A 115,343-nucleotide genomic window follows, 5' to 3' on the forward strand; every position below is an offset into this window, starting at 1 on the left:
AAGAATTCAACGAACGTGAGTCTGGTGAAAAAGTGACAGGCAAAATCAAAGACTTCTTCTCGAACATTTTCGACTAATCACACAAACAGGAGGATACGATATCATGGAATTTTCATTAGACAATAACATTAACAACGGTGCAGTCATTAAAGTTATCGGTGTAGGTGGCGGCGGCGGAAACGCTGTAAACCGTATGATCGAAGAAAACGTTAAAGGTGTGGAATTTATCACAGCCAATACAGACGTTCAAGCATTAAAACATTCAAAAGCAGAAACAGTGATTCAATTAGGCCCTAAATACACTCGTGGTTTAGGTGCTGGTTCACAACCTGAAGTTGGCCAAAAAGCTGCAGAAGAAAGTGAACAAGTGATTTCAGAATCATTACAAGGCGCGGATATGATTTTCATTACTGCTGGTATGGGTGGCGGAACTGGTACAGGTGCTGCGCCAGTAGTTGCAAAAATCGCTAAAGAATTAGGCGCTTTAACAGTTGGTGTAGTAACTCGTCCATTTAGTTTTGAAGGTCCAAAGCGTGGTCGTTTTGCCGCTGAAGGAATTGCCTTATTAAAAGAAAACGTTGATACACTATTAATTATCTCAAACAACCGCTTATTAGAAGTCGTTGACAAGAAAACGCCAATGCTTGAAGCATTTAGAGAAGCTGATAATGTATTACGTCAAGGTGTTCAAGGGATTTCAGATTTAATCACTGCACCAGGTTACGTAAACTTGGACTTTGCTGACGTGAAAACAGTGATGGAAAACCAAGGAACAGCTTTAATGGGAATTGGTGTAGCGAGCGGCGAAGAACGCGTAATTGAAGCAACGAAAAAAGCTATTTCTTCACCATTGTTAGAAACATCAATCGATGGTGCGGAACAAGTCTTATTAAACATTACTGGTGGCTTAGATATGACCTTGTTTGAAGCGCAAGATGCTTCAGATATCGTGACAAATGCTGCTTCAGGTGATGTGAACATCATCCTAGGTACATCAATCAACGAAGATTTAGGCGACGAAATTCGTGTAACAGTAATCGCTACAGGTATTGATGAATCAAAAAAGGATAGAAAACCGCACCGTCAAACAAGACAAGCGGTTCAACCAATGCAACAAACAACTCAATCTGTGGAAATGGATCAACCAAAATCACAAGAAGAAGCAAGTGCTTTTGGCGATTGGGATATTCGCAGAGAACAAAATACACGTCCAAAAGTTGATGAATCTTCATTAGAACAAGTAGACAAAAAAGAATTTGACACATTCCACCGTGAAGAACCAAATCACAATGATGACGAATTAAGTACGCCACCATTTTTCCGCAGAAAACGATAAGGAGCATCGATTAGAAATGATAGCTGAAAACTTAACAAATATTAATAATCAACTTCAGCTAGCATGCAAAAGCTCACAGCGCTCTGTTGCTGATGTGACAATGATTGGCGTCACTAAATCAGTAGGAATTGAGGAAGCAGCAGAGCTTGTTCAGCTTGGTGTCCAGAATTTAGCTGAAAACCGAGTAGATAAGTTACTAGAAAAGAAAGCTGGATTGGAAAAATTTAATGATATTCAGTGGCATTTAATTGGTAATTTACAACGTAGGAAGGTAAAATTAATTATTAATGAGATAGATTATTTTCATGCATTAGATAGTCTGAGTCTAGCCAAAGAAATTCAAAAAAGAGCAACGAAAGTTATTCGTTGTTTTGTTGAAGTGAATATAACTGGGGAAGAAAGCAAGCACGGCTTTCGTAAAGAAGACGTCTTACCTTTCATTCAAGAACTTGCTGATTTGGACAAAATTCAAATCGTCGGTCTAATGACTATGGCACCTTTTGGGGCAAGTGAAGAAGTATTACATGCAACATTCAGAGAATTAAAAGAGCTGCAAATGACCGTAAATGAGAAACATTTATCTTTTGCTCCTTGTACAGAACTTAGCATGGGAATGAGTAACGATTTCCCAATCGCAGTTGAAGAAGGTGCAACTTTTATACGAATCGGAACAGCGTTATTCAGAGATGCGTAAAGGAGAGGAATTTATGTCAATTTTTAACAAGGATGCGTTATCGAGCTTTTTTGGCTTATCTGGCGAAGAAGATGATTATTATGATAACTACGAAGAATATGAAGAGCGCAAAGCAGTTAATGAACCACCGCGTCGTGCAGCTCGGCCTAAACCACAACGCCCTGTTCAACAACAGGAAAGTTACAATCAGCCAGCTTATACACAACAAAGTGAGCCTGTAGTTGAAAAACCTTCTGCACGCTATCGTTCTGCTGAAGCGCATCAAGAAAGAGACACACAACAAGCTGCTTACACAGAGAAAAAAGTGGTTTCTATGCGTAGTTCTAATCAATCAGCGACTACGAATACAAGACGAGCACAAGAAAGCACCGCCAATGCAAAAACACATAAAATTACTATTATTGAACCACGTGTGTATTCAGAAGCAATGAGCATTGCGAAACATTTATTTGCTGAAGAAGCTGTGCTAGTTAATTTTACATTAGTAGAAGAAGACCAAGCACGACGCATCGTTGATTTCTTAACTGGTACTGTGTATGCTTTAGACGGAGATATTCAGCGCGTTGGCAATGAAATCTTCTTATGCACACCAGCGAATATGGAAATTGATAGTGCGACAGCACAATCTTTAGCCAACAAACAATTCTTTGATTTCTAAGCCTTAGGGAGGTGTTATTATCGCAACACTGATTACTCTATTATACAAAGGCGTTCAAATCTATTCAGGATTACTAGTGATTTACGCGCTACTTTCATGGTTTCCAGGAGCATATGATTCTGCTTTCGGGCGTTTGCTCTCTAGAATTTGTGAACCATACTTAAGTTTGTTTGACCGTTTGAATTTAAGGATTGGAATGGTTGGATTTAACGTAATGGTAGGGATTATTGTCCTTAACCTAGCAGCGGGTGGCTTAGCAGTCATTTTACGAGCTATTGTTTATTAATAACTTTTAGAAAGGATGATTTATCTATGAACGCAAATGTGTATCAACATTTCCGCAAAGATGAACATCCTTTTATTGACACTGTCGGGGATTGGCTAGAGCAAGTGGAGATGCAATACGCGCCTTATTTGACAGACTTTCTTGATCCTAGACAGGCGTATATTTTGGAAACGTTGATTCGACAAAACAGTGATTTATCGTTTACTTTTTATGGTGGTTATGAGCAAGCAGAACGAAAACGCTGCTTGATTTATCCAGCGTATTACATACCAGAAGAGACAGATTTTGGTGTTGTATTATTTGAAATTATTTATCCATCTAAATTTGCGACATTATCTCATGGGAAAATTTTAGGCACCTTGATGAATGTTGGGGTTCGTAGGGAAGCCTTTGGAGATATTATTTCCGATGGTGATAAGTGGCAGGTTTTTATAGCACAAGAAGTAGCTGGCTTCGTTGTTAACCAAGTCGACAAAATTGGTAAAATTACTGTTCGCTTAGAAGAACGGGATTATACACAAATTTTGATACCGAAGGATGGTTGGCAAGAAGAGCGAACGACTATGAGCTCTTTGCGGCTGGATAGTGTGATTTCCGCCGTATTTAATATTTCAAGGCAGCGATCAAAACAATTGATCGAATCTGGTAAAGTAAAAGTCAATTGGACAGAAACGACACGACCAGATTTTGCTTTAGACTTATTAGATATTGTTTCGATACGGGGATTTGGGCGCCTTCAGATTCAAGAATTAGAAGGAAAAACAAAGAAAGAAAAATTTCGTGTCCTCTTAGGGGTATTGAGAAAATAATCTCGAACTTTTGTTTAAGAAAACCATTTTGGCTGTTCATTCAGACGAAGTTGTGTATAATAAAAAAAGTAAGATATTTGCTATTTCAGGATTAGTATGAGAATGTGTTCATAAGGGGTTTTACAAAAATAATCCAAAGAGGTGAAGGAATATGGCATTAACTCCATTAGATATTCAAAACAAAGACTTCTCAACAAAAATGAGAGGCTATAACCAAGACGATGTAGATGACTTTTTAGATCAAGTCACACGTGATTATGAAGATGCATTACAAAAAAATCGTGAACTTGAGAAATCATTAAAACACGCAGAAGAAAAATTACAATACTTCAATGAATTGAAAGATGCATTGAACCAATCAATTATTGTTGCACAAGATACCGCTGATAAAGTGAAATCAAGTGCCAACAAAGAATCAGAAATGATTATCACTTCGGCAGATAACCAAGCCAAAGAAACCTTGGTAGAAGCTGAACGTAAATCAAATGCAATGATTGCAGATGCTGAAGCGAAATCAACACAAATCTTAGCAGAAGCAATTGAACGTGCTCGCCAATTAGCTGGGGAAACAGAAGACTTGAAGAAGAAAACACGTGTCTTCCATCAACGCTTAAGCTTAATGCTTGAAACTCAATTAGAGCAAGTGAAGAGTGAAGAGTGGGAAGAGATTTTAAAGCCTTTTTCTAGTTATGTCGGAGACAAACATACAGCAGTTAAGGAAATTCTTGATGAACAAGACCTTGACAACGAAAATGAAACTGTTGTAAACTCTGAAGAGAACACAGATGCTGTAGTAGAAAAAAAGCCTGTAATTGAAGTCACTGAAGAAACAATTGAAGAAGAATCAAAATAGATAGAACAGAACGTTTAATGTTTATTCTTAGCAGCGAGTCAATGATAGTGAAAGTTTGACAGACACTGGCATTAAACAGATCCTCTATCCTAGATGCAGTTCTGAACACTTGAGTAGGAACTGCCGGATAATTACCGTTATCAATTTCAGAGAAAGTAGGGGCAACTCTACTTTGAATTTGGGTGGTAACACGAGTACTTCGTCCCTTGGGATGGAGTACTCTTTTTTTATCTACTTTTATCAGCTATCGTTCATCTTTAGTATGAACTAACACAATTAAATCGATAAAATGAAAGCGAGGCAAATGCATATGAAAATGAAAGAAACATTGCAATTAGGAAAAACAGCTTTTCCAATGCGTGGGAACTTGCCAAACCGTGAAGCAGAATGGCAAAAAGACTGGGAAGAAAAAGGCTTATATGAACAACGTCAAAAATTAAACGAAGGAAAACCAACCTTTGTTTTACATGATGGCCCTCCGTATGCAAACGGAAATATTCATTTAGGACATTCTTTGAATAAAATCAGTAAAGATATTATTATTCGTTCAAAATCAATGTCTGGTTTCCGTTCTCCTTATGTGCCTGGTTGGGATACCCATGGTTTACCAATTGAGCAAGTGTTAACCAATAAAGGGGTTAAACGTAAAGAAATGACTGTCGCTGAGTATCGCGAAAAATGTAAAGAGTATGCCTTATCACAAGTCGATAAACAACGTAACGATTTTAAACGTTTAGGTGTGTCAGGCGATTGGGAACATCCATACATTACGTTAGATCCAGAGTATGAAGCAGCAGAAATTCGTGTTTTTGGTAAGATGGCAGAAAAAGGCTATATTTATAAAGGCTTAAAACCAATTTATTGGTCTCCTTCAAGTGAATCTTCTTTAGCAGAAGCAGAAATTGAATACAAAGATGTAAAATCACCTTCTATTTACGTAGCTTTTAATGTGGCCGATGGTAAAGGTCTTTTAGATAACGAGACAGCCTTCGTCATCTGGACGACAACCCCTTGGACATTACCAGCCAACTTAGGTATTTCAGTTAATCCTGATTTTACGTATGTTGAAGTGAAGGCAGACGGTCGTAAATTTGTAATTGCTAAAGATTTATTAGCAACAGTTAAAGAAGCGGTTGGTTGGGAAGAAGTAGAAGTCTTGCGAGAATTTTCTGGTGAAAAATTAGATCGTATGACAGCTCAACATCCATTCTATGATCGAACATCACTTGTTATGCTAGGCGACCACGTGACGCTAGATGCTGGGACTGGCTTAGTTCATACCGCACCAGGGCATGGTGAAGATGACTATATCGTTAGCCGTAAATATGATTTACCTGTTATTTCTCCTGTTGACAGCCGTGGGGTCTTTACAGATGAAGCACCTGGTTTTGAAGGAATTTTCTATGACAAAGCGAATCCAATGATTACTGAGTTATTAGAAGAAAAAGGCGCGTTATTAAAATTAGATTTCTTTACGCATAGTTATCCGCATGACTGGCGTACCAAAAAACCAGTTATCTACCGTGCAACGCCACAATGGTTTGCTTCAATCTCTAAATTCCGTCAAGATATTTTAGATGAAGTTGAGAAAGTTGACTGGCTAATTCCTTGGGGAAAAACACGTTTGTATAATATGATTCGTGACCGTGGTGATTGGGTAATTTCTCGCCAAAGAGCGTGGGGTGTGCCATTACCGATCTTCTATGCTGAAAATGGGGAAGCCATCATTACGCCAGAAACAATTGAACATGTAGCGAATTTATTTGCAGAACATGGATCAAATATCTGGTTTATGCGTGAAGCAAAAGAGTTACTACCAGCAGGCTTTACACATCCAGGTTCACCAAATGGCGAGTTTACCAAAGAAACAGATATCATGGACGTTTGGTTTGACTCAGGTTCTTCACATGAAGGAGTTTTACGAGAAAGAGAAGAGTTAACTTTCCCAGCAGATATGTATTTAGAAGGTTCTGACCAATATCGTGGTTGGTTTAACTCAAGTATTACAACAAGTGTTGCTATCAATGGGGTAGCGCCTTATAAATCAATCATTTCTCAAGGAATGGTTCTCGATGGCGAAGGCCGTAAGATGAGTAAATCGTTAGGCAATACTATCTTACCTGAAAAAGTTATCAACCAAATGGGGGCAGATATCTTACGCTTGTGGGTAAGTAGTGTTGACGCGGAAGCCGATGTGCGTGTCTCAATGGATATCTTAAACCAAGTATCTGAAGTGTACCGGAAAATCCGTAATACTATGCGTTTCTTGTTAGCGAATACGAGTGATTTTAATCCAGCTGAGCATACTGTAGCTTATGCTGATTTACGTTCTGTAGATAAATACATGACGGTTCGTTTAAATCAAGTCATTCAAGAAATCCGTGAAAATGGTTATGAAAAATATAATTTCATGCATATTTATCGGACAGTTATGAACTTCTTAACTGTGGATCTATCTTCTTTCTATTTAGACTTTGCGAAAGATGTCGTTTATATTGAAGCTGAAAACGATTATCAACGTCGTTGTATGCAGACTGTTTTCTATCAAACATTGGTTTCGTTAACAAAATTATTGACACCAATTATTCCACATACAGCGGAAGAAATTTGGAGTTTCTTACAAGAAGAAGAAGAGTATGTGCAATTAGCTGAATTCCCAGGTTACGAAACGTTTACTAATGAAGAAGAATTAATGGATACATGGGCAGCCTTTATGGATTTCCGGGACAATGTCTTAAAAGCGTTGGAAGAAGCTCGTCATTCTAAATTAATCGGTAAATCGTTAGAAGCCAAAGTGACCGTTTATCCAAATGAACAAATTCGTCAATTAATGACAGCTGTTGATGCAGATATTGCTCAATTACTAATTGTTTCCGACTTTGAAGTATCAAAAGAAGTAGCACCTAGTGAAGCTGTTCAATTTGAAGACATGGCTATTTTAGTTGAAAAAGCAGAAGGCGAAACGTGTGACCGTTGTCGTTCCGTTCGTCAAGATGTCGGCTCAGATGAAAAATTACCAACACTTTGTGGCCGTTGTGCACACATTGTTGAAGAAAATTATCCAGAAGCGGTTGCTGAAGGATTCGAATAAACAAGAAAAAAGATCCGCTAGTCGTTAACTAGCGGATCTTTTTTGGCTTATTTATTGATCAAGTTGACCGCGGTCACGGTACCAGTTATCTGGTTGCCATTCCCAAGTAAAGCCATCTTTTTCTAATAAGTCGAAGGCAGCTTGCGGGCCCATTGTGCCAGCGGCATAATTAGGGAAAGAAACGTCTGTTTTATCCCAAGCATGTCGAATAATGTCAACAATGCGCCAAGATTGGGCAACTTCGTCCCAATGAGAGAAGTTTGTACTATCGCCATTTAGGCAGTCTAATAGAAGTTTTTCGTATGCTTCTGGACTATTTTCAGTCATTTCAGCACTTTGACGGAAATCAAGTTTCACTGGAGTTGTATTGAACCCTTGACCGATTTCTTTTCCATTTAAGGTTAATGAAAATCCTTCAGTTGGTTGGATATAGATAGTTAAAACATTCGGTGGTAAATCGGTTTTATCGCATTCTTCACACGTATCATCTTTGAAGACATTAATAGGTACTTGTTTAAAGACGATGTTAATGCGTGTGCCTTTTTCAGTTAATCGTTTACCTGTGCGAACATAGAAAGGGACGCCAGACCAACGGAAATTATCAATTAAAAATTTACCAGCAACAAAAGTTTCAGTGGATGAAGTTTCTGTCACATTCGGTTCATCACGATAGGCTGCAAATGTTTGATCAGCTAGCTGACCTTCGCCGTATTGTCCACGCACGAAATTTTGAAGGGCTTCTTCTTCAGAATAAAGGCGGATGGCACGTAAAGCTTTTACTTTTTCAGTCCGAATTTCTTTTTCAGAAAAGGCAACAGGAGGCTCCATAGAAAGCAATGCAACGACTTGTAAAATATGATTTTGAACCATATCTTTTAGTGCGCCACTGTGGTCATAATAGCCGCCACGATCCTCGACACCTAAGCTTTCAGCGAAGGTGATTTGGACATTATCAATGTAACGATTGTTCCATTGTGATTCAAAAATATTATTGGCAAAACGAATGGCTGAAATATTTTGGATCATTTCTTTGCCTAAGTAATGGTCAATTCGGAAAATATCTTGTTCAGGAAATGCAGCACGAATTTCTTCATTTAATTCGTAGGCAGATTCATAATCAGAACCAAATGGCTTTTCGATAATTAGACGATCAAAGCCTTCTTCCGAAATAATATGTTGTGATTTCAAGTGATTAACAATGGTTCCAAAGAATTGAGGAGCCATAGCTAGATAGTAAACATGATTGCCTTCTAAGTGGTATTGTTCATTTAGGCGATCAGATAATTCTTTTAAGGTATTATAATGTTCCGTATCATTCACATTATGTGATTGGTAATAGAAATGACTAGAAAATTCAGTTGCCTCTTCGGCCGTGGGATTTAAGTCTTGAATGGTTTCACGAACGATTTCACGATAGTATTCGTCTGTCCATTCCCGACGTGCGGTACCAATCACCGCAAAACGCTCAGCTAATAATCCTTTTTTATATAAGCGGAACAGGGAAGGATACAATTTACGTTTGGCAAGATCACCTGTCCCCCCGAAAATAGTAAATAATGCTACTTTTTCATTCATTAGTTTTCCTCACTTTCTCTAATCAACGGCTCAACAAAAATTGTGTTTGCTGCTTTAAAGCTGACGGATAGCTCTTTGTTTTCATTATAAATGGTGATCGGTCCTTCATATGCAGCAATTTCTTTAATCGTATATTCTTCTTGAATATTTAAATCAATGGAAACTAAATAATCCAGTAATTCTTTTTCGTCTAAGACACGTGCAATCCGAATTTTTGTGCCAACAGGGTAGTCTGTTAACGTTTGGCGTTTCTCCTCATGAATGGGTTGATTATCTTCGGGAATAACACCACCGTGTGGACAAAATTCTGGATGATTTAAATAATCCGCTAAACGGTTCACAAGCGTCTGTGAAGTAACATGTTCTAAAACTTCTGCCTCTTCGTGCACATCATTCCAAGTGTAATTTAAGTGCTCTACTAAAAAGACTTCCCAGATTCGGTGTTTGCGAATTAACGTACTCGCTTTTTTTAAGCCTTTTTCAGTTAATTGTACCCCTTGATAAGGAGAATGCTCAACCAAATCTTCTTTTACTAACTTTGAAATCATCTCACTAACCGAAGCTGCCGAAACATCGAGTCCAGAAACAATTTGTTTATTATTCACTTTAACTTCGTCGCCACCTAATTCAAAAATTAATTTTAAATAGTCTTCGCGATTTGGTGTCATAGGGGCTCATCCTTTCAAAAAAACATCATCCTAAGTTTATCAGAAAAAGGCGCATTTGACTATTTAATAATATTCAAGTTGTAAGAAAACTTTCTGAATGCTTTTGCAAGGGATGTAAAAAAATAAATCACCCACCACACATACTTCATTTTATGTGTCGTGGGTGATTTATTAATTGTAAATGGCCCGTTCTAGTGTGTAGGTTTCGTCGTCGGCTTCATCGTAAAGCGTCGCAGGGACACCATTTTCACATTGAATGATTAAATGGTAACCTAACTTGTCTAAGATAACTAAGCGTTTAGGGGTTAATTCAACAAGCAAGGCATGCGTTTGTTTGCCATCAATGAAAACATTGAAAGATGAGGTGATTTCTAAGGTGTGTTGCGTGGCTTTCTTCACGTCCACAAACCACCAATGCCCAGTATAGTTGTGTTGAAGCTCCTGTGGGGAAGGGAGCTGTTTATTTTTTTTCCAGAGGATAGAGCCTGCTAATCCAGTAAGTAAAGATGCACCAACCAAGAAAGTCCAATGTTTTTTCAAAGAAATTCCTCCTAACCTTCATTTTCATTTATTCGTCTTCGTTACCTTTATTATATAGAACTTGTCTAAAATATTCGACTAAATCGCTGAGAATTGACAAATATTTAATGATTGACACAAGATAGTAAAATTGTTGGTTTTGGTCTATACTTTTCCTTGTTTTTTTATGGTATAGTGTGTAAGAAAGGAAGTCTGTGTATGAAGTACCCGAATGTCCAACTTGCTTATTTTATCGAACGACCCAATCGGTTTATTGCACACTGTCGTTTAATGGAAACGAATGAAGAAGTGGTCACACATGTCAAAAATACTGGCAGAGGGAAAGAAGTTTTTTTACCAGGTGCTGTTGTGGCGCTTAGTTATCAACCATCGCCTAAAAGAAAAACAGATTACGATTTGATTGCAGTAAAAAAAGGTTCTTTTTGGATTAATATTGATAGCCAAGTACCGAATACATTAGTCAATGAAGCGTTAAAAAATGGTCAAATTGTGCTTCCTGGTTTAGTTGGTACGATCCAAACTGTTAAACGTGAGCAACGATTTGCACATTCAAAATTTGATTTTCTAGTGGAAACGGATGCGGACGAACAAGCTTTTGTCGAAGTGAAAGGCATGACTTTAGAAAATAAAGGCATCGGTGCTTTTCCTGACGCGCCAACACTTCGTGGCTTGAAGCATGTCACTGAACTAATGGCTGCAACTAAAGCGGGTTACCGCTGTTACATTTTGTTTGTGGTCCAATTTGAAGAAATTAAGCAAGCAACGATTCACCAAGAGATGCAACCTGCCTTTGCTGAAAATGTGGGTGCTGCAATTGATCAAGGTGTGCAAGTCCTTGCTTACAATTGCCACGTAACACCAGCAACGATTGAACTTAAGTCACAGGTAACCTTTGATTTATTACAGGCATTTGATGATCCTAATAAATAACTTGAAGAACTCCTAGCGCTTTAAGTCAGGGTAATTACGTGACTTTTGTACGAGAGATTACTATTATAAAGAGAGTAAATAAACAAAAAATGGAGGTTTTTGATTATGATACATTTAGGCGTAATTGGTACCAATTGGATTAGTCATCAATTTGTTGCAGCAGCTTTAGAAACGGGTGCGTATGATTTAACGGCTGTTTATTCTCGGAAACTAGCAACGGCACAAGAATTTGGTTCTCGCTATGGGGATGTGGAATATGCAATTGATTTAGAGACGTTTTTTGGTATTGCACATATGGATACGGTTTATATTGCCTCACCAAATTCATTACATTTTGAACAAGCGAAACAAGCAATTTTAGCGAAAAAAAATGTAATTGTTGAAAAACCAGCTTTTTCAACGCCTGATGAGATGGCAGAAATTATTGAATTAGCGAATAAAAATCGTGTGTATTTCTTTGAAGCGGCCCGTAATATTCATGAGCAAAGTTTCCAAAAAATTGCTGAATTATTGCCATTAAAAAACCAAATTTTAGGTGCGAATTTTACGTATATGAAATATTCTTCTCGCTATGATCAAGTATTAGAAGGCAAAGAGCCAAATATTTTTTCTCCTCATTTTTCTGGGGGAGCCTTAGCAGATTTAGGCGTTTATTTAGTTTATGCAGCCTTAGGCTGGTTTGGCGTACCAAACGAAAGCCATTATTTTGCTAGTAAAATTGCGACAGGTGTCGATGGCTTAGGAACAATTATTTTACGATATGATCAGTTTGACGTGACGTTAAACACTGGGAAAATTAGTGATTCTTTTGCGCCATCCGAAATTTACTTTGAAAACGGGACCTTGATTTTAGATAGTGTCAATGCTATTTCTTCGGCTGAGTACCATGATCGCGCACATGAAGAACGTGATGTCTTAGATATTCAAGTAGCTGATAATCCAATGATTGAAGAAGCCCGTGATTTTGCAGCAGTTTTAAATAACCCAACAGATAAGTATTGGGGCACCAAGTATGAAGAATGGGTTGAGCTTGCTCGAAATGTCAATAAAGTAGTCACTGATTTACGTCATAGTGCCGGCATTATTTTTGATGCTGATAAATAAGAATTAAGCGATAGGAAAGGAACAATATGAGATTTTTAGAACAACTTCCAGAGGCTTGGCAAGAACAGTGGCAAGCTTCTGGCTTTAACGAACCATCAACAATTCAAGAAAAAAGTTTTACGCCCCTTCGCGAAGGAGAAAATGTTTTAGGAATTTCGCCGACAGGAACTGGAAAAACACTTGCTTACATGCTGCCTTTACTCTTAACTGTTGAAAAAGGACAGGGAAATCAATTGTTGATTATTGCTCCGTCTCAAGAATTAGCTATGCAAATTGCTGAAGTTGCTCGGACTTGGGCTAAGCCACTTCAATTAACGGTTCAAACGTTAATCGGCGGGGCAAATGTTTCACGCCAGATTGACAAGTTAAAAAAACGTCCCGAAGTGTTAATCGGAACACCAGGTCGGATTTTAGAGTTAATGAAGAATAAAAAAGTCAAAGCTCAGTTGTTAAAAACAATCGTAATGGATGAAGTTGATCAACTTTTCCAAGAGGAAGAGCTAAGTTTAACCAAGCAAATTTTGACACACACACCAACCGAATACCAACTTGTTTTTTATTCAGCGACTGCTGATCGTGTCGTGAATCAAGCGCAATCTTTAAGCCAAAAATTACAGGTGATTGATGTGACGGAAGAAGATACTTCAGCAGGCCAAGTCGCCCACTACTTTATTCGGTTAGCACCAAGAAAAAAAGCTGATTACTTACGTCGTTTGGCCCATACAGAAGCATTCAGAAGCATGGTCTTTTTCAATCAAGTTGCTGATTTAGGTGCAGCAGAAGAAAAATTAGTTTATGAGAATGTGCCAGCTATTGGTCTGGCTTCAGATCAAAGTAAACAGTTGCGTAAATTGGCGATCGATCAATTTAAAGCAGAACGAGTGAAGTTGTTATTAACCACGGATATTGCGGCACGGGGCTTAGATTTCACAGGGGTCCCTTACGTCGTAAACGTAGATGTTCCTTTAACCGAAGAGAGCTATATTCATCGTTCTGGTCGCGTTGGCCGGATGGGTGCACAAGGGGCAGTGATTACGTTTATCAACGATGGCACCAAAAGGGATTATCAACGTTTGATGAAACAATTGGCCATTCCTTATCAGGAAATCTTTTTATATGATGGTGCACTTCATGAGCAGCCAAAAGCCAAAGATGAACTAGAAAAAAAGAACGTAGCCAAAGATACGTATTCAGAAAAAAAGAGTATGAAAGAAAGAAAACCAGAAACAGTAAATTCTGTTGTCAAAGAACCGCAAGAAACACGCAAAAAGAAGAAAAACAAAAAGAAAAACACGAAAAACAAAGGAGCTCGTAAAGCGAAGAAATAACGCTTTACGAGCTTCAAGCAGAACGTTGTATCGAGGAGGATTCCATGAAATCTCGGAAGGAAGAAATCTTAGCGTTACTTCAAAAAAATGAAACTGGCTTAACGGCAGGAGCGGTAGCAGAACAGTTAATGATTGATCGCAGTAATGCCAGCCGTTATTTAAATGAATTATTCAAAGAAAAGAAAATTACTAGAAGTACTGGACGTCCTGTTATCTATTCAGTGCCAACAATCAATGAAGGAGAACAAGTCCATGTAGATGAGTCCACCTCTGTTAGTTTTGACACATTAGTAGGTGCCAATGATTCTTTAAAAGTGAGTATTCAGCAGGCCAAGGCGGCTATTTTATATCCACCAAGAGGTTTGCATACGATTATTTTTGGGAAAACAGGAACAGGGAAATCTCTTTTTGCTGAATGTATGTACCGTTTTGCCATTGATTCAAAAACCTTAGATGAAGATGCCCCTTTTGTCTCTTTTAATTGTGCTGATTATGCACAAAACCCACAATTATTATTTGGTCATATCTTTGGCGTAAAAAAAGGCGCCTATACTGGTGCGAATGAAGATAGTCCAGGCTTAATGGCAAAAGCAGATGGCGGGATTCTCTTTTTAGATGAAATTCATCGTTTACCGCCAGAAGGTCAAGAAATGCTCTTTACGTTTATTGATAAAGGCGTGTACCGTCCATTAGGAGAAAGTGGCCAAACCTATGAAGCCTCTGTTCAAATTATTGGTGCGACAACGGAATCCTCAGAAAACTTTTTAACCACTTTTAATCGGCGGATTCCGATGTCGATTACATTACCATCTTTAGATGCACGGACGCTAGATGAGCGTTATGCCATCATTTCGTTATTTATTCAGCAAGAGGCAACACGTTTGGGCCAACAAATTGATATCGAACGCGAAGCAGTTTTGGCGTTCATGTTATACGATGCAGAAGGAAATATTGGTCAGGTGAAGCGGGACTTAAAATTAGTTTGTGCTAAGTCATTTCTTTATTATCGGACGCACAATTTAGAACATTTGGTTATCCGTAAACGGGATTTGTCGTTACCTGTCCAAAAAGGATTATTAAAAATTAAAGAAGTACCTGAGCGCTTGGATCAATTTGTCGACAGTAAAAGTAATTATTTATCTTTCCAACCAGGTACCAACAAAATTGTTTGGTCGCAAGATCCAGCTAGAGACATGCAAGTTTACAATGAAATCGAAGAAAAAGTTGCTGACTTGTCTGAAGCTGACTTAGAAAATGTTGATTTAGAAGAATTGATTTCTAAAGATATGAATGCGTATTTTAAAAATTATGTCGAAGAATTAACCCAACATTCTTTACATAAGGAGTTATTACCAGAAGCTATTTGGGACTTAACGAATCGTCTTTATGATATCGCAGAAGAGCGTTTGGAACACACGTACAATGAAACAGCACGCTTTGCCTTTGCGCTTCATTTACAAAGTACGATTGAACGTGTCAAAGAAGGTCACGTGATTGTCCATCCTGATTTAAATAATGTCCGTAAAAACATGAAAAAAGAATTTCAAGTAGCCTTAGATTTATCTTCTATTATTGAAGAAGAGAACAACATAGAGATTCCTTTCGATGAAATTGGCTTTATTAGTATGTTTTTATCTATTAATGTCGGTAAAGAAGAAAGAACTCCAGAAAATAATGTTGGTGTGTTCGTCTTAATGCATGGGGATTCTACTGCCTCAAGTATGTTGAAAACCGCCCAAGAACTTTTAGGAACATCAATCGGAACAGCGATGAATATGCCGTTAACGATGGAAGTTCAAACAATGTATGAACAATTACGAAACCAAGTAATTACGCAAAAAGAATCGTTAAATAATGGGATTTTATTACTGACGGATATGGGTTCATTAAATTCGTTTGGAAATATGTTGTTTGAAGAAACAGGTATCCGAACGAAGGCGATTACAATGACGAGCACAATGATTGTCTTAGAAGCTATTCGAATGGCAAGCGTGGGACGAAGCTTAGAGGACATTTACCAAAATATTCAACTTTCTTTTGAAAGCGTTGTGAGAGAACAATTTCGCTCTAGTCTGCAAAAACGTCAAAATGTTAAAAAAGCAGTAATCGTGACGTGCTTTACTGGAGAAGGGGTCGCCGCAAAACTATACCAACGAATCTTACCCGTTATTGATGAAACAAAAGTGGAACTGATTCAAATGCAATTTATTGAACGAGAAACGTTTAAAAAGCATATCGACAACTTGATGGAAGAATATGAAATTAAGGCCATTGCGGGAACTGTGGATGTTGAATATCAAAATATTCCCTTCTTTTCCGTCTATGATATTTTTGATGATGAAAAATTAAATGTACTGAAACGGATTGCTAGTGATGAAGTGGCGATTGATACAATTGTTCATTCACTAAGTGGCGTTATTACTTCTGTGGACTCCTTACAAAAATTAATTCTCATGTTACAAAAAACAGTTCATCAAATACAAACAGACATGCATATTATTGTTGAACCAGGGGTGGATGCCGGAATCATGATTCATTTGGCTTTTCTGGTAGATGCTTTAATTAAAGGAGAAGAAGCAAGAACTTTTCCAAACTTAGCGGAATATGTTAAAACACATCGTTTAGAAATCGATGTCGTACGCACGAATTTTATGTTAATTGAACGGGCGTATCGTGTGACGATCCCGGAAGCAGAAGTTGCGCATGTTACCCAAATGTTTTTAGAAAATGAAATTAAAAGTAAACAATAATAAATAAAAAAAACATCAAGAAATGAGAAAACGCTCTCTTTTTTCTTGATGTTTTCTTTTTGTAAGTTACACACAATTTCATGTGTGTAAGCGTTTTCTTCTAGTGTGTGCACGCTTTTTTTGATGACAAAAGCTGTTATATCAGTATTTTAATGAGGAAAAAACTTGGCACAATTATTGCTATAAATAAAGTGTATAACGTCATAACTTTTAAGGAGATGAAGAAAAAATGGCAAAAAAAACAATTATGTTAGTTTGTTCCGCAGGAATGAGCACAAGTTTATTAGTAACAAAAATGCAAAAAGCAGCAGAAGATCGTGGCATGGAAGCAGACATCTTTGCAGTATCGGCTTCTGAAGCAGATACAAACTTGGAAAATAAAGAGGTGAATGTTTTACTTTTAGGTCCACAAGTTCGTTTCATGAAAGGGCAATTTGAACAAAAATTACAACCAAAAGGGATTCCTTTAGATGTAATTAACATGGCAGATTATGGCATGATGAATGGCGAAAAAGTTTTAGATCAAGCAATCTCATTAATGGGATAAGGAATTAAAACGTTTAAGAAAAGTGAATAGCAAACAAGGATAGTGCATGTTACCAAAGGTTTTATTTTGTACGCTCGATTCATTCGTTTAATGAGGCTACTGCCTTTTTAATAAATATAAATGGATACAGGAGGAATAAAAATGAACGGATTAATGGCATGGATGGAAAAATATATCTTACCAACTGCCGCAAAAATTGGTGCACAGAAACATCTGGTGGCACTAAGGGATGCTTTTATTGGTACATTACCTGCGACAATGGCTGGATCAGTCGCCGTAATGATTAACGCAATTATTCGAGATCTTCCCCAAGAGTTTGTCTCAACTTATGCGGCAAGTTTGGAAGCAGACAAAGGTATTTTTGCAGTATTGAATGTCATCATTGGGATTAATGGTTTTGTTTGGAATGGTACATTGGCTATCGCTGGTTTGATTTTCGCTTTTTCTTGGGGCTATAACTTAGCGAAAGCATACAATGTGAATGAGCTAGCTGGTGGGATTGTCAGTTTAGCTACCTTAATTTCAGGTGTTGCTTTTGCACCAAATAACACAGCTGAATTAGCTGTGAAAGTGCCAGAAAAGATTGCCAACGCAATTAATGGGGCAGAAATTGGTGCGTCAATTGCTAATAATCAATTGACTGTCAATCCATGGGGTTGGTTAAATCTCAACCATCTAAATGGTAACGCTTTCTTTACGGTGATGATTATGGGCGCTTTATCAACCATTATTTTTTGTAAATTAATGCAAGCGGATTTAACAATAAAAATGCCTGATTCTGTTCCACCAGCAGTTTCAAAAGCGTTTGCGGCAATTTTACCAGCAACAATCGCGTTGTATGTCGTAGCGATTATTAACTTTACGGTGTCAAAACTTTCAGGCGGTCAATTATTAATTGACTTAATTCAAAAATATATCGCGGAACCGTTCCTTGGGTTATCACAAGGACTAGGAGCTGTGTTAATCGTAACAGTTTTTGTTCAAATTTTCTGGTTCTTTGGTATTCACGGTCCAAACGTTTTGGCACCAGTTCTTGAAGGAATTTGGGGACAAGCACAATTAATCAATATTGATATTTTCCAAAAAGGTTATGAAGGAAAAACAGGAACAGCTGCGGTTTTAGCCGCTATTGACGACGGTAAAGCCTACATGTGGGTCCGTGGTTCGTTTGATGCTTTTGCTTGGTTTGGTGGTTCAGGCGGTACAATTGTCCTAATTATTGCAATCTTGTTATTCTCCAAACGAGCAGATTATTTAACAGTCGGTAAATTATCATTAGGACCTGGGATCTTTAATATCAATGAACCGATTATGTTTGGTTTACCAGTTGTTCTGAATCCAATTATGTTTATTCCATTTGTAATTGCGCCATTAGTTGCTACTACAATTGGCTGGGTTGCAACGTATCTTGGGCTAGTCGCCCCAGTTTCTCAACAAGTCGCATGGGTGACACCGCCGTTGCTATTATCTTTCTTAGCGACAGGTGCCGACTGGCGCGCACCAATCGTAGCGTTGGTATGTATGGTAGTCACTTTCTTGATTTGGACACCGTTTGTTATCGCTGCTAACAAAATGGATCCTGCATTAGGCGAAAGAGAGCAATAAGCAATAAAAACAGCAATTACTTGTATAGAAAGGAGCAAGCGGCATGATTTCGATTGCAAGTGCAATGAAGCAAGAGGAAATTATTACTTTATTAGAGGCATATCAAGGGGAAAATGAAACATTTACTTTTAAAGAAAAGAATGGTATTAAGTTATTTTTTGAAGTTGAAGGAGACCCTGAAACTGCTGCACAAGTTGCAAAACAGCTGATTAAGGAACAACCTTGGGGTGGCGTTTTATACTTCCAAGCAACGGTAGTCTAAAAAGATAGGATGGATGAAAATGATTAGAAATGGATTATTTTTATGTAGTATTGGCTTCTTGATTGTTTTGTATTCGTTGAATCCCAGCTCCTTAAACTATGATTTATTAAGTCTGACAACGGGGATTTTTTTCATTGGACTTGGTGGTTACCTGTTTTTTAAAGGAAAAAAAGTTGCTGAAGAAGAGGCGACAAAGGATGAGGTGAAACGGTAATGGAAATTACGAAAACATTAACTATTTCAGCAGATGAATTTTACACGCAATTAATGAATTCTGTTATTTTTGATATCCGTAAGCAAACAGGCAAAACTCTTACAAGAAAGCAGTTGCGTAAGTTTGAATACATCAAAGAATATAGTAAAAATAGTCGCGCGAAAATAGTTATTGAAGAAGCTGTAGAAAATAAGACCTATCAATTTCGAACATCCACAACTAAAAATGATTTCTCGGTGCGGTATGAGCTCCAGCCAATTGATGAAAAAAGCTGTGAACTGCGTTATACAGAAACAATGGTTTCTTATGGGGCGTTACAAAAACTGAATGATGCAGTATTAGGTATCTTTTTAAGTTATTTTAAAAAGAAACAGTTTTATAAAATGCTTAAAATGATGGAAACTGCTTAAAGGGAAAAAGTGGCTTTTGTCCAGTTGATTCTCTTCAGCTTTAGAAAGTGAGCGATGAGTCGTTTCGACTTATCGCTCACTTTCTTTTGTTGCCCTATTATTTTGGAAACGCACACAAAAAAGCTGTGTGTAATCGTTTTATTTTTAGTGTGTACACGCTTTCTATGTTGAAAAACGTTGTCATATCAAGGTTTTCAATGTGTTAAAACTTGGCACGCTTCTTGCTTATATAAAGGTGTAAAGCAAAACAAAGAGAATTTAGGAGATGAAGGAAAATGGCAAAAAAAACAATTATGTTAGTTTGTTCCGCAGGAATGAGCACAAGTTTATTAGTAACAAAAATGCAAAAAGCAGCAGAAGATCGTGGCATGGAAGCAGACATCTTTGCAGTATCGGCTTCTGAAGCAGATACAAACTTGGAAAATAAAGAGGTAAATGTTTTATTATTAGGCCCACAAGTTCGTTTCATGAAAGGGCAATTTGAACAAAAATTACAACCAAAAGGGATTCCTTTAGATGTCATTAACATGGCGGACTATGGCATGATGAATGGCGAAAAAGTTTTAGATCAAGCAATTTCATTAATGGGATCATCAAACTAGAGCAGAAAATGGGGTAGAGGTAATGGACGGACAACAGAACTTAGAAGCAATCATGGGTTTAATCATGTATGGCGGAAATGCTAAAAGCGATGCAATGGAAGCGATTGCCGCAGCAAAATCGGGGGATTTTGAATTAGCAGACAAAAAAATTGCAGATGCAGAAGAATCACTTGTACATGCACATCATTCGCAAACAGGAATGTTAACAGAAGAAGCAAAAGGCAATAACATGCAAGTAACATTGTTAACAGTGCACAGTCAAGATCATTTAATGACTGCGATTGCATTTACAGATTTAGCAAAAGAAATTATCGATCTTTATCGCCGTATTGATAACGAGTAATCTCGTTGTCAATGCGTCTTATAAGAAAAACGCGCTTGAGAAAGCGTTAATTAGGAGGAATAACAATGGACGGATTTGTTCAATGGATGGAGAAACACTTTATGCCGAAAGCGTCAGTTATCGCAGCGCAACGGCACTTGGTAGCAATTCGTGACGCGTTTGTCGTAACGATGCCATTAATGATTTTAGGGGCTTTGGCGGTATTAATTAATAATATTCCAATTCCAGGATATGAGGACTTTTTAAACAAAATTTTCCCAATGATGTATAACGATGCACCAATTTGGAAAAGCTTTGGTGGTAACATTTGGAACGGTACATTCGCAATCTTTGCCGTTTTAGTAGCCTTTTTAGTAGCACACAATTTAGTTAAATCTTATGGAAAAGACGGCATTGCAGCCGGTACAGTTTCTGTAGCTTCATTCTTCGCAGTTGGCGGCTTAGAAGGCATGGGCGCAACTGGATTATTTATTGCTTTGATTATTGCACTTATTTCAGGAGAACTATTCCAACGTTTATCTGGCAATCCTAAATTAGTTATCAAAATGCCTGATGGTGTACCACCAGCAGTAGCAAAATCATTTGCGGCATTATTACCAGCAATGATTACAATCAGTTTATTTAGTTTAATCACATCAATTCTATTTGCTTTAGGAATTGACAATATCGTTATTTCATTCTATGAAGCAGTTCAACAACCATTTATGGGACTTGCAAACAGCTACCCATCAGCATTATTGTTAGCTTTCATTACACCATTCTTGTGGTTCTTTGGTTTACATGGTGCCAACATGGTTGACCCATTAATGCAAACAATCAACGTACCAGCGATTGATGCGAACATTAAAGCTTTAGAAGCAGGTAAAGCAATTCCTTATATTGTAAACAAACCTTTCTTTGATTCATTTGTAAACTTAGGTGGAACAGGAGCAACATTAGGTCTGTTAATTGCTATCTTTATCGTAGGTCGTCGTAACAAACCATACAAAGTCATTACAAACTTAAGTTTAGCACCAGGACTATTTAATATTAATGAACCAGTCATGTTCGGTTTACCAATTGTTTTAAACCCAATTATGTTTATCCCATTCATTTTAGTCCCAATGGTTCTTGTAACTGTTGCGTATGTGGCGACAGCAACTGGTTTAGTACCAGCTGCAACCTTTATGCCACCTTGGGTAACACCACCAATTATTGGCGGATTTTTAGCAACGAAGAGTATCGCCGGCGGAGTTTTAGCAGCTGTTAACTTATTGATTTCTATTTTGATCTACATGCCTTTCGTAAAAGTAGCAACAGATCAATACTTGAAACAAGAAGCAGCCGCAGAAGCAGCCGAGTAAAAAAACGAAGGATTGAATCGTCCGGACTCTTACGGAGGGTTCAATCCTTTTTTTAATGATTAAATCGTAAAGGAGCAAATAACATGAAATATCAATTTCCAGAAAATTTTTGGTGGGGTTCTGCAGCCAGCGGTCCTCAAACAGAAGGCGTTTTTGAAGGTGATGGTAAAGGTCAAAATATTTGGGATTTTTGGTATCAAGAAGCGCCAGAAAAATTTTTTCAACAAGTCGGTCCAGATAAGACCTCACAATTTTATAAAAAATACCAAGAAGATATTCAGTTAATGAAAGAAACGGGACATAACTCTTTTCGAACATCCATTCAATGGAGCCGTTTAATTCCAGATCCTACAACAGGAAAAGTCAATCAAACAGCAGTTGATTTTTATAATCAAGTGATTGATGATTTATTAGAACAAGGGATTGAGCCCTTTATGAACTTGTATCATTTTGATATGCCGATGGTACTTCAAGAAAAAGGCGGTTGGGAAAGCCGTGAAGTGGTTGATTTGTATGTTGACTTTGCCAAAACCTGTTTTGAATTGTTTGGCGATCGCGTGAAAAAATGGTTTACGCACAATGAACCAATTGTACCAGTTGAAGGTGGTTATCTCTATGGCTGGCATTATCCTGATAAAGTGAATCTAAAAGAAGGGATTCAAGTACTCTATCATGAAGCTTTAGCTAGTGCCAAAGCGATTGCCGTCTATCACTCTATGAACTTATCAGGTGAAATTGGCATTATTTTAAACTTAACGCCGACTTATCCTCGTGATGAGCACAACGAAGCCGATGTAAATGCGGCTAAATTTGTCGATGGTTTCTTTAACCGTTCGTTTTTAGACCCGGCTGTTAAAGGTCATTTTCCAGAAGATATGGTTGCTTGGGCGAAAGCAAATGACTTGTTGCCAGAAACAACACCAGAAGATTTAGCAATAATTGCTGAAAATACTGTGGACTTATTAGGAGTAAACTACTATCAACCACGTCGTGCCAAAGCAAAAGAAACACCTGTTGAAACACGACCAGAAGGCTTACTTCCAGAAGATTTTTATGATGTCTACGATATGCCTGGCAAAAAAATGAATCCTTACCGTGGCTGGGAAATCTACGAAAAAGGTATTTATGATACATTAATGAATTTAAAAGAAAATTATGGCAACATTCGCTGCTACATTTCAGAAAATGGCATGGGCGTAGAAGGAGAAGAACGCTTTGTCAATGAACAAGGAGTCATTGAAGATGATTATCGGATTGAATTCGTGCAAGATCACTTGAAATGGGTGCATCAAGCGATTCAAGAAGGTAGTAATGTTCAAGGATATCATATGTGGACGTGTATGGATAACTGGTCTTGGCTCAATGCCTATAAAAATCGTTATGGCTTCATCGCTGTGGATTTAGATGATGATGCGAAACGGACCATTAAGAAAAGCGGTCGTTGGTTCAAAGAAATGACAGCAAATAACGGCTTTTAGAAAGAGAACCGTTTCTGTGATAAAATGAATTGATACAATGTGCGAGGAGGAAAGAAAATGACAACTAAAAGAGTCAAAAAAATGGGCAAAGAAGAAATGAAAGAGATGTTTGATCTTGTCATCTATGCTTTTAATCAGGAACCCACGGCGGAACGCCAAGAACGTTTTGAAAAATTGTTGTCACATACGCAAAGCTATGGCTTCCTAATTGATGAGCAATTAACAAGTCAAGTGATGGCGACACCTTTTCAAGTGAATTTCCATGGTGTCCGCTATCCCATGGCTGGAATTGGCTATGTGGCTTCTTATCCAGAATATCGTGGTGAAGGCGGCATCTCTGCTATTATGAAAGAAATGTTGGCTGATTTAGCGAAACAAAAGGTTGCCCTTTCTTACTTAGCACCGTTTTCATATCCATTTTATCGTCAATATGGCTATGAACAAACATTTGAACAAGCAGAGTATACAATTAAAACGGAAGATTGGCCACGTGTTAAACGAGTTCCGGGTACCATTAAACGAGTTTCTTGGGCTGACGGTAAAGAGGTCATTAAAGACGTATACCTTGAAAATCAAAGAGCGCACTCTGGTGGTGTGATCCGTGAAACTTGGTGGCTGGATTATACGCTGAATCGTGCAAGTAAACCAAATAATCAAGCGATTTATTATTCGTCAGAAGGGAAAGCGGAAGGCTATGTGATTTATCGGATAGCTGCTGGCACCTTTGAAATCGTAGAATGGAACTATTTAACTAATACAGCTTTTAAAGCTTTAGCTGGGTTTATTGGCTCACATAGTGGTTCCGTTCAATCGTTCCATTGGATTAATGGTTTTGCTGGAAAAGATTTAAATGATTTAATGCCAACGCCAGCAGCTTCTGTAAAAATTTTACCTTACATGATGGCACGAATCGTTGAGTTACAAACATTTCTGGAAAAGTATCCATTTCAATCAGGAGAAAAAGAAACGTATTCTTTAGAGATTGAAGATTCCTATGGGCCATGGAATGAAGGCATTTGGACAATCACAATTGACGAACAAGGAAAAGCAACAGTGACTAAAGGTGCTGTGGAAAAAGAAGGGACTGCTGCTTTGAAAGCAGATATCCAAACGTGGACGCAACTATTCTTGGGCTATCGTTCAGCAGAAACGTTATCTTTTTATGAACGCTTGCAAGGAGATGCAACGACAGTTCAACGTTTAGGCCAACGTTTAGTCAAAGACATGCCAATTTTAGAAGATTATTTTTAAAAGTGTGTTTATTCGCAAAAAATGACAGAACCTACTATAATAAAAATGTAAAAAGAATTATTTTAGAAAGGTGATGGGGACAATGGCGAAAACGAAACAAGAAAAAGTTGCACGCAATAATAAAATTGGGCAATATATAGCTATTGCGACAGGACTTTATTATTTAGGAAAAATGATTCTTGATCGGCGGCAAAAAAAATAATAGATAAACGAACGACGTGTTTCACTGAAAGAAAGTATCTCGCATAATTGTTTATGCGGGATACTTTCTTTTTGTCTATTGACAGATGTAGTGAAGACTTCTAAAATTAAAACAGATTGTTCTCGTAGCTCAGTAGGATAGAGCAACCGCCTCCTAAGCGGTAGGTCGCTGGTTCAATTCCAGTCGGGAACGTAAAAAACACCTTTCAAATGTTGATTTGATAGGTGTTTTGTTTTATTTGTGCCAAAAATTTTAGAATTCTATTTTTCTTTACAAAACAGAATTGCTATATTATAGTGATTTCGAACACAGAAAAACACAGTAAAATGCTGAATAACCTTAGTTGGGAACGTAAAAAGGCAAGTAAATTTAAGGGGGAAGACAGATGGCGATTACTATAAATATTTATTATAGTGGGACAAATGGAGGTGCAAGAGAATTTGCCAAAGAAATGATTGCCAGCGGAATTGTAGAGGCGATTCGTGCAGAAAAAGGGAATAGTCGCTATGAATACTTTTTTCCAATGGACGATGAAGAAACAGTTCTGCTGATTGATAGTTGGACAGATCAGGAAGCATTAGACAAACACCACGCTTCTCCAATGATGACCCGTATTACGGAACTTAGAGAAAAATATGATTTGCATATGAAAGTAGAAAGATATGTATCAGATGTAACAGACCCCTTGACAAAAGATGCTGCGTTTATAAGAAAATAACCAGAGTGCAATCATTGATCTTAAAAATTAGTGCTAGGAACATCAGCCGTTTCGACTGATGTTCCTAGCACTTTTTATCTTGTAAGGATGAATCATTTGTTACACACGTTAAATTAAAGAAGGACCATTTGTTCTTCAGTCACAGCCGGTTCGGTTAAAATTTTGGCTTGGGCAGCTGCGAGTTTCGCAATAGGTACCCGATAAGGTGAGCAAGAGATGTAGTTTAGGCCAAGTGTTTGGAAAAACGTGATGGATTGCGGATCACCACCGACTTCTCCACATACGCCGATACTCATGTTTGGTTTAGTGCGACGCGCTTTCTCTACAGCTAATTGAATCAGTTGACCAACACCTGTTTGATCTAATGATTGAAACGGATCTTGGGTAATGATTTTCTTTTCCCGATACGTATTAATGAATTTACCGATATCATCACGAGAAAAACCATAGGTCATTTGTGTTAAATCATTTGTTCCAAAGCTGAAAAAGTCTGCTTCTTCTGCTAACTGATCCGCAATCAGACAAGCTCTAGGTAGTTCAATCATTGTCCCGATTTCGTAAGGGAAAGGAGTCATTTTATGTTCTTCAAAGAGACCGTCAATCGTTTCTTTTAAAATGCGTTTGAGATAGAGAAGTTCTTCTTTTTCGGCGATTAGAGGAATCATCACTTCTGGATAAACAGTAATTCCTTCTTTGACTAATCGAATGGCACTAGTAAATAAGGCTGTAACTTGCATTTTGTATATTTGTGGTTGGGTCACACCTAAGCGACAACCACGATGACCCAACATTGGATTGGTTTCTTGTAACCGTTCAATTTGTTTGGCGATGGTCACCGGGAACCGTTGTAGTTGCTTCGCTAATAATTGAATATCATTCTTTTCATGAGGTAAAAACTCATGCATCGGCGGATCTAACAAGCGGACCACCATGGGCTTGTCTTGAACTACTTTCAGCATTTGATAAAAGTCTTCCTGTTGAAAATGAAGAAGTTGTTCCAACGCATAGGTTGCTTCCTTTTCAGACTCTGCTAAAATCAGGCGACGCATTTCCAAGACACGCTCTTCACCGAAAAACATATGCTCTGTTCGCGCTAAACCAATCCCCGCTGCGCCAAAACGGATAGCAGTCTCTAAATCTTGTGTAGTTTCTGCATTGGCACGAACAGTTAAATCAGCGTACGCATCTGCCCAAGACAAGAGCTCTTGAAGGTCATCGTTATTATCAACAGAAATTGTAGGAATTTCGCCAAGATAAATTTCCCCCGTTGAGCCATCGACGGAAATGATTGTTCCTTCTAAGATGACCTGTGGCCCGCAGTGTAGTTGTTTGGTTTCTTCATTGACGGTTAAACTTTCACAACCAGTCACACAGCAAGTTCCCATTCCTCGTGCGACCACAGCGGCATGAGAAGTCATTCCGCCACGACTGGTCACAATTGCTTCGCTTACAACCATGCCTTCAATATCTTCTGGTGAAGTTTCTTGACGAACAAGAATGACTTTCTTTCCTAGATTGGTCAGTTCTTTGGCTTTTTCTGCTGTAAAAACAATTTGGCCACTTGCTGCACCAGGACTAGCAGGAAGTCCCATAGCTAAACGTTCCATGTGTTGTCGTTTCTCTTGATCAAACACGGGATGAATTAATTGATCAATCGTATCAGGTGTCACACGCAACAGTGCTTCTTGTTTAGTAATGCGATTTTCTTTGGCTAAGTCTAAAGCAATTTTAACCGTAGCTGCGGCGGTTCGTTTCCCGTTTCTTGTTTGTAAAATATATAATTTTTCATTTTCAATGGTAAATTCAATATCTTGCATGTCACGATAATGATATTCTAAAAGTTCTGCGTAATGGCGAAAATCTTGATAAACTTTTGGCATAGTCAAACGTAAACGACGAATGGGTTCTGGCGTCCGAATACCAGCCACTACATCTTCTCCTTGCGCGTTCAAAAGAAACTCTCCAAACAGTTGATTTTCCCCTGTGACCGGATTTCTAGTGAAAACAACGCCAGTGCCACTGTCTAGTCCACGATTGCCGAAAACCATTTCTTGAATGTTGACAGCTGTACCTAAATCATGTGCAATATGATGTAAGTTTCGATAAACCACCGCACGTTGATTATTCCATGAATCAAAAACAGCTTTGATTGCTTCAAAAAGTTGTGCGACAGGGTCTTGCGGGAAGACCACATGATGTTGTTCAAAAACTTCTTGGTAGCGGACAATCAAGGCGAAATGATCTGCTTCTTGAAAAGCGGTAATTTTTTTGTTTAGCTCTTGTTCCAAGCGCTCTTTTTGTTGGTCAAATAATTCTTTGGGAATGTGATAGACGACGTCTCCAAACATTTGAATAAGTCGGCGATAACAGTCAAAAGCAAAACCAGGAGAGGTTAAGGTCGCAAATTTTTTCACACGTTGATCATTTAAACCTAAATTTAAAATAGTATCCATCATACCAGGCATCGAGAAGGCAGCACCGCTGCGAACGGAAACTAAGAGAATCTCATTGTCCGCGGTAAAAGATTTGCCTGTTTCAGTTTCTAGATTTTTAACCGCTTTCAAAATTTCTGATTGTAAGTGTTCTTCAAAGAAAGTAGCATCTGCCAAATAGTCCATACAGCAACGGGTTGTAATCGTGAATCCTTGCGGAATCGGCAAACCTAAGCGTGTCATTTCTGCCAAGTTCGCCCCTTTACCACCAAGAGTCTCTTTACCTTCATTGTGTGTTTCGTTAAAAGAATAAATAAACTTTTTCATGCGTGACCTCCGTTTAATATGTGTCTTATATGTTCAATAAACATCATAATTGACGGAAATAAGTTTGTCAATAGAAAAAGTTTCTTGTCAATATGTTGAAAAAACAATAAATATGTGTATAATTGTAAGCGAATGCACAATTTGTTTAAGAGGAATTGAGGAGGAAATGATGAAATTAAGTAAACGACAAGAGCAAATTATCGCTGTTGTAAAAGAGCATCAGCCAGTTAGTGGTGAACGCATTTCGGACATACTAGCCGTTTCACGTGCGACATTGCGTTCTGATTTGTCTTTTTTAACACTTTCAGGAATTTTAAAAGCAAGTCCGAAAGTTGGTTATACTTACGAAAGTGATAATATGGAGGCTTTTTTCTTTTTTGATGTTTTTCAAACAAAAGTTCAGGAGATCATGAGTCCACCATTGATGGTTGCCCAAGACACCTCAATTCGAGATGCGATTACCAACTTGTTTATGTATGATGTCGGTTCTCTTTATGTCATGGATGAAGCAAAAGAATTATTAGGGGTTTTGTCACGAAAAGATTTATTACGGGCCTCTTTAAATACAAATATTGATGGCACACCTGTTGCTGTTTGTATGACAAGAGTGCCACATGTGAAAACCTGCACACCAGAATTTACTATTCTTGAAGCTGCTGACACTTTGCAAAAATACGAAGTGGATTCTTTGCCAGTCGTTGAAAAAGAAAATCCTAAAAAAGTTATTGGAAAAATTACGAAAACGAAAATTTTAACCTATATTACGCAACAAGCGAAAGAAGCCGCACAAAACAGATAAGGGAGCTTAATTATGAAAAAAGAGATCATTGTTTATACTATTTCCGATTCACTTGGAGAAACATCACAAAAATTGTTAGCTGCAGCAAGCGCACAATATCCAGATATTTCTTTTCTTAATCGATACAATTTTTCTTTTGTCACAACAGAAGAAGAATTATTAGAGATTTTAAAAGATGCCTTAAAAGATAAAGCCTTAGTTGTCAGTACATTAGTCAGTAAACAACTAATCACAGCGGCGAAAGAATTTAGTGAACGAACAGGGTTGTTATATTTAGATTTAATGGCGCCATTTTTTGAATTAATTCAAGCGAAAGCCGGAGTAGATCCTATTGAAGAGCCTGGACGACGCCACCAACTAGATCGTGCTTACTTTGATAAAATCTCAGCGATTGAATTTGCTGTAAAATATGATGATGGCAAAAATCCTCAAGGGTTTCTTGATTCTGATATATTGTTATTAGGCGTTTCGCGGACCTCAAAAACGCCAGTCAGTATGTATTTAGCAAATCAAGGCTACCGCGTTTCTAACTTACCATTAATTCCAGAAGTTCCATTGCCGCCAATTTTGGAAGAAATGGATCCACAAAAAATGATTGGTTTAGTTTGTTCGCCAGAAACATTAGGACAGATTCGTAGCAGTCGGTTGGCTTCCTTAGGTTTAGGTAATGAGACCAGTTATACCAATGTTGAACGGATTGAACAAGAATTAGCTTATGCTGAAGAAATTTTTGCGAAGTATGGTATCCCAGTGATTGATGTAACCGCAAAATCTGTCGAAGAAACAGCCTTTTTGATTAAAGAAAAACTAGATGAAAGAAATTAAAAAGCTTGGCAACCTCACTAAATTTCAGTGAAGTTGTCAAGCTTTTTATACTTAATTGGGCTTCTTTTTGTTAGTCAATATTTTTTTGATCGACAATGAGTAAAGCGATCATCACGTAGACAATCCAACTACTTTTAGAATAAAGTGTATAGCGGGGTTGCCATTTGCTAGCAAATTTTTCCTTGTATTCGCGTAATCCTTGGAAGGAGTAAATTTCTGAACCAAATTCATAAATTAACGCAGCAATCCGTTCTTGAATAAAACTTTTTCTTGATTGACCAACATTGGCTAACGGAGCCATCCCTAAATTGAAATAATGAATATTTTCTGTTTTCATATATTCAAATAAATGAATAAATAAGAAATCCATACTTCCAGAAGGGGCTTTTTCTTTATGGTGACGCATCAAGTCGATGGTACCAACTTCATTTGTGTAACTAGGAATGATATTAGCGAAAGAGACCATTTCTCCTTCAGCATTTCGGACAACAGCAATTGGGTTTCTTTGAAGATACGCTTCATCGAAAAATCCTAGTGAAAAGCCTTTTTCTTTTCGATTGTCTAACCAACTATCCGAAATAGCTTTTAATTCGTGCATTTGTTCGGTACTAAAAGGAGGTTGGAGTACGTCAAATGAATAGCCGGCTTTGGTAATTTTATTAAACACTGCGCGGGTACCTTTGAATTTTTTCCCAGACATCGTAAATGTTTCTAGATTAACTAAGGCTTCTTCGCCCATTTTGATAAATTCGTAGCCATATTCGTGTAGTAACATCACGCTGTCCTCATTGGTTTCGTAAAAGACGGGTACATAGCCGAAACGATCTGTTTCTTTAAGGAATGCATCAATCGCCGCAGGAAAATCTTCTTTGTTCCCAGAAGGGTTGCCCATCACAACGCATTTATTATTAATGGTGTTGAATTGTAAAAAGACAGTCGGTTCTTCTTTGGGATATAAGAAAACCTGTTTATCATGAAGAAAGACAAGTTCACTGTCAATATTCCCGCCATAAGTTGTTAAGATATTATGCAAGATACTATCTTCTGGAAACTCACCAACTTGGTGTTTTTTCCCTTGAAGGTAGCGAACAAATAGAAAGTTAAAACTCATAACTAAGAGGATAGCGATAAATCCTGACAACCAGATCCGTTCGGAAGGGAACAAGAAAAATTCCACAAAATGATGACGATGGTGTGGGAAGTTCGGTAAATTATAAACACCAATTACCAGGTATAACAAAGTCAACAAGCCAAAGATAAACCCATCAATCGTCATCCACTCCCAAGAGTAAACCAGTTGTTCACGGTACAATTCTGATTTTGAAAAAATAACGATAAATAATAAAATAGCTAAATAGAAAATGGAAAACATACTAAAGTCAACAACAAATGAATACAAGATAGCACCAATTAATAAAATAATCGTTGGATAATAGGCTCTTTTAACACGATCAGCAATCCCACGTCCCATAATTAATAATGCAAAGCCTAAGACAATACTCGGAATTTGAATAATAATATGAGAACGGAAGGGGTTAATATCTCTTAACCAATGCACTTGAGTGAAGGCTTCTGGAATAGTGGCTAGGAGCACCATCATAATTCCTGAAAAATAAAGTAAAACCACTTCCAGCTTGTGGGCAATTTCCAAAGTAATTTGTTTTAGCAATTGACGATAATGAGTATCCAACTTTTGGCTTAAGTGTTTTGTAAAGAACAAACAGCCAATTAAGAAAGGAATAATATAATAGAATAAACGATAGAGCAATAACCACAAAACAATAATTTCACGATCGACACCTAAGTTGCTCAGTCCTAAAATCATCATGACATCAAAACTACCTAAAGCCCCTGGAATCATCGAAGCAATCCCAATAATCGAAGCTGCTACATATAAAGGAACAATATCAATTAAAGGAATCGGTACATCTAATAAGTAACCAATACTGATAAAGGTAATTAAAACACCTGTCCATTCTAAAAACGAAGAAACAACTAGAGATAAGCGATTTTTTGCATCGAGGTTACCAAAGGAACTATTTTTTTGGAAATGTAAAATAAGATAAAGTAATGGGAAATAAAGACCGCCACCTAATAACCAAATCCAATATTGCTGTAAATAAGCCATCTTTGGATCAAACTGAACAAGGAAAAAGCAAAGAATACTATAAATAGATAGACCGGATAACACAAAAAGTAAAATATGGGTTAACGCAGGTAAAATTTTCTTTTCCTCTGTTTTATTTCCATAAAATTCAGAACGAAGTCCCATGCTGACCAAACCACCGAATCCACCAATATTATTGATGGTATTGACAATCCAGCTAGATTCAAGGAGTTCCCGTTTTGAGACTTTCAAGTTTAAAATGCGATTTAATGTTAAGTCATAATTTAGCATCGGAGTAACGGAAACTAAACCGATAACCATCATCAATAACAATTTCCATAGCGGAATCTCATCAAAAATCTGTTTTAACTGTTCAAATGAGATCGTTTTACCAATTGATAAAAGTTGGGCAACAACAATAATTGAGACCGCAATAACAAACAGTGTTTTTAGTAATCCTGTATGCGTTTTGATCCAATGAATAATTTGTTTCATTTAGACACCTTCATTTCCTTTAAGAATTTTTCGATTGTTTTATTAAAAATATCTGGTGAGTTTTTGGCAAATAAATGACCCTGTTTATTTACCAAGACCAATTTACCATCAGGAATGGCATCAGCAATCGCCCGTGAATGGGAAAGCGCAATTAAATCTCGACTGCCAGTAATAACAAGAGTAGGACAGGGGATGTGTTCTAAATCTTGTTTTGTCAGTCCAGTATCTTCAAATAACAGAGCCACGATAGGGAGCCGTGCGCGCAATTTTTTTGAAAAAAAGGCGCCAATACGACAAAACCAATATTGAAAATAAGTGGCAATCGTTACATATTTTTTCAGACCAGACATGGTGACATTTCCAGAATTTAAGACGAGTTTGTTGACGAAATCAGGATATAAATGGGTAAAAACCATGGCAATATTTGCTCCGTCACTAAAGCCCAATAAATTAATTTTTGTTAAGTGTTCTTGTTGAATAATACCAGCTAAATCTTCTGCTAAAAGCGGAAAAGTTAATTGACTTTGTGTATTGGTGGAACGTCCATGTCCGCGGGTATCCACCGCAATAACTTGATACTCCTTGGAGAAATAAGAAATTTGATAATTAAAAAAAGTATGATCATTGCCATTACCATGAAGTAACACAAGGGGGTAATTTGTTTCTTTGCCAAAAATTTGATAAAAAATTTGACTGCCATCTATTGTTTGAAAATATTTTTCTATTGCCATTCTCCGTCACCTATCTCATCTATAATCAATCGAGTCCTCTCTCATTATAGAGTCTTTTGTCTTTTTTTTGTAATAAAAAACAGAAAATTTTCCGAACAGTTTTGTAAGGTGTTGTAATATAGTGTGATATAGTAGAAGATAGCCACCTAAAAATTAGGCTAGAGGAGGGGAAGTTGATGTCTTTAATCGTTTTAATTGGTGCCCAAGCTGTCGGGAAAATGACCGTTGGCAAGGCTTTAGAAAAGCAGTTAGATGCTAAATTACTATTTAATCATCAAACCATTGACTTATTTGCAAACTATCTTGGGTATACGGAACGTGCATTTCAATTGTCTGATTCCGTTAGAAAGGAACTTTTTCATGCCTTTGTCGAAAATCCAGCCACAAATACAACAAAAAACATTATTTTTACAGTGGTGATTGCTTTTGATCAAGAACAAGATTTTCAATTTTTAGAAGAAATATCAGAAATTTTTCTTAGTAAACATGAAGCCGTCTATTTCGTCGAACTCGTCTCTTCAACAGCAATCCGCCTAGAACGAAATGTTCATCCAGAACGGCTAGAGGCAAAACCTTCAAAACGCGATGTCGACTTTTCTCGAAAAGAATTACTCAATACCTTTAAAGAACATCGATTAGTAAGCCACGAAGGTGAACTAGAAAGTACATTTCCAAATGTAAAAATAACGAAAATAAATAATTCAAACATGACACCAGAAGAAGTAGCAACGAAGATAATTACTACTTTTGGTTTGACATAATGTGAAAGGAACATCGGAATCAATGAAAAAGTTTTTTAAATATCTCGGTAGCTTGATGGTCCTTCTTCTAAGCATAGCTTTAATTTTGATAGGATATTTAACCTTCCGAGAGTTTCGACCACGAGCGGTTGAACCAGTTGCTATAAATAAACAATTTTCAGAACAAACCATCGAAAAACAGCAATCCATTTCTTTAGTCACGTATAACATAGGCTATGCCGGCCTAGGACAAACAGAAGATTTTTTTATGGACGGTGGCAAAACTGTCCAACCAGTTAATAAGGCAATGGTCCAACAGAATTTAACAGGCATTGAAGAAACCTTAAAAGAATTACCAGCGATGATTTACTTATTCCAAGAAGTCGATCGTCGCTCGCAACGTTCTTATGAAGTCAATCAAGAGGAAGAATTACAAAAACAGCTACAGCTGAACAGCGCATTTGCTTATAATTTTAAGGTAGATTATGTGCCCATTCCTTGGCCGCCGATTGGACGAGTAGAAAGTGGTTTATTAACATTATCAAATGAAAAAATAACAGAGGCTAAACGCATTGCTTTACCCAATCCCTTTCGTTGGCCCGTTAGCATTAGTAACTTAAAACGAGCGCTTCTAGAAACGCGCTTTTCAATTAAAGGCACAGACAAAGAATTAGTGGTTTTTAACTTACATTTGGAAGCCTATGACAATGGGGATGGGAAGATTGCTCAAAGCAAAAAGTTAGCTGACGTATTATCCCAAGAATACGCTAAAGGAAACTATGTAATTGCTGGAGGTGACTTTAATCAAGTTTTCAAAGGCAGTCATCGATATCCTGACTTAGGGGAAGCTGGTTGGGTACCAGGAGAAATTGATCCTGCAGACTTACCTAAACATTTTTCACTTGCTTATGATGATCAACAACCGACTGTGCGGGTGCTTAATAAGCCTTACACTGGCTCTTATGAAACATCTCAAGTGTATGTAATTGATGGTTTTATTGTTTCTGATAATGTGGCTGTTCATAGCGTGAAAACAAAGGACGAACAATTTAAATATACAGATCACCAACCTGTGAAGATGGAAGTTGGATTGAAATAGAAAAAGTACAAACGGTGCTCATTGCTTGCACCGTTTGTACTTTTTATTTTATAGATAGCCTTTAGTAATAGAATGAGTGGAATTTAGCATATTTGCTGGTGTTCCTGTAAAAAGAAGCTGTCCGCCTTTTTCTCCACCTTCGGGACCTAGTTCAATCAACCAGTCAGCACTTTTAATCACGTCAATGTGATGTTCTAATAAAATCAAGCTGTTTCCTTCTTCTACCATTCGATTGAAAAGTTGAAGACTTTGTTGGATATCAATTAAGTGTAAACCATCTGTAGGTTCATCCATTAAATAGATAGCTTTTTTTTGGTGAAGTGTGTCTGCTAATTTTACCCTTTGCAATTCGCCACCAGATAATGTTGAGAGCGATTGATTGAGTTTAAGATAGCTTAAGCCAACTTCTAGTAAATTTTTTAATGAAAGAGCAAAAGGCTGGTCTTTGAAAAAATCATAGCCATCTTTAACGCTTAAAGCTAGTACTTCAACGATATTTTTTCCGTTATACAGATAATGAAGCACCTCTTCTTTGTAACGCGTTCCGTGACAGGTTTCGCAAATACTAGTAACATCCTCCATAAAAGACATATCGGAGACAATTATTCCTTTCCCCTTGCAAGTAGGACAGGCGCCTTTGGAATTATAGCTAAATAAAGCTGGACTAACATGATTTTCTTCCGCAAACAGTTTGCGGACCTTATCAAAAATATTGAGATAGGTCATTGGTGTGGATCGTAAATTTGCGGTAATGCTTTTTTGTGAAAGATGAATAATTTCTTGGTTATCAGCCTGGGCTTTTTGATAAATTTCTTCCGCTAATGATGATTTACCTGAACCAGCGACCCCACAAATAACAGTCAAAACTCCTAACGGAACTTCGACAGATAGATTGTTTAAATTATGCAGTGTCGCATGTTCGATTGTTAAAGACTTCCTTACTTTTCTTGGTTGGTCGTTTAAAGGGAGCGGCTCTTGAAGGGCTTGACTAGTCAAGGTTTTGGAGGCTAAAAATGCGTCATACGTTCCTGAAAACTGGACATGGCCACCATTTTCGCCTGCGAAAGGTCCGATATCGATGATAAAATCAGCTTCTCTAATTAATTGTGGATTGTGTTCCACCAGAACCACGGTGTTTCCTTTATTTTTTAAATTGAGCAATGCACGACTGATCCGTTCGATGTCCTTTGGATGTAAGCCAGCACTTGGTTCATCTAAAATATACATAATATCGTTTAAGGCGCTGTTTACATACTTAGCAATTTTAATCCGCTGTGCTTCACCACCAGAAAGTGTTTCAGTTGCTCGTCCTAATGTGAGGTAGGAGAGACCGATATTAATTAATGCTTCTAGACGTACAAGTAGCTCTTCTTGAATATTTTTTATTAAGGAAAGGTCCATCGAACGAATAAAAGAATGTAATTCAGTGAGTGGCATGTCAACAGCATCAGCAATACTTTTCTGATTAATTTTGCAGCTACGAACACGTTCATTGACTCTACTTCCTAAACAATCAGGACATCTTTTTACGGTAACAAAGTGATTAAGGTATTTTTGATGACGTTTGCCTTCGTCTGTATGCAATATGCTACGTTGCATGCGCGGGACGATTCCTTCATACAAAGCTGTATGAGGCCACTCTTTGGGTGGATTAGCTAGTTTTTGTTGTGGAGCATATAAAAATAATGCTAACTCTTCAGGGGAATAGTCCTTGATTTTTTTATCCAAATCAAATAGACCACTATGGGCATAACGCTTCCACCGCCAGTTGCCAACTGTAAATGTGGGGAAATCGATAGACCCTTCGTTTAATGATTTGTCATAATCAACTAGCTGATGAAGATTGATTTCGGTAATCTTTCCTAAGCCATCGCATGTTGGACATTTTCCATCCGGATGATTAAACGAAAAAGTATCTGAATAACCAACAAATGGAGAACCTGCTCGTGAAAACAGCAAACGTAAAAACGTATAAATATCTGTGTACGTTCCCACTGTCGAACGAGAATTACCTGCTACTTTTTTCTGGTCAATGACAATTGCAACAGGAAGATTCTCGATTTTTTCAACTTCTGGACGACCATATTTGGGTAAGTAATTTTGAACAAACGAACTAAATGTATCATTTAGTTCACGACGTGATTCAGCGGCTAATGTGTCAAATACTAAGGAGGACTTTCCTGAACCCGAAAGTCCAGTAACAACAGTTAGTTGCTTTTTAGGGATATTGACAGAGACATTCTTCAAATTATTTTGTGTTGCGTGCTTAATTTCAATCCATTCCATTAAAAAACCTCCGTTTCTATTCTATTTTAGCATATAAAAAGAACCTAGCCTAAAAGTTGAACATTGGAATTTTCAAGAGAACTTTACTTTTTAATCGCTTTCATTTATGCTATAAGTAATACAGATTTTTTATCTGTATTAATAGATAAAGGATGTGACTTATGAAGAAGTCGATTTTGTTCAAAAAGTTAGGGATTATTTTATTAATTAGCCAAACACTGGTAGGGGTACCAATGTTGGCACAAGAAAGTATACTAGAAACAACCGTTCAAACAGAGACGGAATCAGTAACAACAGAAACCAGTCAGACGGTAGCTAACTTGGAATCTGAAACTACTAGCCAAACGGTGATGCAGGAAAAAGAATCCTCTTCGACAATCGCCGAAAGCAGTAGCCGAAATGTGGTTGCAGTAACCACTGAAACCACAAATGAGATACAAAATAGTGATACAGATGGAAAAGCTGTTTCTGCAGAGAATGCTTTTTCAGAAGCAGATTATAAACAAGCAACTGCACTGGAGTTAGCAACTTTAGTAAGAGAAAAAAAGGTGACGAGCGAAGAATTAGTAAAAATTGCGTTGGCCATCACTAAACGTGAAAATCCTACATTAAATGCGGTCATTACTTTACGAGAAGAAGCGGCTTTGACAGAAGCAAAAGCTTTACAAGATACAGGTCAACCATTTCTAGGTGTGCCGCTCTTACTAAAAGGGTTAGGACAATCCTTGAAAGGTGAAAGCAACACGAACGGTTTTGGTTTTCTCCAAGATCAAGTAGCTGGTGGGACATCGACCTTTGTCAAAGCACTACAAAATGCCGGATTCATAATCATTGGTCAAACGAATTATCCAGAATTAGGTTGGAAGAATATTTCAGATTCGAAGTTATATGGTATTTCCGTCAATCCATGGAATCCTAACCATTATTCAGGTGGTTCTTCAGGCGGAGCGGGTGCTAGTGTCGCCGCGGCATTTGTTCCCATTGCTTCTGGAAGTGATGCTGGTGGCTCTATCCGCATCCCTGCTTCTTGGACAGGCACCGTAGGCTTGAAACCTTCTAGAGGAGTAATCATTGGCAATTCTAATAGTGCAAAAGGTCAAACTGTTCACTTTGGTTTAAGTCGAACCGTGGCGGATACAAATGCATTATTTGAAACCTTATTAACCAAAAAAGATCTTCCTGCGGGACATTTAAGTCAAGCGCAACCCATTGCTTATACAACAGAATCCCCTGCCGGAACGCCTGTAAGTGCCGAAGCAAAAGAGGCGGTCGCTGAAGCTGTTGCTTTTTTAAAAGACCAAGGGTACACATTGGTTGAAGTGAAGCACCCTGTTGATGGGGAACGTCTAATGAAAAATTATTATACTGTAGCTGCTGGCTCAGCAGGAATTGCCGATTTTATGGCGCGGCAGAAATTAAAAAGACCGCTTGAACGAAATGATGTAGAACTGTTAACATGGGCGCTTTTTCAAACAGGAAAAAATATAACGAGTGAAGAGACAACTGCGGCTTGGACAGATATTGCTTTACAAGCACAAGCGATGGACGAATTTTATCAACAGTATCCTATCTTATTAACACCAACGACGGCTGCCACGGCACCTAGTATTGATAATCCGTTACTAAAACCAGAACATGCAGCACAGATGGAAAAAATTGACCAATTGTCACCAGCAGAACAAAAACAATTGATTTATGACCAATGGCTGACGGCGTTCACATATACACCGTTTACACAACAAGCAAATTTATTTGGACATCCAGCATTAAGTGTACCAACTTACGTTTCAAAAGAAGGACTGCCTTTGGGGATTCAATTTAATAGTGCATTAAATGAAGACCGAACATTGCTACAATTAGGTGCTTTATTTGAAAATAACCACAAGATAAATCAACCACATGTAGAAGAACCAGAAAAAGACAAAGACCCAGATGCAAGTGGCGAACCAGAAAAAGACAAAGACCCAGATGCAAGCGGCGAACCAGATAAGGATAAAGAACCAGATGCAAGCGGCGAACCAGAAAAAGACAAAGAGCCAGATGCAAGTGGCGAACCAGAAAAAGATAAAGACTCAGATGCAAGTGGCAAACCAGATAAAGACAAAGAAACAAAAACAAGTGAAGGACCAATCGAAGGAAAAGATCAAAACCAAAATCCAGACAAAGCTGGAAAAACTACTAGTGAGTCATCCTTAGATAATTCGCTGAATTCATCAGCAAATCAGGGAACCAAATCAACAGAAAGTACGCATGCTTTTTCTAATAAAAGTATGATTGGGAAACAAGAACAGCTTCCCAAAAAAGTATTACCAAAAGCAGGTGCAGAAGTACCTAGTACTTTCTGGATTGTTTTAGGAGGAGCTTTCTTAGTAACGAGTGGAACGATTTATATAAGGAAAACTAGAAAATGATAACCAGTGAAGGCTGGAGACAATTTATCCCCAATTGTCTCCAGCCTTTTTTCTTTGGTATACTAAAACCAATAGGGAAATGGAGGCGAAAGTAATGAGGGCGTTTGAGAAGATTCCAGCGTTTCAGCAATGGCAAAAAGTTGAAGCTATTCATCGTGGTTGGTCAACGGATTTAAAGTTTAAAGTTACTAAAAATCAAGAAACCTTTTTATTGCGAATTTTTCAACAAGAAGAGTTATTAGCTAAACAACAAGAATATCAATTTATCAAAAAAGTAGCGGCGTTAGGATTTCCCAGTTCTAAACCTTTTTTATGTGCACCTATTCCTGAAAGTGAACAAGGATACATGTTATTAACGTATCTAGAAGGTGAAGACTTAAGCGGTGTTTTACCCGCTCTTTCTCCCAAAGGACAACTGAACTTAGGCGTAGAGGCAGGCCGCTATTTAAACAAAATCCATAAGCTTTTGTTGCCTGAAAGGATTAGTCAAAGAGAGATTGCGCGAAATTTATACGAAAAAAAGCAGAGCCAACTAAATAAGTATAAGGAATCTCAATTTTGTATGCCGTACCAGCAGCCAATAATTTCATATTTAGAAAAACAATTACCGTTATTGCAACAACGGCCTGTAGTTTATCAGCATGGAGATTTCCATGTAGGAAATTTTATTTACTTGCCAACTAGGCAGGTCGGTGTGATTGATTTTAATCGATGGGATTTTGGGGATCCTTATGAAGAATTTTACAAGTTACAATTTTTTTCAAGAAATGTTTCGCCATTGTTTGCTTATGGTCAATTACAAGGTTATTTTGCTGGGAAAGTTCCTACCTTATTTTGGCAGTTTCAAAAGCTTTATACTTTTCACGCAGGACTCTATTCTTTAGTTTGGGCACTGAGCTTTGGTGAAAAAGAAATCAGGACTATGGAACAGCAATACCAACAATTACTAGAGGACTATAATTGTGGAGAATTACTAGTTCCCAAATGGTTTTCAACTATCCAAAGAAAGGGATTGAGATTTTAGGTTTATTTCGATAGAATAAAAACAAAAACAGGAGTTTAAGGAATGAAACTAAACGGGATTATTATGATAACGGTTGTTGGAAGCGTTTTATCTGGCTGTGGTTGGCAAAAATCGAAAGAGGAATCACAGAAAGTACAAACCGTACAAACAAACAATGTAAATACTGAAGAAACAAGAGCAATTTCAGCAACCGAAGTTAGTCAAACCACGGCGTTGGAATTAGAGCAAACAACGCAAACACAAGAATTAACTGAATTAGTTACAGAAGAAGGGACGATTTGGAATCAGCAAAAAGCAAAACAGTTAGGACAATACATGGAAACCTGGGGTCAAGAACGCAATCAGAACTATCAAGCGTACCAACCAGGTTACTCTGTAGCTTTTTACACGATTCAAGTGCCTGATGATTTATTGAGTTATGAACCTAAAATACAACCAGCTATTGGGAACAATCCCATTTGGTTAAATTGGTCAGAAACAGGCAGCGAAGGGGGTTATTGTCTGGTGGCAGTATACTCTGACAGTGCGACACAAGTTGCCCAGAAGCATGTCTATTTATTTACTTTAGTGAATGGTGAAGCTAAAGTTTATGTGAGTAAAGAACAGCCAGTAGAGGAGCAACCTTATTTGTTTTTAAAAGAAACAAGCAATACAGAACTGAAAGAACAATTCACAAATCTTGTGAATAATCTTTAATTTTTTATTTAATCAAAAGGAAAAGAAAATTTATCATTGACAAAGTATCCGCTTTCATTTTATTCTGTAGCTACCCCTTGGGAAAGGGCAAAAGGAAGTTTTGAAAGGGATGGAAAAAATGAAGGAAACAAGTTTAGTAATTATTAAGCCAGATGGCGTTGAACGAAAGTTAGTTGGCAAAATCATTCAACGTTTTGAAGATAAAGGTATTGACTTATTGCACCTTAAATTCGAACGACTAACAGTAGAAACAGTGAAGGAACATTATGAGCATTTAAAAGATGAACTATTTTTCCCTGAATTATTAGCCTATATGACAAGTGGCCCAGTGGTTGTGATGGTCGTTGTAGGGGACAATGTGGTTAAAAAAGTGCGTAAATTAGTTGGAGCAACGAATCCGTTAGATGCTGAAAGTGGCACCTTACGAGCGGATTATGGGTTGTCTGTCACCAAAAATTTAATCCATGCTTCTGATTCTGTTCAATCAGCAAAAATTGAGATGCAACGGTTCTTTGGTTAATCAGCAAAAAAGAAACAATCCTTTATTTTTTATAAAGGATTGTTTCTTTTTTATTAATTGTCAGAATATTCCGCTTAAATGGTTGACATCTGGAGGTAGAAGAGTAGTATAGACTACATACTAAATACTAAATGACCGCGTGTGCTTCAGGAGGATAAAATGATAACAAGTGATGAATTGACAGAAAACCTTAGTCCGTTTGAATTAAGTCTATTTTTAGAGAAGAAATTACATGAAGAAAATCATAATTTAGAAACATTGTTAAATGCAGGGCGAGGCAATCCTAATTGGACGGCGCCAACACCAAGGGAAGCCTTTTTTTTATTAGGTCAATTTGCTACAAAAGAAACGTTAAGAGAGGGGAGCGAACAAACGGCTGGTATGATCCAGCCAAGTTTTGGTAGAACGCAACGCTTCTTAAACTTTTTAGCAGAAAATCCAAGCAAAGGGGCAACCTTCTTACAAGAAATTTGGACAGCAGAGCATAACTATTTTGGGATGGATAAGGAAATGTGGTTAGATGCCATGTTAGACTATGTGATTGGGGATAATTATCCGAATCCTGTTCGTTGCTTGAAGGCGTGTGAACAACCGATTAAAGCATATTTAAATCAAGAATTATTTTCCAGCGAAGCACAACCGTTTGATATTTTTGCCGTTGAGGGTGGTACAGCAGGGATTTGTTACTTGTTTGATACGTTGGCAAATAATTATTTACTAGAAAAAGGTGATCGTATTGCGTTGTTATTACCAACGTTTGCTCCTTATTTAGAAATTCCAGAACTACCACGTTATGACTTTGACGTGGTTAAAATCAAAGCAGAGCAAATGATCATTGATGGAAAAACGACGTATCAATACTCAAACAAGGAAATTGATAAACTAAAAGACCCGTCCATCAAAGCGGTTTTTGTCGTAAATCCCAGCAATCCAACTGCTAATGCTATGGGAAAACCTACCATTGAACAAATCAAACAAATCGTTGCAGTGGATAACCCTAAGTTAATGATTTTAACAGATGACGTTTACGGAACCTTTGTGCCAGCTTTCCGTTCACTATTTACGGAGTTACCTTACAATACAGCCTGTATCTATTCTTATTCTAAATACTTTGGCGCTACCGGTTGGCGTGTGGGGACTATTGCGGTCAGTCAAGAGAACATCTTTGATCAATTATTAAAAGAATTGCCAGTGGCTCGAAAAATGGAATTACAGGCACGTTATGCTACATTGAATGCAGACACAAGCCAAATTAACTTTATCAGCCGCTTAGTCGCAGACAGCCGCGATATTGCGTTGAACCATGCAGCGGGACTTTCTTCTATTCAGCAAGCAATGATGGCTTTATTTAGTTTGTATGCTTTGTTAAAAGACGGTCAAGCATATAAAGACGAAGTGATGGATATTTGTCATACGCGTGAAAAGCTCTTGTTCCGCACCTTAGGCATTGAAGAGCCTTTAGCAAGTTTAAATACAGCATACTATTGTGAAATTAACTTTAGAGATTGGACAGAAAAACGTTATGGCCCAGAATTTTCAAGTTATTTAACGAAATCGTGGACGATCACAAAAGTATTAACTTCGTTAGCAGAAAAAGAAAAATTAATGCTTTTAAAAGCGGATGCTTTCGGGAGTGACAAATGGTCAGTTCGAATTTCTTTAGCCAATTTAGCTACTAACCAATATAGTGAAGTTGGTAAACGAATGATTCGCCTATCTGAACACATTAAAGAAGAGTGGTTGCGCCAAAAGCGCCAAGCAATTAAATAAAAAAACGCTAAGTCTCTTAAGCTGCAGGAGACTTAGCGTTTTTGTTTATTATTTATTCATTTTTCCGTCAGTTTTGGTTTATAAATGTTTGCTACACTGGAGATAAGAGGAAATTAAGCGTTTATAAAAAGGAGAGAAGTGAATGAAACATATTAAAGGAATGTTGGTTTTTATCGGATTATTTGTTTTGGTCGGTTGTACGCCAGATCAAGAGCCAACGAAACAAACAACAAGTGGTCCGCAAGAGACAAAGCAAGTGAAGCAAGTTACCGTCACCAATCAAACGACTTCTGCGGTGGAAAAACAAGCGCCGACTAAAAATGAAGAACTGATTGCTAATCAATTGACTTTTGATTCTCATGAATACACGTACGAAGTGGTTACAGGGGCCACACAAACGACATTTGGGACAACCCCACCAGCAAAATATACACCAGAAGAAAAAAAGGAAAAAATGTTTTGGTCCAATCAACCGCCTTTGGGATTAATGACGGGTAACTATTATAAAAATGAAGGTGTATTTACTGGCGGAAATTACGGCATTGTAGAGATTATTACGGAACCTGAAACGCAAAGGATTCTGAATGTTGAGTTTACAGAGTTTGCTAGTGACCCTTATTATGATACACGCTATTCGGGTGTCAACAAACGCCTGTCGGATTATCCTGAATTTCAAGCAAGCAACACACGCACAGACGATACGTTAGTCACCGTTGTTAATGGTATTACTTATGTAGAAAAACAAATGCGTGACGAAAATCGTGTCACAGGTAATTTTTATACGGTACGCGGTTCATCAACTTCTGCGCGTGAAGGATTAATGCCTTTAGCAGCAGAGATGGACACTTGGCTAAAAGAGCCATCGAAAGAAACGTATATCGGTTACGCAGAAGATTTAGGCAATGGCCTAATCGCTCGACTTCAAGTGATAACAGAAGAGCAGAAAATAAAACATGTCAGCTATGATGAATACTTTTCAGATGAACAGGAAAAAATCACAGAAACAACCCTGCGGCCTTTTTATCGTCAATCGAAATATTATTCACCAGGATACAATAAACAAACCAACAATTCTTTTATTCATTTTGTAGATGCACTAACAAAGGCCATTACGACACAACAAACTTTATCCGTTAACGAAGAACAAGAGCTACAGCATCCGTCTTTTACTACTTATCAAAGATTGGCTGAAAAAATCAGCACGTTTCAAAATTCATTGAAGGAATAAGAAAAACGAAAGTAGGGCATAAGTCGTTTCGACTTATGCCCTACTTTCGTAATCTTAAGATTATCAGCTAAACCAAAGCAAGTTCTTTTTAAAGAAATACTTTTATTTTAGCCTTTTATAGATCTAAATAATTTTCTAAGTAATCTGCTAAACCATCTTGATCATTTGTTTTTTCAGTGACATCGTTGGCTACGGATTTAATTTTATCCGTGGCATTGTTCATAGCAACACCCCAACCAGCATAACTTAGCATTTCTTCGTCATTATGTTCATCGCCAAAAGCAATGATATCAGCTGGTTTGACAGATAAAAAGTTCGCCACTTGATCAACGCCATGGGCCTTTTGAATTCCTTTTGCGACCATTTCTAAAATAGGCATTGGACCGCCCCAAGTGCGGACATCAATATAATCACCATATTGTTTTGTCAATGTATCAGCAACTTTTTCAGCTTGGTTTGGTGTGGTCCGAACCATCATTGAGGTAGGATTTGTTCGTAAATTTTTAGCAGTAAGTAAATTATCTAAGGTTGCTTTGGAAGCAAAAAATTTCGGATCGAACCCATCTAACGTATCGATATAAAATGTTTCTTTGTTTTCAGCAGCAACAAAATCTAATTGTAATTCTTTTTTCTGTGCCAAAATGTCAAAGACTAGGTCACGTTCAATATTGGCTTCGCTTTCCAAGTCCCATTTTTTCTCTGGAATGTGGACTAAAGCGCCGTTAAAGTTAACCATAGGGGTCGTTAGGCCAAGTTGTTGGTAAAATTGATGACTCATTCTATAGGGACGTCCAGTGGCAATACTGACGTAATGACCGTTGTCAATCGCTTTTTTTAGTGTTTGTTCGGTTTTTGGACTGATTAAAGACTGTGCATTTAATGTTGTGCCGTCTAAATCAATAGCAATTAATTTTTTCAAGTAAAAATTCCTCCTAAATGCCTTTTACTCAGTCTAGCATAAAACCGAAGATTATCAAGGGGAGAAGTATGTTCATTTATAAGGTTTAAAAAAAAGCTTAAGAAGTATGCTACACTAAAATAAACCGTTTGAAAAAGGAGCGCAGAGCATCTTGAAAAAATCTAGAAATTATTTACGAGTGATCACCTTAATCTATTGTATCTATATGTGGTTATTTGCTACGCATTTTCATTTTATGGCGTTGAACGTGTTGTTAGCCTATATTCCAATTGAACTTAGTTATCTTTTAAACGCAGAAAAACGTAAAAGGGATTGGTTGATAGGTTTTGCTTGGTTAATTTTTTATCCTAATGCGCCGTACCTATTTACGGATTTTTTTCATTTAGAAACGCTATCTATTTATCGAGGCTTTAATACGATTTTTGCAAACCAAATTGGTGATTGGTGGGCGTTTGTTTGCTTAACTAGCGGGATTGTTATATATGGACTTTTAGGGATGAAAACAGTAACAACTGTTAGTCAGAAATTGCAAAGTTATTGTGACTATAGAACAATTGTAGTCTTTCAAGCCAGCCTTCATTTCTTGTCTGCTTTGGCGATTTATGTTGGACGTTTTGATCGATTACACAGTGTCTATCTTTTTATGAGTCCAATTGAAACAGTAAAAATTATCTTTTTTGACTGGTCCCTTCAAAAATTAATGTTTATTTTAGTAATGATGTTTCTACAGATGCTGTTGTTTGGGCTAATCCAATTATTAGGAAAAGAAGAAGCAATGTAAAGCTTTTTCTTTTTTTATATCTACAAAACACGAACATTATATAGAAAAGTATATATAATAGTTAATATTTTGTTGTAAAAAGATAGCAATTCTCTTATAATCAAAGAGTAATTATTCGAAAACATGGATTTTAAGGGAGAGAAGTGCAATTATGAATACGTTTTTCAAATTAAAGGAAAACAAGACAACGGTGTCGACTGAAATAATGGCGGGGGTCACGACCTTTTTTGCAATGAGTTATATTTTATTTGTTAATCCGTCCATTCTTTCAGAAACAGGGATGCCTTTTCAGGCTGTTTTTTTAGCGACCATTATTGCTTCAATCATCGGTACATTAATTATGGGACTGTTTGCTAATGTACCTTACGCTCAAGCACCGGGGATGGGACTCAATGCTTTCTTCACGTTTACGGTCGTTTTTGGGATGGGATATACTTGGCAACAAGCATTAGCAATGGTTTTTATTTGTGGTTTGATTAATATTTTGATTACAGTGACAAAAATTCGCAAAATGATTATTAAAGCAATTCCAGAGAGTTTACAACATGCTATTGGTGGTGGGATTGGAATTTTTGTCGTTTATGTAGGGTTGAAAAATGCTGGCTTACTAAGTTTCACAGTACAAGCAGAACCTCAAAATGGTGTTGTGAATGGTTCGAGTATCGTGCCCGCTTTAGGAAATTTTGATAATCCAGCCATTATTTTGGCGGTAATTGGGTTAGTTTTAACAACGATTTTAGTTGTCACGAATGTTCGTGGGGCTATTTTAATTGGCATTGTGGTTACTACGTTAGTCGCAATTCCAATGGGGGTGGTAGACACTGCTTCGGTTGATTGGCATGCTAATTCGTTGGGCAATTCATTTAAAGAATTAGGTACAACTTTTGGCGCTGCTTTTGGTGCTGAGGGCTTACAGTCATTGTTTAGTGATTCTTCAAAAATTCCTCAAGTCTTAATGACCATTATTGCCTTCAGTTTATCAGATACGTTTGATACAATTGGAACATTTATCGGTACGGGACGTCGAACAGGGATTTTCTCTAAAGAAGATGAATTAGCTTTAGAAGATAGTAAGGGTTTCAGCACTAAAATGGACAAAGCTCTATTTGCAGATGCTATTGCAACATCTATCGGTGCGATTTTTGGTACATCGAATACGACAACTTATGTAGAAAGTGCAGCAGGAATCGGTGCGGGTGGTCGAACAGGTTTGACATCGGTAGTGGTAGCAATTCTATTTGCCCTAAGTAGTCTTTTTTCACCACTTATTGCTATTGTACCAGCACAAGCTACGGCTCCAGCGTTAATTTTAGTGGGAATTATGATGTTAGCTTCTTTCAAAGACATCAATTGGACGGATTTAGAAGATGCGATTCCAGCATTTTTTGCTTCAATTTTCATGGGATTATGTTATAGCATCTCTTATGGGATTGCTGCTGGGTTCATCTTTTATGCAGTGGTGAAAGTAGTCAAAGGAAAAGCCAAAGAAGTTTCACCAATTATTTGGGTCATTGATGCGTTGTTTATCTTAAACTTTGTAATCTTAGCTATTTTATAGTAAACAGAAGTGAGGCTAAGATAACAGCGGTTAGCTTTGAAGGTGTTGTATTTATTCAGCTGTTTATCTTAAGCCCAAGTGTTAAGAAGTCTGGCAGATTGGTCGTTTTGACCGGTCTGTCAGACTTTTTTTTAAAGAATTTTCTTTTGAGAGATTCACTCTTTTAGAGTATAGTGGTAGGTGAAGAGGTGATAAGGTGGATAAAAGTATGAAAATAAAATGGAAGCAGAATTTATTAGTCGCATGGATTGGTTGCTTTTTTACAGGGGCGAGTATTAGCTTAGTTATGCCGTTTATTCCAGTATACGTTGAACAATTAGGGACGCCTAAGAGTCAAGTAGAGTTGTTTTCTGGATTGGCAATTTCTGTCACGGCGTTTGCTGCTGCGATTGTTGCACCGATTTGGGGAAATTTAGCTGATCGAAAAGGTCGGAAAATTATGATGATTCGCGCTGCAGCAGGAATGACGATCACAATGGGGGCGTTAGCATTTGTCCCTAATGTATACTGGCTGTTGATTATGCGGTTTATGAACGGGATTTTATCCGGCTATATTCCTAACGCAACAGCGATGATTGCGTCGCAAGCGCCAAAAGAGAAAAATGGCTGGGCTCTAGGGACATTATCAACAGGTGCAATTGCTGGGACGTTAATTGCGCCATCGATTGGCGGTGCGTTGGCACAGTGGTTTGGAATGGAAAATGTCTTTATTATTACCGGCGTTATTTTATTCATTACAACGTTGTTGACTATCTTTTTAGTTAAAGAAGATTTTCAACCAGTTGAGAAAAAGGATTTATTAACGACGAAAGAAATTTTTAGTAAGATGGATCATGTTTCAGTATTGATTGGTTTGTTTGTGACTACGTTAATTTTACAATTAGGAATTACAAGTATTAGCCCAATCTTAACGCTATATATTCGATCTTTAAGTGGCGATACAGAGAATGTATTATTTGTTAGTGGTTTGATTGTTTCGATTGCCGGCGTTTCAGCAATTATTTCTTCTCCAACTTTGGGAAAAATTGGGGACCGCATTGGGAACCAAAAAGTTTTATTAGGCGGATTAATTCTTTCTTTTATTTGTTACATTCCCATGGCGTTTGTGCAAACACCTTTTCAGTTAGGTGTTTTACGATTCCTTCTAGGTTTTTCAACAGGTGCTTTAATGCCATCAATTAATACGTTAATTAGTAAAATAACGCCAACAGAGGGCGTAAGTAGAGTTTATAGTTACAATCAGATGTGTAGTAATTTCGGTCAAGTTTTAGGGCCGATGGTAGGGTCGACAGTTGCCCATGGTTTTGGCTATTCTTCTGTTTTTCTGGTAACCGCTTGTTTCGTTTTAGGAAACATTGGGCTGTCCTTCTTTAATTTCCGAAAAGTTTTAAATAAAAAGCTCTAAACAGTTGAAAAGATAAAAAAACCAGTTACAATAACTTTAGTAACTGGTTTTTTCTTATTTAACAGGTTTGGTTTCTTTCGGTACTGCAAAGTGTGCAATTAATAAAATAATAACGGCTGTTGCCAACGATAGAATCGTTGTCATTTTAAAGTCGTATGAACCACCAGATAATGCACCGCCGATATATCCAACGACTTGGCCTAATGCGAAGGTCCAGAAAAATACAACAAGATAACGCATATGAGCACCTCTTTTCTAGCTCTTAGTTTAGCATATTTTCTTTAAAAGTAAAGAATCCGCGATAGGAAAATAAGAGAAGAGGCAAAAAATAGCAAGGATTCAAAAAGGAGCTGTCCAATGTCATTTCCACAATTACATACCGTTACTTCCTATTCGCTTTTATCTAGTACGGTTAGGATTCGTTCCTATGTAAAACAAGCGAAAGCGTTAGGTTATCAAACATTAGCGATTACCGATATCAATGTCTTGCATGGGGCGGTTGAATTTTATGAAGCATGCCAAGAAGCGGGAATTCAACCAATTATCGGTTTAAGATTAGAATATACCCCAGCAGAAAAAGAAGGGCATTCCGAGTTGCTTTTATTTGCTAAAAATTTAAAAGGGTATCAGCAATTAATGCAACTATCTAGCAGCAAAATGACAACAGAGGGTCCCTTTTACTTAGCGGAACATCAATCCTTATTAAGTGATTTATTTGCCGTGACTTTGTCAGCTAAAGGAGAAGTCGCCCAAACATTTTTTGAAGATGAACAACAAGCGGTTCACGCTTTCCAACAACTTGCTTCATATTTTGATCCCCAGTCGTTATTTGTTGAACATTCTTTTTCAATGAATCAACAACGCAATCCAGCGCTCTTTTCTTTTTACCAAAGAGAACAATTACCTGGCGTGGCTTTGCAAGAGGTACGTCATTTAACAAGGGAAGAAGGCTTTGCCGTAACTGTTCTTGAGAGCATCAAAGAAAATAATCAATTGAATATTACAAGCCAAACACCGGAAATAGAAGGTCTGAATTACTTGCGTGAAGCAGAGACGACGATGGAACAAATGCTTCAAATAGCTGGTGCAGAAGTGGTCCAGAATACGATTCAGCTAGCTGAAAATTGCCGAGTTGACATTCCTTTACATCAAAAATTATTACCGCATTTTCCTGTGCCTGATAATCAAACGGCTGGTTCTTATTTACGCACATTGTGTTTAGAAAAATTACCAGAAAGAGTGCCTCATCTAAATGAAGTTTACCAAAAACGATTAGAAAAAGAGTTAACCATCATTCACAATATGGGCTTTGATGATTACTTTTTAATCGTTTGGGATGTGATGGACTTCTGTCATAACAATCAAATTGTTACAGGCGCTGGCCGAGGTTCAGCTGCAGGCTCTTTAGTGTCCTATGTGTTATCAATTACAGATGTAGATCCAATCAAATATGATTTGCTTTTTGAACGTTTTTTGAATCCAGAACGCTACACGATGCCCGATATTGATTTAGATATTCCTGATAATCGGCGGGAGGAAGTTTTAGCTTATGTCAGTCAAAAATATGGTCATTATCATATGGCGCAAATTGCCACGTTTGGTACGATGGCTGCGAAAATGGTTTTACGGGACGTTGCACGTGTTTTCGGGTTGTCCCAGAGTGAAGCGAATCGTTGGTCGGCAGCTGTCCCCAACAAGCTGAAAATTACGTTAGAAGAAGCGTACCAAGAGTCGAAACGGATGCAAGAATTGGTCAATTTTTCACCAAATAATCAATTGCTCTATAAAACAGCTGTTCAGCTAGAAGGATTGCCTCGCCATGTTTCTACGCACGCAGCAGGTGTGGTAATTAGTGATGAAAATCTTTTGAATTTGGTTCCGTTACAACCAGGATCGAATGAAATTTTATTGACCCAATTTACTATGAATGATGTTGAAAAAATTGGTCTTCTGAAAATGGATTTCTTGGGCTTAAGAAATTTATCCATCATTGATGATACCCTCACAGCTGTTAAACGCGTCTATAATCAAACCATTCGTTTGAATCAGATTCCATTAGATGACGAAACGACGCTGGCTTTATTTAGAAAAGGGGAAACAAGTGGTGTTTTTCAGTTTGAATCTGCTGGAATTCGGAATGTATTAAGAAAATTAGGGCCAACTAGCATTGAAGATATTGCTGCTGTCAATGCCCTGTATCGTCCTGGTCCGATGCAAAATATTGATGTTTTCATCCGCCGGAAAAAAGGCTTGGAACAAATTAGTTATCCAGAGCCTAGTCTCGCCCCCATTTTGGAAAATACGTACGGAATTATTGTTTACCAAGAGCAGATTATGCAAGTTGCTGCGAAAATGGCTGGCTTCTCTTTAGGGCAAGCTGACATTTTACGTCGGGCCATTAGTAAAAAGAAAAAAGATGTGCTAGATGAAGAACGGAATCATTTTGTTAATGGTGCGTTACAACAAGGCTATCCCCAAGAAACAGCTAACCAAGTGTACGATTATATTGAGCGCTTTGCTAATTATGGCTTTAACCGCTCGCATGCATTTGCCTATTCCTTTATTGGTTTTCAAATGGCTTACTTGAAGGTTCATTATCCGAGTGCTTTTTATGTCGCATTGTTGCATTCTGTTCGTCATAATCCAACAAAAATTAAAGAATATATTGGCGAAGCTAGAAAAAACAAGCAGACGATTTTGCAGCCGTCAATTAACCAAAGTCACTACAGCTTTTACCTAAATCAGCAACAGCAAATTTTATTTGGTTTTAGTTCTTTAAAAGGAATCCGCCGAGACTTCATTCAAAATATTTTAAATGAACGCCGAGAAAATGGACCGTACAAAACGTTCGATGAGTTTCTTTTGCGAATTGACCGTAAGTGGTTGAAAGTTGAAAATATCGAACCATTGATTGCCATCGGTGCATTTGACGAAATTGCGCCTAATCGCCGTCAATTAGCGGTAGGTTTAGAGAGTAATATCCAAAGTATTCTTCTCAGCGGTGGTAGTATGGATTTGTTAGAAACGTTGAAGCCAAAGGAAGAAGAAATTGCCGATTATCCGCTAGAAGAGCGACTAGAACAAGAAGAACAATATTTAGGGGTCTATTTATCAGGACATCCGACAGAAGAGTTCAAAAAAACACGCTTAGCCAAGCAAACGCAACTTGTTCATGAACTTGTTGAAAATCAGCCCACGAAATTATTGATTTATGTCAAAAACATTCGGACGATTCGGACCAAAAAGGGAGAACAAATGGCCTTTGTTGATGGGGATGATACAACAGGAAGTATTTCACTAACGTTGTTCCCAACCGTTTTTCGCCAGTTAAGACAGAGTGTCGAGAAAGGGCAAGTTTATTATGTGGAAGGAAAAGTGGAACGCAGTACTTACAATCAAGAATTGCAAATATTGGTTCAACGAATAGAAAAAGCGCAACAAGTAGAAACATCAATTAGTGACGAAACGTGTTTTATCAGAATTACAAAAGATGTCGAACAAACGGACGTTTTTCAGAAAATGAAAGAGGTACTCAGTCGTCATGCTGGACACATTCCAGTGATTGTCTATTTTGAAAAAACAGGAAAGAAAATAGTATTAAATGAAGAAAATTGGGTCGCTCATACAAGCGCTAGTCAGCAACAATTAGCTTACGTTTTAGGCGAGCAAAACGTCATTTTCAAATGATTTACGGTAAAAAATACTAGTTGTTTTCAACTTTTTTCATTTTTTTCTTCTTAACTCAAGACATTTTGGTTCTTTAATGGTAAAATGAATGACGTAATATTTTTGTATATCAATTTTTGCGAAAAGGTTTCTTTTGGCAGTTGAAAGTATATTATATGAGGTGAAATAGCGAATGAAACGCATTGGTATTTTAACCAGCGGGGGAGATGCCCCTGGAATGAACGCTGCAATTCGTGCAGTCGTACGCAAAAGTATTTTTGATGGAATCGAAGTTTACGGTATTAACTATGGATTTGCCGGTTTAGTCGCAGGCGACATCCGTCGTTTAGATGTTGCTGACGTTGGCGATAAGATTCAACGTGGTGGAACATTCTTGTATTCTGCTCGTTATCCTGAATTTGCTACTGAAGAAGGGCAATTAAAAGGAATCGAACAATTGAAAAAATTCGGTATTGAAGGCTTAGTTGTTATTGGTGGAGACGGTTCTTATCATGGCGCAATGGCTTTGACAAAACGTGGTTTCCCGGCTGTTGGAATTCCTGGAACGATTGATAATGATATTCCTGGAACAGATTTCACAATCGGTTTTGATACAGCGATTAACACTGTTTTGGAATCAATTGACCGAATTCGTGATACAGCGACTTCTCATGTTCGTACATTCGTTATCGAAGTAATGGGACGTAACGCTGGTGATATCGCATTGTGGTCAGGCGTGGCAGGCGGAGCAGATGAAATCATTATTCCTGAACATGATTTTGATATGAAAAACGTTGCCAAACGTATTCAAGAAGGCCGCGATCGCGGGAAAAAACATTGCTTAATCATTTTAGCAGAAGGCGTAATGGGCGGAAATGAATTTGCTGATAAACTTTCTGAATACGGTGATTTCCATACGCGTGTATCAATTTTAGGACACGTGGTTCGTGGGGGCTCGCCAAGTGCTCGTGACCGTGTATTAGCAAGTAAATTTGGGTCATATGCTGTTGAACTTCTAAAAGAAGGCAAAGGCGGTTTATGTATCGGTATGTTAGATAACCAAGTAGTTGCAGCTGATATTATTGACACGTTAGAAAACAATAAACACAAACCAGATTTATCTCTTTATGAGTTAAATCATGAAATTTCTTTTTAATCTTGTATATTAGCTAATCTTATTAGCTTTGTATAAACAAATTTGGAATAGGAGCGTTTTAGTAATGAAAAAAACGAAAATCGTATGTACGATTGGACCAGCTAGTGAATCCGTTGATATGCTAGTAAACTTAATTAATGCAGGTATGAATGTTTGCCGTTTGAACTTTTCACATGGTGACTACGAAGAGCATGGTGCTCGTATTAAAAACATTCGTGAAGCTGTAAAAATTACAGGGAAACGCGTAGCGATCTTACTAGATACAAAAGGTCCTGAAATCCGCACAAATGACATGGAAAATGGCGCAATCACAATGAAAATTGGTGACTCAGTACGTATTTCTATGACAGAAGTTTTAGGAACAAATGAAAAATTCTCAATCACTTATCCAGAATTAATCAATGATGTAAACGTAGGTTCACACATTCTTTTAGATGATGGTTTAATCGATTTAGAAGTAACTGATATCGACCGTGATGCAAACGAAATCGTAACAGTTGTTAAAAACGAAGGCGTCTTGAAAAACAAAAAAGGCGTTAACGTACCAGGCGTTTCTGTAAACTTACCAGGGATCACTGAAAAAGATGCTAACGATATCCGTTTCGGAATTGGTCAAGGAATTGACTTTATCGCAGCTAGCTTCGTTCGTCGTGCTTCTGACGTTTTAGAAATCACTAAAATTTTAGAAGAAGAAAACGCAACACACATCCAAATCATTCCTAAAATCGAAAACCAAGAAGGTATCGATAATATCGATGAAATCTTAAAAGTTTCTGATGGTTTAATGGTTGCTCGTGGTGACATGGGTGTTGAAATTCCAACAGAAGATGTTCCAGTTGTCCAAAAAGCTTTAATTAAAAAATGTAATGCTTTAGGTAAACCAGTTATCACTGCAACACAAATGTTAGATTCAATGCAACGTAACCCACGTCCAACACGTGCGGAAGCAAATGACGTAGCAAACGCAATCTACGATGGAACAGATGCAGTAATGTTATCAGGCGAAACTGCAGCAGGGGATTACCCATTAGAAGCTGTTCAAACAATGGCTCGTATTGCAGTTCGTACAGAAGAAACATTAGTTAACCAAGATTCATTCGCATTGAAATTATATAGCAAAACAGATATGACTGAAGCAATCGGACAATCTGTTGGCCATACAGCACGTAACTTGGGTATCCAAACAATCGTTGCGGCAACAGAATCAGGCCACACAGCACGTATGATCTCTAAATACCGTCCAAAAGCACATATCGTTGCAATTACGTTCTCAGAACAAAAAGCACGTAGCTTGTCATTATCATGGGGTGTTTACGCAACAGTTGCTGACAAACCATCAAGCACAGATGAAATGTTTAATTTAGCTTCAAAAGTATCACAAGAAGAAGGTTATGCTTCAGAAGGTGATTTAATCATTATCACTGCTGGTGTTCCAGTTGGCGAAAAAGGCACAACAAACTTAATGAAAATTCAAATGATCGGTTCTAAATTAGTTCAAGGTCAAGGTGTCGGCGAAGAAGCAATTATTGCAAAAGCCGTTGTGGCAGGAACTGCTGAAGAAGCAGTTGCTAAAGCGACTGAAGGAGCTATTTTAGTTACAAAAACAACAGATAAAGAATACATGCCTGCAATTGAAAAAGCATCAGCATTAGTTGTTGAAGAAGGTGGTTTAACTTCTCATGCAGCTGTTGTAGCGATTGCGCAAAATATTCCAGTTATCGTAGGTGCTGCAGATGCAACATCATTAATTAATAATGACGAAGTGATTACTGTTGATCCTCGTCGTGGTATTGTTTACCGCGGAGCAACAACAGCTATCTAAGTCTAATTAATTCAATCATTTGATTTTAAGCAATATGTACTCGGACGCAAAGCTGGGACAAACCGATTCGTCAGTTTGTCTCAGCTTTTTTTACAAGGAAGACAGTGGTATGAAATGTTCAGAAAACACGTATTCAGTAAATAAAGAGTTGGGCGCAAATAGTAAAATTATGTCTTATTTTTAAATTATCTATGTTATTTCACACAAAAATTTTGTTATTTAATTGAATAAGCGCTAAGTTATCTTCAACAGAAAAACAATTATAAAAAAAACGAAAGAAAAACAGGAAATAAGAAAGGGCTGTCAAGAAAATTTCATTGACAAAGCTTTCATACCCCTGTATAATAGCTTTTGTTGCTTAGGAGTGATAATTATGAAGTGGTCTTTGTTAGAATTAAATAAATACAAAGAAGAGCCGCTAGTGTTTTCAGAAACATTGCATCTTAAAGAAGAGCTTCTTCAACGAGATGATACCTTGTTGGATGTAAGTCCAATCAAAGTAGAAGGCTTATTAGCAGTCAATAAATCAGAATATTTACTTCATTACACTATTCAGGTAACTGTAACCGTTCCTTCATCCCGTTCTTTAGAACCTGTAGCTTTGCCAATGCAAATCACGGTCGATGAAGTCTTTATGACAAAAGAACAAATGGATACAAGAGATGAACGATTTGCAGCTGAAGAGATTATTTTATTGGACAAGCCAACAATTGATTTAGATGAATCTGTCGAAGACAACATTTTATTGTCCATTCCAATTCAAGTGCTTACAGAAGAAGAACAAAACAGTCAAGAAATGCCAAGTGGCAATGACTGGAAAGTGATTTCAGAAGAAGCATATTTGGAAAGTAAGCAGAAAGCAGCAGAACAAACAGTGGATCCTCGTCTGGCTAAACTATCAGAATTACTCAGCGATAATGCTGAAGAGGAAGATAACAGCTAGGTTGGAATATATTGTGTATGTAAATACACGCATCTTTACAAGGAGGTGGAACAACAATGGCAGTACCAGCTAGAAGAACTTCTAAAGCGAAAAAAGCAAAACGTCGCACACACTACAAATTAACAATCAAAGGCTTAAATGCATGCTCAAACTGTGGTGAAATGAAAAAAAGCCATCACGTATGTCCAGCATGTGGTCACTACGATGGAAAAGACGTAATGTCTAAAGAAGCATAAGCATAAAAAACATTTTTTGAAATGTTGAATCCCCTAGGCTAACCATGGAGCCTAGGGGATTTGTATTTTTTTAAGAAAATATGAAGAAATTGGAAATTTATTGGCACTATATTGTTTTCATATGAAAGATAGTGCGTTATAATAGTGAGGATTATAAGAGAATGCTCATAGAATTTTCGTTGATTATAATATAGGAGGTCATAAAATGACAAAACAACAATTTGGCGTAGTCGGCATGGCTGTCATGGGAAAAAATCTTGCTTTAAACATTGAAAGCAGAGGCTATACAGTTGCGCTGTATAACCGTACAGGATCAAAAACAACAGAAGTGGTTGAAGAACATCCTGACAAAAACTTTCAAGCAACATACTCAATTGAGGAATTTGTGAATGCAATTGAAAAACCTCGTCGAATTATGTTGATGGTTAAAGCTGGACCTGCAACAGATGCGACAATCCAAGAATTGTTACCACACCTTGATAAAGGCGATATCTTAATTGATGGCGGTAATACGTTCTTCAAAGACACAATGCGACGTAATGAAGAACTAGCAAACTCAGGAATTAACTTTATTGGTACTGGCGTTTCTGGCGGAGAAGAAGGAGCCTTGAAAGGACCATCTATCATGCCTGGCGGACAAAAAGAAGCGTATGAGTTAGTTGCGCCAATTCTTGAAAAAATTTCAGCTAAAGCAGAAGACGGTGAACCATGTGTGACTTACATTGGCCCAAATGGTGCTGGACATTATGTAAAAATGGTTCATAATGGGATTGAATATGGGGACATGCAATTAATTGCTGAATCCTACGATTTAATGAAACAAATCTTAGGTTTATCTGTTGATGAAATGGCAGAGATTTTCAAAGAATGGAACGAAGGCGAATTAGACAGTTACCTTATCGAGATCACGGCTGACATTTTGACACGTAAAGATGATGAAGGAACCGACCAACCAATCGTTGATGTTATTCTTGATGCAGCAGGCAACAAAGGAACAGGTAAATGGACAAGCCAAAGTGCGTTAGATCTTGGTGTACCATTACCATTAATTACAGAATCAGTATTTGCACGTTTTATTTCGGCTTACAAAGAAGAACGCGTAAAAGCAAGTGGCATTTTATCAAAACCTGCAGCCTTTAACTTTGCAGGTGATAAAAAAGAATTGATTGAAAAAATTCGCGAAGCATTATACTTTAGTAAATTAATGAGTTATGCGCAAGGTTTTGCACAACTCCGTGCAGCTTCTGAAGAATACGGATGGGATTTACCATTTGGTGAAATTGCAAAAATCTGGCGAGCAGGTTGTATTATCCGTGCACAATTCTTACAAAAAATTACCGATGCATATGAAAAAAATCCAGCACTTGAAAACTTGTTGTTAGATGAATACTTTGTAGAAATTACGAAAAAATATCAACAAGCCGTTCGTGAAGTTGTTGCGATTGCTGTTCAAGCAGGTGTTCCTGTACCAACATTCTCATCTGCAATTGCTTATTACGATTCTTATCGTTCAGATCGCTTACCAGCGAATTTAATTCAAGCACAACGTGATTACTTCGGTGCTCATACGTACGAACGCACAGACAAAGAAGGAATCTACCATTACAGCTGGTACAACGAAGAATAAACACGCTGGAGACCATGAGTGTGGCTCACCATGCTCATGGTTTTACTGTGGCTTAAAAAAGAACCAGACAGATTGAGTAGTAATTCTCTAATAAGTAGTAAGGAATAAAAAGGTTGAGCTTGAGTATAGCTTTTAAAGAGAAAGGACAATTAATCAAATGAGCAACATTTTAATTATTGAAGATGAAAAGAACTTAGCGAGATTCGTTGAGCTTGAATTAAAACATGAGGGGTATACGACAGAAGTACACTACAATGGTCGTACAGGATTGGAAGCCGCTCTTAACAACGAATGGGATGCTATCCTTCTTGATTTGATGTTACCAGAATTAAATGGATTAGAAGTATGTCGCCGTGTTCGCCAAGTGAAAAATACACCAATTATTATGATGACTGCGCGTGATTCAGTAATTGACCGTGTTTCTGGCTTAGACCATGGAGCGGATGATTATATTGTTAAACCATTTGCAATTGAAGAATTGTTAGCTCGTTTACGTGCGTTACTTCGTCGTATTGATATTGAGGGCGATAAAAACGTTGCAAAACAAACAACGATTACATATCGTGACTTAACAATTGAAAAAGAAAATCGTGTCGTTCGTCGTAATTCTGAAATGATTGAATTAACAAAACGCGAATACGAATTACTATTAACGCTAATGGAAAACGTGAACGTTGTCTTGGCACGTGATGTGTTACTAAATAAAGTTTGGGGCTATGAAACAGAAGTAGAAACAAACGTTGTGGATGTATATATCCGCTACTTGCGAAATAAAATTGACGTACCTGGAGAAGAAAGCTACATCCAAACTGTCCGTGGAACTGGCTACGTTATGCGTTCGTGAGAACTAATTAATGAAAAGAACGATTAAAAAAGAACTGGAAGGCCCATCTTTAACTATAAAGTGGGCTTTCGCAAGTTCTTTCTTTATATTTGTAGTTTTTACCATTTTTGCGGTGATTACCTATAAGTCTTCTGTCAGTCTTATTGTTGCCAAAGAAAAGGAAAATGTCGAAGCAACGATTGCAGAAGTAACAAATCGATTAGCTAATGCCAATGAAAATTTAACGGTAACAGACGTTTTTGACTATTTAAAAACGCCGAGTGAAAGAGATGAAAACTACTATAATAAGCATACAGCAGTAGAAGGTTCGTTTATGGAAATGGACAGTTTCATATCTGAACTAGGACAACCAGAACTTTATTTATCTGTGTATGACACAAACCAAAAGCTAGTTTTTAAAACACAAAATGAATATGATAAGTTATTACAATTGGATCGACAATTACCTGTTGTTCGAACCGTTTTTGATAAAACCGGTTTTTATTCCGTGGAACCTATTTTTTCAAAAGAAACACGAGAAAAGATTGGCTATATTCAAGCGTTTTATGAACTTTCTTCTTTTTATGAAATTCGTAATCATTTATTATTAACACTTGTAGTTTTAGAAGTGATTTCTCTGATTGTAAGTAGTGTCTTAGGCTTTATCCTCTCTTCTTATTTCTTAAAACCATTAAAAGTATTGAGAGACACAATGGATACAATCCGCAAAGACCCGCAATCAGATGTCCACATGCCGGAGATTAATACGAGAGATGAGTTAGCAGATATCTCGGAAATCTTTAATGAAATGTTAGATCGTATGAGACGCTATATCGAACAACAAGAGCAGTTTGTTGAAGATGTTTCCCATGAATTAAGAACGCCCGTTGCGATTATGGAAGGCCATTTAAACCTTTTAAATCGTTGGGGGAAAGACGATCCTGAAATTTTAGATGAATCATTAAAGGCCAGTTTACAAGAAATTAGTCGTATGAAGAGTTTGGTCCAAGAAATGCTTGACCTTTCACGCGCTGAACAAGTGGACACCCAATATGCAAATGAACGAACAGATGCTAAACAAGTAGTCTACCAAGTATTTAATAACTTCCAATTGGTTTATCCTGAGTTTCATATCACGTTAGATGACGATTTACCAACCGAAGTTGAACTGAAAATCTATCGTAATCACTTTGAACAATTGCTAATTATTCTATTAGATAATGCGATTAAATATTCAACCGATCGAAAAGAAGTGCATATTTCCATTTCTCGAACGATGAATGAATTTGAAATAGCTGTGCAAGATTTTGGTGAAGGAATCACTGAAGAAGACTTGGAGAAAATATTTGATCGATTCTATCGAGTAGATAAAGCCCGTGCAAGAAATAAAGGCGGTAATGGCTTAGGACTATCAATTGCAAAACAATTAGTCGAAAACTATAAAGGACGTATTGATGCAGAAAGCGTATTGCATCAAGGAACGATCTTTAGAATTTTTATTCCAATCGCTGGAATAAAAGAAGAGAGCAACGTACAATAAAGTACGTTGCTTTTTTTACGAATGATTAACGAACATTTCAGTAAGAGAAAAGGGATTATAAGATAAAGAAACGAATGTTTTCTTTGCAGAAAATATTCATCGTTCGAAATTGAAAAAAATGTTATTTTTCTGCAAAATAATAGTTGCGTTTTAGAAAAATCCTTGGTATATTAATATCTGTTCTGACAAACAGTTCGTTAAGAAAAAAGTTTTAAAAAGTTAAAAATTTTTCTTGACGAAAAGATAAATAACATGTTAGAATAACAAAGTCGTTAAAGAGATTGCTTTTAAATCAATCATTTGATCAAAAAAACTTGTTATAAAATAACAAAAAAGTTTTAAAAAGTTGTTGACAAACAACTGAGATAATGATAAGATATAGAAGTTGTCACAACAGACGACAACGACCGAGCGAAACAACTTAAAAAAACTTTTTCAAAAAAGTTCTTGACATTCAAATGAAAGTTTGTTATGATATAAAAGTTGCTGCGAGGTAACGTAGACCTTTGAAAACTGAACAAAGAATAGACGAACCAAATGTGTAGGGCGTCTTGATTCAATTCAAGACAACAAACATTTTTAACAAGCAAGCAATATGCTAGCAAACAAATTGAGCTTAACAATCGAAAGATTGTTCTAACTTTTATTATGAGAGTTTGATCCTGGCTCAGGACGAACGCTGGCGGCGTGCCTAATACATGCAAGTCGAACGCTTCTTTCCTCCCGAGTGCTTGCACTCAATTGGAAAGAGGAGTGGCGGACGGGTGAGTAACACGTGGGTAACCTACCCATCAGAGGGGGATAACACTTGGAAACAGGTGCTAATACCGCATAACAGTTTATGCCGCATGGCATAAGAGTGAAAGGCGCTTTCGGGTGTCGCTGATGGATGGACCCGCGGTGCATTAGCTAGTTGGTGAGGTAACGGCTCACCAAGGCCACGATGCATAGCCGACCTGAGAGGGTGATCGGCCACACTGGGACTGAGACACGGCCCAGACTCCTACGGGAGGCAGCAGTAGGGAATCTTCGGCAATGGACGAAAGTCTGACCGAGCAACGCCGCGTGAGTGAAGAAGGTTTTCGGATCGTAAAACTCTGTTGTTAGAGAAGAACAAGGACGTTAGTAACTGAACGTCCCCTGACGGTATCTAACCAGAAAGCCACGGCTAACTACGTGCCAGCAGCCGCGGTAATACGTAGGTGGCAAGCGTTGTCCGGATTTATTGGGCGTAAAGCGAGCGCAGGCGGTTTCTTAAGTCTGATGTGAAAGCCCCCGGCTCAACCGGGGAGGGTCATTGGAAACTGGGAGACTTGAGTGCAGAAGAGGAGAGTGGAATTCCATGTGTAGCGGTGAAATGCGTAGATATATGGAGGAACACCAGTGGCGAAGGCGGCTCTCTGGTCTGTAACTGACGCTGAGGCTCGAAAGCGTGGGGAGCAAACAGGATTAGATACCCTGGTAGTCCACGCCGTAAACGATGAGTGCTAAGTGTTGGAGGGTTTCCGCCCTTCAGTGCTGCAGCAAACGCATTAAGCACTCCGCCTGGGGAGTACGACCGCAAGGTTGAAACTCAAAGGAATTGACGGGGGCCCGCACAAGCGGTGGAGCATGTGGTTTAATTCGAAGCAACGCGAAGAACCTTACCAGGTCTTGACATCCTTTGACCACTCTAGAGATAGAGCTTTCCCTTCGGGGACAAAGTGACAGGTGGTGCATGGTTGTCGTCAGCTCGTGTCGTGAGATGTTGGGTTAAGTCCCGCAACGAGCGCAACCCTTATTGTTAGTTGCCATCATTTAGTTGGGCACTCTAGCGAGACTGCCGGTGACAAACCGGAGGAAGGTGGGGATGACGTCAAATCATCATGCCCCTTATGACCTGGGCTACACACGTGCTACAATGGGAAGTACAACGAGTCGCTAGACCGCGAGGTCATGCAAATCTCTTAAAGCTTCTCTCAGTTCGGATTGCAGGCTGCAACTCGCCTGCATGAAGCCGGAATCGCTAGTAATCGCGGATCAGCACGCCGCGGTGAATACGTTCCCGGGCCTTGTACACACCGCCCGTCACACCACGAGAGTTTGTAACACCCGAAGTCGGTGAGGTAACCTTTTTGGAGCCAGCCGCCTAAGGTGGGATAGATGATTGGGGTGAAGTCGTAACAAGGTAGCCGTATCGGAAGGTGCGGCTGGATCACCTCCTTTCTAAGGAATATTACGGAAATACACATTTCGTCTTTACTTTGTTCAGTTTTGAGAGGTCTACTCTCAATCAAATAAGTTCGGGGCCTTAGCTCAGCTGGGAGAGCGCCTGCTTTGCACGCAGGAGGTCAGCGGTTCGATCCCGCTAGGCTCCATTGATAGCTTTTGCTATCAAATTCGTTCATTGAAAACTGGATATTGAAGTAAAAAGAATCAAAACAAACCGAGAACACCGCGTTGAATGAGTTTTTTAATAAGTTCAATTGCTTATTTATTGATTAACCTTCTATCGCTAGAAGAAGTGATCAAGACCCAACCGTAAGGTTGATAAGGTTAAGTGAATAAGGGCGCACGGTGGATGCCTTGGCACTAGGAGCCGATGAAGGACGGGACTAACACCGATATGCTTTGGGGAGCTGTAAGTAAGCTATGATCCAGAGATTTCCGAATGGGGGAACCCAATATCTTTTATAGGATATTACTTTTCAGTGAATACATAGCTGATTAGAGGTAGACGCAGAGAACTGAAACATCTTAGTACCTGCAGGAAGAGAAAGAAAATTCGATTCCCTGAGTAGCGGCGAGCGAAACGGGAAGAGCCCAAACCAACAAGCTTGCTTGTTGGGGTTGTAGGACTCCAATATGGTAGTCTGTTAGTATAGTTGAAGGATTTGGAAAATTCCGCTAAAGAGGGTGAAAGCCCCGTAGACGAAATGCTAACAACACCTAGGAGGATCCTGAGTACGGCGGAACACGAGAAATTCCGTCGGAATCCGCGGGGACCATCCCGCAAGGCTAAATACTCCCTAGTGACCGATAGTGAACCAGTACCGTGAGGGAAAGGTGAAAAGCACCCCGGAAGGGGAGTGAAATAGATCCTGAAACCGTGTGCCTACAACAAGTCAAAGCTCGTTAATGAGTGATGGCGTGCCTTTTGTAGAATGAACCGGCGAGTTACGATTGCATGCGAGGTTAAGTCGAAGAGACGGAGCCGCAGCGAAAGCGAGTCTGAATAGGGCGAATGAGTATGTAGTCGTAGACCCGAAACCATGTGATCTACCCATGTCCAGGTTGAAGGTGCGGTAAAACGCACTGGAGGACCGAACCCACGTACGTTGAAAAGTGCGGGGATGAGGTGTGGGTAGCGGAGAAATTCCAAACGAACTTGGAGATAGCTGGTTCTCTCCGAAATAGCTTTAGGGCTAGCCTCGGAATTGAGAATGATGGAGGTAGAGCACTGTTTGGACTAGGGGCCCATCTCGGGTTACCGAATTCAGATAAACTCCGAATGCCATTCATTTATATCCGGGAGTCAGACTGCGAGTGATAAGATCCGTAGTCGAAAGGGAAACAGCCCAGACCACCAGCTAAGGTCCCAAAATATATGTTAAGTGGAAAAGGATGTGGGGTTGCACAGACAACTAGGATGTTGGCTTAGAAGCAGCCACCATTTAAAGAGTGCGTAATAGCTCACTAGTCGAGTGACCCTGCGCCGAAAATGTACCGGGGCTAAACATATTACCGAAGCTGTGGACTACACCATTAGGTGTAGTGGTAGGAGAGCGTTCTAAGGGCGTTGAAGGTCGATCGTGAGGACGGCTGGAGCGCTTAGAAGTGAGAATGCCGGTATGAGTAGCGAAAGACAGGTGAGAATCCTGTCCACCGTATGACTAAGGTTTCCTGGGGAAGGCTCGTCCGCCCAGGGTTAGTCGGGACCTAAGCCGAGGCCGATAGGCGTAGGCGATGGACAACAGGTTGATATTCCTGTACCAGTTGTTTTTGTTTGAGCAATGGAGGGACGCAGTAGGCTAAGGAATGCATGCGATTGGAAGTGCATGTCCAAGCAATGAGTCTTGAGTAGAGTTAAATGCTTTACTCTTTAAGGACAAGTTGTGACGGGGAGCGAAATAATAGTAGCGAAGTTCCTGATGTCACACTGCCAAGAAAAGCTTCTAGTGAGAAAACAACTGCCCGTACCGTAAACCGACACAGGTAGTCGAGGAGAGTATCCTAAGGTGAGCGAGCGAACTCTCGTTAAGGAACTCGGCAAAATGACCCCGTAACTTCGGGAGAAGGGGTGCTGACTTCGGTCAGCCGCAGTGAATAGGCCCAAGCGACTGTTTATCAAAAACACAGGTCTCTGCAAAATCGTAAGATGAAGTATAGGGGCTGACGCCTGCCCGGTGCTGGAAGGTTAAGAGGATGGGTTAGCTTCGGCGAAGCTCAGAATTGAAGCCCCAGTAAACGGCGGCCGTAACTATAACGGTCCTAAGGTAGCGAAATTCCTTGTCGGGTAAGTTCCGACCCGCACGAAAGGCGTAACGATTTGGGCACTGTCTCAACGAGAGACTCGGTGAAATTTTAGTACCTGTGAAGATGCAGGTTACCCGCGACAGGACGGAAAGACCCCATGGAGCTTTACTGTAGTTTGATATTGAGTGTTTGTACCACATGTACAGGATAGGTAGGAGCCGATGAGACCGGAACGCTAGTTTCGGAGGAGGCGCTGGTGGGATACTACCCTTGTGTTATGAACCCTCTAACCCGCACCACTAATCGTGGTGGGAGACAGTGTCAGATGGGCAGTTTGACTGGGGCGGTCGCCTCCTAAAAGGTAACGGAGGCGCCCAAAGGTTCCCTCAGAATGGTTGGAAATCATTCGAAGAGTGTAAAGGCAGAAGGGAGCTTGACTGCGAGACCTACAAGTCGAGCAGGGACGAAAGTCGGGCTTAGTGATCCGGTGGTTCCGCATGGAAGGGCCATCGCTCAACGGATAAAAGCTACCCTGGGGATAACAGGCTTATCTCCCCCAAGAGTCCACATCGACGGGGAGGTTTGGCACCTCGATGTCGGCTCGTCGCATCCTGGGGCTGTAGTCGGTCCCAAGGGTTGGGCTGTTCGCCCATTAAAGCGGCACGCGAGCTGGGTTCAGAACGTCGTGAGACAGTTCGGTCCCTATCCGTCGCGGGCGTTGGAAATTTGAGAGGAGCTGTCCTTAGTACGAGAGGACCGGGATGGACTTACCGCTGGTGTACCAGTTGTTCTGCCAAGGGCATTGCTGGGTAGCTATGTAGGGAAGGGATAAACGCTGAAAGCATCTAAGTGTGAAGCCCACCTCAAGATGAGATTTCCCATTTCTTTAAGAAAGTAAGACCCCTGAGAGATGATCAGGTAGATAGGTTGGAAGTGGAAGGCTAGTGATAGTTGGAGCGGACCAATACTAATCGGTCGAGGACTTAACCAAAGAATGGATAAGTAAAAGCAACTTGGTTATTTTGATTCAAACTTCAATCCAGTTTTGAGTGAATGAAGATTCAACTCAATAAGAAACAACACCCAGTGTGGTGGCGATAGCGAGAAGGATACACCTGTTCCCATGCCGAACACAGAAGTTAAGCTTCTTAGCGCCGATTGTAGTGAAGGGTTTCCCTTTGTGAGAGTAGGACGTCGCCACGCGATTATTCCGGCATAGCTCAGTTGGTAGTAGCGCATGACTGTTAATCATGATGTCGTAGGTTCGAGTCCTACTGCCGGAGTTTAACATATGAAATATCATGAGTATGTGCTTCTTTCAGCTATGGAGAGTTGTCCGAGAGGCCGAAGGAGCATGATTGGAAATCATGTAGGCGGTAAACACTGTCTCAAGGGTTCGAATCCCTTACTCTCCGTTTCATATTTACAAACTGGCCCGTTGGTCAAGCGGTTAAGACACCGCCCTTTCACGGCGGTAACACGGGTTCGAGTCCCGTACGGGTCATTTATTTTAATAGTAACATTCCTTTTTGGAGGTTTAGCTCAGCTGGGAGAGCACCTGCCTTACAAGCAGGGGGTCAGCGGTTCGATCCCGTTAACCTCCATTACTCGGTTGGTTCCGTGGTGTAGGGGTTAACATGCCTGCCTGTCACGCAGGAGATCGCGGGTTCAAATCCCGTCGGAACCGCCATTTAATGTTGTTACTTGAAAATTATTTGGACAAGCTTTTGTTTTAGGCGTGGTAGCTCAGTTGGTAGAGCAACGGATTGAAGCTCCGTGTGTCGGCAGTTCGACTCTGTCTCACGCCATTTATGGAGGAATAGCGAAGTGGCTAAACGCGACGGACTGTAAATCCGTTCCTTAGGGTTCAGTGGTTCGAATCCACTTTCCTCCATTTTAGGGGCATAGTTTAAAGGTAGAACAACGGTCTCCAAAACCGTTGGTGTGGGTTCAATTCCTGCTGCCCCTGCCATTTAATTATTTAATAGATACACTTTTTAAGATTACGGCGATCGTGGTGAAGTGGTTAACACACCAGATTGTGGCTCTGGCATTCGTGGGTTCGATTCCCATCGGTCGCCCTTTGTAATTTTATTGGGGTATAGCCAAGCGGTAAGGCAACGGACTTTGACTCCGTCATGCGTTGGTTCGAATCCAGCTACCCCAGTTTTTTTGTAACAAAAATGGAATATGGCGGTATAGCCAAGTGGTAAGGCAGAGGTCTGCAAAACCTTCATCACCGGTTCAAATCCGGTTACCGCCTTCCAAAATATCTTGCCGGCGTGGCGGAATTGGCAGACGCGCTGGACTCAAAATCCAGTTCCTTCACGGGAGTGCCGGTTCGACCCCGGCCGCCGGTATACTAAAGACTGTTAAATCATTGATTTAACAGTCTTTTTTGTTTATTATTTTCTAGAATACATAAAAAAACCATCTCAAAAAAATGAGATGGAAAGTTAAGTGAGAGAGTGATAAGTATAGTGCGAATAAATACAAGGGTTACAGAAGAATGTGGGGGTTCTGCATCATCGTCATTAAATGTTCCTGCAGTAGGAATATGAATTTCTGTCATATTATATTCAATAACTTGAACTGTGATGATTGCAACAGTTCCAATGATTGCTAACATAGTAGTCATACTTTCACTCCTCTCTTAATTTTAAATAAAAGTACTTACTTAACTGATTGACTAGAGACTAAAAAGATACATCAACATGAACGTTGAGCTTTAGCACTATACAACGTAAAGATCACTCTTAGCTATTTTGAGAAAAGCCTTCTCCTCGACCAGTCTTGTTCTACTCATTGGTGTCTCTCGACATTTCTGAGCAATAGCCTATGTTTGTATAGGAGCCTCACCTAACTTATTACAAAGAAATAATAGTCTTTTAAGTAACTCTTTGTCAAGACATAAGCAGAAGTCAAAACAGTTCTATTTACAAATGAATGCGACGAACCATTTCTTCTGTTATTTGTTCTACAATATCAATGGTTGTTTTTGGCGAACGTTGATTTCTGGGGATATCGATTGAGTAAATTTTGGCAATACGACCAGGATTTGCATCCATTAATACAACCCGATCAGAAAGTTGAACTGCTTGTTGAACATCATGCGTGATCATCACAATTGATTTAGTCGCAATTTGATTGTTTAGCCAAATTTCTAATAAATCGTTAGATAATTGGCTGGCTGTAATGATATCTAAAGCTGAAAAAGGTTCGTCTAAGAGCAATAAGCTAGGTTCGATGGCTAAAGCACGAGCAAAGCCTACACGCTGTTTCATTCCACCAGATAACTCTCTGGGATAAGCTTTTTCAAAACCAGTTAAACCAATCATTTCAATGAGATTACTGACTCTTTTGTTTATTTGTTCACGGGAAATTTCTTTACGGTTTTCTAAGCCAAAGCTGATATTTTTTTCAACTGTCAACCAAGGAAAAAGGGCAAAATGTTGAAAAACCATGCCGATATTGGCATCAGGCTCATTAATGATTTTATCTTCAAAAGTAATTTCACCTCTAGTTGTACGAAGAAGTCCAGCAATACTTCTGAGCAACGTTGATTTTCCTGTTCCTGATTGTCCGATAATACTTAAAAATTCATTCGTTTTAACTGTTAAATCAATATTTTCAAGGACTTTTAAATGTTCTGAATGTCCTTCAATTTCAAATTCTTTATATACTGATTTTATGCTTAATAATTCTTTATTTTCCATCGTCTTATTAGATAGGTAAAGGGAAATCACCTATCGTTCTCCTCTCTAGTTTATCTTAAAAATTTAGTCGAGTTGAGTCGTCCAGCTATTAATAGTGAAATTTTTGTTTTGCTGCTCGATATAAAGGTTGCCAAACAAAGGCGATACATAAACCAACAACGAAACACATCGCTAAGGTTCCTAAGGCAGATTTATCTTTTACGCCATCGTTTGCCGCAATATATTGTCCTAGGCCAGTAACATCTATTGATTTTTTGCCCCATTGAATGCTTTCTGCTGCGATATCAGCGTTCCAAGCAGCACCAGCAGCGTTAATAATTGCTGTAATGAGGTAAGGTAAAATAGAAGGGATCAAAAATTTTGTCCACCATTGCCATTTAGATAATTTAAAAAGTTTGGTTACGTCACGAATATCATCAGGGATGGCTAAGTAGCCAGCAATTACATTAAAGAAAAAATACCATTGGCAACCAACCATGATGAGTGGTAAAATCCACCATTCTAATTTGTTGAAGCCCATACTAATAATCAACACAATGAATGGAGTATAAACATTTGACGGAATGGAGCCTAAAATTTGTCCAATCGGTTGAACGATACTTAAGCGCCGATTATCATTCGCAACCCAGATTGCTAAGGGAGTAAAGATAATGCCAGCAACGACCATAGCCAAGGTAACCCGTAGCGTAGTATAAAGTGTTAATCTAGGAATCATGCTGAAATCTTGATGGGGCAAAAAATGATAGAGCTTAATAGAACAATAAACCCCAATAATGGTTAAGCTGACATACCATAATGTTTTGAAGAAATGGCGTAATTTTGCTAGTAATCGATAGAGATAGTCTAGCTTGAAAAAGTACCAAACTTTTGGTAAATCGTAAATCCAAAAATGACTGAATTTCACAAAAGCTTTTGAAAAGTATTTCGTTAAAGTTGCTTTTTTTAATAAATGATAAATGATGGATTTAGGTGGCGTCGTACTTTCGACATCTGTTTCATATTTAAAATAATAAGTGGCTCGAACTAAAGGTTGAAAAACTAAAAAGTTTAAAATCACCACATTGATTAATAAGGCAAAAACAGCCCATAAACAGGATTTAAAGTCGGCTCGATTTAATGCTACTTGGATATAAGAACCAATTCCTGGTAAATAAAGGTTGGTTTCTTTAGGAAAGGCAACAGAAGCTTGTTCGCTGGCCACCAAGGCAAACCAAGCCGCAGTTTGAGAAATAATAACGTTCCAAAGTAAGCCAGGAATTGAGTAAACAAATTCAAGACGCCAAAATTTTTCCCAAGCATTGTACTTGAACTGATCGGTCACATTCACTAGATCTGAAGGAATAACTTCCATTATTTGATAAAGAGTCAACATGATGTTCCAAGCTTGACCTGTGAAGATGGCAAAAATAGCAACCGCTTCTGCGCCCATCACATTTCCTGGAAATAAACCAAGTAACCAAGCAGTTGTAAAGGTCAAAAAACCTAGCAATGGAACAGATTCAAGGAAATTAACTAATGGTAAAATGACTCTTCTTGCTGTTTTATATTTTACGGCTAAAATACCAAAAACAAAGGAAAACAGGAAGGACCAAGCCATACCCACAATCATTCGAAACATGGTTCGAATTGAAAAGTAAAAAAGATTTGATGGAGATAAGAAATCATCTGTTTTACTTGGTGTTGCGAGGAATTCTTCTGAGGGAAGGGTGTGGAGAGGGCGATTCATTTTTAGCCAAGAGAAGACGATGATAAAAATGAAAATGCCTAAAATGATGAGCAAGGTAAGATTCCCGATACTTTTAGCAAGTAGGGTATTTTTCTTAGATGATGCAGTGACAGCTTTCAATTTAAAAACCTCCAATTAATCATATTAAAGAGGTCGCCGAATAAAAGAAGAAGATTATAGGGTAATCACAATAATTGAGCTTTGGCTTTCTGAGACGTAAGAAAAAAAATTCTAGTTATCTTAGGAAAGCCTTAATTCGACAATCCCTGCTTTACTCGTTACTGTCTCTCGACATTTCCGAGCGATAACCTGTGTTCTTCAGAGTAACCTCACCTAATATGATTCTATTTGATTTACATGCTTATCATACTCGTGACTAAAAATAAAACAATTTCTAGCTGGTTATACCTGAATTACTGTTTGTTGTTATTCTATTCAATGATTCTTAAAAAGATTGCCCACATTCTGTTTTTTTAGGGGAAAATTATCAGATGAGTATGTTATGTAACCCGAGGTTAATAGCGTAGGATGTTGTATTTTTAGTTTGTCTCGTTTACTGTTAAAGATGTAAGTAGTAACTATAAGTGAATGGCTAAAAAAATTAAAAGTAATCTAGCACCTAAATTAAACAACAAAGAAATTTGTTCAGAAGAAAGGAAATTATGATGATTATTTGGTTAAACGGTGCGTTTGGAGCCGGAAAAACGACCATTGCACATGAGTTACAACAAAAACTTCCCAATGCAATCATTTATGATCCAGAAATTATTGGTAGTGCATTGATGGAGTTAGTTCCCGAAGAAATGAAAGAAAATGATTTTCAGGAGTATCAGGAATGGCGTTGCTGGAATGCTCATTTATTAAAACGAATGTCCAAAGAGTCTGGACGGCCGATTATTGTTCCAATGACCCTTTATAAAAATGAATATGAAGAAGAGCTGATTGGATATCTGAGACGAGCAGGCATTGACGTTTATCATTTTTTGTTAGCGGTCGAGAAAGAAGAAATTTTACAGAGATTATTGAAAAGAAATGATGGAACTTTTGAATGGGGGAAAAATAAGTTGCCCGAAGTACTTGAAGGTTTTCGTCAGATTCAGTTTACCGAGATTTTTAGAAATCATTCAGCTGACACGACAGAAATTGTAGCAACCATTCTTAATAGAATAACCGAATAAAAATAAAATAAGGGACCTAAGCCGAAATGACTTAGGTCTCTTATTTTCTACTTCTTAAGATAATCAACTACCAGCTACCCTGATTTCTTCAAACTTTAAGACCGCACATTTACGACAATCTATTTTTACACTGTCAAAATTTTCTTTCAAGTCTTGCATTTTGTTATTTTTAGCAGTATATTTTAGGTGTACCTAAAATATATTAGAGGTTAACCTTCTGACAGGAAGGGCCTTTTAAAATTATTGCAAAACGAAAGAAGGAATTGAATTGAAAAATTCAGAAGAACATGAACCAAAGCAAAGACATCATTTGATTGAATATGCAAATGGTCCTTCGCTTGAAGAAATTAATGGCACCATCGACGTGCCTAAAAATATGAGTTTTTGGAAAACGTTATTTGCTTACTCAGGTCCAGGAGCATTGGTAGCAGTGGGGTATATGGATCCAGGAAACTGGTCTACTTCAATTACTGGGGGACAAAATTTTCAATATTTATTGATGTCGATTATTTTAATTTCCAGTTTGATTGCAATGTTGCTCCAATATATGGCTGCTAAATTAGGCATTGTTTCACAGATGGATTTAGCACAAGCGATTCGTGCTAGAACTAGTAAGACGTTAGGTATTGTATTATGGATTTTAACAGAGTTAGCAATTATGGCTACAGATATCGCTGAAGTTATCGGGGGCGCAATTGCCTTATATTTATTATTTCATATTCCTTTAGGTCTGGCTGTCTTCATTACGGTATTTGATGTTTTACTTTTGTTGTTATTGACAAAAATTGGTTTTAGAAAAATTGAAGCTATTGTTGTTGCTTTAATTGTTGTTATTTTTGTGATTTTTGCTTATCAAGTGGCATTGTCAAATCCAGTATGGGGAGATGTAATTAAAGGGCTGGTTCCTAGCGCAGAAGCTTTTTCTACATCACATGCGGTGAATGGGCAAACGCCATTGACAGGTGCATTGGGGATTATTGGTGCAACAGTGATGCCTCATAATTTGTATTTACATTCTTCTGTTGTGCAAAGTCGTAAAATTGATCGTAAAGATAAAACCGATATTCAACGCGCTTTACGCTTTTCAACTTGGGATTCTAATATTCAATTAACGATGGCATTTTTTGTTAACTCTTTATTATTGATTATGGGTGTGGCCGTTTTTAAATCCGGCAGTGTCAAAGATCCTTCATTCTTTGGTTTGTTTGATGCTTTATCAAATCCAGCGGTTATGAGTAATTCTATTTTAGCGCATATTGCAGGTTCTGGAATTTTATCAATTTTATTTGCGGTAGCCTTATTGGCATCAGGACAAAATTCAACAATTACAGGAACGTTAACTGGTCAAATCATTATGGAAGGGTTTATTCATATGCGCGTACCAATTTGGTTACGTCGGATGGTCACACGTTTGTTATCTGTTATTCCTGTCTTAATCTGTGTTTTAATGACCAGCGGAAAAAGTACAGTGGAGGAGCATATTGCGATTAATAATTTAATGAACAATTCACAAGTTTTTCTAGCATTTGCTTTGCCATTTTCGATGTTGCCTTTACTGATGTTTACAGATAGCCGTGTTGAAATGGGTGAACATTTTAAAAACTCGTGGTTAATTAAATTGTTAGGCTGGGTTTCTGTCATTGGCTTAATTTACCTCAATATGAAAGGCTTACCTGATCAAATTGAAGGATTTTTCGGTGATAATCCGACAGCGAGTCAAATTACGTTAGCCGATAATATTGCCTATGTCATCATAGCACTCGTCATCCTCTTGTTAGTTTGGACGGTTGTGGAATTATATAAAGGCGATAAACGATATGCACAGCAACTTGCAGCTATGGAGCAACAAGTAGAGGAGGTTAAATAATGAAATTTTCAAAAATTATGGTTGGTGTTGAAGAGTCGCCAGATGCGTTAAAAGCATTTCATTATGCTATCCAAAAAGCAAAAGAAGAACAAGCTGAATTGGTTATTGTTTCGATTTTAGAAGAGAAAGAGATTAATGTTTACCAATCGTTAGATAAAAATTATTGGCAAGAACAGTTGGCGAAATTAGAGAAACAAACGGAAAAATATCAACAAGAAGCGTTAGCGAATGGCATCGATAAAGTAAGTGTAATTGTCAATGAAGGGAACCCAGGAGAATTAATTATTAATAAGCTTATTCCTTTGAATAAACCAGATTTGTTAATTATTGGCTCCAAGTCAACTAGCAAATTAAAAAGCTTTTTTGGTAGCCAAGCAGCTTATATGGCTCGATATGCCCCAATTTCTGTAATGATTATTCGCTAACAAAATTGAAACAGTTAAAAAAGCCGCCACGATTTACTATTCGTGGTGGCCTTTTTATAGTAATTTTTGTTTATATAAATAAACAGCCAAACTTAGTTGTAGCGAACTATCAGGAAATTCTAAAGTTAAGTGAAGAATCTCTTCTATTTTTTTTAAGCGGTAAATAATTGTATTACGATGTACATACATATTTGTGGCAGTCAACGAAATATTTTTATTCGACTGAAAGTAGGTGTTGATGGTTTCTAGTAGGGAACTTTCATGTTTTTGATCTTCTTTTTCTAATGGTTCAATCAATCGTTGATATATTTTTTGTTTGGCTTGTTTGGTCAGGGTTTCGATCATTAAACGATAAAAAAAGAGGTCGTCATAATTCAAAATAGTTCGTTGTTGTAATTCTTGACTTGCTTGTGCTAAGTGGAATGTTTCTTGTGCTAATTTATAAGAATCACACAGATTGGTGATTTTTTTGACAGTTGGCCCAATCGCTAATTTAAATGATAATTTTGGATTCAGTTTCATTAGTTGCTCTAGTAAATTCTTGGCAAGATGAGTGGTTTGTGCAAGGTAGGTGGCTTCCTCTTGCGCTGGATTTTCTAGTAATAAAATAAAGCCAGTTTGTGTAGGAAAGGCAGTAATTTTTTGTCGATATCCTTCTAAAATATGATTCAATTGATGGCCAATGCTATTCATTTGAATAGTCGGATTAAACAGTTGTTCCAATTGTTCAATGGCTACAAGCAAGAGACTAAATGTATCTTTTTCATTTAATTGCAGATAATTACTAAATTCTTGCCAAGCTTGAGGATTGGTATTTTTCTCTTGGATAAGGTCTTGAAACAGCGCCCCGATCTTTTGCCTCGTTGTTAAATTTTCCGAAGATTCTAATTGAAGTTGTGGTAAAAGGTAGTGAGCGCAGACCTCCACAGATAATAAATCAATCGTCTGTAATTTTTTGGTAGTTTGCCAAATCACTAAGTAAGATAAGCTGAGATTTTTCTTTTTGATGGGTAAAATTCGCAAAGATAACTGATGGTTCGCTAAGGAAAATTCAACAGTCAATGGTTCTTTATAAAATAATAGGAGCTCATTGTTCTGGGCTTTTAAAGCTGTCTCAAACTGTTTTTTGAGAGTCGCGTTGTTTAAAATACTGGTGATTCTTGTTGGCGCATCAGGTAAATCAAAATGATTCATAATCTGAAAACGCTCGTCTAAAAGCATTACAGGCGCTTGAATCGCGGCACTTAATACTTCCAGTAATTGGGTACTTTTTCCGCCAGCTTTGATAATTGTATAAAATTTATTATGCATATGAACAGAATGTTGGCTAATCGTTTCGTCAGGTTGATTGACTCGGCGATTGACCAATGAAATAATTTGAGAAAAGTTGTAATTATAAGGGATTGAGAGAATTGGTAATCCGACGTCATTCGCTAATTGGATCATCTCTTGTGGAACTTCATTGAAATAGCGTTGGACTTTAAAGCCTAGAGCAGCGCAGTTCATATTTGCTAGTTCTTGAATAAGACGTTTTTGCAAGCAAGGCTGATCTTTGAAAATATAGCCGGTAGTTAATAAAATTTCTCCTGGCGTTAACCAGTCAAAAGCATCAGGATTTTCTAAAATATTTGCTTGTAGAATTGGCGCATCTAAATTGGTCTCGTGCGTCAATAAGGTTAAACCAGGTAGTTCTTCTGCATGGAGTAGATCATTGACCGTCATCATTAGCAAGGCCTCCTTTTGTATGAATTATCTAAAAATTAAGTGTATTTATTGTAAGATGTTACAAAACTATTTTAGGGAAAATAAGGTATCCTTATACTAATAGAAAAAAGTTCCAAGTCATCACGTGATTGGTAGTCACAAGTGACCAAATAAGAACAATCAGCGCTTACAACCTATAGAAACGCATCGTTTAAAGATATAGCAATAGTATACTTAATTTTTAATGCTTTTACTATTGTTTCAGCTACTTTAAATTTCTCAAGTATTTCTATAATCTGTAAGTTTTTTGAGACTCTTATCAGATATGCTTCTTTTTCTATATTTTATCAGAAAATTCTGGTAACTTTGAAGGTTATAGTTTGTAAAATGGAGGGATCGGTATGAAGAAATTAAAAATGTTAGGATGCGTCGGTTTGCTTTTAGCTTTAACGGCTTGTCAGGCGGGAACGGGAAACTCGGCTGATAGTAACAAAGTAGCGGAACAAAAAATTGCAATTAGTTCTGAAGCGGCTATTTCGACAATGGAACCACACACAGCGGGGGATACGACCTCGACTTTAGTCATGAATCAAGTTTATGAAGGACTCTATGTTTTAGGTAAAGAAGATGAATTAGAGTTGGGGGTCGCTGCCGAAGAACCAGCGATTTCTGAAGATGAAACCGTTTATACATTTAAGATTAGAGAAGATGCCAAATGGTCGAATGATGATCCAGTAACAGCAAACGACTTTGTTTATGCATGGCAACAAGTTGCTTCCCCTAAATCAGGGTCGATTCATCAAGCTTTATTTTTTGATGTCATTAAAAATGCTAAGGAAATTGCTTTAGAAGGCGCAGATGTGAATACTCTTGGGGTTAAGGCGCTAGATGATAAAACGTTAGAAATAACTTTAGAGCGGCCTACCCCTTATTTGAAATCTTTGCTTTCGTTTCCTGTTTTGTTTCCGCAAAATGAAAAATATATCAAAGAACAAGGGGATAAATATGCCACTGATGCAGAACATTTGATTTATAATGGTTCTTTTAAATTGAAAGAATGGGATAATGCCTCTTCCGATGACTGGACCTACGAAAAAAATGATACGTATTGGGATGCTGAAAAAGTTAAATTAACAGAAGCGAAAGTTTCAGTAATTAAGAGCCCAACGACAGCGGTGAATTTGTTTGACTCGAATGAATTGGATGTAGTGAATAAGCTAAGTGGTGAATTTATTCCTGGTTATGTTGATAATCCAGCCTTTCTTTCAATTCCTCAATTCGTCACATACTTTTTAAAAATGAACAGCGTTCGTGATGGAAAAGAAAATCCGGCTTTAGCGAACAACAATATTCGTAAAGCGTTGGCACAAGCTTTTGATAAAGAAAGTTTTGTAAAAGAAGTCTTGCAAGATCAATCAACGGCTACAGATCAAGTAATTCCTCCGGGACAAACGATTGCGCCAGATGGAACAGATTTCACAAAACTAGCTGCTAAGAAAAATAACTACTTAACCTACGATACAGCGAAAGCAAAAGAATTCTGGGAAAAAGGGAAAAAAGAAATTGGGCTGGATAAAATCAAATTAGAATTTTTAACAGATGATACAGACAGCGCCAAAAAAGCTGCTGAGTTTTTCCAATTTCAATTGGAAGAAAATCTAGATGGATTAGAAGTGAATGTTACTCAAGTTCCTTTTACTATTCGTGTTGATCGTGATCAAACGAGAGACTATGATTTAGAATTATCTGGTTGGGGAACCGATTATCGTGATCCATTAACAGTTATGCGCATCTTTACTTCGGATAGTACCTTGGGCGGCGTAACGTTCAAGAGTGATACGTATGATCAATTAATTCAAGAAACTAGAACAACACATGCGGCTGATCAAGAGGCTCGTTTAAATGACTTTGCTCAAGCACAAGATATTTTGGTGAATCAGGAAACGGTTTTAGCACCAATCTACAATCGAAGCATTTCTGTATTAGCTAATCAAAAAATCAAGGATCTGTATTGGCATTCATTTGGACCTACGTACAGTTTAAAATGGGCTTATGTTAACTAATTGAATGAAGGTAGGAAGGGGTTTGTCATGCTTTTAAAAAACTGTAAATTAGAAACAGGATTTTCTACTGTGAATCAGCGAATTGTTGCGACAGAAACAGCTAGCTATGATATTCGAATTGAAAACGAGGTCTGTACTGCGGTCGCACCGCAGTTAAGGTCTTTAGAGAACGAAACAGTTATCGATGTGAATCAGCAACTCGTTTTACCTGCTCTAAGAGAAATGCATATTCATATTGATAAAACGTATTTTGGGGGACCTTGGAAGGCCTGTCGTCCACTAACGAAAGGAATTTTAACACGTATTGAAGAAGAAACTTGGCTGTTACCTGAACAATTACCAACTAGTTTAGAACGTGCTTGCCAAGTTATTGAGCAGTATATTCAACAAGGCCATTATCATATTCGCAGTCATTGTAATGTAGATCCATCTATTGGAACGAAACATATTGAAATTACTAAAGAAGCATTTAGTCGATATGAACAATACATTACTCATGAAATTGTGGCTTTTCCTCAACACGGATTACTCCGCTCACAAGTCGAACCTTTGATGCGCGAAGCCTTACGCATGGGGGCAACTCATGTCGGCGGCGTTGATCCAGCCCTTGTGGATCGTCATGTGGATCATTCAATCGCAAAAATATTTGAATTAGCTACCACATTTAATAAAAAAATTGATGTTCATTTACACGCCCGTGATACTTTGGGACTTTATGAATTTAATAAATTTGTTGATTATACAGAACAAGCAAAGATGTTTGGCAAAGTTACTTTAAGTCATGCTTTAGCCTTAGGGAGCTTAGAAGAAGCAGCAATTAGAGACATTGCGCAAAAATTTAGCGAAACAGGGATTGATTTGACTTCGACTGTACCAATTGGAATGCCCACCATGCCGATTCCAACCTTGGTTGAACAAGGTGTTAAGATCTCCGTGGCTCATGACAGTTTGACGGATCATTGGTCGCCTTTTGGCAGTGGCAATACAATAGAAAAATTAAATACAGCCGCTCAAAGATTTAAAATTAGCGATGAGTATCGCTTGAATCGTTTATGGGGCTTAGCGAGTAATTTTGTAACGCCTCTTGATCCTAACGGGCAGCGAGTTTGGCCTAATGTCGGCGATTCTGCAGATTTCCTACTATTTAATGCTGAGAGCACTGCTCACGTGATTGCACGCCAACAGCCAATCCAACAACTGATACTAAAAGGACAACTGGTTGAAGCCGTTCAAAAGGGGGAAAAAGAATGACAGCATCCATTGTTTATTTGAATAATGTTCGTTTAGAAACTGGTTTTGCTAAAGACCACCACGAATTAACGTATACTAAAACCGCACGCTATACTTTAGCGATTCAAGAAGGCAAAATCCAAGCGATTATTCCGCAAAATCAAGTCACTGAAAAGCAACAAGGCACTGATTTAAACGGACAACTGGCTATTCCCGCTTTTCAAGAGAGCCATAATCACTTAGATAAAACCTACCTTTCATTAGGCTGGCGTGCTAGCCAACCTGTTAAAAATTTAAAAGAGCGTTTAGCAGACGAAGCCAGTGAACTTAAATTGTTAGCTCCGTCAACAGAACAACGAGCGACGGCCATGATTGAAAAATTGATTGGTTATGGAGCCTCTTATATTCGGACACATGTCAACATTGATCCTTATGTAGAACTAGAAAACTTCTGGGGCGTCAAAAGAGCCTTAGAAAAATATGCGCATGTGATTGATTATGATATTGTTGTCTTTCCACAGCATGGATTATTAAAAAATCCCCAAACGGTTTTACTCATGAGAGAAGCCCTAAAAAATGGTGGAACAATGGTTGGCGGTTTAGATCCTGCAGGCATTGATTATGCAATTGAAGAATCTTTAGAAACCATTTTCGATCTGGCAGAAGAATTTCAAGTAGGAATCGATATTCACTTGCATGATACGGGGGAAGTGGGTGTTTATACAATTGATAGATTTTTAGACATTTTGGAAGAACGAAAATTTACTCAGCGAACCGCTATCAGTCACGCCTTTGCGCTGCTAGATGTACGACCAGCAGAAAAAGAAAAACTATACCAACGCTTGGCAACGCATCAAACGGCGATTATGTCTACAATTCCCTATGATCCTCGTTATTTATTGCCACCAATTGATGTGTTACGCCAAACTGGTGTATCGGTTCATTTAGGTAGTGATGGCTTTTTTGACTCTTGGAGTTCTAATGTTTCAGGTGATTTATTTGAAAAATTACGTAATTTTTGTGAAATGACAGGAAAGATTACAGAAGAGCAACTTACTCAAGCTTACGTCCATGGCTGCGGCAAAGAAGCACCTTTTTCATTTGAAGAAGAACGTCTTTGGTTTACAGAAGGCGACGAAGCAAACTTTATCTTTACAGAAGCAGCTTCTACAGCAGAAGTGATTGCTAGAAAACCGCAGAAACGCCAGATTATGTTGAAAGGACAATGGGTTTAACTTGCTTTAAAATTAGGTAGAAATAGAATGCTAAAAAGCCAAACAGAGGAAACAGGGTTCAGCTCTGAGCAACGCATAGTGTCAGTCCTGCGGTTACTCGTCACAGTTTAATCCTTATAAAGTGCTTCTGCTCACAACGTGGATCAGCGTTTCAAGTTTGTTTGTCTCACTTTAACATAGCACTTTTGCGTATCTTCCTTTATAATAAGACAAAATGAAGGAGATGAACCAAGCATGACTGAACAAACGAGAGAAAACAAAAAAGCAGCCTACGAATTGTGCTTACAACAATTGAGCGGTTTGTTAGAAATAGAAACGGATGCTATTGCAAATTTAGCAAACTCGTCCGCGTTAATTGCACAAACATTACCAGATACCGTTTTTGCTGGGTATTATTTATATAAAGATGAAGAATTAGTTTTGGGGCCTTTTCAAGGGAAAGTCTCTTGTACCAGAATTAAAATGGGCAAAGGTGTCTGTGGTGAGTCCGCGGAAAAACAAGCTACATTGATTGTTGATAACGTGAAGACACACGCCAATTATATTTCTTGTGACTCAGCTGCGATGTCTGAAATCGTTGTACCGATGGTAAAAAATCATCAATTGGTCGGTGTTTTAGATATTGATAGTGGTGTAACAAATAGCTATGATGCGGTTGACCAACTGTATTTGGAAAAATTTGTTACCTTGTTACTAGAAAAATCAGATTTTTAAGCAGACTATTTTTGCTTTCTGACAAATCATGAGAAAATAAAGTATAAAATTTGATCATGAAAGAAGGTGAGTCATTTGTTAGAGTTGTATATAAATTTTAAAGGTGAAGCAAAAGAAGCAATTGCGTTCTATGAAGATGTTTTTGATACAAAATGTCAAAATTTAATGACTTTTGGCGAAGCACCTGAGGATCCTGAGCATCCTATAAACGACGAGATAAAGGATTTAGTGATGAACGCAAGTATCATTATTGAAGGAACCTATGTAATGATTTCAGATGTTCCTGATATGTTTGGTTTTGAAGTTACGGAAGGAAATAACCTTTCGCTCGTGGTTAGCACAGATGATGATGAAAAAATTGATCGCTTATTTAAACGATTATCTGAAGGTGGCACTGTTACAATGCCATTATCTGAAACTTTTTGGTCCAAAAAGTATGGTTCCCTAAAAGATCAGTTTGGCATCCATTGGATGTTTAATTATTATGAAGAAGATTAAAATAAAAAATCCCCAATCCGTTATTTTCATTGGATTGGGGATTTTTTATTCATGAAAGAATTGCTTCTTAGCGATTTGATACTGCCGTTGCTTTTCTGTCCAAAATTGCTGATCGTTTTCATCAATTTTGCGAATGACTTTTGCTGGATTACCTCCAACAATCGTGTTGGCAGGAACGTCTTTTGTAACCACAGCACCAGCAGCGACAATAGCATTTTTTCCAATTGTAACGCCAGGTAAAATGGTGGCACTTCCGCCAATCCACACGTTATCTTCAACAATAATTGGCGTCCCGAATTCTAATTCTGCAGTTCGAATCGTTGGATCAATTGGATGGCCGGCAGTATAAAAACTAGCACGAGGGCCAACCATGACATTATCACCGAAGATGATTTTGTTTACATCTAAAAAAATGCAATCCATATTTGCATAAAAATTTTCTCCTACCTCAATATGGCGACCGTAATCTACATAGAGGGGTGGGGTGATATATAACTCATTGCCAGTTTTTCCTAATAATTCTTTTTCTAGGGCCACAATTTCTTTCACATTATCGATAGGAAGTTGATTGATTTTTTGAGCTAACACCTTGCCTTTTGTTGAGTTATTTTCGGGTAAAATGGTGGGGGCGTAATATAATTCACCTTTTAACATTTGCATATAATCAAAGTCATTTTGTTTCATGTAAGCGCTCCTTTAGGCTTTTTCTCTATTGTATCAAATCAATACAATAAGTCGAGGAATATGTAAAATAAAAAAGGACAGATAGCAAAATAGCCTTGCTTATCTATCCTTTACCTAAGGTTATCCAATTTTTTTAACTCTCCCGCCAATTTTATCTGCTAATTTTTGTGCTTCTTTTTCAGAGTGGTAAACTAAACAACCTGATTTATCTCGCGTACGTTTGCCATCTGCAGTTAAATAGCCATGAAAAAATTTGATTGCATACATAGACATCACCGCCTTTCTAATTGAAAATAGTGTAAATGGAGCGATTAAAAATGTCAAATAATAGAAGTGCTCTTCTTAACCATTCTTATCTTTTTTAGTTCGAAGATAAGCTTGGTTAAGAGCATCTTTTCACTTAATAAATTAGTTTGAAACGGGTCGTTGAGTGAAATTCCTGTTCAGGTGAGAGGGTGATAGAACCGAACAACGGAAATCTTTCAGCACCAGGACAGACTTGGGTTTCAAATGTGAGCGCTCCGTGATTGACTAATTTTTGCCCTTGAATATCGGGACCGTTATCAGCAAAATTTGCTGAAAAAATAACAACTGAAGGTTGATCAGTGAACATCTCTAAGGTGATATCTTTAGTAGGACTTTTTAAGATAACATCTGGGTTAATTAAATCATGATTGGTTAAGATGAAAGGGTGATCGAAGCCGTTCATCTTTTGGATTTGTTCATCGTTACTTGAAAAAACCTCAGCTAATTTTTTAGGTTTTTGTAAATCAAAAGCTGTCTGGTCGACGGAAGCTAATTCTCCAAGCGGTAAAACTCTTTCATCAAGCGGGACAAACTTTTGGGCATTTATTTGTAACTCATGCGCATCAATGGGAATTGCAGGATTTCCAGTTAAATTAAAGTAGACATGATTGGTTGGATTAAAAAGTGTTTGTTCATCTGTAGTTGCCTGATACTCAATTTGCCATTCATTTTCTTCAGTCAATGTATACGTGACTGAAACAGTGAGATTTCCAGGAAAACCATTTTCACCAGCAGGACTCTCTAGCCAAAATTTCACAGAAGGATTCGCTTGTGCCTCTTGGATTTCGCTGTGCCATTTTTTACTTTCAAACCCAGGTGTGCCGCCGTGAAGTGTTGTTTGAGTAGGAGTATTAATCATCGTTTGATACGTTTTACCCGCTAGTTTAAAGAAGCCATCGGCAATTCGACCAGCTGTTCGACCAATTGTTGCACCAAAATATAAGTCTTTAGACAAATATTCATCTGCTGAGGGAAAGCCTAGCACGAGTGATCGGGATTCATTTTTTGTAAGAGGAACGTCGAGCGCAACAATTCGCGCACCAAAATCTGTTGCTTTTAAAGTCACACCATTTTTATTCGTCAGTGTGTAAAGAAGCATTCCTTGTCCAAATGATTCAGTTGAAATAGTCAAAATAATCAATCCTTCCTTCAAGTAAATATTTAGTAAATTTAATTTTTTTTTTTAGATTATTTAAATAGTCGAAAAGAAACACTAAGAAAATAAATCTTTATTTAATTGTATTGTACACGTTTTCAACCGAAATGACAATTAAGGAAATATTAAGTAAATATTTGCAAAAGTTTAGTAAATATTATACAATTTGTTTACTAGTGAAAGGAGCGATTAGTGATGGAAGAACTGTTAATGAATCGATTTGTAGAAATATTTGGTGAGAAAGGGACAGCCTGTTATTTTGCCCCTGGAAGAATTAATTTGATTGGTGAACATACAGATTACAATGGCGGTCATGTTTTCCCAGCGGCTATTACGTTAGGGACATTTGGTGTGGCAAGAAAAAGAGACGACCAAAAAATTCGGATGTTTTCTGATAATTTTAAAGAGGTTGGTCTCATCGAATTTTCATTAGAAGATTTAACCTATTCAGATTCAGATGATTGGGCAAATTATCCTAAAGGCGTTTTAAATTACTTGATTGAAAGCGGACACAATATTGATTCTGGCTTAGATGTGCTCTTCTACGGTACGATTCCTAATGGTGCTGGCTTGTCTTCTTCTGCTTCTATTGAACTTTTAATGGGAACGATCTGTAATGATTTATATGCTTTACACTGTCCAATGCTTGAATTGGTGCAAATCGGTAAAAAAGTGGAGAATGAATTTATTGGAGTTAATTCGGGAATTATGGACCAATTTGCCGTAGGAATGGGAGAAAAAGATCAAGCTATTCTACTAGATACCAATAATATGCACTATGAAATGGTTCCCGCCAAATTAGGTGAGTATACGATTGTCATTATGAATACTAACAAACGCCGTGAATTAGCAGATTCAAAATATAATGAACGCCGTGCAGAATGCGAAGAAGCCGTTCGTTTGCTTCAAAAAGAGTTATCTATTGAATTTTTAGGTGAATTAGACAGCGAGACATTTGAACAATATCAAGCATTGATTGGAGATCCAACGTTGATTAAACGAGCGCGTCATGCCGTCACAGAAAATGAACGAACTTTATTGGCAAAACAAGCGCTAACTGAAGGGGATTTGGAAGAATTTGGCTTATTATTAAATGCCTCACATCGTTCGCTAAAAGAAGATTACGAAGTAACTGGCATTGAGTTGGATACCTTAGTGGCTTGTGCGCAAGAACAACCAGGCGTTTTGGGCGCACGGATGACTGGTGCAGGGTTTGGCGGTTGTAGTATTGCTTTGGTACCAAAGCAAAATATAGATGCATTTATTGAAGCTGTTGGCCAGAGTTATCAAGATAAAATTGGCTATGCTGCTGATTTTTATCCTGCATCAATTGATGATGGTGCCAGAAAGTTATTTTAGAAAGGAAGGCTTTAAATGTCTATTTTAGTATTAGGTGGCGCAGGCTACATCGGCTCACATGCCGTCGATCAATTAATTTCAAAAGGCTATGCCGTTGTGGTTGTTGATAATTTATTAACGGGGCATCCTTCAGCAGTTCATGAACAAGCGACTTTCTATGAAGGCGATATTCGTGATAAAGCTTTTTTACGTAGCGTCTTTGAAAAAGAATCAATTGAAGGTGTGTTGCACTTTGCGGCCAATTCTTTAGTAGGAGAATCCGTGGAGAAACCGTTAATGTATTTCAATAACAATGTTCACGGCACTCAAATTGCCTTGGAAGTCATGCAAGAATTCGGAGTGAAACATATTGTTTTTTCTTCCACAGCGGCCACTTATGGCGAACCAAAAGCAATGCCTATTACAGAAGAAACCCCAACGAATCCTAAAAATCCGTATGGGGAAAGTAAATTAATGATGGAAAAAATCATGAAATGGTGCGACAACGCTTATGGAATGAAATATGTTGCTTTGCGTTATTTTAATGTTGCAGGAGCAAAAAAAGATGCCTCAATTGGTGAGGATCACACGCCAGAAACGCATATTGTGCCAATTATTTTACAAGTGGCATTGGGCCAACGAGCAGAGCTAAGCATTTTTGGGGATGATTATGATACACCAGATGGCACGTGCATTCGAGATTATGTTTACATTGAAGACTTGATTGCAGCACATATTTTGGCTTTAGAATACTTGAAAAATGGCGGCGAAAGTGACGTCTTTAACCTGGGTAGCAACAACGGCTATTCTGTTAAAGAAATGTTAGATGCTGCTCGCGAAGTGACAGGTCAAGAAATTCCTGCGACAATCGCGCCACGCCGAGCAGGGGATCCTAGTACGTTAATTGCTTCTAGTGAAAAAGCCAAACGAGTTTTAGGCTGGCAACCAGAAGTAACTGAGGTCAAGGACATTATCGCCACCGCTTGGCAATGGCATGTGAAACATCCTCAAGGCTATAATGAATAGGAGAACATCAGATGATGAAAGAAAGTAGTAAATGGATTGCTGCATTTGTAGAGATAATCATAGAAAATGGCGATTGGACGGAAACAGACCGTTATTATTTGACGAATCGGATTGCCAAACTAGTTGGCTGTGATTTTTTTGAACAACCAGAAGCGGTTGCTTGTGAGCAAGAACCGTTGCGTGTGGTGGAACATCTTTTAAACATTGCACAAGCCAATCACCAAATCGATGACTCAATTACGGAAGCAGAACAACTAGAAGCGGAGTTAATGGATTTTATTACGCCGACCCCAACCACTATTAATCAGAAGTTTATGGACTATTATCAAGAGTCTCCACGAAAAGCAACGGATTATTTTTATCAGTTATGTAAAACGAATAACTACATTAAAACGAAAGCAATCGCCAAAAATATTATTTTCCCAATGGACTCACCCTATGGTAAACTAGAAATTACCATTAACTTATCGAAGCCAGAAAAGGATGCTCGAAAAATTTTGGCTGAAAAGAAAATGAGTCAAAAAAAATATCCAGCGTGTATGTTATGTATGGAGAATGAAGGTTATTATGGCCGTGTGAATTATCCAGCACGGACAAACCATCGGATTATCCGACTAAATTTAGAGGACGAAGCTTGGGGCTTTCAATATTCTCCATATGCTTACTATAATGAGCATGCGATTTTCTTGGACCAACAACATCGAGAAATGAAAATCGAGAAAAAAACGTTCCAGCGGCTCCTTAAAATTACGGAGTTATTCCCTGAATATTTTGTGGGCTCTAATGCAGATTTGCCAATTGTTGGTGGTTCTATTTTATCTCATGATCATTACCAAGCAGGACGTCATACATTTCCAATGGATTTAGCACCAATGGAAAAAAGATTTTCTTTGAAAAAATATCCTGAGATAACTGCGGGTATTTTAAAATGGCCGATGTCTGTGATTCGTCTTCAAAGTAATCATCAAGAGGAACTAGTTGAGGCAGCCGAATTAATTTTGACCAAATGGCGCAATTATTCTGATGAACGAGTCTCAGTTCGGGCCTATTCAGAAGATGGCACACCGCATCATACGATTACGCCAATTGCCCGACGCAAAGGGTCATTATTTGAATTGGATTTAGTTTTACGAGATAATAATGTTTCGGAGGAATTTCCAGATGGCATTTTTCATCCACATCCAGAAGTACAACATATTAAGCAAGAAAATATTGGCTTAATTGAAGTAATGGGACTAGCTATTTTGCCACCAAGGCTGGCACAAGAATTAAGAGAAGTCGAAAAGTATTTATTAAAGCAACCCAATCAAATTGCTGAAAGTCATCGAGCTTGGGCGGATGAACTCAGTCAGCAAACCATCACTGAAGCCAATGTCAAAGAAGTGATCCAACAAGGAATTGGGACAATTTTTGTTCAAATTTTAACAGATGCCGGCGTCTTTAAACGTGACGAAGAAGGTCGTCGTGCTTTTGAACGATTTATTCAATGTATAGAAAATGATTAGTTTGAGGTGAGGAACATCGTAACCATTAAAGATATAGCAGAGCAAGTCGGTGTTTCTTCAGCGACAGTTTCGAGAGTTTTGAACTATGATGAAACATTATCAGTTAGTGATGAAACGAAGAAGAAAATATTTGAAACAGCAGAAACGTTAAATTATAAAAAGCGAGCCAGAAAAAAACAAGCAGGAAAAAAGAAAATTCGGTTTGTCCAATGGTTCAGCGATCCAGAAGAACTGGATGATATTTACTATTTATCGATTCGTTTAGGTGTTGAAAAGCGGGCAGAGGAATTGGGTTTTCTTTTAGTCAAAGAATCTCTGACAAACCTGTCTCAAAAAAGATTTGATGGGACAATTGCCCTAGGAAAATTTGATGAAAAGCAAGTGGCGGCCTTAGCCGCCTTAGGCGCACCTCTTCTATTTGTAGACTTTGATGCAATGGCTTTTGGCCAAAACTCCATTGTTGTTGATTTTGCTGGAAGTGTTAAAACAATTGTGCAAGAATTTTTGGCGCAAGGGCATCAGAAAATTGGTATGCTTTCTGGGCAAGAATATACGAAAGAGTCCCGCGTGGCATTGGTTGATCCACGTTTTATCGCTTTTAAAGAAACCTTAAAAGATCTGGACCTTTATCATCAAGAATGGGTTGTCGAAGCAGCTTTTTCTGTTGAAGAAGGCTATCAAGCGATGAAAGACTTTATTGAAAAAGCGGACACTCGTCCAACCGCTTTTTTCGCTGCAAGTGATACGTTGGCCATTGGTGCGATGCGGGCGTTACAAGAAGCAGCAATTCGTGTGCCAGAAGATATTTCTATCATTGGTTTTAATGATATTAGTGTCGCAAAATATGTTTCACCCACATTAACAACAGTCAAAGTTCATACTGAATGGATGGGTGAGCTAGCCGTTGAGACAATGAAAGAGTTATGCTTGAATACCCCACCAGTTCCTAGAAAAATTATTGTCGGAACGGAATTCATTCAGCGAGATTCAACGAAACATTCATCAAAATAACAGCAAAACTTGGAGAGTTTTTTCCAAGTTTTTTGCTCTTTTCTGCTGGTTTTCAACAATCAAGAAAATGGAGGGAAACAGATGCAACCGAAATTAATTATTTTACGTGGTAATTCTGGTAGTGGTAAAACAACGATAGCTAAAGCGCTTCATCAGTGTCTTAAAGAACAATCGTTATTGATTTCTCAAGATGTGGTGCGCAGAGAAATGCTTCGTGTTAAAGATGAAACAGGTAATCTAAGTATTGCTTTGTTAAAACAGTTGGTAGCTTTTGGGTATCAAGAATGCCAGTATGTGATTGTTGAAGGGATTTTTCAAAAAGCCATTTATCATTCCTTTTTTCAGGAAATGAATCATCTCTTTGAAGGAAACGTTCAGGTTTATTATTTTGATATTTCTTTTGAAGAAACGCTGAAAAGACATAGCCAGAGAAACAAGAATCAAGAATTTGGTGTCGTGGAAATGAAACGTTGGTGGCTACCAGAAGATTATTTAGGGCTTGCGGGAGAACAGCGGTTATCTGAACAACTGTCTGAAAAGCAGATTATCAGGCAAATTTTAGCAGATATTCAGTAGTAAGTGCTGCGCTTTTTAGAGAAATGGATGTTGTGGTATGATAAAAAAGAAGGAGTGGTTTCAATGGATTACCAAGAACGATTAAAAAATTTACCACCTGAAGTCATGACAGCTTTTTCAGAATCATTTATTTTTTTAATCAGTAACGATAAAGTTCAACATTTTCCTGCACGAGACTTAACGCAAGCTGAAATGATTCAACGAGTGAAAGAGAAATTAGGTGAAGCGGTGACGTGGTCCTTATGGCAAGGGTTCGTTATTGCTGTTAATTCAGAAAAAACATGTGTTGCTGTTTTGCCCAAATATCATCAACTCGATGGTTTTTGAAAATGAATAAGGGAGCGAAGAATTATTCGCTTCGTTTTATAAAATGAAAACGCTTTTCGGGAGGGAATGCTAATGTCTGAGCTAGTGGTTATTAGAGAAATGCAAGAGAAAGATATCTTAGCGCTGGATACTCAATTTGTCCAACAAGGTTGGCCAAGTCGCCAAGAGATTGTAATGAACTATTTAGAAGAACAATTAGTCAAGCAACGAACGGTTTTTGTAGCGGAGAAAAAGGCAACGCTGTTAGGTTATGTGACGTTACTGCCATTAGCTAAGGAAGGACCTTTTAAAAATTTATATCCTGAAATAGCTGATTTCAATGTATTCTTGCCATTTCAAAAACAAGGAGTGGGGCGGTTATTATTAAATCGTGCAGAAAATGTTGCCAAAAGTTATGCAGATACTGTTTCCTTGGGAGTAGGCCTGCATCCTGGTTATGGTGCAGCGCAAATATTATATATCAAACAAGGATATGTGCCAGATGGTTCAGGAGTTTGGTTTCAAAATAAGCAGCTGAAACCAAACGATCGGTGTGTTAATGATGATGCGTTAGTTCTTTATTTATCGAAAAAACTATAGAGTAGCCAAAGTAATACTCTATAAATATCATTTAGGAGGGTGTTACCCTTGATTAGAAAAATGAAGCCAACAGATGCAGCGGCGTTAACTATCATTAATAAAGAACAATTGGGCTATGAAGTTCCCGTTGACGTGACCTGTAAACAGATTGAGAAATTACTACTAGCCAGTGACAGAGAGTTTTTATATGTTTATGAAGAAACGAAGACAGGCAAGATTTTAGGCTATGTGCATGCGCAACTGTATGAAACAATTTATTCCCAAACGTTATTGAACGTTCTGGGATTAGCAGTGGCAAAAGAAGCAGAAGGCCGTGGAATTGGCAAACAATTAATGATGAACCTAGAAACGGAAGCTAAAAAGTATAACTTGTCTGCGATTCGCTTAAATTCAGGGGAACAGCGTACAGCAGCACATCAATTTTATGAACACATTGGCTATGTTTCTGATAAAAAACAAAAGCGATTCATTAAATACTTGGATACTTAAGTTATGTCTTTAAAAAATAACAATTTCCTTTAAAAAAATAAGTAAAAACTAGTGAAATTTTCAGTGAATTAGTGTAAAATGTATCTCAATGACTCAACGAGTGTTTCAGCCGAAACACTGTCAAAGAAAGTACATACAAAGAAACAGAAATAGCCATTTTTGATGGCTGTTTTTTTATGGAGGAGGCAAATTATGACGAAAAAAAATAGTATGATGTACTTAGCAATTTCTAACTTATTTCTTGTTTTTCTAGGCGTAGGCCTAGTCATTCCCGTAATTCCCCAATTAAAAGAAGAAATGCATTTTTCTGGTACCACAATGGGAATGATGATTTCTATTTTTGCGATTGCCCAATTAATCACATCGCCAATCGCAGGTGTCCTTTCGGATAAAATTGGTCGGAAAAAAATGATTGCAACGGGCATGTTGGTGTTTTCAATTTCTGAGTTATTATTTGGTTTAGCCCAAGCGAAAAGCGGTTTTTATATTTCTCGTGGTTTAGGTGGGATTGCCGCCGCTTTATTAATGCCGTCAGTGACAGCCTTTGTGGCAGATATGACCACGATTTCTGAACGTCCGAAAGCGATGGGACTTGTGTCAGCTGCAATTAGTGGTGGTTTTATTATCGGACCAGGAGTTGGTGGTTTTATTGCTTATTTAGGTATTCGCGCTCCATTTTTTGCGGCCGCATTTTTAGCGTTTATTGGTTTTATTTTGACATTAACTGTTTTGAAGGAGCCAGAGAAACGAATTTTAGCCGCTGTTGAAGCGAAAAAAGGTTCATTTATGGATATTTTAAGAAATCCAATGTTTACCTCATTATTTGTGATTATCTTAATTTCCTCTTTTGGCCTGCAAGCGTTCGAATCTATTTATAGTATTATGGCGACTATTAATTTTGGCTTTACCACAAGTGAAATAGCAATCGTGATTACGGTTAGTGGTATTTTAGCGTTGATTTGTCAGTTGTTTTTCTTTGATGCAATCGTCCAAAAAATAGGTGAAATGGGTTTAATCCAATTAACCTTTTTTGCAAGTGCCATTTTTATTGCCGTGATTGCCTTTACAAAAAATAATTTAGTTGTTGTATTTTCAACGTTTATTGTCTTTTTAGCGTTTGACTTGTTTAGACCAGCAGTAACTACTTATTTATCCAAACATGCTGGAGATCAACAAGGAACCATCAACGGACTAAATTCGACATTTACAAGTTTTGGTAATATTTTAGGACCAATGGCAGCAGGAGCTTTATTTGATATCAATCACTTTTTCCCTTATTATGTTTCAGCAGTAATTCTGTTAGGAACGGGCTTTTTATCGTTATTTTTAAATCGAAATAAGATGTAAAAGAAAAAATAAGTATTTGGAATATAAAAATTCCGAATACTTATTTTTTTTGATCACCGACCGTTCTTGAAAAAAACAAAAAAATAAACAGTGTTCGCTTGATTAATCGAACGTTTGTTCGTATAATGGTTTTGCAAGTGAGGTGATGTTTGTGAAATTTGATTATGAAAAAGAACCTAGTCGCGATATTCTTTGTATTGATTGCAAAAGTTTTTACGCTAGTGTAGAATGCGCAGAACGTGGGTTAGATCCGTTGAAAACGATGTTAGTAGTGATGAGTAATGCCGAAAATGCGGGGGGATTAGTTTTATCAGCATCGCCAATGGCAAAAAAAGTTTTAGGTGTTTCAAATGTTACGCGTAAAAATCAAGTGCCCGCTCATCCTGATTTATATGTGGTTCCGCCACGAATGAATTTGTACATGAAAAAAAATCAAGAAATCAATAATTTATATAAAAAGTTTGTCGCAGATGAAGATCACTCTGTGTTTAGTGTAGATGAATCATTTCTTGATGTAACTGCTTCTTTAAGTTATTTTCATTGTGAAACCGCCTATAAGATGGCTCGGATTATCCAAAGAGTCGTTTATAATCATGTGGGTATTTATGTGACCGTTGGGATAGGGGACAATCCGTTACTGGCTAAATTGGCGTTGGACAATGGCGCCAAACATTCGCCAGATTTTATTGCAGAATGGCGGTATGATCGTGTACCAGATACTGTCTGGCAGTTGCCTTCTTTGACAGATTTTTGTGGGATTGGTCGCAGAATGGCTAAACGACTGAATCGTTTAGGAATTGATTCTGTATATGAGTTAGCGCAAGCGAATCCGCATCTTTTACAAGAAACATTTGGCGTGATGGGGCTTCAATTGTATGCTCATTCATGGGGGATTGATCGTACCTTTTTAGGGAAAAAAGCGCAACATAAAGCTGAAAAATCATTTGGAAATAGTCAGATTTTGCCGAGAGATTATGCGCGAAGAGATCAGATTGAACTAGTCTTAAAGGAACTGACAGAACAAGTGGCTGCTCGTTTAAGAAAAGCGCATTGTCAAACGGAATGTATCACAGTCTACGTTGGTTATTCCAAAGGTCAAATTGACTGCGAAGGACGAACTGGTTGGCGAAAACAACAAACGATTCCTGCAACAAACAATACAAAAGTTTTGATTACCTATGTATTAGCCCTTTTTAGAGAACATTATCTAGCGGGAACCGATGTCCGGCAATTAGGGCTTTCTTATGGGAAATTAGTTTGGAATGAATCTTTACAATTAGATTTATTTTCGGAACCAGAAGAGCAAATTAGTGAAATGGAGTTAAACTATCTGATTGATAAAATCCGACAAAAATTTGGCTTTCAAGCTTTAATCCACGCCTCTTCTTTGTTGGAAGGCGCGACGGCAATTCATCGTTCAGGATTAGTCGGTGGACATGCTGGAGGAAATGTCGGTTTAGGAGGATAACATCATGAAACGAACAAAAAAAGAATTTACACCTTATAATGAGTACCATGATCGGCCCTTTGAACTGAAATGGGCGACCGCTTTTGCATTGGGGGAGTTACAAGAAGGAATCGAAGCTTCTGACGAATATTCTAAGAGAGCGTTTGAACGCTTACCGCAACAGACAACAGAAGAAATTGAAGAATACTTAGAGCAGTCTTTAAAAAATAACCAGGTTTTAGAAATCCAATTGAATACATTGGATGATTATGGCCGTGTTCAACCGCCAATTGTTGGTGTTTTTGAAGGGATGAGTTCAATGGAGTATGCAAAAGTTGGACATACACATATTTTATTTGAAGAGATTCGGCATATTAAAAGTCATGAGTTTACAAAGTGGTCGAGCCTTGATTAAAAAACTATTGTTATACGTGCGTTTTGTGAAAACATATGAGATGATGTTCATGGGTAATAGAAATAAAAATTATGGAGGTGGCTAGGATGGGACATCATTTAAAAGGACACCATGGCAAAAAAACAAACGCAAATGGCGGCTTTTTAACAAAGTTATTGGCAGGCGGCGCCTTAGTGGGCGTAGGAAAAAAGTTATACGACAATCGTGAAAAAATTAAAGAGCTGTTAAGTGACGACAAAGAAAAAAGCAACGACACTGAAAACAAATAAAGGACTGGATTGACGGAATGGTAAAAGATGCAGCGTATATTATTGAAGAGATTACCACGATTTTAGAGGGAACCTATTTTGTGATAACCAAGAAAGCGAATAAGCGCCGCATGTGTTTACATGTTTCGGATACCGCGAAAGAATTTTTACGTTGTCGACTGGAGTATGAAACATTCTTAGAGCAACAGTTTGATTATGCCACAATGTTTTTAGAAACATGTACGGAAGATGTTTCTGTTGAAATTCAAACGGGACTACTTGAAGAAACAAATTATCAAGCATTAACCGTGGAAAAATTACAACAGATAGCCACTAAAATGTAACACAGCTGTTGTGTTAGTTTTGATTCTTAATTTGGTTAAGGAGGCGGATAAAATGTCAGTATATCAACATATTTTGGTTGCTCTTGATGGCTCAGATCAATCTGAAAAAGCTTTTCATGAAGCTGTCAGGATTGCCAAAGAGGAACAAGCCACTCTTTATTTAGCTACAATTATTAATGATGCTGAATTTACGACGAGTCCATTTTCTTTTGAAGAATTGTATGATTTAGAAAAACACAAGTCAGAAGAGATGCTCACTGAAAAGGCAAAACAAGCGAGTGAAATTGGTGTAAAAACAGGCAAAAAAATTGTTGAACTTGGGAGCCCAAAACGTTATCTTGCCAACACGATTTCTGAAAATTATGCCATAGATTTAATTGTGCTAGGTGCCACGGGAAGAGGTGCTATTCAACGAACCTTGATTGGTTCTACTACAGATTATGTGGTTAACCATGCTTTGTGCAATGTCTTAGTCGTTCGCTAATTGTGAGTAAATAATCAAGGGAACAATGTTTTATCGGGACGTTTTTTTAAATTAAACGAGAGGTGAGTTTATGAAAACAAAAATCGGAAAAACAGTTATCTTGTCAGCGTTTTTATTCACAAGTTTCCTTTTACTGAGTGGTTGTACCTCGGCTGGCGAAGAGATGGAAAAAACAATTGATCGAAAGAAAGAAAAAGTCGATAAAACGGTCGATAAGCAGAAACATAAAAATGAAAATTCCATGGAAAGTTACGACGAAAAAGTTGACCGTTCTTTAGATAGTCAAGAAGACAAAATCGATACTACTGAGTAACGGGAAAGCTTTCAACTATCGGCTAGTAAATAAATAATATACAAAAGGGAGCATCCACTGCAGTTATTTCTCACAGCGGATCCTCTCTTTTGTGGTTAAAAAGAAAAAGTTAACTGCTCCCCAACAGTTAACTTTTAATCATGTTGCACATAGTTAAAACACTCTATATATCATTTATATCATTTGAAACGGGTGGTGTAAAAAGAAATCTCTTGAAAAGAGTCTCCATTTATAGGGAAGATTTCCCATAAAAAAGAGAAACGTATAATCACAGAGAGTTAGAGAAAGCAAAGGGAAATAAGTATGTTAAAATAAGAAGCAAGAAAGAATACAAGTATGCAGAAAATAACAACTAATTAGGTGAAAACAATGGAAATACATTTTGAAAAAGTAACAAGCGATAATCGTAAAGCAGTGGAAAACCTACAAGTTTTTGCTGAACAACAAACCTTCATTGAATCAATGGCAGAAAATCTAAAAGAATCAGACCAATTTCCAGAATGGGAATCGGCAGGTATTTATGACAGCAATCAATTAATCGGCTATGCCATGTATGGACGTTGGCAAGATGGGCGCGTTTGGCTAGACCGCTTTTTAATTGATCAACGGTTCCAAGGACAAGGTTATGGGAAAGCAGCCTGTCGACTTTTAATGTTAATGCTAATAGAAAAATACCAAACAAACAAGCTATACTTGAGTGTTTATGATACGAACAACTCAGCAATTCGGTTGTATCAACAACTTGGTTTTGTATTTAATGGTGAATTAGATACGAATGGTGAGCGGGTAATGGAATGGACACATCAGAATAAGTAGATAGAACAGGTGAGACAAAAGCCACAGCGCATTTTGTTTCACCTTTTTCTTTTAATTGGCTTCATTTGTTTACTTTTAGTAAGTAAAATGGTAAATTTAGTTCAATCTGTTTTGAAAAAAGAGTTACTGGAGGGTAAGGATGAAAATAGAATTTTTCCATGATGTTATTTGTAGTTTTTGTTTTCCAATGTCTGACCGCATGCATGAGATTCAACAAGAATTTCCTGAAATTGAATTGATTCATCGGTCGTTTGCGTTGGGATGGTTAGCAAACGATTTTGAAACAATGTTTGGCTCACGATCAGCAGTAAAAGAAGAAGTTTTGACGCATTGGGTGCATGCCAATCAAAACGATTCAAAGCATCGTTTTAATATTGAAGGGATGAGGAAGCAACGATTTGATTTTCCAACATCAAAGAATGCATTATTAGCAGCAAAAGCAGCTGGATACATTGGCAACCAAGACACCTATTGGTTACTGTTTGATAAGTTACAAGAAGGTTTATTTATGAGAAGTTTAAATATTGAAGAGCCAGAAGTAATTGAGGAGCTAGTAAAAGAGACAACGATTGATTTTGCTTTATGGAAAGAAGCTGTTGCTTCCGAGGCTGTTTGGACGGCGGTTCAAGAAGATTTTGCGCTAGCTTCTGCTTATGGTTTACAAGGAGTTCCCGCACTAATCATTAATCAAAAATATTTAATTAATGGTGCAGTACCGAAACAGCAAATCAGCCAAACTATTCAAAAAATTCTCGCAGAAGAAAAACAACAGCAACCGTTAGTTTCATTGACTCCTTCTTCTGAAGAGTCAGCTTCGTGTGAGTTTAAGGAAGGCACATGGACGTGTCATTAAACAGCATAAAATAACGTTATTCTTTGACAAAACGAAAGACTTCTGTAATAGTTAATGCGGGGGTGATAATATGTTTAACGCGTATAGAGAATACTGGAATAATATTACAACAATGAATGCGTCAGCAACACGAGCACAATATTGGTGGCCACAATTAATTAATTATTTGGTGTTAGGGATTTATTCAGCAATTACGGGCGTTTACAGATATATTGAAGTAACACCCAATGATGGAACAATCATTAAAGAATGGAATACTGTGACCATTATCTTTTTCTTGCTGACTGCTTTAATTTGGTTGGCAAACTTTACTGTTCGAGCAAGAAGATTGCATGATCGCGACCACAGTAACTGGTGGATTTTATTCTATTTACTTCCTTTTATCGGTACTTTAGTGATCTTCATTACATTAATTTTGCCAAGTAAAAGTCACACAAGATGGCCAGTGAATCAATCAGAAATTTAATTTGCTGGTTTCGTTTAGCTGATTATCTTAAGAGTGAAAATAGGACATAAGTCATTTCGACTTATGTCCTATTTTCTTTTTTATTTCAGAAAAATAAAAATATCTTCTGTATGATGGCACCTCACATTACGCGGTTCTTGATAAAGGGGCTATCTTTTTGGTAGATAGGGAAAACCATTAAGACGTTAAAAGTTTAATAAATCGAGCAATTCTCTTTTGTTAGAAAATAAGATAGCATCATTAATTAAAATACTTGGAACACTGGTTTCAATAATTGGTTGATTGGTAATAATCAAGTCAAATTCTTCGAGTCGATGGTCACCTAATTGTTCTTCCGTAATTGCTAACGTATTTGAACGAATCCGATGCAAAGCTAAAATATCGTGGACATAGTTTCCAATATATTGACTATGATTCAGGCCCATGTCGCTAATAATCAAAATCTTTTTTGAGTCGAAACTCTGGTTAATTTCTGGAAAAGTATTAAGCAACCAAAAAATATAAGAAGATGAATAGTTTAATAGATTTGTTTCTAAAAGAGCGGAAAAGAAATGCAATTCTGCTTTTAATCGTGCATATAAGTGAAGCTGAGTAAAATGAATTTGTCGAGTGAAAAAGGTGGCCCTTTGTGTCAATTCGGAGGTGTCAAAAGGCACTAATTGAGAAAACAAATAAAGACAGGTTAACAAGTGAACAGCGAAGTCGACGACTTCTTCTGTTAATTGTTCAATCTGTGAAAAAGCATTAAATTTTAAATTTTCACGTATTCTTTGACTGATGACTTCTTGGTCTTCGGAGTAGTATTGCTGAAAAGCGCCTCTTTGAAAATATCGGAGAACTTCCCGATAGGTTTCACGGCTGAGTCCAGTGAAATGACGACTGAGTAAAAGATAATCTTCCATTTTGATTGGACTCTTTTTATCTGTTTTTTTCTGGAAACGTTGTTGAAATCCTTGATGCTCTCTTAATAAATCAACAATAAAATACATAATAAAGAAATCGTGTTCATAACTGTTATCCATACTAATAATATTTAATTGGCATTGATTACGGCGCATTAATTGTTTGATTTCCTGCTTATCTAATTGATAAGGCAATTCATAATGACCATAATACATTAAAAAGAAAAAGGTTGTAAAAATACGTAAAGGCAATTCTTCTGTTTGGCTAGTTAATTGATAGCCTTGATCAACGATAACGCGAAGAGAGTAAGTTTCCAAGACCTGATTACACTGCTTCAATTTTCGAGCAAAAGAAGAGCGACTAATATTGATGGTATCGCAATAATATTCGATGGTTTTGCCAGGATTTTGGATAAACTCATGGAGCAATTGGGTGGTCGTTGACGTTTTTGCCATATCCGTCAGCACGTTTAAATATAAGGACACATTAAAGTTTTCTAAACGATAGCCTAATTTATGCGATGTTTTAATGGTTAAACTTTCGCCCCAACGCTGTTTAATCTCCTCAATATAACGAATAAAAGTAGACTCAGAACTACCAATATATTTTGCAAGTTCTTTTTTAGTCATCCATTTATCAGAAATGGATAAGACACGAATGATTTCTTCCATTTTCCGATAATTTTTTTCTAAAAACCTAATCATATTGTTTCCTCCCAAGTCCTTTACTTTAATGAAACAATCATCGAAACAATAACGCAATTTCAGAAATGAAACCGCTTGGTATGAAAGCTGGTGTGATTTAATGAGCTCCTTCTCTGTATAATAATTATCAGATTAGAATAATGAAATTTTACGTGCTAGGCAATTCTAATTTAACTGTTAATTCATAAAAGAAAGGAGAGAACAGACATTAAATTACTAAAGAAATTTGGGGTTTTCGGCGTAGTCTTTTTACTTGTCTCATCCTATTTCATACCGCTCGTTGGCTATGCAGAAACAGCCAAAGAAGTTGAAATTACATCCGCTCAAATGATAACAGATGAGAATGATAAAACGAATATTAATATCGAGTTAAATCTTCTCAACCAAACAGAGCAGCCATTACAACGAGAAATTCAATTGAAAAATGCACAGTTCATGGATACTGCTGTAATTGAAAAAGACGGATATTCTTACCAAGTGACTAATGGTACGCTTTATCTGACTTTGGACGCACAAGTAAAAAAGCCGGTACAGCTTTCGTTAGCTGTTGAGCAAAGTTCGCTTCAAACAGCTCAGCCACCTAAGTTATTGTATGAAAACAACGAATATGATGTTTCAGTTACTTCTGAAAAAATAACAGTAGAGGATTCTGCTAAAGAATCAACTGAACCAGAAAAAATAACTGTACCAGAAAATACGAAAGAAACTAACAAAAATGATTCGGCTCCAGAAAAAACAGAACAGCCGACCGCAGCAGAAGAGGTAACCAATCCATTTGCAGAAGCAAGAATGGCGCCAGCTACTTTGAGAGCGAATCTGGCACTGCCTTTAATTGCACCACAATACACGACGGATAATTCTGGGACTTATCCGACAGCTAATTGGCAGCCCACAGGCAATCAAAATGTGTTAAACCATCAAGGGAATAAAGACGGTAGTGCACAATGGGACGGCCAAACGAGTTGGAATGGGGACCCTACTAATCGCACAAATTCTTATATTGAGTATGGCGGTACAGGAGACCAAGCCGATTATGCCATCCGAAAATATGCTAGAGAAACAACAACACCAGGGCTTTTTGATGTATATCTTAATGTGCGTGGGAATGTTCAGAAAGAAATCACGCCATTGGATTTGGTCTTAGTCGTTGACTGGTCCGGAAGTATGAATGAAAACAATCGGATTGGTGAAGTTCAAAAAGGAGTGAACCGTTTTGTTGATACATTGGCAGATAGCGGTATTACCAATAACATCAACATGGGCTATGTTGGCTACTCAAGTGACGGTTATAATAACAACGCCATTCAAATGGGACCGTTTGATACAGTCAAAAATCCAATTAAAAATATTACGCCAAGTAGCACTAGAGGAGGAACTTTCACTCAAAAAGCATTAAGAGATGCTGGTGATATGTTAGCAACGCCAAATGGACATAAGAAAGTCATTGTACTTTTAACGGATGGCGTCCCAACCTTCTCTTATAAAGTGAGTCGAGTTCAAACAGAGGCGGATGGTCGCTTTTACGGGACACAATTTACGAATCGACAAGATCAACCAGGTAGCACTTCTTATATCTCTGGTAGCTATAATGCGCCAGATCAAAACAATATCAATAAACGGATTAACAGTACGTTTATCGCCACGATAGGTGAGGCAATGGCCTTAAAACAACGTGGGATTGAAATACATGGATTGGGCATTCAATTGCAAAGCGATCCACGAGCTAATTTATCTAAACAACAAGTTGAAGATAAAATGCGTGAGATGGTGTCAGCCGATGAAAATGGAGACCTTTATTATGAATCCGCGGATTATGCACCAGACATTTCTGATTATTTAGCGAAAAAAGCCGTTCAGATTTCAGGAACGGTTGTAAACGGAAAAGTAGTTGATCCAATTGCTGAACCTTTTAAATACGAGCCAAATACATTATCAATGAAAAGTGTGGGTCCTGTTCAGGTTCAAACATTACCAGAAGTGTCGCTAACAGGCGCTACAATTAATAGTAATGAGATTTATTTGGGTAAAGGGCAAGAAATTCAAATTCATTATCAAGTACGTATTCAAACAGAGTCAGAAAACTTCAAACCTGATTTTTGGTATCAAATGAATGGTCGGACAACGTTTCAGCCATTAGCCACGGCCCCTGAAAAAGTTGATTTTGGGGTTCCTTCGGGAAAAGCACCTGGCGTGAAGTTAAACGTGAAAAAAATCTGGGAAGAGTATGATCAAGACCCAATAAGTCGGCCAGATAACGTGATTTATGAAATTAGTAGAAAGCAAGTAACTGACACAGCCAACTGGCAAACTGGGTATATTAAATTATCAAAACCAGAAAATGATACCAGCAATAGTTGGGAGCGCAAAAATGTAACCCAACTTTCCAAAACCGCGGATGAAAGCTATCAAGAAGTTCTTGGACTTCCCCAATACAACAATCAAGGACAAGCTTTCAATTATCAAACAACCCGTGAATTAGCAGTTCCTGGTTACAGTCAAGAAAAAATCGACGATACTACTTGGAAAAACACGAAGCAGTTCAAGCCATTAGATTTAAAAGTAATCAAAAATTCTTCCTCAGGTGAGAAAAACTTAGTGGGAGCCGTCTTTGAATTGAGTGGTAAAAATGTTCAAACAACATTAGTGGACAATAAAGATGGGAGCTATTCCTTGCCAAAAGATGTGCGCCTACAAAAAGGGGAACGCTATACATTAACTGAAGTAAAAGCACCTGCAGGACATGAGTTAGGTAAGAAAACGACTTGGCAAATTGAGGTGAATGAGCAAGGCAAAGTAAGCATCGATGGACAAGAAGTGACCACCACAAATCAAGTTATTCCATTGGAAATTGAAAATAAATTTTCTTCTTTGCCAATCAGAATTAGAAAATACACCATGCAAAATGGCAAACAAGTGAACTTAGCAGAGGCGACTTTTGCGTTGCAAAGAAAAAATGCTCAAGGAAGTTACCAAACTGTGGCAACTCAAAAAACAGATACTGCAGGATTGAGCTATTTTAAAATTAGTGAACCTGGTGAGTATCGAATGGTGGAACAATCAGGACCATTAGGCTACGACACTCTTGCTGGAAATTATGAATTTACTGTTGATAAATATGGGGAAATTCACTATGCAGGCAAAAATATTGAAGAAAATGCGCCAGAATGGACACTGACACATCAAAATCATTTGAAACCTTTTGACTTAACGGTTCATAAAAAAGCCGATAATCAGACGCCACTTAAAGGAGCGAAATTCCGTTTAACAGGACCAGATACGGATATTGAATTACCAAAAGATGGCAAAGAAACGGATACTTTTGTTTTTGAAAACTTAAAACCAGGGAAATATGTCCTAACAGAAACCTTTACGCCAGAAGGATATCAGGGGTTAAAAGAACCAATCGAATTAATAATTCGTGAAGATGGTTCAGTCACGATAGATGGGGAAAAAGTAGCAGATGTTTTAATTTCTGGAGAGAAGAATAATCAAATTACTTTAGATGTTACGAACCAAGCAAAGGTTCCTTTACCTGAAACTGGTGGCATAGGACGCTTGTGGTTTTACTTGATAGCGATTAGTACATTCGTGATAGCGGGTGTTTATCTCTTTATTAGACGACCAGAAGGGAGTGTGTAATCAATGAAAAACGCACGTTGGTTAAGTATTTGCGTCATGCTACTCGCTCTTTTCGGGTTTTCACAGCAAGCATTAGCAGAGGCATCGCAAGCAAGCGTTCAAGTTACGTTGCACAAATTATTGTTCCCTGATGGTCAATTACCAGAACAGCAGCAAAACACAGGGGAAGAGGGAACGCTGCTTCAAAATTATCGGGGCTTAAATGACGTCACTTATCAAGTCTATGATGTGACGGATCCGTTTTATCAGCTTCGTTCTGAAGGAAAAACGGTCCAAGAGGCACAGCGTCAATTAGCAGAAACCGGTGCAATGAATAGAAAACCGATCGCAGAAGATAAAACACAGACAATAAATGGAGAAGATGGAGTGGTTTCTTTTTCATTAGCTAGCAAAGATTCGCAGCAACGAGATAAAGCCTATTTATTTGTTGAAGCGGAAGCACCAGAAGTGGTAAAGGAAAAAGCTAGCAACCTAGTAGTGATTTTGCCTGTTCAAGATCCACAAGGGCAATCGTTAACGCATATTCATTTATATCCAAAAAATGAAGAAAATGCCTATGACTTACCACCACTTGAAAAAACGGTACTCGATAAGCAACAAGGCTTTAATCAAGGAGAGCACATTAACTATCAGTTAACGACTCAGATTCCAGCGAATATTTTAGGATATCAGGAATTCCGTTTGTCAGATAAGGCGGATACAACGTTGACACTTTTACCAGAATCAATTGAGGTAAAAGTGGCTGGAAAAACAGTTACTACAGGTTACACATTGACGACGCAAAAGCATGGATTTACGCTTGATTTTTCAATTAAAGACTTACAAAACTTTGCAAATCAAACAATGACTGTGTCGTATCAAATGCGTTTAGAAAAGACCGCTGAACCAGACACTGCGATTAACAACGAAGGACAATTAGTCACGGACAAGCATACCTTGACTAAAAGAGCCGCAGTTCGTACAGGCGGCAAGTCTTTTGTCAAAGTTGATAGTGAAAATGCGAAAATCACCTTGCCAGAGGCTGCTTTTATCGTCAAAAATCAAGCGGGGGAATACCTCAATGAAACAGCAAACGGGTATCGTTGGCAAAAAGAAAAAGCATTAGCTAAAAAATTCACGTCTAATCAAGCCGGTGAATTTTCAGTTAAAGGCTTAAAAGATGGCCAGTACTTCTTGGAAGAAATCTCTGCACCAAAAGGTTATCTTCTGAATCAAACAGAAATTCCTTTTACGGTGGAAAAAAATTCTTATGCAACGAACGGACAACGAACAGCACCGTTACATGTAATCAATAAAAAAGTAAAAGAGTCAGGCTTCTTACCAAAAACAAATGAAGAACGTTCTATTTGGTTGACGATTGCAGGCCTGCTAATCATTGGGCTGGTAGTCATTTGGCTATTTTATCAAAAACAAAAAAGAGGAGAGAGAAAATGAAGCAATTAAAAAAAGTTTGGTACGCCGTTAGTACCTTGTTACTAATTTTGCCACTTTTCACAAGTGTATTAGGGACAACAACTGCATTTGCAGAAGAAAATGGGGAGAGCGCACAGCTCGTGATTCACAAAAAGAAAATGACGGATTTACCAGATCCGCTTATTCAAAATAGCGGGAAAGAAATGAGCGAGTTTGATAAATATCAAGGACTGGCAGATGTGACGTTTAGTATTTATAACGTGACGAGCGAATTTTACGAGCAACGAGCGGCAGGCGCAAGCGTTGATGCAGCTAAACAAGCTGTCCAAAGTTTAACTCCTGGGAAACCTGTTGCTCAAGGAACCACCGATGCAAATGGGAATGTCACTGTTCAGTTACCTAAAAAACAAAATGGTAAAGATGCAGTGTATACCATTAAAGAAGAACCAAAAGAGGGTGTAGTTGCTGCTACGAATATGGTGGTGGCGTTCCCAGTTTACGAAATGATCAAGCAAGCAGATGGTTCCTATAAATATGGAACAGAAGAATTAGCGGTTGTTCATATTTATCCTAAAAATGTGGTAGCCAATGATGGTAGTTTACATGTGAAAAAAGTAGGAACTGCTGAAAATGAAGGATTAAATGGCGCAGAATTTGTTATTTCCAAAAGCGAAGGCTCACCAGGCACAGTAAAATATATCCAAGGAGTCAAAGATGGATTATATACATGGACAACGGATAAAGAACAAGCAAAACGCTTTATTACTGGGAAAAGTTATGAAATTGGCGAAAATGATTTCACAGAAGCAGAGAATGGAACGGGAGAATTAACAGTTAAAAATCTTGAGGTTGGTTCGTATATTTTAGAAGAAGTAAAAGCTCCAAATAATGCAGAATTAATTGAAAATCAAACAAAAACACCATTTACAATTGAAGCAAACAATCAAACACCTGTTGAAAAAACAGTCAAAAATGATACCTCTAAAGTTGATAAAACAACACCAAACTTAGATGGTAAAGATGTGGCAATTGGCGAAAAAATTAAATATCAAATTTCTGTAAATATTCCATTGGGGATTGCAGACAAAGAAGGCGACGCTAATAAATACGTCAAATTCAATTTAGTTGATAAACATGATGCAGCCTTAACTTTTGATAACGTGACTTCTGGAGAGTATGCCTATGCGTTATATGATGGGGATACAATGATCGCTCCTGAAAATTACCAAGTGACTGAACAAGCAAATGGCTTCACTGTCGCCGTTAATCCAGCGTATATTCCTACGCTAACACCAGGCGGCACACTAAAATTCGTTTACTTTATGCATTTAAATGAAAAAGCAGATCCTACGAAAGGCTTTAAAAATGAGGCGAATGTTGATAACGGTCATACCGACGACCAAACACCACCAACTGTTGAAGTTGTGACAGGTGGGAAACGTTTCATTAAAGTCGATGGCGATGTGACAGCGACACAAGCCTTGGCGGGAGCTTCCTTTGTCGTCCGTGATCAAAACAGCGACACAGCAAATTATTTGAAAATCGATGAAACAACGAAAGCAGCAACTTGGGTGAAAACAAAAGCTGAAGCAACTACTTTTACAACAACGGCTGATGGATTAGTTGATATCACAGGGCTTAAATACGGTACCTATTATTTAGAAGAAACTGTAGCTCCTGATGATTATGTCTTGTTAACAAATCGGATTGAATTTGTGGTCAATGAACAATCATATGGCACAACAGAAAACCTAGTTTCACCAGAAAAAGTACCAAACAAACACAAAGGTACCTTACCTTCAACAGGTGGCAAAGGAATCTACGTTTACTTAGGAAGTGGCGCAGTCTTGCTACTTATTGCAGGAGTCTACTTTGCTAGACGTAGAAAAGAAAATGCTTAATTTCTAGCATCACCGAAGAAATTTTTAGAAAAACAAAGAGCCTGGGCCAATCACTGTCCCAGGCTCTCATGCTTTATTTTTAAGGAGGAAGCAATGAAGTCAAAAAAGAAACGTCGTATCATTGATGGTTTTATGATTCTTTTACTGATTATTGGAATAGGTGCATTTGCGTATCCTTTTGTTAGCGATGCATTAAATAACTATCTGGATCAACAAATTATCGCTCATTATCAAGCAAAAGCAAGCCAAGAAAACACCAAAGAAATGGCTGAACTTCAAGAAAAAATGGAAAAGAAAAACCAAGAATTAGCGAAAAAAGGCAGCAATCCTGGATTAGATCCTTTTTCTGAAACGCAAAAAACAACGAAAAAACCAGACAAATCCTATTTTGAAAGTCATACGATTGGTGTTTTAACCATTCCAAAAATAAATGTCCGTTTACCAATTTTTGATAAAACGAATGCATTGCTATTGGAAAAAGGAAGCTCCTTGTTAGAAGGAACCTCCTATCCTACAGGTGGTGCGAATACACATGCGGTCATTTCAGGCCATCGTGGTCTCCCTCAAGCCAAATTATTTACAGATTTGCCAGAATTAAAAAAAGGCGATGAATTTTATATCGAAGTCAATGGGAAGACGCTCGCTTATCAAGTGGATCAAATAAAAACCGTTGAACCAACTGATACAAAAGATTTACACATTGAGTCTGGCCAAGATCTCGTCACTTTATTAACTTGCACACCGTATATGATAAACAGTCATCGGTTATTAGTTCGAGGACATCGTATCCCATATCAACCAGAAAAAGCAGCAGCGGGGATGAAAAAAGTGGCACAACAACAAAATTTACTATTATGGACATTACTTTTAATTGCCTGTGCGTTAATTATTAGCGGCTTCATTATCTGGTACAAGCGACGGAAAAAGACGACCAGAAAGCATGGAAATTAACGATTCGTATAATAAAAGTGACTATGTTTTTATTTTTTTAAACCCTTTACGTAGTAAATCAATGACCAAACCTAAGCAAAAATAAGTACAAAAATGAAGCCCAGAAGAAATCAACATTCTGGTTGTTAAAGGCTGCTGGGAATAATAAGTATCCAGCACAGGCGTTTGGTGAATAATAGAAAAACCTAGAAAATCTGTAAGGGCCAATAGAAATCCCTTACTATCATATCCAGAAAACCAAAGTAGTATGACGAAAAGGCTAAACATACTAAAAAAAAGAGTAAAAAAATAGCTTTTCAATTTTTAATCCTCCTTATCGTGCATAATTGAACCAGAGAAACAGAAGTATTAACGAAATAACTAAAAGAGCAAGCCCTGAATAAAAAGCGACAAAGGGCCAATCAATCGACTGTTTAAATTCCTGCCAAGTTTGGATTTTTCTGTTTTTTTTCGCGCTATCCTCAAGCGTGAGTAAATAATTCAATAGTAAGAGGAGCAGCAACACCGTGAAATCATTTGTGGTAAAAAGCACATGTAAAAATAGAATGACAAAGACAACACGGGATAACACTCGATTCCGCAAAATTAAAAATAACTTAGCACGCATAATAAACCACCATTTCTTATCAGAGATAATGAATCTGTTTTTGTCTACTCTTTAGTTATATCATAAAATTCTTAATAACGAAAAAATGATTCGAGAAAATAATTGAAAAAAGTTTTTTTCCTGAATCATTATTTTCGTAAATAAAGAATAAACGTGTTACTCTTGGCTTATCAAATTTGGAAGGAGTGTTAAAAATGAAATATCTGGATATTATTGCTTTAATTTTATTGATTGTCGGAGGTTTAAACTGGTTATTAGTTGGTGCATTTAATTTTGATTTAGTTGCAACAATTAGTGGCGGTGCAACCACACCATTAGCAAAAATTATCTATATTATTGTCGGAATTTGTGCGATTTATTCTATTAAGTTTTTAGCTCCTTTGTTCCGCGAACCATAGGATTGATTTAAAAGATTTAGATAACGTGAAGTTATTTTGACTTAGCAATTGAGAGTTTCCTTGAGAAAGGGGACTCTTTTTTTATTTTCTATATTCGTTTCAGAAGGTTTAGACAAGCTCAAAAAATATTTCAAGAGAGCTGCGTTGTTTTCAAAATAGAACCTAGCATTACCTCGAACGTACCTCAAATAACCTGTGTCTTTTTTTGAATCATTAGTTCAAATTGATGTGATCACTAGTGAGAAAAATCAGCTCTAGGATATATAGGAAAATATAAGCATCAAATAGGGATTTTGATGATAAATTATCTTTTTCCTTGTTATGATTATAACAAGGAAAAAGAAAGTAGGGATTTATTTATGGAATTACAGGTGACAAAAAAGGCTAAATTTTTTTGTTTGGCGATGGCATTACTAATGACATTAGGTATTTTTATCAGCGCTGGTACAAGTGTTTATGCATCTGACCAGCTAGAGGATTCAGAAGTTGAGGCTGTAGCAAAAGGACTGGAAGAAATGTATGCGAATGGAGTGACGGAAGATAACTTTAAAAACTATGTCAAAAATAATTTTGCTCAGCAAGAGATTTCTTCAGTTGAGGAAGAGTTAAATGTAAATATTTCTGATGCTTCAACAGTAGTTCAAGCACGTTTTAATTGGAATGCATTAGGAAGTTGCGTTGCTAACAAAATCAAAGATGAGTTTTTTGCAATGATTAGTATCAGCGCAATTGTAAAAGCTGCACAAAAGAAAGCCTGGAAAGAATTAGCAGTGACTGTATTACGCTTCGCTAAAGCCAATGGGTTAAAGACGAATGCTATTATTGTAGCTGGACAACTAGCTTTATGGGCAGTTCAATGTGGGCTAAGCTAATGAATTTAAAAGATCATGTTACGGAAATAGTAATTACTTTTATCATCGCTTTTGTGTATACTTGGATAGATTCAGGAGAAATTGAAATCTTAAAAACTCTTTTGATAACAATAATATTTTTAGCCATGTTCTATGCAATACCCAAAATCACCAATAGAAAAAGAAAATGAAGTGGTTTTAGAAAGATAATGTGATAGGAAGTGTAAGAGGAGGTAACGAGCCTTCTCTTGCTTATAGAAAAAAAGAGCTAAAACCTTTATTTTATAAGGTTTTAGCTCTTTTTTGTTTTTCTCTACTTTTCTAAAAATGGAGACGGCGGTCGTAAAACCTAGCTTGTAAATGCTGGTTTTATGGCTGTTTTTAACTACTTGATGCAAAAATAATGCAAAAAAATTATACATACATTTGTTTCATCACTTCATTAACAGCATTACTTTCTTTTTGTTCCATCTCGTCTAAAATGTGTTGATAGGTTTGTAAAGTGGTTACAATGTCCTTATGTCCAAGGCGACGAGATACATATTTTATATTTATTCCTTTATACAACATTATTGAAGCATGGGTATGCCTTAAACCATGACAAGTCAATTCTTTTGTACCGATCTTTCTACAGAATTTACGAAGGACTTTATTTACAGCTGTATTCGATACAAGTTCCATATTGTCATTCAAAAATACTAAATTATTTTCGTTGCGTAGACCAGATTTTAAATAATATTCTTTTTGATGTAACTGTAATTTCTTTAATAAATCGAGCGTATCATCATCAATAGTGATTATTCTTTTTGATTGATAATTTTTCGTATTAGAGAATGTATTTGTATATTTATAGTCCCATGTTTTATTTACTTTTACAGTTTTATTTTTGAAGTCGATACAGTCCCAAGTCATGCCTATAATTTCTGAAAAACGACAACCAGTCGCAATACCAAACAGAATAATAAATCGAGAAGTATAAGTGGGTTTTATACCTTCTAATATTTTGTGAACTAGATGGATAGATTCTTGATAATTCAAATATTTCAATTCTTCGTGCTTAGGATTCTTTTTGCCTATAGCTTGTACTCGATAGGTAGGGTCTCTATGAATAATGCCTTCTTCCAAAGCATCTTTAAGAGCAGCTCGCATATACGTATGATGTTTTTTTACTGAAGCTGTAGCGTGTGTTTCCCCATAGTCATTCAGGGCCTTTTGATATTCTTGTCGAGTCAATTCTTTTAATTTTGTATCAGGAAAATATTTCTCACTAAAATCAACAGCCCGACGAATATCACCGTCATTGTCTTGTGATAACTTTCCTTTCCTGTAAACTTCAAACCAGTTTCGAAAATACTCATGAAATAATTTTTCGCCTTCTTTTAGTGAGTATCCTTTAGAATACCTAGCTTCAATTTCTGATGCTGCCAATTGCGCTTCTTTTTTTGTTGAAAAGCCATTGACGCTTTTTGTTTTATATCGGCCATCTTTATCTTTATAAGAGACTCGAAATTGCCATCCGCTTTTCAATTTTTTTATGCTTGCCATTGTATCACCTCCAATACTTTATCGAAGTATTATGCATTTTTTATACTTTATATATTATGATATAAAAGTGTATTCATTGGTAAAGGAGAAAATTATTTTTCAAAGTAGTTTAAAGCTAAATTGAAAATCTCTTGGTAGATTAGTTTAGTATCTTGTCGAATGACTCTGCCTTTATTTGCATGTGAAGCAAGATTTCTGAAATCAGCTGCTAGCATTATACGTCGTTTATCCCTTCTGTTAATAACTTTAGTTTTACGTAAGCGGCCAGTTAATTCTCCAAGTTCAGTAGTTTCATTTTCAGAAACAGGTGAATTTTCAAGTTCTAAAATACGTTTTATTAAAGTTTCCATAGCTGTTCCTGCTGTAGCAGTTGCTGCAAGATAAAGAGAATGATCATATGCTGCTAAACTCTCATTTATCGCATATTCAAAATCAGAATCGTTAACCATTTTAATTATTGGATCGAAATCTAAATCTGAGTATGCATATTTAAAAGCATCCTTGGCATAATAAGAAGAAGGTAAATTTATATGACCTATAAATTTTCTAGCATCAGTCAGAAGTTTTTCTCTAGCCATATAACCTAACCATTCTTTTTGAATATCGATATATTCCTCTACCGAAGTATCTCCCCATGCACCACTCAAGTAATTGTCGAAAAAATTTGAAATAAGATATATATTTTGTATCCCAAACTCTTTGTTTAAAACAAAAGAGATGAAATCATGAGATCCGGAAAAGTGTTTAAAATCAGAATAATATGAGTTGGGTAATTCCCAAACATCATGTATAATACCAGTTCCTAAATTCAAGATAACAAAAAAGTTACTTGTAAGTATTCTTTGATCAGTCTTTACCAAATAAATATCAAGTCCTTTTAAATTTGCAAGCGGAAAAGCTTCGGGATTTTCTTTATAAGCTTCAGGATAGAGCAATAGCAGTCGTTCAACATACTCTTGTGAAAATGCCGGAATTATTTTTTTAATAAATTCCTTCTGTTCCATTTCGTTTAACAAATGATCACCTCATGATAAATTACGTTATATGTTTTAATGTATAACTAAAGCCCCTAGCATGAATCGAACATGCTAGAACTCACCAGAGAAGGGGATACTTATTGCTTCCACATGCCGTCCCCGAATGTAACAACATATGGTCCAGAACCTTTTGAAGAAAAGTAAAAAGTTATATTAGCTTTCATTCCGGCAGCTATATCATTAGGTATGTTATTTTGATAAGTGCTAGCATCAAAATCAGCTAATTCTGAATTGTTATCATACATAGCAAAATTTTGAACATTAAAACTGATAGGTGAACTAGTGGTATTCTCTACAACTGCTTTTACTTCCACTGGATGTTCACCATCTTTTGGTTCATGCAATTGGTGGTTAGGAGCATCTTCAGCAGAAATTACTGTGATTTTCTCACCACTACCAAACGTTCCAGATTCATTAAATTTCAAAGTATTGGATGAACCAGTACTATTTTCATCTGATTTGCTAGAATCGGAAGTTCCAAAAGCATCTAGTATTTCATCAAGCTGACTAGCTTTTGTGCTTAATTTTTTATTTTCCTCTTTTAAACTTGATACAGTTGTTTTTAATTTATTTACTTCTGCCGTGTTATTATTAGTTGATGAACACCCAGCTAAAATGGCAAAAGATATTAGTGATACCCCAAACAATTTACCTATTTTCATTTTTAAAATTCCTCATTTCTGTTATAATATTTTTATCAGCTAAATCTCGAAATGAGGTTGAAGTCCGTGTCCCCACGCGGGCTTTTTTTATGCAAAATTAATTCTTCGTAGTTTATTAAACAAAAGAGTTCTTATACACTCTTCATAACGTGCATCAATATCAGCATCTTCTATAAAACGCATATAGTTAACTTGTTCAACAGTTAAACCAGTTTTAGACATATAATCATCTAAGAGATTGTCAATCATGAATACATCAGCTTCATGCTCCATTTTAGAATGTAAAGAAAAAGCTAAATTATATAATTGGTAGTTATGTTGATGTTCGCTAGCGTGGCCTAATTCATGAAGAAGGGTTTTTCTTTTATTCCATTCGTCCAAAGAATCTTTTAAAACGATGGTATTTATCGACGCAATATAATGTCCATCTGCATCTAAATCCTCTTTTTCTAAGATGATTACACCTAACTCTTTAACAATCATTTCAATTTGTTTCCTCAACAACAACACCTACTTATTTTTCTTCTCCAAATACGCTTCAATAATGCCTGACAAAATTTCTCTATCATTTTCAGTCAGCGGTTTTCCGTCACTACTCATAACAGATGATAAAGCTTCTTCGACTGTTAGTTGATTTTTGTCGACTGGATTGGGGTTTTCAGTTCTACCAAGTAAATAGTCTACAGACACGTTAAAATAGTCAGCTAATTCTTTTAATTTTTCAGCCGATGGCTGTTTGCCACTTTTTAGACTATAGAAATAGTTTTCACTATATCCTAAATCTAATGTTACTTGTTTCATAGTTTTTGATCGATTTTTTGCAAGTGTTTTGACACGTTCAAATACTGTCATATCAGCATTCTCCTTAAATTCTTACAAAAAAACAATAAAAAAGTGTAGTTTTTTATTTACAAATACAACACTATAGTGTATATTGTTCTTGTAAGTTAATTGGATAGAAAAAAGCAAACTAAAAACACACCTTATAGCATTAAGTTTGGCGACCGAGTGCATAATAAAGGTTTTGTTATAGGCTTATTTCGTATGTCTATATACTACACTATAGTGTAGTGTTCAGTCAACAATTTTATACAATTCTATCTAATTAACTTACTAACTATTAAAAGGAGGGATAAATAATATGCCAGACACAACGACAGGCAGAACTAAAATTCGTGAATACTTTGATAAAAAAGGAATTTCTTTAGTTACTGTAGCAACATACTTCAATATTCCAAAACAAGACTTGAATGATTATCTTTCTGGGAAAAATCAAAGTAAAAAGGCTCATGAAACGCTAACCGCAATTATTGAATACTACAAAATTAGATAGGGGGGCAGTAAGATGACGCAACTGATAGAATCAAAAATTTCAATTGAGATACCGTCTAATTTGATTCTGATTGAAAAGGCAAAGATTTTAGAATTAGAAAATCAAACCTTAATTGGTCAGACGTGGAATGCAAAAGATGTTACTAACCGCCTAGGTGGGAAAGATATACGTGACTGGAAACTCGTTTTCTATAAATATCGCGAAGAGGTAGATATAAGAAACGGCGGATTCGTAAAGTTCCCAACTAGTAAAGGGATGCCTTGGAAGTTTCATGCTAAGATGACCGCTCATTTTATAGATATTCATTGGAAAGAATTCATGGAGACGAAAGATCGTTTTTAAAGAAAGGATGATCACATTGAGAAAAATCTATCATTTAAGACGTATAGCAGCATTGCTAATCGTTTTTGGCTTGGGGCTTTTAGTAGGTGGCAATATTGGTACATTAATCCAAAACATATATATAGCAGCTTTTATCATTTGGTTGCTCTACTACGATTTAGCGTTGGAAGATCGAGAAGTAAAAAAACAAAAATAAAGACCCACTTCGACGGCCATCAAAGTAGGTCAGTTACAAATATCAAATTCAAGGAGAGTGTACCACATGAATAGAAAAATTGAAAGAATGATTATTGAACTTGAAAAAGAATGTAAGGCACAGAATGTTGAACTTCTTCTATGTGCTACAAATTTTGAAACAGGTCAAGGAAGTACGGCGTTTTGTGGTTCAGTTATCGGGTTAGCTATACTCTTGCAAAAACTTGTAGGTGATCTAAAAGAGCAATTAAATATAAGCGAACCTTGTGATTGTCCAGAATGCGTAGCAGAAAAAGCCGAAGATGCTGCAAATGAAAAATCTATGGATGAACTACTAACTGCATTTTTACGAGGTGAACTGCAATGATTGAAGTAAGAGGTTTAAGTGATGATGTTTACGAATTAATGTTAGCAAATGCTCAAAATAGAATTGTTCAATCAATTCGAACTGCAGCATCAAATGGTAATACAAGTTGCGTGGTGAATAGTAAAGGTCTTACATCAACGTTTTTATCTCAATTAGAAACAGAAGGATTTGATCACGTTGAACTTGAAGAAAACAAAACGAAAATATTCTGGGAGTGGTGAAAATGCCTGAATTTGATTCATTAGGAGCTAGACAAGAGCCGCCAGAAGAAAAAGAAGTATTAGAGCCAACGTGGGAATATGACGAAGAAGAGGAGAATCAATGATGGGGGAAATTATTTTACAAAAAGACGTTACTGATGCAGTTTCTAACAGAATTAAAGGTTTAGAGC

At 37.6% G+C, this 115,343-nt stretch carries 107 protein-coding genes, 14 tRNA genes, 3 rRNA genes and 2 riboswitches (2 of these 126 only partly in view); of the genes, 100 read left to right on the forward strand and 24 right to left on the reverse strand.

Going from position 1 to position 115,343, the window contains the following annotated elements:
* The 8 genes from ftsA to ileS all read left to right on the forward strand — a co-directional run.
* On the forward strand, nt 1-77 hold the final stretch of the coding sequence (ftsA, locus tag IGK27_RS03650) for a cell division protein FtsA (protein ID WP_430596429.1). The gene continues 1,246 nt to the left of window position 1, outside the view; only the last 77 of its 1,323 coding nucleotides appear in the window; the start codon falls outside the window, past its left edge; its stop codon occupies nt 75-77.
* A gap of 26 nt (nt 78-103) precedes the next feature.
* Nucleotides 104-1,336 (forward strand): cell division protein FtsZ, encoded by a 1,233-nt coding sequence (ftsZ, locus tag IGK27_RS03655; RefSeq protein WP_002355899.1) that lies wholly within the window; start codon nt 104-106, stop codon nt 1,334-1,336.
* A gap of 16 nt (nt 1,337-1,352) precedes the next feature.
* On the forward strand, nt 1,353-2,030 hold the full coding sequence (locus IGK27_RS03660) for a YggS family pyridoxal phosphate-dependent enzyme (protein ID WP_002358890.1): 678 nt from the start codon (nt 1,353-1,355) through the stop codon (nt 2,028-2,030).
* 13 nt (nt 2,031-2,043) lie between these two features.
* Complete coding sequence (locus IGK27_RS03665) at nt 2,044-2,688, forward strand: cell division protein SepF (RefSeq protein ID WP_002358891.1); 645 nt, start codon at nt 2,044-2,046, stop codon at nt 2,686-2,688.
* Nucleotides 2,689-2,716: 28 nt separating this feature from the next.
* Nucleotides 2,717-2,974 (forward strand): YggT family protein, encoded by a 258-nt coding sequence (locus tag IGK27_RS03670; protein WP_002355902.1) that lies wholly within the window; start codon nt 2,717-2,719, stop codon nt 2,972-2,974.
* A gap of 26 nt (nt 2,975-3,000) precedes the next feature.
* Nucleotides 3,001-3,783, forward strand: a complete 783-nt coding sequence (locus tag IGK27_RS03675; protein WP_002355903.1) for an RNA-binding protein — start codon at nt 3,001-3,003, stop codon at nt 3,781-3,783.
* A gap of 151 nt (nt 3,784-3,934) precedes the next feature.
* Nucleotides 3,935-4,636 carry a cell division protein DivIVA gene (divIVA, locus tag IGK27_RS03680; protein ID WP_002355904.1) on the forward strand — a complete coding sequence of 234 codons (702 nt, stop codon included), beginning with the start codon at nt 3,935-3,937 and terminating at the stop codon, nt 4,634-4,636.
* Nucleotides 4,637-4,946: 310 nt separating this feature from the next.
* Nucleotides 4,947-7,727, forward strand: coding sequence for an isoleucine--tRNA ligase (gene ileS, locus IGK27_RS03685; RefSeq protein WP_002387984.1), 2,781 nt, complete (start codon nt 4,947-4,949; stop codon nt 7,725-7,727).
* Nucleotides 7,728-7,778: 51 nt separating this feature from the next.
* Here the strand turns inward: ileS and zwf are convergent, their stop codons facing one another.
* From zwf to IGK27_RS03700, 3 genes are all read right to left on the reverse strand, one after another.
* A complete protein-coding gene (zwf, locus tag IGK27_RS03690; protein WP_010818306.1) occupies nt 7,779-9,302 on the reverse strand; it encodes a glucose-6-phosphate dehydrogenase in 1,524 nt (507 codons plus the stop codon).
* The gene (locus tag IGK27_RS03695; protein WP_002358896.1) at nt 9,302-9,970 is read right to left on the reverse strand and encodes a metal-dependent transcriptional regulator; all 669 of its coding nucleotides are present in this window, start codon (nt 9,968-9,970) and stop codon (nt 9,302-9,304) included. Before IGK27_RS03695 ends, zwf begins: the two co-directional genes overlap by 1 nt.
* 171 nt (nt 9,971-10,141) lie before the next feature.
* Nucleotides 10,142-10,510, reverse strand: a complete 369-nt coding sequence (locus IGK27_RS03700; RefSeq protein ID WP_002355908.1) for a DUF4828 domain-containing protein — start codon at nt 10,508-10,510, stop codon at nt 10,142-10,144.
* A gap of 198 nt (nt 10,511-10,708) precedes the next feature.
* Between IGK27_RS03700 and sfsA the strand changes: the two genes are divergently transcribed.
* The 16 genes from sfsA (at nt 10,709) to IGK27_RS03780 (ending at nt 25,597) form a co-directional block, all read left to right on the forward strand.
* Entirely contained in the window at nt 10,709-11,440 is a 732-nt protein-coding gene (gene sfsA / locus IGK27_RS03705; protein ID WP_002361411.1) for a DNA/RNA nuclease SfsA, read from the forward strand.
* A 105-nt stretch (nt 11,441-11,545) separates the two neighbouring features.
* A complete protein-coding gene (locus tag IGK27_RS03710; protein WP_002355910.1) occupies nt 11,546-12,544 on the forward strand; it encodes a Gfo/Idh/MocA family protein in 999 nt (332 codons plus the stop codon).
* 26 nt (nt 12,545-12,570) lie between these two features.
* Nucleotides 12,571-13,872 (forward strand): DEAD/DEAH box helicase, encoded by a 1,302-nt coding sequence (locus IGK27_RS03715; protein WP_002361413.1) that lies wholly within the window; start codon nt 12,571-12,573, stop codon nt 13,870-13,872.
* Nucleotides 13,873-13,916: 44 nt separating this feature from the next.
* Nucleotides 13,917-16,622: a sigma 54-interacting transcriptional regulator gene (locus tag IGK27_RS03720; RefSeq protein WP_002355912.1), complete on the forward strand. Its 2,706-nt coding sequence runs from the start codon at nt 13,917-13,919 to the stop codon at nt 16,620-16,622.
* A gap of 229 nt (nt 16,623-16,851) precedes the next feature.
* Nucleotides 16,852-17,169 carry a PTS sugar transporter subunit IIB gene (locus tag IGK27_RS03725; protein WP_002355913.1) on the forward strand — a complete coding sequence of 106 codons (318 nt, stop codon included), beginning with the start codon at nt 16,852-16,854 and terminating at the stop codon, nt 17,167-17,169.
* 141 nt (nt 17,170-17,310) lie between these two features.
* Nucleotides 17,311-18,774, forward strand: a complete 1,464-nt coding sequence (locus IGK27_RS03730; protein WP_002369870.1) for a PTS sugar transporter subunit IIC — start codon at nt 17,311-17,313, stop codon at nt 18,772-18,774.
* Nucleotides 18,775-18,817: 43 nt separating this feature from the next.
* Nucleotides 18,818-19,036: a hypothetical protein gene (locus tag IGK27_RS03735; RefSeq protein WP_002355915.1), complete on the forward strand. Its 219-nt coding sequence runs from the start codon at nt 18,818-18,820 to the stop codon at nt 19,034-19,036.
* A gap of 13 nt (nt 19,037-19,049) precedes the next feature.
* Nucleotides 19,050-19,250 (forward strand): DUF3188 domain-containing protein, encoded by a 201-nt coding sequence (locus IGK27_RS03740; RefSeq protein WP_002355916.1) that lies wholly within the window; start codon nt 19,050-19,052, stop codon nt 19,248-19,250.
* Nucleotides 19,250-19,660 carry a DUF3284 domain-containing protein gene (locus tag IGK27_RS03745; RefSeq protein ID WP_002355917.1) on the forward strand — a complete coding sequence of 137 codons (411 nt, stop codon included), beginning with the start codon at nt 19,250-19,252 and terminating at the stop codon, nt 19,658-19,660. Before IGK27_RS03740 ends, IGK27_RS03745 begins: the two co-directional genes overlap by 1 nt.
* 275 nt (nt 19,661-19,935) lie before the next feature.
* Complete coding sequence (locus IGK27_RS03750; protein ID WP_002355918.1) at nt 19,936-20,262, forward strand: PTS sugar transporter subunit IIB; 327 nt, start codon at nt 19,936-19,938, stop codon at nt 20,260-20,262.
* A 22-nt stretch (nt 20,263-20,284) separates the two neighbouring features.
* Nucleotides 20,285-20,605: a PTS lactose/cellobiose transporter subunit IIA gene (locus IGK27_RS03755; RefSeq protein ID WP_002355919.1), complete on the forward strand. Its 321-nt coding sequence runs from the start codon at nt 20,285-20,287 to the stop codon at nt 20,603-20,605.
* A 65-nt stretch (nt 20,606-20,670) separates the two neighbouring features.
* Entirely contained in the window at nt 20,671-21,948 is a 1,278-nt protein-coding gene (locus tag IGK27_RS03760; protein ID WP_002355920.1) for a PTS sugar transporter subunit IIC, read from the forward strand.
* 83 nt (nt 21,949-22,031) lie between these two features.
* On the forward strand, nt 22,032-23,426 hold the full coding sequence (locus IGK27_RS03765) for a glycoside hydrolase family 1 protein (RefSeq protein ID WP_002364647.1): 1,395 nt from the start codon (nt 22,032-22,034) through the stop codon (nt 23,424-23,426).
* Between the two features lie 57 nt (nt 23,427-23,483).
* Complete coding sequence (locus IGK27_RS03770) at nt 23,484-24,677, forward strand: GNAT family N-acetyltransferase (protein WP_033626699.1); 1,194 nt, start codon at nt 23,484-23,486, stop codon at nt 24,675-24,677.
* 320 nt (nt 24,678-24,997) lie between these two features.
* Nucleotides 24,998-25,071: transfer RNA gene (locus IGK27_RS03775), tRNA-Arg, on the forward strand.
* A gap of 193 nt (nt 25,072-25,264) precedes the next feature.
* Complete coding sequence (locus tag IGK27_RS03780; RefSeq protein ID WP_002355924.1) at nt 25,265-25,597, forward strand: putative quinol monooxygenase; 333 nt, start codon at nt 25,265-25,267, stop codon at nt 25,595-25,597.
* Between the two features lie 113 nt (nt 25,598-25,710).
* On the opposite strand, the gene ppdK is transcribed toward IGK27_RS03780, so the two are convergent.
* Nucleotides 25,711-28,356 (reverse strand): pyruvate, phosphate dikinase, encoded by a 2,646-nt coding sequence (gene ppdK, locus IGK27_RS03785; RefSeq protein ID WP_033626698.1) that lies wholly within the window; start codon nt 28,354-28,356, stop codon nt 25,711-25,713.
* A 169-nt stretch (nt 28,357-28,525) separates the two neighbouring features.
* On the opposite strand from ppdK, the gene IGK27_RS03790 reads away from it, so the two are divergent.
* Together IGK27_RS03790 and IGK27_RS03795 are read left to right on the forward strand one after the other, a co-directional pair.
* Entirely contained in the window at nt 28,526-29,155 is a 630-nt protein-coding gene (locus tag IGK27_RS03790; RefSeq protein WP_002355926.1) for a helix-turn-helix transcriptional regulator, read from the forward strand.
* A gap of 12 nt (nt 29,156-29,167) precedes the next feature.
* Nucleotides 29,168-29,980: a pyruvate, water dikinase regulatory protein gene (locus IGK27_RS03795; protein WP_002355927.1), complete on the forward strand. Its 813-nt coding sequence runs from the start codon at nt 29,168-29,170 to the stop codon at nt 29,978-29,980.
* A gap of 70 nt (nt 29,981-30,050) precedes the next feature.
* On the opposite strand, the gene mprF is transcribed toward IGK27_RS03795, so the two are convergent.
* Both mprF and IGK27_RS03805 read right to left on the reverse strand, forming a co-directional pair.
* Nucleotides 30,051-32,582, reverse strand: coding sequence for a bifunctional lysylphosphatidylglycerol flippase/synthetase MprF (gene mprF / locus IGK27_RS03800; RefSeq protein ID WP_002355928.1), 2,532 nt, complete (start codon nt 32,580-32,582; stop codon nt 30,051-30,053).
* On the reverse strand, nt 32,579-33,313 hold the full coding sequence (locus IGK27_RS03805) for an alpha/beta fold hydrolase (RefSeq protein ID WP_002361424.1): 735 nt from the start codon (nt 33,311-33,313) through the stop codon (nt 32,579-32,581). Before IGK27_RS03805 ends, mprF begins: the two co-directional genes overlap by 4 nt.
* A 176-nt stretch (nt 33,314-33,489) precedes the next feature.
* On the opposite strand from IGK27_RS03805, the gene IGK27_RS03810 reads away from it, so the two are divergent.
* Together IGK27_RS03810 and IGK27_RS03815 are read left to right on the forward strand one after the other, a co-directional pair.
* On the forward strand, nt 33,490-34,074 hold the full coding sequence (locus IGK27_RS03810) for a hypothetical protein (protein ID WP_002404468.1): 585 nt from the start codon (nt 33,490-33,492) through the stop codon (nt 34,072-34,074).
* 22 nt (nt 34,075-34,096) lie between these two features.
* Nucleotides 34,097-35,152, forward strand: a complete 1,056-nt coding sequence (locus IGK27_RS03815) for an endonuclease subunit UvrC (protein ID WP_002404466.1) — start codon at nt 34,097-34,099, stop codon at nt 35,150-35,152.
* 48 nt (nt 35,153-35,200) lie between these two features.
* Here the strand turns inward: IGK27_RS03815 and IGK27_RS03820 are convergent, their stop codons facing one another.
* A complete protein-coding gene (locus IGK27_RS03820; RefSeq protein ID WP_033626697.1) occupies nt 35,201-37,438 on the reverse strand; it encodes an ATP-binding cassette domain-containing protein in 2,238 nt (745 codons plus the stop codon).
* A gap of 161 nt (nt 37,439-37,599) precedes the next feature.
* On the opposite strand from IGK27_RS03820, the gene IGK27_RS03825 reads away from it, so the two are divergent.
* The 6 genes from IGK27_RS03825 to IGK27_RS03850 all read left to right on the forward strand — a co-directional run bounded on the left by IGK27_RS03825 (nt 37,600) and on the right by IGK27_RS03850 (nt 45,087).
* Nucleotides 37,600-39,849 (forward strand): amidase family protein, encoded by a 2,250-nt coding sequence (locus tag IGK27_RS03825; RefSeq protein WP_430596430.1) that lies wholly within the window; start codon nt 37,600-37,602, stop codon nt 39,847-39,849.
* Between the two features lie 79 nt (nt 39,850-39,928).
* On the forward strand, nt 39,929-40,873 hold the full coding sequence (locus IGK27_RS03830) for an aminoglycoside phosphotransferase family protein (RefSeq protein ID WP_002386204.1): 945 nt from the start codon (nt 39,929-39,931) through the stop codon (nt 40,871-40,873).
* Between the two features lie 42 nt (nt 40,874-40,915).
* Nucleotides 40,916-41,569 (forward strand): DUF4767 domain-containing protein, encoded by a 654-nt coding sequence (locus IGK27_RS03835; protein ID WP_033626695.1) that lies wholly within the window; start codon nt 40,916-40,918, stop codon nt 41,567-41,569.
* 109 nt (nt 41,570-41,678) lie between these two features.
* Entirely contained in the window at nt 41,679-42,089 is a 411-nt protein-coding gene (gene ndk, locus IGK27_RS03840; RefSeq protein WP_002381321.1) for a nucleoside-diphosphate kinase, read from the forward strand.
* 159 nt (nt 42,090-42,248) lie between these two features.
* Nucleotides 42,249-43,859 carry an aspartate 4-decarboxylase gene (gene aspD, locus IGK27_RS03845; RefSeq protein WP_002355939.1) on the forward strand — a complete coding sequence of 537 codons (1,611 nt, stop codon included), beginning with the start codon at nt 42,249-42,251 and terminating at the stop codon, nt 43,857-43,859.
* A 142-nt stretch (nt 43,860-44,001) separates the two neighbouring features.
* The gene (locus IGK27_RS03850; RefSeq protein WP_002396493.1) at nt 44,002-45,087 is read left to right on the forward strand and encodes a hypothetical protein; all 1,086 of its coding nucleotides are present in this window, start codon (nt 44,002-44,004) and stop codon (nt 45,085-45,087) included.
* Nucleotides 45,088-45,202: 115 nt separating this feature from the next.
* On the opposite strand, the gene IGK27_RS03855 is transcribed toward IGK27_RS03850, so the two are convergent.
* Nucleotides 45,203-46,006, reverse strand: a complete 804-nt coding sequence (locus IGK27_RS03855) for a Cof-type HAD-IIB family hydrolase (RefSeq protein WP_002355941.1) — start codon at nt 46,004-46,006, stop codon at nt 45,203-45,205.
* Between the two features lie 205 nt (nt 46,007-46,211).
* Here IGK27_RS03855 and IGK27_RS03860 point away from each other — a divergent pair, with 205 nt between their 5' ends.
* From IGK27_RS03860 to IGK27_RS03870, 3 genes are all read left to right on the forward strand, one after another.
* Nucleotides 46,212-46,787 carry a DUF1361 domain-containing protein gene (locus IGK27_RS03860; protein ID WP_002393450.1) on the forward strand — a complete coding sequence of 192 codons (576 nt, stop codon included), beginning with the start codon at nt 46,212-46,214 and terminating at the stop codon, nt 46,785-46,787.
* A 151-nt stretch (nt 46,788-46,938) separates the two neighbouring features.
* Nucleotides 46,939-48,345 (forward strand): NCS2 family permease, encoded by a 1,407-nt coding sequence (locus tag IGK27_RS03865; protein WP_033626694.1) that lies wholly within the window; start codon nt 46,939-46,941, stop codon nt 48,343-48,345.
* Nucleotides 48,346-48,553: 208 nt separating this feature from the next.
* The gene (locus tag IGK27_RS03870; protein WP_002381323.1) at nt 48,554-49,750 is read left to right on the forward strand and encodes a multidrug efflux MFS transporter; all 1,197 of its coding nucleotides are present in this window, start codon (nt 48,554-48,556) and stop codon (nt 49,748-49,750) included.
* A gap of 54 nt (nt 49,751-49,804) precedes the next feature.
* On the opposite strand, the gene IGK27_RS03875 is transcribed toward IGK27_RS03870, so the two are convergent.
* The gene (locus tag IGK27_RS03875; RefSeq protein ID WP_002355945.1) at nt 49,805-49,990 is read right to left on the reverse strand and encodes a YjzD family protein; all 186 of its coding nucleotides are present in this window, start codon (nt 49,988-49,990) and stop codon (nt 49,805-49,807) included.
* A gap of 117 nt (nt 49,991-50,107) precedes the next feature.
* Here IGK27_RS03875 and dnaE point away from each other — a divergent pair, with 117 nt between their 5' ends.
* From dnaE to IGK27_RS03995, 24 genes are all read left to right on the forward strand, one after another.
* Nucleotides 50,108-53,437 carry a DNA polymerase III subunit alpha gene (gene dnaE / locus IGK27_RS03880; protein WP_033626693.1) on the forward strand — a complete coding sequence of 1,110 codons (3,330 nt, stop codon included), beginning with the start codon at nt 50,108-50,110 and terminating at the stop codon, nt 53,435-53,437.
* Between the two features lie 172 nt (nt 53,438-53,609).
* The gene (pfkA, locus tag IGK27_RS03885) at nt 53,610-54,572 is read left to right on the forward strand and encodes a 6-phosphofructokinase (RefSeq protein ID WP_002355947.1); all 963 of its coding nucleotides are present in this window, start codon (nt 53,610-53,612) and stop codon (nt 54,570-54,572) included.
* A 64-nt stretch (nt 54,573-54,636) separates the two neighbouring features.
* Nucleotides 54,637-56,394, forward strand: coding sequence for a pyruvate kinase (pyk, locus tag IGK27_RS03890; protein ID WP_002355949.1), 1,758 nt, complete (start codon nt 54,637-54,639; stop codon nt 56,392-56,394).
* A gap of 373 nt (nt 56,395-56,767) precedes the next feature.
* Entirely contained in the window at nt 56,768-57,337 is a 570-nt protein-coding gene (locus tag IGK27_RS03895; protein WP_002407521.1) for a YceD family protein, read from the forward strand.
* Nucleotides 57,338-57,393: 56 nt separating this feature from the next.
* Nucleotides 57,394-57,573: a 50S ribosomal protein L32 gene (gene rpmF, locus IGK27_RS03900; protein ID WP_002355952.1), complete on the forward strand. Its 180-nt coding sequence runs from the start codon at nt 57,394-57,396 to the stop codon at nt 57,571-57,573.
* 205 nt (nt 57,574-57,778) lie between these two features.
* A complete protein-coding gene (gene gndA / locus IGK27_RS03905; protein ID WP_002355953.1) occupies nt 57,779-59,200 on the forward strand; it encodes an NADP-dependent phosphogluconate dehydrogenase in 1,422 nt (473 codons plus the stop codon).
* A gap of 157 nt (nt 59,201-59,357) precedes the next feature.
* Entirely contained in the window at nt 59,358-60,044 is a 687-nt protein-coding gene (locus IGK27_RS03910) for a response regulator transcription factor (RefSeq protein WP_002355954.1), read from the forward strand.
* Nucleotides 60,045-60,054: 10 nt separating this feature from the next.
* Complete coding sequence (locus IGK27_RS03915; protein WP_002363430.1) at nt 60,055-61,563, forward strand: HAMP domain-containing sensor histidine kinase; 1,509 nt, start codon at nt 60,055-60,057, stop codon at nt 61,561-61,563.
* Nucleotides 61,564-62,207: 644 nt separating this feature from the next.
* Nucleotides 62,208-63,768 (forward strand): 16S ribosomal RNA (locus tag IGK27_RS03920).
* Between the two features lie 79 nt (nt 63,769-63,847).
* Nucleotides 63,848-63,920: transfer RNA gene (locus tag IGK27_RS03925), tRNA-Ala, on the forward strand.
* 176 nt (nt 63,921-64,096) lie between these two features.
* Nucleotides 64,097-67,009: ribosomal RNA gene (locus IGK27_RS03930) — 23S ribosomal RNA — on the forward strand.
* 96 nt (nt 67,010-67,105) lie between these two features.
* A 5S ribosomal RNA gene (gene rrf, locus IGK27_RS03935) occupies nt 67,106-67,221 on the forward strand.
* The 16S, 23S and 5S rRNA genes sit together here with 13 tRNA genes alongside, the layout of an rRNA operon.
* 6 nt (nt 67,222-67,227) lie before the next feature.
* A tRNA-Asn gene (locus IGK27_RS03940) sits at nt 67,228-67,301 on the forward strand.
* A gap of 43 nt (nt 67,302-67,344) precedes the next feature.
* Nucleotides 67,345-67,433, forward strand: a tRNA-Ser gene (locus IGK27_RS03945).
* A gap of 17 nt (nt 67,434-67,450) precedes the next feature.
* Nucleotides 67,451-67,522: transfer RNA gene (locus IGK27_RS03950), tRNA-Glu, on the forward strand.
* A 27-nt stretch (nt 67,523-67,549) separates the two neighbouring features.
* Nucleotides 67,550-67,622, forward strand: a tRNA-Val gene (locus IGK27_RS03955).
* A 10-nt stretch (nt 67,623-67,632) separates the two neighbouring features.
* Nucleotides 67,633-67,708: transfer RNA gene (locus IGK27_RS03960), tRNA-Asp, on the forward strand.
* Nucleotides 67,709-67,753: 45 nt separating this feature from the next.
* Nucleotides 67,754-67,826, forward strand: a tRNA-Phe gene (locus IGK27_RS03965).
* Between the two features lie 5 nt (nt 67,827-67,831).
* Nucleotides 67,832-67,912, forward strand: a tRNA-Tyr gene (locus tag IGK27_RS03970).
* 4 nt (nt 67,913-67,916) lie between these two features.
* Nucleotides 67,917-67,990, forward strand: a tRNA-Trp gene (locus IGK27_RS03975).
* Nucleotides 67,991-68,026: 36 nt separating this feature from the next.
* Nucleotides 68,027-68,099 (forward strand) — tRNA-His (locus IGK27_RS03980).
* Between the two features lie 14 nt (nt 68,100-68,113).
* Nucleotides 68,114-68,185 (forward strand) — tRNA-Gln (locus tag IGK27_RS03985).
* 25 nt (nt 68,186-68,210) lie between these two features.
* Nucleotides 68,211-68,281: transfer RNA gene (locus IGK27_RS03990), tRNA-Cys, on the forward strand.
* A gap of 13 nt (nt 68,282-68,294) precedes the next feature.
* A tRNA-Leu gene (locus tag IGK27_RS03995) sits at nt 68,295-68,378 on the forward strand.
* A 17-nt stretch (nt 68,379-68,395) separates the two neighbouring features.
* Here the strand turns inward: IGK27_RS03995 and IGK27_RS04000 are convergent.
* The 3 genes from IGK27_RS04000 to IGK27_RS04010 all read right to left on the reverse strand — a co-directional run bounded on the left by IGK27_RS04000 (nt 68,396) and on the right by IGK27_RS04010 (nt 71,595).
* Nucleotides 68,396-68,656 (reverse strand): hypothetical protein, encoded by a 261-nt coding sequence (locus IGK27_RS04000; protein ID WP_002363651.1) that lies wholly within the window; start codon nt 68,654-68,656, stop codon nt 68,396-68,398.
* A gap of 68 nt (nt 68,657-68,724) precedes the next feature.
* A riboswitch (M-box (ykoK) riboswitch) is annotated at nt 68,725-68,892 on the reverse strand.
* A gap of 62 nt (nt 68,893-68,954) precedes the next feature.
* Nucleotides 68,955-69,734: an ABC transporter ATP-binding protein gene (locus IGK27_RS04005; RefSeq protein ID WP_002360638.1), complete on the reverse strand. Its 780-nt coding sequence runs from the start codon at nt 69,732-69,734 to the stop codon at nt 68,955-68,957.
* Nucleotides 69,735-69,822: 88 nt separating this feature from the next.
* Complete coding sequence (locus IGK27_RS04010; protein WP_002384764.1) at nt 69,823-71,595, reverse strand: ABC transporter permease subunit; 1,773 nt, start codon at nt 71,593-71,595, stop codon at nt 69,823-69,825.
* A 44-nt stretch (nt 71,596-71,639) separates the two neighbouring features.
* A riboswitch (M-box (ykoK) riboswitch) is annotated at nt 71,640-71,808 on the reverse strand.
* A 314-nt stretch (nt 71,809-72,122) separates the two neighbouring features.
* Between IGK27_RS04010 and IGK27_RS04015 the strand changes: the two genes are divergently transcribed.
* The 3 genes from IGK27_RS04015 (at nt 72,123) to IGK27_RS04025 (ending at nt 74,930) form a co-directional block, all read left to right on the forward strand.
* Complete coding sequence (locus IGK27_RS04015) at nt 72,123-72,638, forward strand: AAA family ATPase (protein ID WP_002384763.1); 516 nt, start codon at nt 72,123-72,125, stop codon at nt 72,636-72,638.
* Between the two features lie 268 nt (nt 72,639-72,906).
* A complete protein-coding gene (locus IGK27_RS04020) occupies nt 72,907-74,505 on the forward strand; it encodes an Nramp family divalent metal transporter (protein ID WP_002382010.1) in 1,599 nt (532 codons plus the stop codon).
* The gene (locus IGK27_RS04025; RefSeq protein WP_002358161.1) at nt 74,505-74,930 is read left to right on the forward strand and encodes a universal stress protein; all 426 of its coding nucleotides are present in this window, start codon (nt 74,505-74,507) and stop codon (nt 74,928-74,930) included. Before IGK27_RS04020 ends, IGK27_RS04025 begins: the two co-directional genes overlap by 1 nt.
* A gap of 54 nt (nt 74,931-74,984) precedes the next feature.
* Here IGK27_RS04025 and IGK27_RS04030 read toward each other — a convergent pair whose 3' ends face one another.
* The gene (locus IGK27_RS04030) at nt 74,985-76,655 is read right to left on the reverse strand and encodes a PucR family transcriptional regulator (RefSeq protein WP_002358159.1); all 1,671 of its coding nucleotides are present in this window, start codon (nt 76,653-76,655) and stop codon (nt 74,985-74,987) included.
* 380 nt (nt 76,656-77,035) lie between these two features.
* On the opposite strand from IGK27_RS04030, the gene IGK27_RS04035 reads away from it, so the two are divergent.
* From IGK27_RS04035 to IGK27_RS04055, 5 genes are all read left to right on the forward strand, one after another.
* Nucleotides 77,036-78,697 carry a peptide ABC transporter substrate-binding protein gene (locus IGK27_RS04035; protein ID WP_002358158.1) on the forward strand — a complete coding sequence of 554 codons (1,662 nt, stop codon included), beginning with the start codon at nt 77,036-77,038 and terminating at the stop codon, nt 78,695-78,697.
* Nucleotides 78,698-79,948 carry an amidohydrolase family protein gene (locus IGK27_RS04040; RefSeq protein WP_002358157.1) on the forward strand — a complete coding sequence of 417 codons (1,251 nt, stop codon included), beginning with the start codon at nt 78,698-78,700 and terminating at the stop codon, nt 79,946-79,948.
* Nucleotides 79,945-81,162, forward strand: coding sequence for an amidohydrolase (locus IGK27_RS04045; protein ID WP_002358156.1), 1,218 nt, complete (start codon nt 79,945-79,947; stop codon nt 81,160-81,162). Before IGK27_RS04040 ends, IGK27_RS04045 begins: the two co-directional genes overlap by 4 nt.
* Before the next feature lie 234 nt (nt 81,163-81,396).
* On the forward strand, nt 81,397-81,876 hold the full coding sequence (locus IGK27_RS04050; protein WP_002358155.1) for a GAF domain-containing protein: 480 nt from the start codon (nt 81,397-81,399) through the stop codon (nt 81,874-81,876).
* 66 nt (nt 81,877-81,942) lie between these two features.
* Nucleotides 81,943-82,374, forward strand: a complete 432-nt coding sequence (locus IGK27_RS04055; RefSeq protein WP_002382065.1) for a VOC family protein — start codon at nt 81,943-81,945, stop codon at nt 82,372-82,374.
* 45 nt (nt 82,375-82,419) lie between these two features.
* On the opposite strand, the gene IGK27_RS04060 is transcribed toward IGK27_RS04055, so the two are convergent.
* The 3 genes from IGK27_RS04060 to galM all read right to left on the reverse strand — a co-directional run bounded on the left by IGK27_RS04060 (nt 82,420) and on the right by galM (nt 84,517).
* Nucleotides 82,420-83,058 (reverse strand): sugar O-acetyltransferase, encoded by a 639-nt coding sequence (locus IGK27_RS04060; RefSeq protein ID WP_033626284.1) that lies wholly within the window; start codon nt 83,056-83,058, stop codon nt 82,420-82,422.
* 120 nt (nt 83,059-83,178) lie between these two features.
* Nucleotides 83,179-83,325, reverse strand: a complete 147-nt coding sequence (locus IGK27_RS04065) for a hypothetical protein (protein WP_002384758.1) — start codon at nt 83,323-83,325, stop codon at nt 83,179-83,181.
* A 133-nt stretch (nt 83,326-83,458) separates the two neighbouring features.
* Complete coding sequence (gene galM / locus IGK27_RS04070) at nt 83,459-84,517, reverse strand: galactose-1-epimerase (RefSeq protein ID WP_308726316.1); 1,059 nt, start codon at nt 84,515-84,517, stop codon at nt 83,459-83,461.
* A 198-nt stretch (nt 84,518-84,715) separates the two neighbouring features.
* On the opposite strand from galM, the gene IGK27_RS04075 reads away from it, so the two are divergent.
* From IGK27_RS04075 to IGK27_RS04160, 18 genes are all read left to right on the forward strand, one after another.
* Nucleotides 84,716-85,879: a galactokinase gene (locus IGK27_RS04075; RefSeq protein WP_002382071.1), complete on the forward strand. Its 1,164-nt coding sequence runs from the start codon at nt 84,716-84,718 to the stop codon at nt 85,877-85,879.
* Nucleotides 85,880-85,894: 15 nt separating this feature from the next.
* Nucleotides 85,895-86,884, forward strand: a complete 990-nt coding sequence (gene galE, locus IGK27_RS04080) for a UDP-glucose 4-epimerase GalE (protein WP_002363665.1) — start codon at nt 85,895-85,897, stop codon at nt 86,882-86,884.
* Nucleotides 86,885-86,898: 14 nt separating this feature from the next.
* A complete protein-coding gene (gene galT / locus IGK27_RS04085; protein ID WP_174089818.1) occupies nt 86,899-88,389 on the forward strand; it encodes a UDP-glucose--hexose-1-phosphate uridylyltransferase in 1,491 nt (496 codons plus the stop codon).
* Between the two features lie 6 nt (nt 88,390-88,395).
* Entirely contained in the window at nt 88,396-89,400 is a 1,005-nt protein-coding gene (locus tag IGK27_RS04090; RefSeq protein WP_016615650.1) for a LacI family DNA-binding transcriptional regulator, read from the forward strand.
* A gap of 9 nt (nt 89,401-89,409) precedes the next feature.
* Nucleotides 89,410-89,976, forward strand: coding sequence for a kinase (locus IGK27_RS04095; protein WP_174089814.1), 567 nt, complete (start codon nt 89,410-89,412; stop codon nt 89,974-89,976).
* Nucleotides 89,977-90,003: 27 nt separating this feature from the next.
* Nucleotides 90,004-90,303, forward strand: coding sequence for a hypothetical protein (locus tag IGK27_RS04100; RefSeq protein ID WP_002384750.1), 300 nt, complete (start codon nt 90,004-90,006; stop codon nt 90,301-90,303).
* Nucleotides 90,304-90,369: 66 nt separating this feature from the next.
* Complete coding sequence (locus IGK27_RS04105; protein ID WP_161634187.1) at nt 90,370-90,882, forward strand: GNAT family N-acetyltransferase; 513 nt, start codon at nt 90,370-90,372, stop codon at nt 90,880-90,882.
* Between the two features lie 48 nt (nt 90,883-90,930).
* Nucleotides 90,931-91,371 (forward strand): GNAT family N-acetyltransferase, encoded by a 441-nt coding sequence (locus IGK27_RS04110; RefSeq protein WP_002413534.1) that lies wholly within the window; start codon nt 90,931-90,933, stop codon nt 91,369-91,371.
* 192 nt (nt 91,372-91,563) lie between these two features.
* A complete protein-coding gene (gene emeA / locus IGK27_RS04115; RefSeq protein WP_002358140.1) occupies nt 91,564-92,718 on the forward strand; it encodes a multidrug efflux MFS transporter EmeA in 1,155 nt (384 codons plus the stop codon).
* A 145-nt stretch (nt 92,719-92,863) separates the two neighbouring features.
* Nucleotides 92,864-94,186 (forward strand): Y-family DNA polymerase, encoded by a 1,323-nt coding sequence (locus IGK27_RS04120; protein WP_033626398.1) that lies wholly within the window; start codon nt 92,864-92,866, stop codon nt 94,184-94,186.
* A 4-nt stretch (nt 94,187-94,190) separates the two neighbouring features.
* Nucleotides 94,191-94,580 carry a hypothetical protein gene (locus IGK27_RS04125; RefSeq protein WP_002407077.1) on the forward strand — a complete coding sequence of 130 codons (390 nt, stop codon included), beginning with the start codon at nt 94,191-94,193 and terminating at the stop codon, nt 94,578-94,580.
* A gap of 71 nt (nt 94,581-94,651) precedes the next feature.
* Entirely contained in the window at nt 94,652-94,849 is a 198-nt protein-coding gene (locus IGK27_RS04130; protein ID WP_002360617.1) for a hypothetical protein, read from the forward strand.
* A gap of 17 nt (nt 94,850-94,866) precedes the next feature.
* Nucleotides 94,867-95,172: a hypothetical protein gene (locus IGK27_RS04135; RefSeq protein WP_002358136.1), complete on the forward strand. Its 306-nt coding sequence runs from the start codon at nt 94,867-94,869 to the stop codon at nt 95,170-95,172.
* A 52-nt stretch (nt 95,173-95,224) separates the two neighbouring features.
* Complete coding sequence (locus IGK27_RS04140; RefSeq protein WP_010826906.1) at nt 95,225-95,656, forward strand: universal stress protein; 432 nt, start codon at nt 95,225-95,227, stop codon at nt 95,654-95,656.
* Between the two features lie 70 nt (nt 95,657-95,726).
* Nucleotides 95,727-95,969 carry a hypothetical protein gene (locus tag IGK27_RS04145; RefSeq protein WP_002407079.1) on the forward strand — a complete coding sequence of 81 codons (243 nt, stop codon included), beginning with the start codon at nt 95,727-95,729 and terminating at the stop codon, nt 95,967-95,969.
* A gap of 369 nt (nt 95,970-96,338) precedes the next feature.
* Nucleotides 96,339-96,785 (forward strand): GNAT family N-acetyltransferase, encoded by a 447-nt coding sequence (locus tag IGK27_RS04150; protein ID WP_033626399.1) that lies wholly within the window; start codon nt 96,339-96,341, stop codon nt 96,783-96,785.
* Between the two features lie 139 nt (nt 96,786-96,924).
* Nucleotides 96,925-97,638, forward strand: a complete 714-nt coding sequence (locus tag IGK27_RS04155; RefSeq protein ID WP_033626400.1) for a DsbA family oxidoreductase — start codon at nt 96,925-96,927, stop codon at nt 97,636-97,638.
* A gap of 70 nt (nt 97,639-97,708) precedes the next feature.
* Nucleotides 97,709-98,104 (forward strand): DUF805 domain-containing protein, encoded by a 396-nt coding sequence (locus IGK27_RS04160; protein ID WP_002358131.1) that lies wholly within the window; start codon nt 97,709-97,711, stop codon nt 98,102-98,104.
* A 185-nt stretch (nt 98,105-98,289) separates the two neighbouring features.
* On the opposite strand, the gene IGK27_RS04165 is transcribed toward IGK27_RS04160, so the two are convergent.
* Nucleotides 98,290-99,711, reverse strand: coding sequence for a helix-turn-helix domain-containing protein (locus IGK27_RS04165; protein WP_002382000.1), 1,422 nt, complete (start codon nt 99,709-99,711; stop codon nt 98,290-98,292).
* Nucleotides 99,712-99,885: 174 nt separating this feature from the next.
* On the opposite strand from IGK27_RS04165, the gene ebpA reads away from it, so the two are divergent.
* The 4 genes from ebpA (at nt 99,886) to srtC (ending at nt 107,615) form a co-directional block, all read left to right on the forward strand.
* Nucleotides 99,886-103,350: an endocarditis and biofilm-associated pilus tip protein EbpA gene (gene ebpA / locus IGK27_RS04170; protein ID WP_154230782.1), complete on the forward strand. Its 3,465-nt coding sequence runs from the start codon at nt 99,886-99,888 to the stop codon at nt 103,348-103,350.
* A 3-nt stretch (nt 103,351-103,353) separates the two neighbouring features.
* On the forward strand, nt 103,354-104,784 hold the full coding sequence (gene ebpB, locus IGK27_RS04175) for an endocarditis and biofilm-associated pilus minor subunit EbpB (protein WP_002371618.1): 1,431 nt from the start codon (nt 103,354-103,356) through the stop codon (nt 104,782-104,784).
* On the forward strand, nt 104,781-106,664 hold the full coding sequence (gene ebpC / locus IGK27_RS04180; protein ID WP_002402863.1) for an endocarditis and biofilm-associated pilus major subunit EbpC: 1,884 nt from the start codon (nt 104,781-104,783) through the stop codon (nt 106,662-106,664). Before ebpB ends, ebpC begins: the two co-directional genes overlap by 4 nt.
* A 93-nt stretch (nt 106,665-106,757) precedes the next feature.
* The gene (srtC, locus tag IGK27_RS04185; protein WP_002360607.1) at nt 106,758-107,615 is read left to right on the forward strand and encodes an Ebp pilus assembly class C sortase; all 858 of its coding nucleotides are present in this window, start codon (nt 106,758-106,760) and stop codon (nt 107,613-107,615) included.
* A 21-nt stretch (nt 107,616-107,636) separates the two neighbouring features.
* Here the strand turns inward: srtC and IGK27_RS04190 are convergent, their stop codons facing one another.
* Together IGK27_RS04190 and IGK27_RS04195 are read right to left on the reverse strand one after the other, a co-directional pair.
* The gene (locus IGK27_RS04190; protein ID WP_002363681.1) at nt 107,637-107,915 is read right to left on the reverse strand and encodes a hypothetical protein; all 279 of its coding nucleotides are present in this window, start codon (nt 107,913-107,915) and stop codon (nt 107,637-107,639) included.
* A gap of 13 nt (nt 107,916-107,928) precedes the next feature.
* The gene (locus IGK27_RS04195; RefSeq protein WP_002358125.1) at nt 107,929-108,222 is read right to left on the reverse strand and encodes a hypothetical protein; all 294 of its coding nucleotides are present in this window, start codon (nt 108,220-108,222) and stop codon (nt 107,929-107,931) included.
* Between the two features lie 194 nt (nt 108,223-108,416).
* Here IGK27_RS04195 and IGK27_RS04200 point away from each other — a divergent pair, with 194 nt between their 5' ends.
* The 3 genes from IGK27_RS04200 to IGK27_RS04210 all read left to right on the forward strand — a co-directional run bounded on the left by IGK27_RS04200 (nt 108,417) and on the right by IGK27_RS04210 (nt 109,662).
* On the forward strand, nt 108,417-108,620 hold the full coding sequence (locus IGK27_RS04200) for a DUF378 domain-containing protein (protein ID WP_002381996.1): 204 nt from the start codon (nt 108,417-108,419) through the stop codon (nt 108,618-108,620).
* Nucleotides 108,621-108,979: 359 nt separating this feature from the next.
* A complete protein-coding gene (entV, locus tag IGK27_RS04205) occupies nt 108,980-109,492 on the forward strand; it encodes an enterococcin EntV (RefSeq protein ID WP_002358120.1) in 513 nt (170 codons plus the stop codon).
* Nucleotides 109,477-109,662, forward strand: a complete 186-nt coding sequence (locus IGK27_RS04210) for a hypothetical protein (protein WP_002384733.1) — start codon at nt 109,477-109,479, stop codon at nt 109,660-109,662. Before entV ends, IGK27_RS04210 begins: the two co-directional genes overlap by 16 nt.
* Nucleotides 109,663-109,885: 223 nt before the next feature.
* Here IGK27_RS04210 and IGK27_RS04215 read toward each other — a convergent pair whose 3' ends face one another.
* The 5 genes from IGK27_RS04215 to IGK27_RS04235 all read right to left on the reverse strand — a co-directional run bounded on the left by IGK27_RS04215 (nt 109,886) and on the right by IGK27_RS04235 (nt 113,567).
* Nucleotides 109,886-111,016, reverse strand: coding sequence for a site-specific integrase (locus tag IGK27_RS04215; RefSeq protein ID WP_267589454.1), 1,131 nt, complete (start codon nt 111,014-111,016; stop codon nt 109,886-109,888).
* A 92-nt stretch (nt 111,017-111,108) separates the two neighbouring features.
* Complete coding sequence (locus tag IGK27_RS04220; protein WP_228462995.1) at nt 111,109-112,032, reverse strand: hypothetical protein; 924 nt, start codon at nt 112,030-112,032, stop codon at nt 111,109-111,111.
* A 98-nt stretch (nt 112,033-112,130) separates the two neighbouring features.
* Nucleotides 112,131-112,715: a hypothetical protein gene (locus tag IGK27_RS04225; RefSeq protein WP_002371612.1), complete on the reverse strand. Its 585-nt coding sequence runs from the start codon at nt 112,713-112,715 to the stop codon at nt 112,131-112,133.
* An 87-nt stretch (nt 112,716-112,802) separates the two neighbouring features.
* The gene (locus IGK27_RS04230) at nt 112,803-113,198 is read right to left on the reverse strand and encodes an ImmA/IrrE family metallo-endopeptidase (RefSeq protein WP_021164535.1); all 396 of its coding nucleotides are present in this window, start codon (nt 113,196-113,198) and stop codon (nt 112,803-112,805) included.
* 27 nt (nt 113,199-113,225) lie between these two features.
* Nucleotides 113,226-113,567 (reverse strand): helix-turn-helix domain-containing protein, encoded by a 342-nt coding sequence (locus tag IGK27_RS04235; RefSeq protein ID WP_002396425.1) that lies wholly within the window; start codon nt 113,565-113,567, stop codon nt 113,226-113,228.
* A 289-nt stretch (nt 113,568-113,856) separates the two neighbouring features.
* Here IGK27_RS04235 and IGK27_RS04240 point away from each other — a divergent pair, with 289 nt between their 5' ends.
* The 6 genes from IGK27_RS04240 to IGK27_RS04265 form a co-directional block, all read left to right on the forward strand.
* Nucleotides 113,857-114,048 (forward strand): hypothetical protein, encoded by a 192-nt coding sequence (locus tag IGK27_RS04240; protein WP_002371609.1) that lies wholly within the window; start codon nt 113,857-113,859, stop codon nt 114,046-114,048.
* Nucleotides 114,049-114,060: 12 nt separating this feature from the next.
* On the forward strand, nt 114,061-114,390 hold the full coding sequence (locus IGK27_RS04245) for a DUF771 domain-containing protein (protein ID WP_002358109.1): 330 nt from the start codon (nt 114,061-114,063) through the stop codon (nt 114,388-114,390).
* Nucleotides 114,391-114,397: 7 nt separating this feature from the next.
* A complete protein-coding gene (locus IGK27_RS04250; RefSeq protein ID WP_267589453.1) occupies nt 114,398-114,586 on the forward strand; it encodes a hypothetical protein in 189 nt (62 codons plus the stop codon).
* A gap of 66 nt (nt 114,587-114,652) precedes the next feature.
* The gene (locus IGK27_RS04255) at nt 114,653-114,952 is read left to right on the forward strand and encodes a hypothetical protein (RefSeq protein WP_010773942.1); all 300 of its coding nucleotides are present in this window, start codon (nt 114,653-114,655) and stop codon (nt 114,950-114,952) included.
* Complete coding sequence (locus IGK27_RS04260; RefSeq protein WP_002358104.1) at nt 114,949-115,173, forward strand: hypothetical protein; 225 nt, start codon at nt 114,949-114,951, stop codon at nt 115,171-115,173. Before IGK27_RS04255 ends, IGK27_RS04260 begins: the two co-directional genes overlap by 4 nt.
* A 100-nt stretch (nt 115,174-115,273) precedes the next feature.
* On the forward strand, nt 115,274-115,343 hold the 5' portion of the coding sequence (locus IGK27_RS04265) for a recombinase RecT (protein WP_267589452.1). 896 nt of this gene lie beyond the right edge of the window; 70 of the gene's 966 nt are visible here — the first part of the coding sequence; its start codon is at nt 115,274-115,276; its stop codon lies beyond the right edge, outside the window.

It is taken from the genome of Enterococcus sp. DIV0236 (assembly GCF_050558525.1).
Classification (GTDB): domain Bacteria; phylum Bacillota; class Bacilli; order Lactobacillales; family Enterococcaceae; genus Enterococcus; species Enterococcus faecalis.

Bases quoted from the DNA above. Each gene is read 5' to 3' on its own strand.
- IGK27_RS04045 (WP_002358156.1), top strand. From the start codon at position 79,945: ATGACAGCATCCATTGTTTATTTGAATAATGTTCGTTTAGAAACTGGT.
- IGK27_RS04035 (WP_002358158.1), top strand. From the start codon at position 77,036: ATGAAGAAATTAAAAATGTTAGGATGCGTCGGTTTGCTTTTAGCTTTA.
- IGK27_RS03740 (WP_002355916.1), top strand. From the start codon at position 19,050: ATGAAAATGATTAGAAATGGATTATTTTTATGTAGTATTGGCTTCTTG.
- IGK27_RS04100 (WP_002384750.1), top strand. From the start codon at position 90,004: ATGTTGTGGTATGATAAAAAAGAAGGAGTGGTTTCAATGGATTACCAA.
- IGK27_RS04000 (WP_002363651.1), bottom strand. From the start codon at position 68,656: ATGACTACTATGTTAGCAATCATTGGAACTGTTGCAATCATCACAGTT.
- IGK27_RS04075 (WP_002382071.1), top strand. From the start codon at position 84,716: ATGGAAGAACTGTTAATGAATCGATTTGTAGAAATATTTGGTGAGAAA.
- IGK27_RS03750 (WP_002355918.1), top strand. From the start codon at position 19,936: ATGGCAAAAAAAACAATTATGTTAGTTTGTTCCGCAGGAATGAGCACA.
- mprF (WP_002355928.1), bottom strand. From the start codon at position 32,582: ATGAAACAAATTATTCATTGGATCAAAACGCATACAGGATTACTAAAA.
- IGK27_RS03735 (WP_002355915.1), top strand. From the start codon at position 18,818: ATGATTTCGATTGCAAGTGCAATGAAGCAAGAGGAAATTATTACTTTA.
- gndA (WP_002355953.1), top strand. From the start codon at position 57,779: ATGACAAAACAACAATTTGGCGTAGTCGGCATGGCTGTCATGGGAAAA.
- IGK27_RS03675 (WP_002355903.1), top strand. From the start codon at position 3,001: ATGAACGCAAATGTGTATCAACATTTCCGCAAAGATGAACATCCTTTT.
- IGK27_RS04245 (WP_002358109.1), top strand. From the start codon at position 114,061: ATGACGCAACTGATAGAATCAAAAATTTCAATTGAGATACCGTCTAAT.
- IGK27_RS03715 (WP_002361413.1), top strand. From the start codon at position 12,571: ATGAGATTTTTAGAACAACTTCCAGAGGCTTGGCAAGAACAGTGGCAA.
- IGK27_RS04125 (WP_002407077.1), top strand. From the start codon at position 94,191: ATGAAACGAACAAAAAAAGAATTTACACCTTATAATGAGTACCATGAT.
- IGK27_RS04015 (WP_002384763.1), top strand. From the start codon at position 72,123: ATGATGATTATTTGGTTAAACGGTGCGTTTGGAGCCGGAAAAACGACC.
- IGK27_RS03710 (WP_002355910.1), top strand. From the start codon at position 11,546: ATGATACATTTAGGCGTAATTGGTACCAATTGGATTAGTCATCAATTT.
- IGK27_RS03895 (WP_002407521.1), top strand. From the start codon at position 56,768: ATGAAGTGGTCTTTGTTAGAATTAAATAAATACAAAGAAGAGCCGCTA.
- IGK27_RS04165 (WP_002382000.1), bottom strand. From the start codon at position 99,711: ATGATTAGGTTTTTAGAAAAAAATTATCGGAAAATGGAAGAAATCATT.
- IGK27_RS04195 (WP_002358125.1), bottom strand. From the start codon at position 108,222: ATGCGTGCTAAGTTATTTTTAATTTTGCGGAATCGAGTGTTATCCCGT.
- ftsZ (WP_002355899.1), top strand. From the start codon at position 104: ATGGAATTTTCATTAGACAATAACATTAACAACGGTGCAGTCATTAAA.
- IGK27_RS03850 (WP_002396493.1), top strand. From the start codon at position 44,002: ATGAAACATATTAAAGGAATGTTGGTTTTTATCGGATTATTTGTTTTG.
- IGK27_RS03665 (WP_002358891.1), top strand. From the start codon at position 2,044: ATGTCAATTTTTAACAAGGATGCGTTATCGAGCTTTTTTGGCTTATCT.
- IGK27_RS03720 (WP_002355912.1), top strand. From the start codon at position 13,917: ATGAAATCTCGGAAGGAAGAAATCTTAGCGTTACTTCAAAAAAATGAA.
- IGK27_RS03810 (WP_002404468.1), top strand. From the start codon at position 33,490: ATGTCTTTAATCGTTTTAATTGGTGCCCAAGCTGTCGGGAAAATGACC.
- IGK27_RS04030 (WP_002358159.1), bottom strand. From the start codon at position 76,655: ATGATGACGGTCAATGATCTACTCCATGCAGAAGAACTACCTGGTTTA.
- ndk (WP_002381321.1), top strand. From the start codon at position 41,679: ATGGAAAAAATGAAGGAAACAAGTTTAGTAATTATTAAGCCAGATGGC.
- IGK27_RS04145 (WP_002407079.1), top strand. From the start codon at position 95,727: ATGAAAACAAAAATCGGAAAAACAGTTATCTTGTCAGCGTTTTTATTC.
- IGK27_RS04240 (WP_002371609.1), top strand. From the start codon at position 113,857: ATGCCAGACACAACGACAGGCAGAACTAAAATTCGTGAATACTTTGAT.
- IGK27_RS03860 (WP_002393450.1), top strand. From the start codon at position 46,212: ATGTGGTTATTTGCTACGCATTTTCATTTTATGGCGTTGAACGTGTTG.
- IGK27_RS03795 (WP_002355927.1), top strand. From the start codon at position 29,168: ATGAAAAAAGAGATCATTGTTTATACTATTTCCGATTCACTTGGAGAA.
- IGK27_RS03760 (WP_002355920.1), top strand. From the start codon at position 20,671: ATGGACGGATTTGTTCAATGGATGGAGAAACACTTTATGCCGAAAGCG.
- galE (WP_002363665.1), top strand. From the start codon at position 85,895: ATGTCTATTTTAGTATTAGGTGGCGCAGGCTACATCGGCTCACATGCC.
- IGK27_RS04230 (WP_021164535.1), bottom strand. From the start codon at position 113,198: ATGATTGTTAAAGAGTTAGGTGTAATCATCTTAGAAAAAGAGGATTTA.
- srtC (WP_002360607.1), top strand. From the start codon at position 106,758: ATGAAGTCAAAAAAGAAACGTCGTATCATTGATGGTTTTATGATTCTT.
- ppdK (WP_033626698.1), bottom strand. From the start codon at position 28,356: ATGAAAAAGTTTATTTATTCTTTTAACGAAACACACAATGAAGGTAAA.
- IGK27_RS04150 (WP_033626399.1), top strand. From the start codon at position 96,339: ATGGAAATACATTTTGAAAAAGTAACAAGCGATAATCGTAAAGCAGTG.
- IGK27_RS03875 (WP_002355945.1), bottom strand. From the start codon at position 49,990: ATGCGTTATCTTGTTGTATTTTTCTGGACCTTCGCATTAGGCCAAGTC.
- IGK27_RS04250 (WP_267589453.1), top strand. From the start codon at position 114,398: ATGATCACATTGAGAAAAATCTATCATTTAAGACGTATAGCAGCATTG.
- rpmF (WP_002355952.1), top strand. From the start codon at position 57,394: ATGGCAGTACCAGCTAGAAGAACTTCTAAAGCGAAAAAAGCAAAACGT.
- ebpB (WP_002371618.1), top strand. From the start codon at position 103,354: ATGAAAAACGCACGTTGGTTAAGTATTTGCGTCATGCTACTCGCTCTT.
- IGK27_RS03915 (WP_002363430.1), top strand. From the start codon at position 60,055: ATGAAAAGAACGATTAAAAAAGAACTGGAAGGCCCATCTTTAACTATA.
- IGK27_RS03865 (WP_033626694.1), top strand. From the start codon at position 46,939: ATGAATACGTTTTTCAAATTAAAGGAAAACAAGACAACGGTGTCGACT.
- IGK27_RS04210 (WP_002384733.1), top strand. From the start codon at position 109,477: ATGTGGGCTAAGCTAATGAATTTAAAAGATCATGTTACGGAAATAGTA.
- IGK27_RS04025 (WP_002358161.1), top strand. From the start codon at position 74,505: ATGAAATTTTCAAAAATTATGGTTGGTGTTGAAGAGTCGCCAGATGCG.
- IGK27_RS04135 (WP_002358136.1), top strand. From the start codon at position 94,867: ATGGTAAAAGATGCAGCGTATATTATTGAAGAGATTACCACGATTTTA.
- IGK27_RS04140 (WP_010826906.1), top strand. From the start codon at position 95,225: ATGTCAGTATATCAACATATTTTGGTTGCTCTTGATGGCTCAGATCAA.
- IGK27_RS04050 (WP_002358155.1), top strand. From the start codon at position 81,397: ATGACTGAACAAACGAGAGAAAACAAAAAAGCAGCCTACGAATTGTGC.
- IGK27_RS03830 (WP_002386204.1), top strand. From the start codon at position 39,929: ATGGAGGCGAAAGTAATGAGGGCGTTTGAGAAGATTCCAGCGTTTCAG.
- aspD (WP_002355939.1), top strand. From the start codon at position 42,249: ATGATAACAAGTGATGAATTGACAGAAAACCTTAGTCCGTTTGAATTA.
- IGK27_RS03820 (WP_033626697.1), bottom strand. From the start codon at position 37,438: ATGGAATGGATTGAAATTAAGCACGCAACACAAAATAATTTGAAGAAT.
- IGK27_RS03755 (WP_002355919.1), top strand. From the start codon at position 20,285: ATGGACGGACAACAGAACTTAGAAGCAATCATGGGTTTAATCATGTAT.
- galT (WP_174089818.1), top strand. From the start codon at position 86,899: ATGAAAGAAAGTAGTAAATGGATTGCTGCATTTGTAGAGATAATCATA.
- pyk (WP_002355949.1), top strand. From the start codon at position 54,637: ATGAAAAAAACGAAAATCGTATGTACGATTGGACCAGCTAGTGAATCC.
- IGK27_RS04005 (WP_002360638.1), bottom strand. From the start codon at position 69,734: ATGGAAAATAAAGAATTATTAAGCATAAAATCAGTATATAAAGAATTT.
- IGK27_RS04160 (WP_002358131.1), top strand. From the start codon at position 97,709: ATGTTTAACGCGTATAGAGAATACTGGAATAATATTACAACAATGAAT.
- IGK27_RS04065 (WP_002384758.1), bottom strand. From the start codon at position 83,325: ATGTATGCAATCAAATTTTTTCATGGCTATTTAACTGCAGATGGCAAA.
- IGK27_RS03835 (WP_033626695.1), top strand. From the start codon at position 40,916: ATGAAACTAAACGGGATTATTATGATAACGGTTGTTGGAAGCGTTTTA.
- IGK27_RS04215 (WP_267589454.1), bottom strand. From the start codon at position 111,016: ATGGCAAGCATAAAAAAATTGAAAAGCGGATGGCAATTTCGAGTCTCT.
- IGK27_RS03770 (WP_033626699.1), top strand. From the start codon at position 23,484: ATGACAACTAAAAGAGTCAAAAAAATGGGCAAAGAAGAAATGAAAGAG.
- IGK27_RS03790 (WP_002355926.1), top strand. From the start codon at position 28,526: ATGAAATTAAGTAAACGACAAGAGCAAATTATCGCTGTTGTAAAAGAG.
- IGK27_RS03825 (WP_430596430.1), top strand. From the start codon at position 37,600: ATGAAGAAGTCGATTTTGTTCAAAAAGTTAGGGATTATTTTATTAATT.
- IGK27_RS03780 (WP_002355924.1), top strand. From the start codon at position 25,265: ATGGCGATTACTATAAATATTTATTATAGTGGGACAAATGGAGGTGCA.
- sfsA (WP_002361411.1), top strand. From the start codon at position 10,709: ATGAAGTACCCGAATGTCCAACTTGCTTATTTTATCGAACGACCCAAT.
- IGK27_RS04120 (WP_033626398.1), top strand. From the start codon at position 92,864: ATGTTTGTGAAATTTGATTATGAAAAAGAACCTAGTCGCGATATTCTT.
- IGK27_RS03765 (WP_002364647.1), top strand. From the start codon at position 22,032: ATGAAATATCAATTTCCAGAAAATTTTTGGTGGGGTTCTGCAGCCAGC.
- IGK27_RS04225 (WP_002371612.1), bottom strand. From the start codon at position 112,715: ATGAAAATAGGTAAATTGTTTGGGGTATCACTAATATCTTTTGCCATT.
- IGK27_RS04105 (WP_161634187.1), top strand. From the start codon at position 90,370: ATGCTAATGTCTGAGCTAGTGGTTATTAGAGAAATGCAAGAGAAAGAT.
- IGK27_RS04235 (WP_002396425.1), bottom strand. From the start codon at position 113,567: ATGACAGTATTTGAACGTGTCAAAACACTTGCAAAAAATCGATCAAAA.
- IGK27_RS04130 (WP_002360617.1), top strand. From the start codon at position 94,652: ATGGAGGTGGCTAGGATGGGACATCATTTAAAAGGACACCATGGCAAA.
- IGK27_RS03725 (WP_002355913.1), top strand. From the start codon at position 16,852: ATGGCAAAAAAAACAATTATGTTAGTTTGTTCCGCAGGAATGAGCACA.
- pfkA (WP_002355947.1), top strand. From the start codon at position 53,610: ATGAAACGCATTGGTATTTTAACCAGCGGGGGAGATGCCCCTGGAATG.
- IGK27_RS03745 (WP_002355917.1), top strand. From the start codon at position 19,250: ATGGAAATTACGAAAACATTAACTATTTCAGCAGATGAATTTTACACG.
- IGK27_RS03695 (WP_002358896.1), bottom strand. From the start codon at position 9,970: ATGACACCAAATCGCGAAGACTATTTAAAATTAATTTTTGAATTAGGT.
- IGK27_RS03660 (WP_002358890.1), top strand. From the start codon at position 1,353: ATGATAGCTGAAAACTTAACAAATATTAATAATCAACTTCAGCTAGCA.
- IGK27_RS04155 (WP_033626400.1), top strand. From the start codon at position 96,925: ATGAAAATAGAATTTTTCCATGATGTTATTTGTAGTTTTTGTTTTCCA.
- IGK27_RS04260 (WP_002358104.1), top strand. From the start codon at position 114,949: ATGATTGAAGTAAGAGGTTTAAGTGATGATGTTTACGAATTAATGTTA.
- IGK27_RS03870 (WP_002381323.1), top strand. From the start codon at position 48,554: ATGAAAATAAAATGGAAGCAGAATTTATTAGTCGCATGGATTGGTTGC.
- entV (WP_002358120.1), top strand. From the start codon at position 108,980: ATGGAATTACAGGTGACAAAAAAGGCTAAATTTTTTTGTTTGGCGATG.
- IGK27_RS04060 (WP_033626284.1), bottom strand. From the start codon at position 83,058: ATGAAACAAAATGACTTTGATTATATGCAAATGTTAAAAGGTGAATTA.
- IGK27_RS04255 (WP_010773942.1), top strand. From the start codon at position 114,653: ATGAATAGAAAAATTGAAAGAATGATTATTGAACTTGAAAAAGAATGT.
- IGK27_RS03910 (WP_002355954.1), top strand. From the start codon at position 59,358: ATGAGCAACATTTTAATTATTGAAGATGAAAAGAACTTAGCGAGATTC.
- IGK27_RS04200 (WP_002381996.1), top strand. From the start codon at position 108,417: ATGAAATATCTGGATATTATTGCTTTAATTTTATTGATTGTCGGAGGT.
- dnaE (WP_033626693.1), top strand. From the start codon at position 50,108: ATGTCATTTCCACAATTACATACCGTTACTTCCTATTCGCTTTTATCT.
- divIVA (WP_002355904.1), top strand. From the start codon at position 3,935: ATGGCATTAACTCCATTAGATATTCAAAACAAAGACTTCTCAACAAAA.
- IGK27_RS03805 (WP_002361424.1), bottom strand. From the start codon at position 33,313: ATGGCAATAGAAAAATATTTTCAAACAATAGATGGCAGTCAAATTTTT.
- emeA (WP_002358140.1), top strand. From the start codon at position 91,564: ATGACGAAAAAAAATAGTATGATGTACTTAGCAATTTCTAACTTATTT.
- IGK27_RS03730 (WP_002369870.1), top strand. From the start codon at position 17,311: ATGAACGGATTAATGGCATGGATGGAAAAATATATCTTACCAACTGCC.
- IGK27_RS03815 (WP_002404466.1), top strand. From the start codon at position 34,097: ATGAAAAAGTTTTTTAAATATCTCGGTAGCTTGATGGTCCTTCTTCTA.
- zwf (WP_010818306.1), bottom strand. From the start codon at position 9,302: ATGAATGAAAAAGTAGCATTATTTACTATTTTCGGGGGGACAGGTGAT.
- ebpC (WP_002402863.1), top strand. From the start codon at position 104,781: ATGAAGCAATTAAAAAAAGTTTGGTACGCCGTTAGTACCTTGTTACTA.
- ileS (WP_002387984.1), top strand. From the start codon at position 4,947: ATGAAAATGAAAGAAACATTGCAATTAGGAAAAACAGCTTTTCCAATG.